Genomic DNA, 115343 nt, shown 5'->3' on the forward strand with positions numbered 1-115343 from the left:
ATGAATCCAAGCCAAATACTTGAAAATTTAAAAAAAGAATTAAGCGAAAACGAATACGAAAATTATTTATCAAATTTAAAATTCAACGAAAAACAAAGCAAAGCAGATCTTTTAGTTTTTAACGCTCCAAATGAACTCATGGCTAAATTCATACAAACAAAATACGGTAAAAAAATCGCACATTTTTATGAAGTGCAAAGTGGAAATAAAGCCATCATAAACATACAAGCACAAAGTACTAAACAAAACAACAAAAGCACAAAAATCGACATAGCTCATATAAAAGCACAAAGCACAATTTTAAATCCTTCTTTTACTTTTGACAGTTTTGTTGTGGGGGATTCTAACAAATACGCTTATGGAGCATGTAAAGCTATAATACATAAAGACAAACTTGGAAAACTTTATAATCCAATCTTTGTTTATGGACCTACAGGACTTGGAAAAACACATTTACTTCAAGCGGTTGGAAATGCGAGCTTAGAAATGGGAAAAAAAGTTATTTACGCTACGAGTGAAAATTTTATCAATGATTTTACTTCAAATTTAAAAAATGGCTCTTTAGATAAATTTCATGAAAAGTATAGAAACTGCGATGTTTTACTTATAGATGATGTGCAGTTTTTAGGAAAAACCGATAAAATTCAAGAAGAATTTTTCTTTATATTTAATGAGATTAAAAACAATGACGGGCAAATCATCATGACTTCAGACAATCCACCCAACATGCTAAAAGGTATAACCGAACGCTTAAAAAGTCGTTTTGCACATGGGATCATAGCCGATATAACTCCACCTCAACTAGATACAAAAATAGCCATCATAAGAAAAAAATGTGAATTTAACGATATCAATCTTTCTAATGATATCATAAACTATATCGCCACTTCTTTAGGGGATAATATAAGAGAAATAGAAGGTATCATCATAAGTTTAAATGCTTATGCAACCATACTAGGACAAGAAATCACACTCGAACTTGCCAAAAGTGTGATGAAAGATCATATCAAAGAAAAGAAAGAAAATATCACTATAGATGACATTTTATCTTTGGTATGTAAAGAATTTAACATCAAACCAAGCGATGTGAAATCCAATAAAAAAACTCAAAATATAGTCACAGCAAGACGCATTGTGATTTACCTAGCTAGGGCACTTACGGCTTTGACTATGCCACAACTTGCGAATTATTTTGAAATGAAAGATCATACAGCTATTTCACATAATGTTAAAAAAATCACAGAAATGATAGAAAATGATGGTTCTTTAAAAGCAAAAATCGAAGAACTTAAAAACAAAATTCTTGTTAAAAGTCAAAGTTAAGTGAAAGGATGTGAAAAATAAATTCTAGAGTGTGAAAAAAAGAAATTAAGCAAAGTATGATAAAATACAAATTTGATTATTTCGCTTTGAAGAATTTCACAATTTCAACAAGCTTATTATTACAACGAATTTAAAATTAAAATAAACCAAGGAGAAAAAATGAAGTTAAGTATCAATAAAAATACTTTAGAATCTGCAGTGATTTTATGTAATGCTTATGTAGAAAAAAAAGACTCAAGCACCATTACTTCTCATCTTTTTTTTCATGCTGATGAAGATAAACTTCTTATTAGAGCTAGTGATTATGAAATAGGTATCAACTATAAGATAAAAAAAATCCGCGTAGAATCAAGTGGCTTTGCTACTGCAAATGCAAAAAGTATTGCAGATGTTATTAAAAGCTTAAATAATGAAGAAGTTGTTTTAGAAACCATTGATAATTTCTTATTTATAAGACAAAAGAGTACAAAATACAAACTTCCTATGTTTAATCATGAAGATTTTCCAAATTTTCCAAATACAGAAGGAAAAAACCAATTTGACATTGATTCAAGTGATTTAAGCCGTTCTCTTAAAAAGATATTACCAAGTATTGATACAAACAACCCAAAATACTCCTTAAATGGTGCATTTTTAGATATAAAAACAGATAAAATTAACTTCGTAGGAACTGATACAAAACGCCTTGCAATCTATACTTTAGAAAAAGCAAATAATCAAGAATTTAGTTTTAGTATCCCTAAAAAAGCTATTATGGAAATGCAAAAACTTTTCTATGAAAAAATAGAAATTTTTTATGATCAAAATATGCTTATCGCTAAAAATGAAAATTTTGAATTCTTTACAAAACTTATTAACGATAAATTTCCAGATTATGAAAAAGTTATACCAAAAACTTTCAAACAAGAACTCAGCTTTTCAACTGAAGATTTTATAGATAGTCTTAAAAAAATCAGCGTTGTAACTGAAAAAATGAAACTTCATTTTAACAAAGATAAAATCATCTTTGAAGGTATAAGTTTAGACAATATGGAAGCAAAAACAGAACTTGAAATTCAAACAGGAGTAAGTGAAGAATTTAATCTTACTATAAAAATCAAATATTTACTTGATTTCTTAACTTCTATAGAAGAAGAAAAATTCACTTTAAGTGTAAATGAACCTAATTCAGCATTTATAGTCAAATCCCAAGGACTATCAATGATTATCATGCCTATGATTTTGTAATAAAACAAGTAAAAGATAAAGGAAAAATATGCAAGAAAATTACGGTGCGAGTAATATTAAAGTCCTAAAAGGCTTAGAAGCTGTTAGAAAACGCCCAGGTATGTATATAGGAGATACAAACATAGGCGGACTTCATCATATGATTTATGAAGTTGTGGATAATTCTATCGATGAAGCTATGGCAGGACATTGTGATACTATAGATGTAGAAATCACTACTGAAGGAAGCTGTATAGTTAGTGATAATGGTCGTGGTATTCCTGTTGATATGCACCCAACTGAAAATATGCCAACTTTAACTGTTGTTTTAACTGTCCTACATGCAGGGGGAAAATTCGATAAAGATACTTATAAAGTTTCAGGTGGTTTGCACGGTGTTGGGGTTTCGGTTGTAAATGCACTTTCCAAAAAACTTGTAGCTACAGTTGAAAGAAATGGAGAAATTTATCGTCAAGAATTTTCAGAAGGTAAAGTTATCAGTGAATTTGGTGTGATAGGAAAAAGTAAAAAAACAGGAACAACTATAGAATTTTGGCCTGATGATCAAATTTTTGAAGTGACTGAATTTGATTATGAAATTTTGGCTAAAAGATTTCGTGAACTTGCATACTTAAATCCAAAAATCACTATAAATTTTAAAGATAACCGCGTAGGCAAACATGAAAGTTTTCACTTTGAAGGTGGAATTTCTCAGTTTGTTACAGACTTAAATAAAAAAGAAGCTTTAACTAAAGCAATTTTCTTTAGCGTAGATGAAGAAGATGTGAATGTTGAAGTAGCTTTGCTTTACAATGATACTTATAGTGAAAATTTACTCTCTTTTGTAAATAATATCAAAACTCCAGATGGTGGAACACACGAAGCTGGTTTTAGAATGGGTTTAACTCGTGTGATAAGTAACTATATAGAAGCAAATGCAAGTGCTAGAGAAAAGGATAATAAAATCACAGGCGAAGATGTGCGTGAAGGCTTGATCGCTGTTGTGAGTGTAAAGGTGCCTGAACCACAATTTGAAGGACAAACCAAAGGAAAACTTGGTTCAACTTATGTGCGTCCTATAGTTTCAAAAGCAAGTTTTGAGTATTTGACTAAATATTTTGAAGAAAATCCTATCGAAGCTAAAGCTATAATGAATAAAGCTTTAATGGCAGCTAGAGGAAGAGAAGCAGCGAAAAAAGCTAGAGAATTAACGCGTAAAAAAGAAAGTTTAAGCGTAGGAACTTTACCAGGGAAATTAGCTGATTGTCAAAGTAAAGATCCAAGTGAAAGTGAAATTTATCTTGTGGAAGGGGATTCTGCAGGAGGTTCTGCAAAACAAGGTAGAGAAAGATCTTTTCAAGCTATACTGCCTTTGCGTGGTAAAATTTTAAATGTTGAAAAAGCAAGATTAGATAAAATTTTAAAATCTGAGCAAATTCAAAATATGATTACCGCTTTTGGCTGTGGTATAGGTGAAGATTTTGATCTTTCAAAACTTAGATATCATAAAATCATCATCATGACAGATGCGGATGTTGATGGATCACATATACAAACCTTGCTTTTAACTTTCTTCTTCCGTTTTATGAATGAACTTGTGGCAAATGGACATATTTATTTAGCACAACCACCTTTATATCTTTATAAAAAAGCTAAAAAGCAAATTTATTTAAAAGATGAAAAAGCTTTGAGCGAATACCTGATAGAAACGGGAATAGAAGGTTTAAACTATGAAGGTATAGGAATGAATGATTTAAAAGATTATTTAAAAATCGTCGCAGCTTATCGTGCAATTTTAAAAGATCTTGAAAAGCGTTTTAATGTGATTTCTGTGATACGCTATATGATAGAAAATTCAAATTTAGTTAAAGGAAATAATGAAGAATTATTTAGTGTAATCAAACAATTTTTAGAAACACAAGGACACAATATCTTAAATCATTATATCAATGAAAATGAAATTCGAGCTTTCGTTCAAACTCAAAATGGCTTAGAAGAACTTGTGATTAATGAAGAACTTTTCACTCATCCACTATATGAAGAAGCAAGTTATATTTTTGATAAGATTAAAGATAGAGGCTTGGAATTTGATAAAGATATTTTAGAAGTTCTTGAAGATGTTGAAACCAATGCTAAAAAAGGTGCTACTATACAACGCTATAAAGGTTTAGGGGAAATGAATCCTGAGCAACTTTGGGAAACCACAATGGATCCAAGTGTAAGAAGACTTTTAAAAATCACTATTGAAGATGCACAAAGTGCAAATGATACCTTTAATCTCTTTATGGGTGATGAGGTTGAACCAAGACGCGATTATATCCAAGCACACGCTAAAGATGTAAAGCATTTGGATGTGTAAATTTATCATTGAAGAAATGATTTCTTCAATGAGTTTTATTTTGTAAGAATATAGCTAGAGGAATTCTTCTTCTTGTATCGTATTTTTCTCCATAATATTTTTCAAGATAATTTAAAATTTTTTCTTCATCTTCAGGTTCTATTTCCCAAAGTCCTTCACTATCTTGCATCCATCTTATAGCTGCTAACCAAGCTTTTCTACTTGCATGCATGTTGGTAATGAGATTGGATCCATGACAAGCTAAACAATTTGCTTCCACTAAAGGTGAATCAGGATCGATAATCAATCCTGTATCAGGGTTAATTTCAAGATTTTGAGCCCAACTTGCACTTAAAAACAATGCTAAGATCAATATAATTTTTTTCATCATTCTTAAACTCCATAAACATTAACTCTATGGCATGCATTATTGATATATCCTCCTGGATTCCACTGTGCTAAAACCATAGGTTGACTGTTACCTTGACTATCGATAGCTCTTGCCCAAATTTCATAATATCCTTTTGTTGGTATTGATATTTGAGCACTCCATTTTTGCCATGCTAATCTATTTAATGGTTTTTCTACCTTTGCTTTAGTCCATGTTACGCCATAATCATTGCTTACATAAACTTCACTAACTTCAAGTTCTCCAGCCCAAGCTTTACCTCTAACTTCAAATTTTTTATTTGCTTTTATTTCAGAACCATTTTTGATATTAGTAATTACAGATCTTATAGGCATTGATTCTATGATTTTCATCTCGCCTTTATAGTTAAAATCTCCTGGTTTTACCGGATTTATAGGAACTTTATAAGAACCTTCCATTTTTTCACCATCATGAATTTTATTTCTTACTGAAATTTTATAAAGCCATTTACCGCTTGTACTTGCAGGGTAACCACCACAAACAAGTCTAAGTGGATAGCCATTGACTAAAGGAATATCTTTGCCTTCATAAGCCCAAGCTATTAGAGTTTCATCTTGTAAAGCTTTAGAAATAGGAACTCCTCTACTAATAGGTGAAGTTTCTTCACCATTTAATTTTGTATCTATGCCATAATATCCGATATAAACCGCATCATTTTTGATGCCACAATCTTTTAAAATATCTTTTAAACGCACTCCTGTCCATCTACCGCAAGCTACTGCACCATAACCCCATTGAGTTCCTTTTGTGCTAGGTATAACTTCGGATCTACCATTTCCACCGCATTCAACTGTTAAGGCATAAGTATAGGTTTTAAATTTCTTTTTTAAATCTTCTATGGTGTAAGATTTTTTATTGATAATGCTTTCTCCATCGATTTCTAAAGTCCAACCTTTATGAAGTCTTTCTTTTATCGTTTCTAGGCTTGGTGGTAAGCCATTATTTCTAACAAAGAAATTTTCAGGTTTAGTAAAATCAGAATCAAGAGCATAAATTTCAGTTTCTGCTGTTAATGGTTTTTCGCCATGGTAGATAAGATCTTTTTTACCTTCTATTTTAAAATCAGGCAATTCTTTTGCCAAAGCCTTACTTCCTAAAAAATTCTCAAAAGAAAAATTTGACAATACACTAATGCCAAATAAACCAAGTCCTATATTTTTTAGAAAGTCTCTACGATTTTCTTTTTGATCGTTCTGTTTCATTGAAATATCCTTAAATATTTATATAATCTTTTATTTTATTATAAATTTTAAAAATTTAAATAATTAATATAATTAATTATTTAAATTAAAAAAATTAATTATTTTTTATAATTTTGCATATTAAAATAAAATCATCATATGTTCGAGTTTTATTACATTTTAACTAAGTTTTTTCTACAATTAAATTTTTAAAATTATTTAAGGAATGATTTTGATTTTACTTACTAATCCTATCATTATCAGTGTTGTTTTGATGACTTTACTTTGTTTGTTTCGTTTTAATGTGCTTTTGAGTCTTTTGATCTCAGCTCTTATTGCAGGTGTATTTTCTCATCTTGAACTCGTAGATACTATGAATATACTTATAAGCGGAATGAAAGAAAATTTAAAAACAGCTCTTAGCTATATACTCTTAGGAGCCATTGCCGCAGCGATTTCAAAGACAAATTTAACTGCATATTTGATTAAGATAGTAAGTCATTTTATATCTCATAAAAAATATTTATTGCTTTTGTCTATAGCTTTGATTTCTTGTTTTTCTCAAAATTTAATTCCTATTCATGTAGCTTTTATACCTTTGTTGATTCCACCTCTTTTAAGTCTTTTTAATAAACTTAAAATCGATCGTAGAGCGGTTGCTTGTGCTTTAACTTTTGGACTTACTACGCCTTATATGGTTTTGCCAGTAGGTTTTGGGCTTACTTTTCAAGATCTTTTAAAAGATAATTTAAATGCAAATAATGTAAGTGTATCTTTAAATGATGTTACAAATACTATGTATTTTGCTGCTATTTGTATGATAGCAGGACTTTTTCTAGCGCTTTTTGTGTTTTATCGTAAGCCAAGAGAGTATCAAGAAGTAGAAATTGCTAAAGTGGATTTAGAAAATCTTGAAATGACGCGTAAGGAATGGGGCGTTTTAGCTGGGCTTGTTTTAACTTTAATTTTGCAAATTTTGACTATGAATTTACCTTTATCAGGGCTTTTGGGTTTTGTTTTAATGGTTATTTTAGGTGGAGTTGAATTTTCAAAAGTCAATGAAGTTTTTGATGATGGGCTTAAAATGATGGGTTTTATAGCTTTTGTTATCCTTGTTGCTGCAGGATATGGAGAAGTTTTAAAAGAAAGTAGATCAGTAGTAGATCTTGTAAATTCAGTCGTTCCTTGGATGGAGCAAAGTAAATTTTTAGCAGTATTTTTCATGCTTTTAATAGGACTTATCATCACTATGGGTATAGGTACTTCTTTTGGAACTATACCTATCATAGCTACGCTTTTTTGTCCTATTTGTTTGGAACTTGGTTTTAGTACAGCACTTATTATATTTATCTTAGGAGTAGCAGGAGCTTTAGGAGATGCAGGAAGTCCAGCCAGTGAAACAACCATGGGAACTACTGTAGGATTAAATGCTGATAAACAACACGATCACATTAAAGATACTTGCATACCAACTTTTATTTTCTATAATGGCCCATTATTGATTTTAGGTAGTATTATCGCCATGTTTTTATAATTTTTACAAATCTATCAAAATATTTTTTAATTTATTTATTTTTAAGATAAAAATTATATCGATTTTAAAAAAATGTATGCTATAATCCTTATAAAGCTAACAAAATTTAAATCAGTCTTATAAGGAGAGCAAAATGGATTTAGAAAATATCCTAGAAAATAATCAAAGCATAGGTTTATATCACCCAAAGAACGAACACGATGCCTGTGGTATCGCTGCAGTTGCTAATATACGCGGTATTGCCTCTTATAAGGTTATTTGTGATGCTTTAGAAATTTTGATGAATCTTGAGCACCGAGGTGGTGCAGGAGCTGAAGAAAATTCAGGTGATGGGGCGGGGATTTTGATCCAAATTCCACATGATTTTTTTAAAACTCAAGAATTGGGTTTTGAACTTCCTAAAAAGGGTGATTATGCCGTAGCACAGATGTTTTTATCACCCAATACTGATGCAAAAGAAGAAGCAAAAGAGATATTTTTACAAGGTTTAAAGGATAAAAAACTTGAATTTTTAGGTTTTAGAGAAGTGCCTTTTAATCCTAGCGATATAGGTGCAAGTGCTTTAAAAGCTATGCCTTATTTTTTACAAGCCTTTGTGAAAAAACCAAGTAAAATAAGTGCAGGGCTTGAGTTTGAAAGAGTGCTTTATAGTACGCGTCGTCTCATAGAAAAAAGAGCTATTAATGTGCCAAAATTTTATTTTTCAAGTTTTTCTTCACGTACTATAGTTTATAAAGGAATGCTTCTTTCAACTCAATTGAGCGATTTTTATCTCGATTTTAAAGATGTTAATATGAAATCAGCCATTGCTTTAGTGCATTCTCGCTTTTCGACTAATACCTTTCCAAGTTGGGAAAGAGCCCACCCAAACCGCTATATGGTACATAATGGAGAGATTAATACCATACGCGGAAATGTTGATAGTATAAGAGCTAGAGAAGGTTTGATGCAAAGTGAGTATTTTGAAAATTTAGATGAAATTTTTCCCATCATAGCTAAGCCTAGCAGTGATTCTGCAATGTTTGATAATACTTTAGAATTTTTAGCTCTAAATGGTCGTACTTTAGAAGAAGCTTTTATGATGATGGTGCCAGAACCTTGGCATAAAAATGAAAATATGGAAAGCAAAAAGCGTGCTTTTTATGAATATCATTCTTTATTGATGGAGCCTTGGGATGGGCCTGCTGCTATAGTTTTTACTGATGGAGTGATTATGGGGGCGAGTTTGGATAGAAATGGTTTTCGTCCTTCAAGGTATTATCTTACAAAAGATGATATGCTCATACTTTCAAGTGAAACAGGGGCTTTAAAACTTGATGAAAAAAATATCAAAGCCAAAAAACGCTTAGAACCTGGAAAACTTTTACTCGTTGATACAGCAAGAGGTAGGGTTATAGCTGATAATGAAATCAAAGAGCATTATGCTAATGCTAAGCCTTATAAAAAATGGCTTAAAAATTTAGTTGAACTTGAAAAACAAAAAAGCGGAGTTTATAAACATCAGTTTTTAAAAGAAGATGAGGTTTTAAAACTCCAAAAAGCTTTTGGTTGGAGTTATGATGAGCTTAAAATGAGTGTGGCTGCTATGGCTCAAAATGGTAAAGAAGCTATAGCAGCTATGGGTGTAGATACTCCTTTGGCTATACTTTCTAAAACTTATCAACCTTTGTATAATTATTTTAAACAACTTTTTGCACAAGTAACTAATCCTCCTCTTGATGCCATAAGAGAAGAGATCGTTACTTCTACAAGGATTTATCTAGGAAGCGAAGGCAATTTATTAAAACCCGATGAAAACAATGCAAAACGCGTAAAAATAGCCTTGCCTGTGATAAGCAATGAAGAACTTTTTGAAGTTAAGGCTTTAAATAAATTTCAAGTTAAAGAATTTTCTATACTTTATGATTATTCTAAAAAAACTTTAGAAAAGGCTTTAGATGAACTTTGCGTTAAGATAGAAGATGAGGTTAAAAAAGGTGTTTCTATTATCATTTTAAGCGATAAAGGAGTGGATGAAAAAAACGCTTATATCCCCGCTTTGCTTGCTGTTTCTGGAGTGCATAATCATCTAGTAAGAAAAAATTTAAGAACACACACAAGTCTTATTATCGAAAGTGGTGAACCTAGAGAAATTCATCATTTTGCATGTCTTTTAGGTTATGGTGCGACTGTTATTAATCCTTATTTGGTTTATGAGAGCATACAAAAACTCATTGCCAATAAAGATTTAAATTTAAGTTATGAAAAGGCGGTAGAAAATTTCATCAAGGCAAGTTCAAGTGGTATAGTCAAAATTGCTTCTAAAATGGGGGTTTCTACCTTGCAAAGTTATAATGGCTCTGCACTTTTTGAATGTCTGGGCTTAAGCTCTAAGGTGATTGATAAATACTTCACTTCTACAACTTCACGCATTGAAGGTATGGATTTAGAAGATTTTGAAAAAGAACTCATTGCTTTACACAAACATGCTTTTAACGATACACATAAGGCTTTAGATTCTAAAGGAATTCATGGTTTTAGAAGTGCTAAAGAAGAACATTTAATCGATCCGCTTGTGATTTTTAATCTTCAGCAAGCCTGTCGCAACAAAGACTATAAAAGCTTTAAAAAATACTCGGCTTTAGTAGATGAAAAACAAGTTAATTTGCGTTCTTTGATGGAATTTGATTTTAGTGAAGCTATCAGTATAGATAAGGTTGAAAGTGCAGAAAGTATAGTTAAACGCTTTAGAACAGGGGCGATGAGTTATGGTTCTATTTCTAAAGAAGCACACGAGTGTTTAGCACAGGCTATGAATAAAATAGGTGCTAAATCAAATTCAGGTGAAGGTGGCGAGGATGAAGAACGCTATGAAATCAAAGAGGGTGTGGATAAAAACTCAGCCATTAAGCAAGTAGCAAGTGGGCGTTTTGGCGTGGATTTAAACTACTTAAGTCATGCAAAAGAAATTCAAATCAAAGTCGCTCAAGGCGCAAAACCAGGTGAAGGCGGACAATTAATGGGCTTTAAAGTCTATCCTTGGATAGCCAAAGCTAGACATTCTACTGCAGGTGTGACGCTTATTTCCCCACCTCCTCATCACGATATTTATTCTATAGAAGATTTGGCTCAACTTATTTATGACCTAAAAAATGCTAACAAAGACGCTAAAATTTCAGTAAAACTTGTAAGCGAAAATGGCATAGGAACGGTTGCTGCAGGTGTGGCTAAGGCAGGAGCGAATTTAATCCTTGTTTCAGGTTATGATGGAGGTACGGGTGCAAGTCCTAGAACTTCTATACCGCATGCAGGAATTCCTTGGGAGTTAGGTTTGGCTGAAACACATCAAACTTTGATTTTAAACAAGCTTAGAGATAGGGTAAGATTAGAAACTGATGGAAAGCTTATGAATGGGCGTGATTTAGCCATAGCAGCACTTTTAGGAGCTGAAGAATTTGGTTTTGCAACAGCGCCTTTGATTGTTTTAGGTTGTACGATGATGAGAGTTTGTCATCTAAATACCTGTCCTTTTGGTATAGCCACTCAAGATACAGAACTTAGAGATCGTTTCAAAGGCAAAGTGGATGATGTGATTAATTTCATGTATTTTATAGCCGAGGAACTTAGGGAGTATATGGCAAGGCTTGGTTTTGAACGCCTAGATGATATGATAGGTCGTGTGGATAAACTCCGCCAAAAAAGTGTGCAAGGTAAAGCAGGAAAGCTAAATTTAGATAAAATTTTAAAATCCTTGCCTACTTATAATAGAACCGCTGTGCATTTTAAAGACTATAAAGATAACAAGCTTGAAAAAACGATTGATTATAGAATTTTACTTCCGCTTTGTAAAAATGCTGTGGAGAAAAAAGAGCCTATCAAACTTTCTTTAGAAGTAGGAAATCAAAGCCGTACTTTTGCGACTATGCTTTCAAGTGAAATTTTAAAAACTTATGGAAAAGATGCTTTAGATGAAGATAGTATCCATATCAAAGCTATAGGCAATGCAGGCAATAGCTTTGGAGCGTTTTTGTTAAAGGGCATTAAACTTGAGATTATAGGCGATAGCAATGATTATTTAGGCAAGGGTTTAAGTGGTGGCAAAATCATAGCAAAAATTTCAAATGAAGCCACTTTTTCACCTGAAGAAAATATAATCGCAGGAAATGCTTGTTTATACGGAGCTACAAAAGGTGAAGTGTATTTAGATGGTATAGCAGGGGAAAGATTTTGTGTAAGAAATTCAGGAGCTTTAGCTGTGGTTTTAGGAACAGGCGTGCATGGTTGTGAATATATGACAGGTGGGCAAGTTGTAGTTCTTGGAGATGTGGGTGCGAATTTCGCTGCTGGTATGAGTGGGGGCGTTGTTTATATCTTTGGAAGACACAATGAAGCTCATGTAAATACCGAGCTTGTGGATATTAAAGATCTTAATGCTAAGGATGAAAAAGAATTAAAAGCCGTGATAGAAAAACATATCGCTTATACAGATTCTAAAAAGGCTAAAGATATCTTAGAAAAATTCGATAAAAAAGACTTTTTTAAAGTCATGCCAAGAGATTATGAAAAGATGTTAAAAATGCTTGATCTTTGTAAAAATGAAAAAGATCCAAATTTAGCAGCATTTTTGAAAATCACACAATAAATTTTTATTAGAGGAGAAATTATGGCTGAAATGAAAACAGAAAGAAAAAGTGTTTTAGATTATCTTTCTAAAAATAAATTTTTAATCCCAATGTATCAAAGACCTTATGCTTGGACATTAGAAGAATGTGAACAGTTGTGGAATGATATTGTTACTTTTTTTAATGATGAGGATAGAAAACCTGAAGATGAATATTTTTTGGGTAGTATTGTGATGTATAAGCAAAATAATCATCAAAATATTATAGATGGACAACAAAGAACAATATCTTTAAGTTTGTTGTTAAAAGCTTTATATGTAAAAGCTTTTAAAGATAGAAGTGAAGAAACAAAAAATCTTGTGGCAATGCTTGAAAGCTGTTTATGGGATATTGATGATATTAGCGGAAAAGCAGACTATAACGCGTCACATTTAGAAAGTGATGTTATTACGAAAGAAGATGAAGATATATTAAAACAAATTTTGACTAATGAATATAGACTAGAAAATAATGATATTGAAACAAAGATTAAAAAAGTTAAATCTAATTATGAGAAAAATTATTTATTTTTTCTTTTAAAATCTGATGAATTTGCAAAAGAAAATCCAACTAAATGGGAAAAATTTTGTGTAGTTTTATTAAAATCTTGTATTTTGCTTCCTATAGAATGCGAAGGTTATGATGAAGATTCTAGGCTTGAGAATGCTTTAAGAATTTTTAATACTTTAAATAATAGAGGAATTCCACTTAGTGATTCTGATATTTTTAAAAGTATTATTTTTAAAAGCAAAAAAACTTTAGAAAGAAGAAAAGAATTTGCAAATAAGTGGAAAGAACTTGAAGATAAAAAAGATATGGATTTTATATTTAGAAATTATATGCATGTTATTCGTGCTAGAAATAAAATTAAAACAAGTGAAATTGGTTTAAGAGTTTTTTTTACTAAAGAGTACAAGAATATTTTACAAGATGATAATATTATAAGTGAAATTGAACAGCTTAGTAAATTTTGGAATGATGAATTTAGTGATTTATATAATAATAGGTCATATCAATTTTATGAAGTTTTAAATGAGTTACCAAATGAATATTGGAAATATTTAGATAGTGCATATTATATGTATTGTCAAGATAAAAAAATAAATTATTATAAAAACCATGAGAATTTTTTAGCAAAAATAATTGCTAATTTTTTAGTAAAACTTATCAATAAGCCGACTATTGCAGAAGTCAAACCAATTGTTTTTAATGCATATACATCATTATATTCTAAAGGAGAACTAAATTTTCAGACAGATTCAAAGCAAATTTTAGAAAATGAGATATTGTTTAAAGAACAGTTTTTTAAAGCAAATAAACTTATTCCAGCACTATTAACTCTTAATCTTTATATAAAATATCCGAATCAAAAAACTGATATTAAAGCTGAAATTGAACATATTTTCCCAAAAACTACACAATGGAGACCAAGTTATACAGGTTGGGATAAAGAAGAAGCAAAGTCTTACATTGAATCTATTGGTAATAAAATGTGGCTCGAAAAAAGATTAAATATTAAAGCAGGCAACAATTATTTTGATGAGAAGAAAGAAAAATATAAAGAATCAAACTTTTTAGAAGCACAAGAATTATCCAAGTATACTAAAAATGATTGGCTAAAGGAAGATATTGAAAAGAGAAATGAAGAGATTTATAATAGATTAGTAGACTTTTTTAAGCAAAATATTGATTAGTTTTAAGGAGTAAAAAATGGGAAATACAAGAGGTTTTTTGGACTTTAAAAGAATGGATTTTAAAAAAATTGCTCCTAAAGAAAGGATTTTAAATTACAAAGAATTTACTATACCTTTGGATAAAAAAGAACAAGAAATTCAAGGCGGGCGTTGTATGGATTGTGGTGTGGCCTTTTGTCATACGGGTGTGATGAGCGAAGGAAAAGATGTGGGCTGTCCTTTAAACAATCTCATTCCTGAATGGAACGATCTTATTTATCGTTCTTTATGGGAAGAAGCTTATGAAAGACTTGATCTTACCAATCCTTTTCCTGAATTTACCGGTCGTGTTTGCCCTGCTCCTTGTGAGGATTCTTGTGTGTGTGCGATAAATGGCACAAGTGTGAGTATCAAAAATAATGAATTATCCATCATAGAAAATGCTTTTAAAGAAAATTTAGTAAGAGTAAATAAACCTAAGCAATACAATGGCAAAAAAATCGCTATCATAGGAAGTGGGCCTGCTGGGCTTGCTTGTGCTAACACTTTAAATTCGCTAGGTTATAAAGTAAGTGTTTTTGAAAGAAGCGATAAAATAGGCGGACTTTTGATGTATGGTATCCCTGATATGAAGCTTGATAAAAGTATAGTTGATAGACGGGTGGATTTGCTTAAAAAAAGCGGGATTGAATTTAAAGTGAATGAAAATATAGACAACAAAGATAAGGTTTCAAAACTTCTAAAAGAATTTGATGCTTTGGTGCTTTGCACAGGAGCAAGCAAGCCTATAGATCTTGATATAGAAGGTAGAAAGCTAAAAGGGGTTGAATTTGCCCTTGATTTTTTAACGCAAAATACCAAAACTTTGTTAAAAACAGGTAAGGGTGCAGATGCAGCCAAAGGTAAAAATGTCTTGGTTATAGGAAGTGGGGATACAAGTGTGGATTGTATCGCTGTGGCGACAAGACAAGGGGCTAAATCTATAGTGCGTTTTGAAAGAAGTCCAAAAAGACCTTTGCAAAGAAGCCAAAACAATCCTTGGCCTTTAAAAGCTGACATTTTTACTACTGATTATGGTTTAGAAGAAGCCATTGCTGTATATGGCAAAGATCCTAGAGAATATCAAAAAATGACAAAGAAATTTTTAGGAAAAACTCATGTAGAAGGCGTTGAAGCAAATGATTTAAAACGCGAGTTTAAAGAAGGCAAGGCTATAAATGTTGAAATTCCAAATTCTAAAAAAACTTATAAAGTAGATTTAGTACTTTTGGCTATGGGTTTTAGCGGGTGCGAAGAAGCTATCGCTAAAAATTTTGGAGTGAAATTAGATGAGAAAAACAACATAAGCACAGAAAATTTCCAAACCACTCATAAAAAAATCTTTGCTTGCGGAGATGCTAGAAAAGGACAATCTTTAGTTGTTTGGGCTATAAAAGATGGTATAGAATGTGCTTTGAGTTTGCATCAAAATTTAGCAAAATAATCATAAAAGTTTAAAACTTTTTCGGTGGAGTTTGCAAATTCCAAATTTAGCTATAAGTTCTTTATGAGCTTTTGTGCCATAGGCTTTGTTTTTTTCAAATTCATAACAAGGAAAGTCTTTAGCTAAGAAATTCATCACCCTATCTTTACTAACTTTTGCAAGTATGCTAGCTGCACTTACTTGCAAAATGCTAGCATCGGCTTTGATTTGTGTTTTTATCCCGTTTATACCTAGGTTGGTGTTTCCATCATATAAGAAGTTATTTTCTGTTTTAAAATGCTTTTTTATAAGCTTTAAGCCTGTTTTTAAACAAGTGCTTAAGCCTAGTGCGTCGATTTGTTCTGAAGAAAAAGCAAGTATGAGATAGTTTGAATTTTTGATGATGATTTCATAAAATTCTTCGCGTTTTTTTTCGCTTAGTTTTTTAGAATCGCACAACCCATCAAGTTTTTTGTTCAGTTTGCAAGCCGCCATCATCATAGGACCTGCTAAAGCACCGCGTCCTGCTTCATCAATACCGATTAAATTTATATCAAATTCATTTAAAAGTTCTTTTGTGTCAAATAAAGTTTTCAAAATTTTTCTAAAAAGAAGGGCAAAAATGCCCTTTTATTCTACTGTGATATCATTTTTGATTTTTTCAAAAAGCTTATCACCTATGCCTTTAACTTTTTTAAGATCATCAATACTTGTAAAATTTGCTTCTTTGCGGTATTCTAAAATCGCTTTAGCCTTAGCTTCGCCAATACCATTTAAACTTTTTAATTCTTTTAGTGTTGCAGTGTTGATATTTACAGCACCAAAGAGAAAAGCCGTTAAAGCAAAAAATAAAAATAGTAATTTTTTCATTTTCTTATCCTTTTATTAAAAAATAATTATAATATTATCTTAAAAAGGATAAGAATTTCTTAACTTAACCCAAAAATTCGCGTTTAAAATACTCTTTTGGTGCTTTACATAAAGGACAGGCTGCTGGAGCTTTTTTGCCACGATGTATATGTCCGCATACTTCACAAACCCATAATTCTTCTACTTCACTATTAAAAAATTCTTCTTCTTCGAGCATTTTTTTAAGCGCTAGATATTCTCTTTCGTGTTCGATTTCTACTTTACCAATAGCTGTAAATAATCTCGCTATAGCCTTTTTACCTTCATCTTCAGCGATTTTTGCAAAATTTGGATACATAGTTGTGTGCTCATAGTTTTCACCTTCTGCAGCAGTTACTAGGTTTTTTGTAGTTACTTCTAAAGGTTTGCCATCAACGATTTCATGATAAGCTTTAAATTCTGCTCTTGCATGCCATTTTTCATTTTCAGCCGCTTCTCTAAAATGTCTAGCAACCGCATGCCAACCTTCTTCTTCAGCTACATCAGCAAATAAATCGTATTTGTTTCTCGCCATAGATTCGCCCGCAAAAGCTTTCATCAAATTTACCGCAGTTAAATCTGTAGTGATACATTTCATTTCTTCACCACAACAGCTAAGCTTACCGCCACCTACATTTTGAACTTCTACTTCATTACCACATTTTTGGCATTTATAGGTTTCATATTGTCTCATTTTGACTCCTTTTTTGATTATCAAAAAGCATTGTATTATAAAAAAATATTTTTGTCAATTAATAATTTTTATCATTTATGAAAATGTATATCAAAATAAATTTCACAAAAATTAAGCTTTGCTAAATATAATTTTAAAAAATTATTATCAGGAGTTACAATGAGAAGCGATGCGATAAAAAAAGGACATTTAAAAGCACCTAATCGTTCTTTACTTCGTGCTTGTGGTTTGAAAGATGAAGATTTTGACAAACCTTTTATAGGTGTAGCAAATAGCTATATAGATATAATCCCAGGACATTATTTTTTAAATGATTATGCTAAAATCATTAAAGATGAGATACGCAAAAATGGTTGTGTGCCTTTTGAGTTTAATACCATAGGTGTAGATGATGGTATAGCTATGGGACATGAAGGTATGCTTTATTCTTTACCAAGTCGTGAAATCATCGCAAATTCCATTGAAACAGTGATGAATGCTCATCAACTTGATGCTTTAATCTGCATCCCAAACTGCGATAAAATCACTCCTGGTATGTTAATGGGAGCTTTAAGAGTAAATGTTCCAACCATTTTTGTAAGTGGTGGGCCTATGGCTTCAGGGGTAACTAAAAAAGGAGAAAAGATTAGTCTTAGCTCTGTTTTTGAAGCTGTAGGGGCTTATGAAGCCAAAAAAATTAGCGAAGAAGAATTTAAAGATATAGAATGTTCAGCCTGTCCAAGTGGTGGATCTTGCTCGGGAATGTTTACAGCAAATTCTATGAATACCTTATGCGAAGCTATGGGTATAGCACTAGAAGGTAATGGAACCATCTTAGCTTTAAGCAAAGAAAGAGAAGAGCTTTTAAGAAAAGCAGCGCGTCGTATTTGTGAAATCGCCTTAGATGAGCGTTTTAAAATTCGCAATATCATCACTCAAAAAGCCGTGCGTAATGCTATGGTAGTAGATATGGCAATGGGTGGAAGTAGCAATACTGTTTTACACATGCTTGCCATTTCGCGTGAAGCAGGGGTGGCACTAGATATTAAAGATTTAAATTTCATCTCAAGTAAAGTTGCACACATAGCAAAAATAGCCCCGTCGCTAAATAGTGTTTATATGGATGATATCCACAAAGCAGGTGGTGTGAGTGCAGTTATGACTGAAATTTCAAGCAGACAAGGACATATTTTAGAACTTGATGCACTGACTATCACAGGAGAAAGTCTCGAAGAACGCTTAAAAAATGCTAAAATCAAAGATGAAAATATCATTCGCAAAGTAGACAATGCTTACTCAAAAGTAGGTGGACTTGCTATTTTGTTTGGAAATTTAGCTGAGCAAGGTTGTGTTATAAAAACCGCAGGAATAATCGGAGAAAGAAAATTTAAAGGCAAAGCTGTTTGTTTTAACTCTCAAGATGAAGCTATAAAAGGCATTATCAAAGGCAAGGTGAAAAAAGGAAATGTTTGTGTGATACGCTATGAAGGTCCAAAAGGTGGCCCTGGTATGCAAGAAATGTTAAGTCCTACTTCACTTTTAATGGGTATGGGTTTGGGTGCTGATGTAGCTTTAATCACCGATGGTCGTTTTAGCGGGGCTACAAGGGGTTTAAGCGTAGGTCATATTTCCCCTGAAGCAGCTGAAGGTGGTCTTATAGGACTTTTAAAAGATGGAGATGAAATAGAAATTGATGTAGATGCTTATACCATCCATGCAAATTTAAGCGAAGAAGAAATCACTCAACGCAAAAAAGAATTTGTATTGCCTCAAAAAGAAGTGCCTTCAAGATGGCTTAGAATGTATCAAAAACTTGTTAGCAATGCTAGTAAAGGTGCGGTTTTGGATATGGAATGAAAGGAAACCTTTCATTCTTCTATTTCTTTGGTTATACGATTTCTTATATCTCTACGAACTATTTCCATGCCCCACAGCCAAACAATATGTCCAAAAATTTCAGACAGGTGTTCATCAAAAGGAATTTCACAAAGTGGTGGAACTTCTGCAATTAAAGGCATTACAATAACATGGGCAAAAAGATAAACAAAAAATCCAAAAACTGCACCTTTCAGTAGGTAAGCCTAGTTGTTCTAGAAAAATTTTAGGTGGAGTAACACGTTCTAAAGCATCTGCTGGCCAAAAAACATTGGGATTTCTTGGAGGAAAAGGTACTTCCCAACCCCATTTAACAATAGCTCCGAAAATACCCGCTAATATACCTATAAAAAAGGCTAAAGTATAGCACTTTTGAAAGTATTTTTTCATAATAACTCCTTTATGTTTTATACAAAATAAAATTTGAAATTATAATATTTTTATTTAAAACATATTGAAAATAGAAGTATAAAAATCTTATTTAAATTTTAAAATACTCTCTTAAACTTTCACAAATTTCAAAAAAATTCACCCCATCTATAGTAGGATTTTCTTTAAAAAACTCATGCATTCCTAAAAAACCGCTTTCAAGTTCTTTAGACTTTACTCCATAGCTTATACTAAGCCCTGCTTCGATAAAAGCAGCGATTTTATCGCAGTATTTTAAAGCTTTGCCGTCAATCGCTCCAAATTCATTTTGATTAAAAGAGCTTAAGCTTCCGCTACAAAGCTCGATTTTGGCATTTTTATAGGTGCGATTTTCAAATTCATTTTTGACAAAACTTGCTTCATTGCTTCTGCCCTCTCTAATGCCTAAGATATAAGAAAATTCAGCCCTTAAACCCTCAGGCACAAAGGGTAAAATTCTTTCATTGATCAGTTTCATTTCATAATCATTTATAATATCATGAAGCCCATCAATGCCGTATTTTACAGGGCTGATAATATCACGCGTTAAAGACTCTGGCAAATCATGAAATAAAGCACAATAAAAATTATTCTCAAGTCTTTTATCACAAGCCTTTATTTTTAGTGAGTAAAAATATCCTAAAATCGCCACCACAAGCATATGTCCTAAAACCGCGGTTTCTGGTATGCGTGGAGTTTGAGCCCAACGCTTTTGAAAGCGAAGTCTTCCGCTAAGATCGATGATTTTTGCAATTTTTTGATTTAAAGCGATTTTTCTAGCTCCTATAAGCTCATAGTAATCTTCTAATTCTTCTTCAACTTTGTTTTTAATCTCATCAATATCATTTAAAAAAGCTGAGGTTTGATAAACTATGTTAAATTCCCATCTTGTAGCAAAATACGAAGCCGCTTTTAAGATAAGCTTTTCTTTAGCGTAAGCATTGCCGTTTAAATACGCTTCAAAACGCTTTAGAAATTCCCCATCTTCTATATCTTCTATCATAGGTTCGATTTTGCTTAAAACCCAAGCATTAACTTCAGCTTTTTTTTGACGCACGATTTCATGATATACATCAGGGCGTATATCGGTTACTACCACACGACTTAAAAACTCAAAAATTCCCCCTTCTATAATCACTCTCATATCCACATCTTTTTCCATTTTAGCGATAAAATATGCAATGATGAATTTATGAGCTTGTTTGTCAAGTTCAACCAAATTTGCCATTCTTGGATAATCATTCCAACGACTGATAGAAGCGGCTTTAAAAATGTGTTCTATGAGTTTTATGTTTATCATGCTTTTGCCTTTTTTGCAATTTAAATTTAAAAATTTTCGTTAAAATTGCGAAATTATAGCAAATTTAAGGATAAAAATGAGTAAAAAAGCACTTTGTATTATAAGTGGTGGTATGGATAGCACTTTGTGTGCTTATCTAGCCAAAAAAGAAGGTTATGAAATCATCGCTTTGCATTTTGATTATGAACAACGCACTCAAGAAAAAGAAAGAGAATGTTTTAAGCAAATTTGCAAGGCTTTAAAAGTAGAAAAATCTTATATTTTAGATGTGAGTTTTATCAAAGATATAGGGGGCAATGCCTTAACCGATAAAAGTATAGACATCCCTAAAAATGAGCTTTGCATAAGCGATACTCCACCTATCACTTATGTGCCTTTTCGCAATGGAATTTTCTTAAGTATAGCAGGATCTTTGGCTGAAAAGGAAAATTGTGAGAGTATTTTTATAGGGGTGGTAGAAGAAGATGGCAGTGGTTATCCTGACTGTACTGATGAGTTTATACAAAAGGCACAAGAATTTATCAATGAAGGTACGAGTAAGAATTTCAAAGTTTGTATAAAAACTCCGCTTGTTAGACTAAACAAAGCTAAAATTGTAGAACTAGCCTTAAAAGAAAATGTACCTTTAGAACTTACTTGGTCTTGTTATGAGAGTGAAGATGAAGCTTGTGGGGAGTGCGATAGTTGTTTGCTTCGTTTAAGAGGTTTTGAAAAAGCAGGATTTAAAGATAAGATCAAATATAAGTCCTAGTTTTCACTAGGACTTAAAGCTTAGTTTAGAGTATAAAGCTTGTTTGCTCCATCTTGATAAGAAAGAATGTTGATTTTTCCATCTTTAAAGAAAATGCTTCTAGCATTAGTGATAGAGCTTGGGAAAGCGATAGTTTTTACTACTTCTTCCTTAACTGGATCAATTACGGCAATTACATTGTGATTTTTGCTAAGTGCATAAATTTCCCCATCTTTAAAAGTCATAGAAGTTACATAAAGATCACCTAAAGTTTTACCTTCTTTAAGATTTGCTTTTGGAGTAAATTCTCCCGAAAGAACACGATCTTTTAAAGCAACTTTAGAGATTACAAAAGTTTTAGTGTCTTTGTTGTTTGGAACAGTTGCAAGATAAAGATAATTTCCATCTGTAGTCATGCTTGCTACATGGTTAAATTTCGCTCTTACAGTATCAAGTCTTCCACGACCTAAACCTTCGCCTTGGCCTTTAAATTTATCATTACCTTTTACAAAATCAGCGTATTGTTTAGCGATATCTTCTTCACTTGCATTAGGATTTTTTGCAAATCTTAAGAAAGATTTGTTTGAGCCCATAAGAATGAATTTATCGTTCATATAAGGTATGATACCGATGATTGGATCAATAGTAGCTGAAAAATAAGGATCAAGTTCAAAACCTTCTTTAGCGCTAAAATTATTATCTAAGAAAGCTACATCCCATTTAGAACTTGCTACAAATTCGTTATTGATATAATCAAGAGTATTGATGGCTTTGTCAAAATTTATGGTTTGTTCATTTGTGATTTTAAGCTCATCATTGATTTTTGCAAATGGAGCATTGTTGATATCATTATCAAATTTTATGCCAAGTTTTTCACTTGCAGGTGCAAAAGCATAATCAGGAGCTTTAACATCGCGTTTTCCTAAGAAAGAAATATTTTGCCATAAACCATTCCAACCTTCTTTACTCCAAATGATGTATTTTGGATTTAAACTAAATCTTACAGGATCGCCTTGTCCTACATAAGGAGGAATACCTGTGCTAACAAAGGCTTGGAAAACATTTGATGCTACGATGATAGCACTGATTAAAACTGCTGCAAAGCTAAATTTAGTATATTTTCTAAACTTTTCTCCATTTAGTTCAGCTTCAAAAGCATTAAATTTAGGAGCAAAAGCAAAAATCACACCTAAGAGCAATACAACAGCCCAAAATACTACTTCAGCCCAAAAATAAGTATGGATACCAAAAACTGCTAAACCAAAACCTTGATCTAAATCTCTATGAGCGTGATTACCATAGTGAGCAAAAGATTGATAAAGCCCTACTGCTGTCATGATTAAAAGAGCAGCAAGGTATTTACCTTTCATACCATAACGAACAATGAAAAGCGCCATTACACCGATAAAGATCATTGCTTCTCTTTGTCCCCAGCAAAGCGTGCAAGGACTATCGCCCAACATATAACCAAATATCAAATTTGCAATACCTACAGGCAAGAGTATAATCAAAAAGCCTGCTAAACACATTAGTGTGTAGAAATTTTTTGTTTTATTGATTTCGTTCATTTAGCCCTTCCTTACAGATTCATTATTGTTAATAGTGCGCCTGTTTTGTGGCCAACATAGAAAAAAACCATTAAAAGCCAAGCTACCATTACCAAACCAAAAGCCAAATTTTCTTTTTCTGGTTTTTTGATAATCAGTATCAAGGCGATTAAAACTAATAAAAGTTCAAGAAACTCCATAGTATCTCCTTTGAAATAAAAACTGCTAATTTTACTTGAAAAACATAAATTAAAAATAAATTTTTTATTAAAATTTCGTGTTAATTTAAATTAACACGAAAAAAGTTACTGAAAGCTACTTAATTTTTCAGAGAGTTTAGAAGCACCATTTAGAACATTTTGAGAGATGTTATTGATTTCGCATGATAAATCTTTAACAGAATTTGCAAGTTCGTTAACTTTATCTATATTTGTTCCTAAGATAAGCATTTTATCTTTTACTTCCATGCTTTTATCTTTCATGGTTTGGGTTGATTCTATAGAGCTTTCCAATTTATGCATAGAATTTACAAGTTCTTGTTGTAAATCATTGGTTTTTGAAGAGGTTTCTTTCATAGAATCATGGATAAGATCCATTAAGGCTTTGTTGTCATTGATTTGTTGGACTATAGTATTAACAGTAGCATTGATGTTTAAAAGAGATTTACTTGTTTTATCAGCAAGCTGTCCAACTTCATCGGCTACAACAGCAAATCCACGCCCATGTTCGCCTGCTCTTGCAGCTTCGATAGCTGCATTTAGGGCAAGTAAATTAGTTTGATCAGCTATGTCTTTAATGGAGTTTGTGATTTCTATAATATTATCCGCACTTTGGGTTAGATTGTCCATATTGGCTACTATATTTTGTTCTTTTTCATTGTTTTCATTTATTAAATTTACAAGTTCAGATAGAGTAAGTTCTACCTTATCCATCAGTATGTGCATATCTTGCATATTTTCTATACTTTCTTGTGCTAAATTTCCCGCAAGATTGATATGATCATCTAAAACATGAGTGATTTCTTTAACTCCTTGAATTTGTTCATGTTGCGAATTAGAGCTGTTTTCAAGCATCATAGAGTTGTTTTTGAGTTTTTGTGAATTTTGATGACTTGATTTAGCATTTTCTATGGCTTCTATGATTGAGTTTTGAACGGTGGAAATAAATGAATTAATATATTGAGCACTTTGTCCAAGCTCACTTTTTGGATCTATATTTAAACGAGAGTGTAGATTGGCTTCTTTGCTAGCTAAATTAGCGCTTAGTTTTTCTAAAGTATGAATTGGCATGATGACTTTTTTTAGTGTTAATAAAATAAAAAATACAAATAATACAAGAGTAATTCCAAATACTGCTAAAGCGATATAAAATTTAAATAAATTAGATTGTTCTATAGTATTTTGGGTAAAAGTGTTAAGTTGTTTTAACTCTTTCATGAGAGAATTATTCTCATAAATAGAAGAATTATCTTGCATAATAGAAATTTGCTTTACAATCATGTTATAGTGTTTTAAAAAAAGTTGTAAATTTTCACTTTTTGTATCATTTTTGATTTCTTTCATAAGATTGTTGAGTTGATTTAGTGTTGTTTTTTGTAAAATATTTTCAGTTGAAAGAACGCTTAACATAGAACTCATTGTTTTATAGTTGTTTTTATTTGTTTCATGGTTTTGTTCCAATTCTTCAAAATAATTTTTAGCTAGTTCAAATAAATAAAGTTTTGAATTTACTGCTATGGAATTTGCGGATTTAAAATAATTAAGCTGGATTAGTTTGGCATTAAAAATTTCTTCTGCTTTGTTTATGTCAATCCCAAAAGTTTTAAGTTTTGTAAAGTTTTCTTGCATTTTTTTTATCGCTTGAACACTTGGATCGTAGTTGATAAAATTAAAACTATTTTGAAAAACAGAATTGATTTTTTCATCTGAAATTTCTAGTTGTTGAACTATGTTTATCAATTCTTTATTATCTTTAGATGAAGAATAGTTATTAAAAATAATACCTAATAAAACAAGAATGAAAGCTAAAACTAGTGTAGATAAAATAATAAATTTTATCAAAAATGAACTTTTTTTATTTGTCATGATATTCTCCTGTTAAGCTTTCTAAGAATGCAACTATATTGTCAACTGTTTCTTGATCTAAAAATTTTCCTAGTTGATAGTAAGCCATAAACTGAACACAAGCATCTAAAGTAGGTATAGATCCATCATGAAAATAAGGTGCGGTTTTGGCTATATTTCTAAGACTAGGAACTTTAAATATCATTTTATCAGCTTCTCTTTTTGTGATTTCATAGCGCCCTAAATCTTCTTGGTTTGGGTATTCTTCAAAAATACCGATTTTTTGAAACATATTCCCACCTATATTTTGACCTTGATGACAAGAGATGCAGCCATTAGCTTTAAAATCTTCGTAACCTTTTTTAGCTTGAGTTGAAATAGCATTTTGATCCCCGCTAAGATAGCGATCAAAAGGAGAATTTGGGGTGATTAAGGTTTTTTCAAATTCAGCAACTGCAAGAGCTATGTTTTCTACTGTAACTTCTCCATAAAGTTTTTACATAATTTTCATTTGAATTAACTTTTTGTAAAAGAAGTTCAGGACTTAGCCCCATTTCTTTTGGATTGAAAAAAGGTCCCATAGCTTGTTCTGTTAAATCTTTAGCTCTGCCATTCCAAAATTGCACAAAATTAAACACAGAATTAAAGGTTGTAGGAGTGTTAAAGGGTTTATCGAGTTGATTATCAACTCCTATTGAAAATTCAAGCCCATCAACACCGTGTTGATCAAGCCTATGGCAAGTATTGCACGAAACTTTTCCATCTTTAGATAAACTTTTATCCATATAAAGACTTTTTCCAAGTTCAGCTTTTTCTTTATCATAAGAGATGGAATTTGGAATAGGGGTTATCATATCTACTGCAAAGACTATATTTGCATAAGATAAACATAAAATCATTATTATTTTTTTCATGATAAATTTTTTGCCTTAATTTAAGTTTTTAAAATGCCATTATAGTATAATTTTAGTAAATTATTTAATAATTGATATTTTTTATTTTATTACAAAGTTCTCCTAAATTTTCTATAACGCAACGTACTTTATCTCCTGATTTTAAAAAAGTAGGTGGATTTAACCCCATACCTACTCCACTAGGAGTTCCCATAGATATAATACTTCCAGCTTTTAAAAGCATGCCTGCACTAAGTTCTTCTAAGACATAAGCAATATCAAAAATAAACAATTGAGTGTTAGAGTTTTGGCGTAGTTCATCATTGACATAGCTTTGAAGTTGGAGTTTAGGAGGATAAGAAATTTCATCTACGCTTGTGATATAAGGTCCCATTATAGTGCTACCTTCAAGACTTTTTGCTCGGTAGAATTGTTTGTGGCGTTTTTGAAGTTCGCGAGCTGAAATTTCATTGATAATAGTATAGCCAAAGATATAATCTTTTGCATCTTTAGCTTTGATTTTATAAGCATCTTTACTTAAAATAAATGCAAGCTCACATTCATAATCAAGCTGAGAAGTTACATCTGCATGTAAAGGTATATCGCCAAAAGGTGGCGTAGCTTGATTGCAGCGTTTTCCAAAATATACAGGATATTCTCTTTCTTCAAATTTTTCACCCTTAAATTTGGCAGATTCTTTGGCATGATCTAAAAAATTAATCCCAAGACATATAATATCTTGGCGAGGTTCTATAATAGGGGCTAGATAATTTTCTTGTGGAATTTCATAGGCTATTTTAGAATCCAAGTCTGTAAGCTTGTGTTTAAATTTATCAAAATGGATAATAAATTCATTCATATCGTTAGTTTCAATGCCAAGATCATCAAAACTTACAATTTTTCCACTAGAATTTAGCACTCCTAGACCTGGTTTTTGACCCTGTATAAAATTAACAAATTTCATTTGGAAAATCTCGCTTTTTTATTTAATTATACTTAAAGTTTTAGCAAGAATTATTTTTTTGTTTTAAAATTTGGTAAAAAAGTGATTGATTGTAGCGTAGTGAAACATTATTTTATTTTATGGAATTGTTGAAAATTTCTTTTATGTTTATTTTTGAGTTGATATCAAAATTTTGATTTTTATATTGAAATTTCAAACGATAAGAATGCAAACACAAACGCAAGGCACCTGTAAGTTTTAAGCGTTCTTTGGGGGTTAATTTTTCATCTAAAATATTTTCGATTTGTTCTTTGCTAAGCCCATAAAGTGGATCGCCTAAAATGGTATGGTTTTTATAGTGTAAATGTACTCTTATTTGGTGTTGTCTACCTGTTAAGGGTTTACAAAGTAAAAGAGTAGCGTTGATTTTAGGAAAATATTCTAAAATTTCAAATTCAGTGATAGCTTGTTTTCCTTCTTTGCAAATTTGCATTCTTGTTTTTACATCATCGTAGTTTTTAGTTAAATTTATAGCTTTATCAACTATAAAATTTTCTTCTATTTTTCCATGAGCTAGAGCAAGGTATTCTTTTTGAACTAGTTTTTTTTCAAACAAAGCTTTAAGATCAATCTGTGCTTTTTTATTTTTGGCTATAAGTATAAGTCCGCTCGTTTCTTTATCGAGCCTGTGTGCTACGCAAGCTTCTTTTCCCCAAAGATGCCAAATTTCATCACTAAGACTGTATTTGCAATGTCTACCATTTGGATGGCTTAAGATTCCACTTTCTTTTTCAAGTATGGCAAAGTCTTCATTTTCAAAGACAATTTCTACTCCTTTGGGGTTGTTTTCATAGACTATAAGCTCTACTAAACCATTTAAAATTTTATTCTTTTCTTCTACTAAAATTCCATCACAAAAAAGTCTTTTTTTGTCTATGAGTTTTTGTGCTTCATTTATGCTAATTTTTAAATTTTCCATAAGGACTTGAAACGCCTTTTTTCCATTGTTTGAGAGTTTTATTTTTATGTAGGCCATTTAATAACTTTCTTAGGATAATTTGATATAATTCCTGTTTTTTTAAAATATAAAATTATAGCTAAAAAGGTTTCAAAGATGGTTGAAAGATATAGCAGAGAAATCATGGCTAAAAAATGGGACATGCAAGCAAAATACGATGCGTGGTTAAAAGTAGAATTAGCCGCTGTAAAAGCTTGGAATAAACTCGGTCTCATTAATGACACAGACTGCGAAAAAATTCTTAAAAATGCAAAATTTGATATTGCAAGAATAGACGAAATAGAAAAAACCACAAAACATGATGTTATAGCTTTTCTGACAAGTGTAAGTGAAAGTTTGGGAGAAGAGAGTCGTTTTGTGCATTATGCAATGACAAGTTCTGATTGTATAGATACAGCTGTTGCTTTACAGATAAAAGAGAGTTTGGAGCTTATTTTAGAAGATGTTTCTTTGCTTTTAGAAGTGATCAAAAAGCGTGCTTTGGAGCATAAAAACACCTTAATGGTAGGAAGAAGTCATGGAATTCATGGAGAGCCTATCACTTTTGGTTTGGTGTTAGCTATTTGGTATGATGAAATTTTGCATGCAAAAGAGCTTTTAGAACATGCAAAAGAAGTGATAAGCTATGGAAAAATCAGCGGTGCAATGGGAAATTTTGCTCATGCTCCTTTAGAATTTGAAGAAGAAGTTTGTAAAAATTTAGGTCTTAAGGCCGCTCCTGTTTCAAATCAGGTGATTCAAAGAGATCGTTATGCTCAGGTTATTTCTGCTATTGCGATTTTAGCTTCAAGTTGTGAGCAAATCGCTGTAGCCATAAGACATTTTCAAAGAACTGAAGTTTATGAGGCTGAAGAGTATTTTAGTGTAGGACAAAAGGGAAGTTCAGCTATGCCGCATAAAAGAAATCCTGTTTTAAGTGAAAATATCACAGGGCTTTGTCGTGTGCTTAGATCTTTTGTAACTCCAGCTTTAGAAAATGTTGCACTTTGGCATGAAAGAGATATATCTCATTCTAGTGTTGAAAGATTTATTTTGCCTGATGCTTTTATCACGGCTGATTTTATGCTTATGCGTCTTACAAATTTGATTGATAAGCTTTTGGTTTATCCTGAAAATATGATGAAAAATTTAAATCTTACAGGCGGGCTTGTATTTTCAGGGAGGGTGCTTTTAGAGCTTCCATTTAAAGGCATTAGTCGTGAAGAAGCTTATAAAATAGTTCAAAGAAACGCTATGAAAGTTTGGGCAGATTTGCAAAATGGCAAGGCTGCTATCAATGAAAAAAATGAAAGTTTGTTTTTGTTAGCGCTTTTAAGCGATGAAGATTTAAGAAAAAGTTTGAGCGAAGAGGATGTAAGAAAATGTTTCGATTATAACTACTATACAAAAAATGTTGATGCAATTTTTAAAAGAACATTTAAATAAAAAGCAAGGAAGGCAATGAAAGTTATTAAAAGAAATGGTCGTACAGAAGAATTGGATATTTCTAAGATCAAAAAATGCACCTCTGATGCTGTAAAGGATTTAGAGGGTGTGAATTTAAGCGAACTTGAACTCGATGCAAAGATTCAATTTCGTGATGGAATTTCAACTGAAGAAATTCAAAAAACTTTAATTAAAACTGCAGTAGATAAGATAGATATTGATTGTCCAAATTGGACCTTTGTTGCAGCTAGACTTTTTTTATTTGATTTATATAAAAAAGTTAATGGTATGAATCGCTATAATCATTTGTGTGAGTATTTTGAAAAAGGTGAAAAAGAAGGAAGAATTTTACTTGGTCTTAAAGAAAAATATGATTTAGATGATTTAAATGCTTATATTAAACCTGAACGCGATATGCAGTTTACTTATCTTGGTATTAAAACTTTATATGATAGATACTTGATTAAAGATAGTAAAGGTATGCCTATAGAACTTCCTCAGCAAATGTTTATGGCCATTGCGATGTTTTTAGCGCAGAATGAATTTAATCCTCAAGAATGGGCGAAGAAATTTTACGATCTTATTTCTAAATTTGAACTCATGCTTGCAACTCCGACTTTATCTAATGCAAGAACAACACGCCATCAGCTTAGCTCTTGTTATATAGGATCAACCCCTGATAATATTGAAGGTATTTTTGATTCTTATCAAGAAATGGCTTTGCTTTCTAAATTTGGTGGTGGTATAGGTTGGGATTGGTCTAAAGTGCGTGCTATGGGTGGAAGCATAGATGGGCATAAAAATGCCGCAGGAGGGATTATACCTTTCTTGAAAATTACTAATGATATTGCCGTGGCAGTAGATCAACTAGGAACCAGAAAAGGGGCTATAGCCGTTTATATAGAACCTTGGCACATGGATATAAGTGATTTTATCGATTTGCGTAAAAATTCAGGCGAAGAAAGACGCCGTGCTCATGAACTTTTCCCTGCTTTATGGATCAATGATCTTTTTATGAAAAGAGTAAGAGCTAATGATAAATGGACTCTTTTTGATCCTGCAGATACAGCGGATTTGTGTGATTTATATGGCGAGGCTTTTGAAAAACGCTATGAAGAATATGAAAAAGATGAAAGCATTACCAAAGAAATCGTAGAAGCTAAAGAGCTTTGGAAGAAAATTTTGCTAAATTATTTTGAAACAGGCTTGCCATTTTTATGCTTTAAAGATAGTGCTAACAGAGCAAATCCAAATGCTCATGTAGGAATTATTAGAAGTTCAAATTTATGTACTGAAATTTTTCAAAATACCGAGCCAAATTATTATCAAATCAAAGTAGTTTTTGAAAATGGAGATGAGCTTCATTTTGATGAAGAACAAAAAGTTGTGATCGATGGGGGATATGAAAAACCAGCCAAAAAAATCTCAACTTTAGATAGTATTGATGGTAATAAAGTTTATATAGTGGAAAAATATAAAAATGATGGAAAAACAGCTGTTTGTAATTTAGCAAGTATAAATCTTAGCAAAGTGTATACTAAAGAAGATATAGAGCGTGTTGTACCAACTGCTATTCGTATGCTTGATAATGTAATTGATTTAAATTTTTATCCTCATAGAAAAGTAAAAGATACAAATTTAAAATCTCGCGCCATAGGTCTTGGAGTCATGGGTGAGGCACAAATGCTTGCTGAGGCTAAGATTCATTGGGGAAGCGATGAGCATTTAAATAAAATCGATGAGATTATGGAGCAAATTAGCTTTGAAGCTATTAATGCGAGTTCAAATTTAGCTCTTGAAAAAGGTTCTTATGAAGATTTTGAAGGATCAAATTGGAGCAAGGGGATTTTTCCTATTGATGTAGCAAGTCCTAAGGCTAAAGCTTTAACTTTAAGAGAAGGCTTATTTGATCAAAGTGAATGCGACTGGGTTAAACTTAGAGAAAAAGTTAAAAAAGATGGTATGAGAAATGGTTATTTGATGGCCATTGCGCCTACTTCTTCTATTTCTATCTTGGTGGGTACTACTCAGACTATAGAACCTGTTTACAAAAGAAAGTGGTTTGAACAAAATTTAAGTGGTATGATACCTGTTGTTGTGCCAAATTTAAGCCTTGATACTTGGCAATACTATACTCCAGCCTACGAACTTGATCAAAAAATTCTTGTAAAGGCTGCTGCTGTGCGTGGTAAATGGATCGATCAAGGGCAGAGTTTAAATATCTTTTTATCACTTGATAAAGCAAGTGGGGGATATTTAAATGAAATTTATCAACTCGCTTGGGAGCTTGGAGTAAAATCTACTTATTATTTAAGAAGTGAAAGCCCTGATAGTGAAAAAGTCAATGTTGCAGATCGTAGCATAGAATGTGAAGGTTGCCAATAAATACTAAAACCCAATGAAAAGCATTGGGTTTTAAAAGATTAAGAATTGTAAATTTCTTTATCTAGGGCTTTTAGATTTTTTGCAGTACAAAGTGCCGAAGTCATAGCTCCTGAGACATTGCTTGCTGTTCTTGCCATATCTATAATAGGATCTATGGCTAAAATCAAACTTAGCATGACAAAATTATTACCAAATCCAATCCCTGCTAGCATAATAGAAGCTGCCATAGTTGCGCTTCCAGGTACCCCAGCTATACCCAAGGATCCAATAACAGCTACCAAAACTATCATTAAAGCAAATGTAAAATCAATATGTGTATGTGTAGCAAAAGCTACAAAAACTGCCGCTAAAGCTGGAAAATATCCCGCACAACCATTAAGTCCTGTTGTTGTACCTATAGATGCTACAAAATTAGCTATAGCTGAATTAACTCCAAATTTATTTTGCAAAGTTGAAGTAGTCATAGGCAAAGTGCCCAAAGAAGATCTTGAGCTAAATGCAAATAACCATACAGGAAATGCTTTTTTTGCATATTTTATAGGGTTTAGCCCTTGTGAAGCAAGAAGTAAAAAATGCACCCCGAACATCATTAACATAGCTATATAAATAAGCATTATAAAAAGTCCAGCTGTTTTGATAGCTTCAAAACCATTGCTTAAAAGCACATTAGCCATCATACAAACTACAGCATAAGGCATAAATCTAATAACTGTAGCAGTCATGTTCATCATAATATTATAAAAGGTTAGGATAAAATTATGAAAACTTTTAAAGGCTTGTTCATACTCTTCTTTTTTAGAAATTTTTTTAGCACTAATTCCTATAAAAAAAGAAAAAATGACAATAGCTATAATATTTTCTTTATTAATAGCTGCAATGATGTTGCTAGGTATTAGCCCTAGTATAATATTTGAAAAAGTTTGAATTTCGCGAATTTGTTTATTTTCTTCATATATAGCAAAATTACTTCCTAAATCAAAACTATAACCTAAAAATATACCCAAGGTTGCAGCTATGGCTGTGCTAAAGAGTATCCAAAAAAGACTTATTCCAAGCAAGGAGGATATTTTGATATTTTTATCAATTTCTATAATTACTTTTATAATGCAAATGCTTACAAGAGGAACAACCAGCATTTTTATAAAAGCTACAAAAACAGAACTTACAAATGCAAACCAATGTTTTGTTTCGCTATACCAAAGAATATTACTTGCTTCTTTAGCATCTGGAAAATTTGCCAAATATTGCAAAGCAAAACCAAACCCCAAACCCATTAAAAGCGCAAATAGCATGCGAAGAGAAAAATTGATTTTTATATCCCGCATTTTTTTTAATGCGTAAAAAACAACACAAAGTATAGCAAGAGTAGCTATAGTATGAGCTTGTGAAAGCATTAGAAAATCTTGAAAAAATTGTTTATCCATAAAAAGTCCTTATAAGAAACTATAATCAAGCACAAGGTATATGAAAATATACTTGCATAAAGCTTGATTTTATAAATGGTAACATAAAAATATTTTAAATAAGATAAAATTAGTATGATTTATTCTATATCTTTATGTAGGCAATGTTCAAATATAAATTTGTGTTCTTGTGGTAAGGCTTCAAATAAAGCATTTGCTAAATTTCTAATCTCCCAAAGAGCTGATTTTGAACTACGCAAAGAAATGAAATTTTGTAAACTTCTTGCATTAATCGTTAGTGTAAGTTCGGTTTTATAGCTTTCTGGTAAGCAGTATTTGGCTATATCTAGACTAATGCTTTTTTGTAAAATAGTGCGTAAATTTTCTAAGGCTTTAATGCTTGCGTTATCAACCTCTTCATTACCGCAAAGCACAAGATAACGGCTTGCATTTTTAAAATCTCCTATTTTAAACTCACCTTCATTGCGAAGTTCTTTTAAGGTATAACGCGTGCTTTTTACACTAGGACTAGTGTGACGGTGTCTTGCGACTTCTTGCAAACAAGCTCTTGAAATCCCTTGTATATAAAAAGTATAGTTTAAATGCTCTAAGGTTGAAGCGTGTTTGAATTTATTACCCACACGATCGATAAGTTCTTTATCTTTTTCGCCACCGCAATCGCCTTTTTCAAAGCTTTGCCAACAAGTTCTTGTTGCATGAGAACAAACAGATAATGGAGTGTGAAAAAGTAAAGTGATTTGCATGCTTATTCCTTTTTGATAAAAATATTTTTTGTAATTCTTGCATTTTTTACTTAAAATTCTAATGAAATAAAAAGTTTTATCAAGCTATAATTAGATAAAAAAATAAGGCTTATTATCAATGAAACAAACAAAATATATTTTTGTAACAGGTGGAGTTTTAAGTTCTTTAGGTAAAGGAATAGCTGCTGCTTCTATCGCAACACTTTTAAAAAATTCAGGACTTAAAGTGAGTATTTTAAAAGCTGATCCTTATATCAATGTCGATCCAGGTACTATGAGTCCTTTTGAGCATGGGGAAGTTTTTGTAACTGATGATGGAGCAGAAACGGATCTTGATTTGGGGCATTATGAGCGTTTTTTGGATGAGAGTTTATCTCAAGATAATAATTTCACTACAGGACGCGTTTATCAAAGTGTGATTGAAAAAGAAAGGCGTGGAGAATATCTTGGCAAAACCATTCAAGTTATCCCGCATATAGTAGGAGAAATCAAAGATCGCATTAAAAAAGCAGGAGAGGGCAAAGATATACTCATCGTTGAAATAGGTGGAACTGTTGGGGATATAGAAGGCTTGCCTTTTTTAGAAGCCATTCGTGCTTTGCGTTTGGAGGTGGGTAAAAATAATGCTATGAATATTCATCTTACTCTAGTACCTTTTATTAAAGCTGCAGGGGAATTAAAAACAAAGCCAACTCAACATAGTGTAGGCGAGTTAAGACGCATAGGTATTAGTCCTGATATGATTATTTGTCGTAGTGAAAAAGCTCTTGATAGGGATTTAAAAGATAAAATTGCTATTTCTTGTGGGGTGGAAAAAAATTGCGTGATAGAAAGTGTTGATGCGGCTAGTATTTATCAAATTCCACTTAATTTTTTAAAGCAAGATATTTTAAATCCTATTGCTGAAATTTTGGATTTGAAAAATTTAAAACCTAATATGGAAAATTGGGACTCTTTGGTAAAAAGAGTTATAGCTCCAAGTAATGAAGTTAAAATCGCTTTTGTAGGCAAATATGTGGATTTAAAAGAAAGCTATAAAAGCCTTACTGAAGCTATTATACACGCAGGTGCAGCCCTAGATACTAAAGTGGAGTTAAAATGGGTAGATAGTGAAAAACTTGAAAATATGGAAAGTGCTGAAGTATTTAAAGATGTGAGTGGAATTTTGGTTGCTGGGGGATTTGGATATCGTGGTATAGAAGGTAAGATAAAAGCCATTCAATACGCAAGAGAAAATAAAATTCCTTTTTTAGGAATTTGTTTAGGTATGCAGCTTGCTTTGGTGGAATTTGCTAGAAATGTATTAAAACTTAAAGATGCAAATTCAAGTGAATTTAATGAAAAATGCCAAAATCCTGTGGTTTATTTGATTGATGAATTTATGGATACAAATGGAGAAAAACAAATTCGTACTGCAAAAACTCCTTTAGGTGGAACTATGCGTTTAGGGGTTTATAAATGTGATATCAAGGAAAAATCCCTTTTGGCTAAGGTTTATAATGAAGCAAAAAGTGTAAAAGAACGCCATCGTCATCGCTATGAAGCAAATCCAAAATATAGAGCAGATTTTGAAAAACACGGTTTGATTGTAAGTGGTGAAAGCAAAGGATTGATCGAAGCGGTTGAGCTTAACTGTCATCCTTTTTTCTTGGCTGTGCAGTTTCATCCAGAATTTACATCAAGACTTGAGCATGTTAATCCTGTGATTTGCAGTTTTATCAAGGCAGCTATAAACTATGAAGATAATTAATAAAAATGAAATTAAAAAAATTTTGGCTTCACGCTTTGAAAAAGATTTGCATACCAAACTTTGTGATCTGCCTTTGCCATGCTGTTTAAAGGATGCATATAAAGCAGCTAATCGCATCAAAGAAGCTGTAGAAAAAAATGAGAAAGTCGCCATAGTAGGAGATTATGATGTTGATGGAATCATTTCTTGTGTTATTATGGCAGAATTTTTCGATGATATAGGTTTTGATTATATTATAAGAATTCCAAATCGTTTTAAAGATGGATATGGATTAAATGCTGAGATCATCAACGAACTTGATGTAAATTTAATAATAACAGTAGATAATGGAATAGCTGCTCTTGAAGCAGCCAAACTCTGTAAAGAAAAAAATATAGATTTGATTATCACTGATCATCATATGCCTCAAGATGTTTTACCTGATGCTTTTGCCATTATCAATCCAAAGCAAAAAGATTGTGATTTTCCAGAAATTGAAATTTGTGGAGCTCAAGTTGCATGGTATTTGATAGCGGCTTTAAAAGAGGTGTGCAAGCTTAAATATGACATGTGTAAATTTTTAGAACTTTTGGCGATTGCGATTATTGCAGATATGATGGAACTTAGAGATTTAAATCGTGCTTTAGTAAGGCGTGGTATAGATCATATTAACAAATCTAAAAGGGCTGCTTTTAGGGCTATTAAGCATTATTATCAAAAGGATAAATTTGCTCTTGATAATATAGGATTTTTAATTGCTCCACTTATAAATAGTGCTGGAAGAATGGATGATGCAAGTATTTCTTATGAATTTTTACACACTAAAGATTTTAATAAAGCTTTAGAATATCTAGAGCAAATTGTTAGTTTTAATGAAAGTCGTAAAGATGAAGAAAAACAGCTTTTTGAAGATAGTTTAAATCAAATCGATGAAAACGATTCTTGTATTGTGGTATCGGGTTTAAATTGGCATGAAGGGGTTTTAGGGATTGTGGCAAGTCGTTTAGCTAAACATTTTAATAAACCTGCTTTTGTATTTTCTCAAAATGAAGAACACTTAAAAGGTAGCGCAAGAAGTGTTGGCAAGATTGATATTTTAGCTTTAATTTCTAAGACAAATTCTATATTAAGCAATTATGGTGGTCATAAAGGCGCTGCTGGAATCAGTTTAAACTCTGAAAATTTTGAACAATTTAAAAATAAAATCAAAAAAGAATGTTCGCAAATTTCTGAAAGTGAATTTTTGGATACGGATGAAATTTTAGGAATCTTAGAACCTAGTGAAATTGATTTTGAAATGCTTGAAATTTTAGAATCTTTTGAACCTTTTGGACATAAAAATCCACGACCTTTTTTTGTTTTAGAAAATCTTTGTGTAAAAAATAAAAAACTTCTAGGTAAAGATGAAAAACACTTAAAGCTTATTTTAACCAAGGAAAATAAAACCATAGAAGCTTTATTTTTTAATTTTGATAAAGAGCCAGAATTGAATCAAAATATTTCTTTGCTTGGAAGTATTTCTAAGAATGAATTTAGAGGATTAGTAACTCCACAATTTGTTATTAAAGAAATTTTATAAAATTTATAAAATTTTTATTTATTATTTATTAATATTGTATAAGTTTCATTAATGAAACCAATTTTAACAAAATAAGGGGAGAATTGTGAAAAAGTTACTATTGTGTGTATTAGTATTTTTATCTATAGGAGCATGTATGGCAGAAGCTAAACCAAAGATTGCTATTTTAGCAACAGGTGGAACGATAGCAGGTTCTATTGATAGCGCTGTTGCCACAACAGGTTATACAGCTGGGGTTGTTGGTGTAGATGTTTTAATCAAAGCGGTTCCACAAATTCAAGATTTAGCTAATATTAGCGGGGAACAAATAGCAAATATCGATAGTTCAAATATGCGTGATGAAATTTGGCTAAAGCTTGTCAAAGAAATCAATAAGCTTTTTGCTGAAGGGGTGGATGGTGTGGTTATAACTCATGGTACTGACACCATGGAAGAAACTGCTTATTTTTTAAATTTAACCATTAAAAGTGATAAGCCTGTAGTTTTAGTTGGTGCTATGCGTCCATCAACTGCTATAAGTGCAGATGGACCAAAAAATCTTTACAATGCTGTAGCATTAGCTGCTGATAAAGAGTCTAAGGGCAAGGGTGTTATGGTAGCTATGAATGATAAAATTTTAAGTGCTAGAGGTGTGGTAAAAACCCATAGTTTAAATGTTGATGCTTTCTCTTCTCTTGATTTTAGGGATTTGGGTTATATAGTAGATGGTAAAGTCTTTTTCTATAATAATATTGCTAAAGCACACACAAAAAACGCTCCTTTTGATGTAAGCAAACTCACAAGTTTGCCAAAAGTAGATATTCTTTATAGCTATTCAAATGATGGTAGTGGTGTCGCTGCAAAAGCTTTATTTGAACATGGAACTAAGGGTATAGTTGTTGCAGGTAGTGGTGCAGGAAGTATACATGAAGATCAAAAAAATGTTTTAAAAGAGCTTATGAAAAAAGGACTTGATGTTGTTGTAAGTTCAAGGGTTGTAGCAGGTCGTGTTGCTGTGAGTGATTCAGATAAAAAATTAGGTTTTATTAGTGCTGAAGATTTAAATCCTCAAAAAGCAAGAGTTTTACTTATGTTAGCGCTTACAAAAACAAGTGATCCTAAAAAAATTCAAGAGTATTTTTTAAAATATTAAAATTTTTTAAATATTTCTAAACTTAGGGAATTTATCTTCCCTAAGTCAAGCCTTTTAATCCTAAATAATAGTATATTATATCTTGCATTTTTTATTATCATTAAAATATACCCCCCCCCCATTTTTCAACCCACCAAATACTTAATATAAATACTTACACAAATATTTATACTATTTAATCCTTTATTTAATCCCCTTTTAAGTTTAATTGGTTATACTTTCATTTCCTTTTTTGAAAAAAGGACTTAAAATCTTTTAAATTATAAAGTTTCACTAGCTTAGTAGATTTTATAAATTAACTCTTTTGGTTTTTATCTTATAAACTAAAAGCTTTTTTATAAATCTTGTTTTTTAATTTAAAAACTTTTCTTTTAAAAATGGTTTTTTGTTTTGTTCTTTTAAATTAGTATTGTTATTCAAATCTTATTAGTCAATCTTTGAAATCTAAATAAGTGATCGATTGAGCCAGAAAGATTTAGGCATAAGCAATTATGTAAAATCTATTCAATCTAATAATTAAAAAGATTAAAAACTTTTCTTTTAATCTTTCATAACTTTTTCTTTGAAGAAAAAGATTAAACTATCTATAATTTTTATGGAGAGTTTGATCCTGGCTCAGAGTGAACGCTGGCGGCGTGCCTAATACATGCAAGTCGAACGATGAAGCTTCTAGCTTGCTAGAAGTGGATTAGTGGCGCACGGGTGAGTAAGGTATAGTTAATCTGCCCTACACAAGAGGACAACAGTTGGAAACGACTGCTAATACTCTATACTCCTGCTTAACACAAGTTGAGTAGGGAAAGTTTTTCGGTGTAGGATGAGACTATATAGTATCAGCTAGTTGGTAAGGTAATGGCTTACCAAGGCTATGACGCTTAACTGGTCTGAGAGGATGATCAGTCACACTGGAACTGAGACACGGTCCAGACTCCTACGGGAGGCAGCAGTAGGGAATATTGCGCAATGGGGGAAACCCTGACGCAGCAACGCCGCGTGGAGGATGACACTTTTCGGAGCGTAAACTCCTTTTCTTAGGGAAGAATTCTGACGGTACCTAAGGAATAAGCACCGGCTAACTCCGTGCCAGCAGCCGCGGTAATACGGAGGGTGCAAGCGTTACTCGGAATCACTGGGCGTAAAGGGCGCGTAGGCGGATTATCAAGTCTCTTGTGAAATCTAATGGCTTAACCATTAAACTGCTTGGGAAACTGATAGTCTAGAGTGAGGGAGAGGCAGATGGAATTGGTGGTGTAGGGGTAAAATCCGTAGATATCACCAAGAATACCCATTGCGAAGGCGATCTGCTGGAACTCAACTGACGCTAAGGCGCGAAAGCGTGGGGAGCAAACAGGATTAGATACCCTGGTAGTCCACGCCCTAAACGATGTACACTAGTTGTTGGGGTGCTAGTCATCTCAGTAATGCAGCTAACGCATTAAGTGTACCGCCTGGGGAGTACGGTCGCAAGATTAAAACTCAAAGGAATAGACGGGGACCCGCACAAGCGGTGGAGCATGTGGTTTAATTCGAGGATACGCGAAGAACCTTACCTGGGCTTGATATCCTAAGAACCTTATAGAGATATGAGGGTGCTAGCTTGCTAGAACTTAGAGACAGGTGCTGCACGGCTGTCGTCAGCTCGTGTCGTGAGATGTTGGGTTAAGTCCCGCAACGAGCGCAACCCACGTATTTAGTTGCTAACGGTTCGGCCGAGCACTCTAAATAGACTGCCTTCGTAAGGAGGAGGAAGGTGTGGACGACGTCAAGTCATCATGGCCCTTATGCCCAGGGCGACACACGTGCTACAATGGCATATACAATGAGACGCAATACCGCGAGGTGGAGCAAATCTATAAAATATGTCCCAGTTCGGATTGTTCTCTGCAACTCGAGAGCATGAAGCCGGAATCGCTAGTAATCGTAGATCAGCCATGCTACGGTGAATACGTTCCCGGGTCTTGTACTCACCGCCCGTCACACCATGGGAGTTGATTTCACTCGAAGCCGGAATACTAAACTAGTTACCGTCCACAGTGGAATCAGCGACTGGGGTGAAGTCGTAACAAGGTAACCGTAGGAGAACCTGCGGTTGGATCACCTCCTTTCTAGAGTACAAAGTAATAAGTCTCACAACTATTACTTCAATATATAAACTCAATTGATTCTTGTTTAGATTTCAAAGATTGATGATAAAGCTAATTGTTTATGGGGAATTAGCTCAGCTGGGAGAGCGCCTGCTTTGCACGCAGGAGGTCAGCGGTTCGATCCCGCTATTCTCCACCATCTATTAAGGGCCTATAGCTCAGCTGGTTAGAGTGCACCCCTGATAAGGGTGAGGTCACAAGTTCAAGTCTTGTTAGGCCCACCATAAAAAAGATTTGAATAAAAAAGCTTTAAAATCTAAAGCAAGTATATAAAGTAGATTAAATATAAAATACAAACTCTATACTTAGATTTATTTTTATCTTTAACTATAAAAGAATATACTTTAATAAATATAAATAACATATACATTATGTATTTATATTTATAATGAGATTATTTAATATATATGCTTCCTTTAGGTTTTAAACCTAAATGTTCTTTTTAATTATCATTGTTAAGAGTCACAAGCAAGTTTTAATAAAAACAATTTTACAGGACTTGTTAAAGGATAAAACCTATTTATCTTTTCTTTGGTTTAACTTATATCTTTTAATTATCTTTATTTCTATAATAAAGAGAATATTAGATTTAAGATTTATAAATTAAAGACAAGTTTCAAACTCACAGCTTAGTTGAGACTAAATCATTTAGTTTTATATTAAGTGTTTGAATGCTTTCCGTCTTAAGATAAAGAAGTCTTATCATAAAAACTTTAACAAGGAAGTGATGCGTTTTAGAATCAATAATAAAAGGTAAAAAAAGGTAAGCTACTAAGAGCGAATGGTGGATGCCTTGACTGGTAAAGGCGATGAAGGACGTACTAGACTGCGATAAGCTACGGGGAGCTGTCAAGAAGCTTTGATCCGTAGATTTCCGAATGGGGCAACCCAATGTATAGAGATATACATTACCTATATAGGAGCGAACGAGGGGAATTGAAACATCTTAGTACCCTCAGGAAAAGAAATCAATAGAGATTGCGTCAGTAGCGGCGAGCGAAAGCGCAAGAGGGCAAACCCAGTGCTTGCACTGGGGGTTGTAGGACTGCAATGTGCAAGAGCTGAGTTTAGCAGAACATTCTGGAAAGTATAGCCATAGAGGGTGATAGTCCCGTATGCGAAAAACAAAGCTTAGCTAGCAGTATCCTGAGTAGGGCGGGACACGAGGAATCCTGTCTGAATCCGGGTCGACCACGATCCAACCCTAAATACTAATACCAGATCGATAGTGCACAAGTACCGTGAGGGAAAGGTGAAAAGAACTGAGGTGATCAGAGTGAAATAGAACCTGAAACCATTTGCTTACAATCATTCAGAGCACTATGTAGCAATACAGTGTGATGGACTGCCTTTTGCATAATGAGCCTGCGAGTTGTGGTGTCTGGCAAGGTTAAGCAAACGCGAAGCCGTAGCGAAAGCGAGTCTGAATAGGGCGCTTAGTCAGATGCTGCAGACCCGAAACGAAGTGATCTATCCATGAGCAAGTTGAAGCTAGTGTAAGAACTAGTGGAGGACTGAACCCATAGGCGTTGAAAAGCCCCGGGATGACTTGTGGATAGGGGTGAAAGGCCAATCAAACTTCGTGATAGCTGGTTCTCTCCGAAATATATTTAGGTATAGCGTTGTGTCGTAATATAAGGGGGTAGAGCACTGAATGGGCTAGGGCATACACCAATGTACCAAACCCTATCAAACTCCGAATACCTTATATGTAATCACAGCAGTCAGGCGGCGAGTGATAAAATCCGTCGTCAAGAGGGAAACAACCCAGACTACCAGCTAAGGTCCCTAAATCTTACTTAAGTGGAAAACGATGTGAAGTTACTTAAACAACCAGGAGGTTGGCTTAGAAGCAGCCATCCTTTAAAGAAAGCGTAATAGCTCACTGGTCTAGTGATTTTGCGCGGAAAATATAACGGGGCTAAAGTAAGTACCGAAGCTGTAGACTTAGTTTACTAAGTGGTAGGAGAGCGTTCTATTTGCGTCGAAGGTATACCGGTAAGGAGTGCTGGAGCGAATAGAAGTGAGCATGCAGGCATGAGTAGCGATAATTAATGTGAGAATCATTAACGCCGTAAACCCAAGGTTTCCTACGCGATGCTCGTCATCGTAGGGTTAGTCGGGTCCTAAGTCGAGTCCGAAAGGGGTAGACGATGGCAAATTGGTTAATATTCCAATACCAACATTAGTGTGCGATGGAAGGACGCTTAGGGCTAAGGGGGCTAGCGGATGGAAGTGCTAGTCTAAGGTCGTAGGAGGTTATACAGGAAAATCCGTATAACAATACTCCGAGAACTGAAAGGCTTTTTGAAGTCTTCGGATGGATAGAAGAACCCCTGATGCCGTCGAGCCAAGAAAAGTTTCTAAGTTTAGCTAATGTTGCCCGTACCGTAAACCGACACAGGTGGGTGGGATGAGTATTCTAAGGCGCGTGGAAGAACTCTCTTTAAGGAACTCTGCAAAATAGCACCGTATCTTCGGTATAAGGTGTGGTTAGCTTTGTATTAGGATTTACTCCGAAAGCGAAGAAACTTACAACAAAGAGTCCCTCCCGACTGTTTACCAAAAACACAGCACTCTGCTAACTCGTAAGAGGATGTATAGGGTGTGACGCCTGCCCGGTGCTCGAAGGTTAATTGATGGGGTTAGCATTAGCGAAGCTCTTGATCGAAGCCCGAGTAAACGGCGGCCGTAACTATAACGGTCCTAAGGTAGCGAAATTCCTTGTCGGTTAAATACCGACCTGCATGAATGGCGTAACGAGATGGGAGCTGTCTCAAAGAGGGATCCAGTGAAATTGTAGTGGAGGTGAAAATTCCTCCTACCCGCGGCAAGACGGAAAGACCCCGTGGACCTTTACTACAGCTTGACACTGCTACTTGGATAAGAATGTGCAGGATAGGTGGGAGGCTTTGAGTATATGACGCCAGTTGTATATGAGCCATTGTTGAGATACCACTCTTTCTTATTTGGGTAGCTAACCAGCTTGAGTTATCCTCAAGTGGGACAATGTCTGGTGGGTAGTTTGACTGGGGCGGTCGCCTCCCAAATAATAACGGAGGCTTACAAAGGTTGGCTCAGAACGGTTGGAAATCGTTCGTAGAGTATAAAGGTATAAGCCAGCTTAACTGCAAGACATACAAGTCAAGCAGAGACGAAAGTCGGTCTTAGTGATCCGGTGGTTCTGTGTGGAAGGGCCATCGCTCAAAGGATAAAAGGTACCCCGGGGATAACAGGCTGATCTCCCCCAAGAGCTCACATCGACGGGGAGGTTTGGCACCTCGATGTCGGCTCATCGCATCCTGGGGCTGGAGCAGGTCCCAAGGGTATGGCTGTTCGCCATTTAAAGCGGTACGCGAGCTGGGTTCAGAACGTCGTGAGACAGTTCGGTCCCTATCTGCCGTGGGCGTAAGAAGATTGAAGAGATTTGACCCTAGTACGAGAGGACCGGGTTGAACAAACCACTGGTGTAGCTGTTGTTCTGCCAAGAGCATCGCAGCGTAGCTAAGTTTGGAAAGGATAAACGCTGAAAGCATCTAAGCGTGAAGCCAACTCTAAGATGAATCTTCTCTAAGCTCTCTAGAAGACTACTAGTTTGATAGGCTGGGTGTGTAATGGATGAAAGTCCTTTAGCTGACCAGTACTAATAGAGCGTTTGGCTTATCTTTAATAAAGCATCACTTCCTTGTTAAGGTTTTTAAGAATACTTTAAATATAGATAATATTTAGAGTTTAGTAGAAATCTTTCAAGTAGAGTTTGTATTAGAACTTGCTCTTAACATTGTTTTTTAAGTATTCTATATAAAAACTTATCAAAGATAAAAGATAAGAAAAAAGTAAAGAAATAAAAGATTAGGCTTTATTCTTAAATTCAATCTTTCAAAGAATATTTAAATAACAATGTCCGTGATTATACAGATGTGGAAACGCCTTGCTCCATCCCGAACCAAGAAGCTAAGCACATCGTGGGTGATGATACTACGCCTTACTGGCAGGGGGAAAGTAGCTCATTGCGGACTTGTTAATTCTACTTAACTTGCCTATAAAATTAATAATCAGTTTTTTTAGTTTGTAATTAAAAATTTATTTACATGTAAAATTGTATAAAATTTGGAAAGTGATACATGGAAAAATTTATTGAAAGATTGCTTGAAGAAGATATTAAATTTGAAAAAGATGTGAATAATGGTTTGAGTGATATAAATATATTTGATGCTTTGAATATTGAAACAAAAGAAAATTATCATTCTAAATTTATAGCTTATTTAATTGATATAAATAAGGATCATTATCAAAAAAATTTTGCAAAGGTATTTTTAGAAAAACTTGGTAAGAGTTTAGTAAATACGAAATTTGAAAATTTAAACATAGAAGATATAAAAAGCGTAGAAACAGAAGCCTGCATAAAAGATAATAGAAGGATAGATATTTTAATAACATTAAGTGATAAAAGATATATTATAATAGAAAATAAAATTTATGCAAAAGATCAAAAAAATCAATTGAAAGATTATATTAATTTTGTAAGAAAAAATATCAAAAATATAAAAGATTGTTATAAAAACATATTGACTATATATTTGCATCAAGATGAGTGTGCTAGTCCTAGTGATTATAGTTTGGGAAATTTTACAATAAAGACAAATTTGATTAAAGATAAAAATGAAAATAATGTTAGCTATTATTTGAAGATGGATTATATATGGATTAAGGAATGGATTGATGAGTGTATAAAAATATATGAAGAAAAATCAACCAAAGATCAAAAATTTATTCTTGATATACAAAACATTATTTTTACTCTAAATCAATACAAAAGTATTTTACAATGGTATATGACAGATGAGTATACTCAAAGAGATGATGTACTAGAATTTATTTTTCAAAACAATATAAAAATGCAAAATTTAAAAAATGCGATGATTTTATATAGATATAACAAAAACAAATCAGAGCTTAAAAATTTAAATGAAGAAAACTATAAGAAAGCTAAAGATATTATCCAGCATAAATGGAGCAACATCTGCGAATATATAATAGAAGAATTTTTTGATAGTTTTGAACACAAGGAAATTAAAATAGGTGATATAACTTTTATCGGCAATAAAATAGAAGAAAATCGTGTTAATCATGGTGTGTTTATATTTTATCCTATTGATTATAAGAATGAAAGCATATATCCATGTATATATATTTATTTTAAAAAAAAATACTATGATATTATTGGTTTGACATTTGAAATTTCAAATGATGATGAAGAAGATATAGAAAATGAAAAATATAAAGAATGTTTAAAATTATTTAAAGATGTAAAAGAAGAAAATGTTAGAAAATATCAAAATCACTATTATTGTGATAAATTAATAAACAATGAAAAATTAGAAGGAGAATACGCTTTTATTTATTGGTTGATTGAAAATCAAAATTCTAAAAAAGATTTTATTCAAATTTTAAATGATTTTTTTATTCAAAAACCTATACAGGAAGCATATAAAGGTATTAATGATATATTAAATTCTTAAAAAATTTTATATAAAAGTAAAATTTGATAAAATACAAAATATTTTTTATAAAGGTTAAAAATGCATTTCACTTTGCTAAATGAAAAAGATTTTTTCAACCCATACTACCGCAAAAAGCAAATCATTCAAAATGAATTTGATATATTTAACAAGGCTTTAATGCAGTATTTAGAAAGACTTGAAAGTTCGCAAAGTGAAAATGAAGATTATCTTGTAGCTAATGCACTTAGTCCATTTTTAACCATGTTAAATTTCAAAACCCACATCAAAACCAAGCAAAAAGGCAAAAGTGAGATTGACTTATCCATCTCTAAAGATGAGTTTAGTAAAGACTTAGAAGTTCTTATTGAGGCTAAAAAGCCAAATTCAAAAGAATTTATCACTCATACAAAGGTAAATTCTAAAGCCTTACACGAGACTATTTTATATTATTTTAGAAATAGAGAGTATAGTTTTAGCTTAAAATTTATTATCATCACAGATTTTTATAAATTTTACATTTTTAAAATTAGTGAGTTTGAAGAGCTTTTTTATAAAAATCCAAGTTTTAAAAAACTTTTTGAAGAATTTTGTAATCCAAATTCACTTTTCAAAGGCAATACTGAAGAATTCTATAAAGAAGTAGCCAAACTCATAGAAAATTCCAAAGAAAACTTAAAAGGCTTTTTGATTGACTTGACGTTTTTAAAAGACAAACAAAAATCAAATTTTAAAAACCTAGCAAGTATTTATAAAACTTTTCATAGAGACTTTTTGCTAAGTGAGTTTAACCCCAACGATGCAAATTCACTCAACAACGCTTTTTACAAAGAGCTTTTATATATCTTAGGGCTTTGTGAGAGCAAACAAAACTCAAAACTCATCATCGCAAAAAGTGAAGAAAGCAAAGAAGAGCAAGGCACTTTCTACACCGCTATAAATTCTAAGCTTAAAGAAGAAAATTTTGAAACCATCTTAAAACTTTTGATCTTATGGCTTAATCGCATTTTGTTTTTAAAGCTTATAGAGTCAAATTTGGTGCGTTTTAATGATGATAAAAATTTGAAATTTTTAAATTTCAAAAAAATCCCTGATTTTGACAAGCTTAGCGAACTTTTCTTTGAAGTTTTAGCCAAAGAAAAAAGCACGCGAAAGAAAAGCGAATTTGCTTATCTGCCTTATCTAAATTCTTCTTTGTTTGAAAAACAAAGCATAGAAAACACGCTTGAAATTTCAAGCTTAAGCAATGACTTAAAGCTTTTTTACTATAAAAACACCGTGCTAAAAGATGATAAATGCAAGGCTAAAAAAGGACAAGTGGGGCTTTTAGAATACTTGTTTGAATTTTTGGATAGTTTTGATTTTGGTAGCGATGATGAGCAAAGCGAAATTTTAAGCCAAAAAGAACTCATAAGCTCAAGCGTTTTAGGAAATGTATTTGAAAAACTCAATGGCTACAAAGAAGGGAGCTTTTACACGCCAAGCTTTATCACTTCTTATATGTGTAAAGAAAGCATCACAAAAGTTGTGCTTGATAAATTCAATGCTCAATTTGATCTTGATGCTAAAAATATAAACGAATTAAGAAAGTCTTTAAGAAAAGAAGACAAAAAAGCACAAAAAGAGCTTTTAAACTCTATAAAAATTTGCGATCCTGCAGTGGGAAGCGGGCATTTTTTAGTTTCTGCTTTAAATGTTATGTTAAGCATTTATGATGAGTTAAATCTTTTTGATGAAGAGTTTTACCTAGAAGTGCAAAACGATGAAATTCTAATCACCAATCATAAAGGTGAGTTTATAGAGTATAAACGCCCAAAAACACCTAAAGATAAAGCCCATCTTATCCAGCAAGAACTTTTTCATACCAAAAAAGACATCATAGAAAACAACCTTTTTGGAGTCGATATCAACCCTAACTCATGCGAGATCACCAAGCTAAGGCTTTGGATAGAGCTTTTAAAACATAGTTTTTATCAAAGCTTTGATGATGAGAATTATCACGATCTTAAAACCCTGCCAAACATCGATATAAACATAAAATGCGGAAATTCTTTGGTATCTTACTTTGAAACAGGCAAAAGCCTAAACCACTATCCAAACATCAAAGAACGCATGGGCAAATACAAACGCATAGTAAAAGACTATAAAGAAGGCTTTTACACAGATAAAAGCCACATCAACCAAGAGATAAAAAATCTCAAAATTTCTTTTAAAAATTTCTGCTTTGCGGATAAATTTAAAAAAGAAATGAAAGGCTTTAACGATAAATGTGAAAAATACTCTAAAAAATACGGAAATTTCTTAGCTATAAATGATGAAAATTTGAAATTCTTTGTTAGCGCGAATTTGACTCTTTTTGACTTTGATGAAAAAGAAGCCACAAAAGAATTTGCAAATCTTAAAAAAGAATACGACAATATCTTCAACCTAGAAAGCAATCATCCTTTTGAATGGCGTTTTGAATTCCCTGAAATTTTGGACGATGATGGAAATTTCAAAGGCTTTGATCTCATCATCGGCAATCCGCCTTATATAAGACAAGAGGAGCTTAAAGAACTCAAGTCCCATTTAGCTAAAAATTATAAGGTTTATAAAGGCACGAGCGATATTTATACTTATTTTTATGAACTAGGATTTAATGTTTTAAAAGATAATGGGGTATTGAGCTATATCACTTCTAACAAATACACGCGTGCAGGATATGGGGAAGCTTTGCGTGAATTTTTGCTTAAAAATGTTAAGGTTTTAGAATACACTGATTTAAACGGCATAAAAGTTTTTGATAGTGCTACAGTGGATACTTCCATACTTTGTTTTGAAAAATCAAAAAGCAAAGATAATAAATTCAAATACCTTGCCCTAAGCAATGAAATTTTAAAAACTTGTGCTTATGACATTGGCTTATATAAGGACTTTGCAGAATTTTCGCAAAATTCTTTAAGCAAAGAAAGCTTCACTTTTAGCGATGAGAATACTAGTGCTTTAAAGGCCAAGATAGAACGCATAGGAACTCCACTTAAAGAATGGTATGGGCTTAATATCAACTATGGGATAAAAACGGGTTTAAATGAAGCCTTTATCATCACCACTGAAAAAAGAAATGAAATTTTAGCAAATTGCAAAGATGAAGCTGAAAAAGAACGCACCGCCAAACTCATACGCAAAATGCTACGCGGACGCGATATAAAAAGATATAGTTACGAGTGGGCGGGACTTTGGGTGATAGGAACTTTTCCAAGTTTAAAAATCAATATAGAACAATATCCTGCTTTAAAGCAATATTTATCTCAATTTTTACCACACATAGAACAAAGCGGAGAAAAAGGTTGTAGAAAGAAAACTAGCAATAAATGGTTTGAAACTCAAGATAATATCGCTTATTATGAAGAATTTGAAAAAGAAAAGATAGTTTGGGCAGAAATGACCAAAGAAGCTTGTTTTGTATATGATAATTCAAATTTTTTTACAAATCAAACTTGCTATTTCTTTACGCATTGTGATTATAAGTATTTATTAGCAATTTTAAATTCTAGACTAATTGTTTATTATATGCAATATATATCATCTCACTTAGGACAAGGTGCTTTTAGGTGGATAAGACAATATATAGAAAAACTTCCTATACCAAAAATAAATTCCAAAAATGAAAAATTAGCCGATGAACTTATAAATTTAGTCGATGAAATTTTAAAAGCCAAAGAACAAGACAAAAACGCAAACACCCAAGAGTTAGAAAATAAAATCAATTCTTTGGTTTATAAACTTTATAACTTAACCGAAGAAGAAATAAAAATCATAGAAGGCAAGTGATGGATTACAAAAAACAAATTAAAACTTTTTTAGAAGATGAGGAAAATTATAGCTTATTTATAAATGGCTCATGGGGTGTGGGGAAAACTTATTTATGGAAAGAGATTGAAAATGAAATTAATCTGAAGAATGATCAAAAAGAATTTTACAATAGATTTAAATCTAATTTTAATTTTTTTAATCATATACTATTATTGATAGAATTTATAAAAACTTATGGTAAAAAATTTTTGATATTTATTGTTGATTATTTTAGTTTTTGTTATTTTGATAAATGCAAGCCAAAACCAATTAAGAAAAATATTGTTTATATATCGTTATTTGGCAAAGAACATTATAAAGAAATTTTAGAAGAGGTAACGCTTAAAACTTATAATTATAAAAAAATACTTTATTTTTTAAGAAATTTAACTTTTTGGAAGATTTCTATAGGGGCTTTTTTGCAATTTTTTATAAAAAATGATTTTAAAAATTTAATAATTTGTTTTGATGATTTAGAAAGAAAATCAGATAAGCTTAGTATAAAAGATATTTTAGGTTTGATTAATCAGCTTAAAGAGGAAAAATGTAAGGTTATTTTAATATCAAATGAAAATGAATTATCTAATGATAAAGAAATTTTTGATGCATATAAAGAAAAATCTCTAGACTTAAATATACATATACATTCCAAAGCAGAAGTTATATCACAAATTTTAAAAGAAAAAAGTCCTGAAATACTAAAAGAAATAATTCCATCTTTAGTATACAAAATTGATAATTTAAGAACATTAAACAAAATAATAAAAGCTTTTAAAATTTTCAATAAAGAATTAGAATTTTCACAAAATTTAAATCAAGAAAAAAATTATAAAGATTTATTTGAGCTTGTATTAGAAAAAGTGGTATTAAGATTTGAAAATATCAAAATAAATAATATAGAACAAAAATATATTCATATAAAGTATATATCAAAACAAATTATTGATGATATAATTCAAAACTATTTTGATAATGCAAATTATTTCATATCTAACGACAAAAAAGAAAATTTTAAAAAAGAATTAAAAAATTTTAAATTCTATGTTGATTTGGCTAAATTAAAAAATTTATTAAAAAATAGCATTCAATATCCAAATGAAAACAATAAAGATGAAATTGAAAAAATTTTTAATAATATAAATGAAGAGAAATTAAATGATTTGGTGTATAACTTAGGTTTTATAAATTTCATAGCACTTGATCAAATGTTTCATTTTGATAATAATAAAAGAATTTTAGAGATAAAAAAATATTGTTTAAAATTAGCAAATGTTAGCAACTATGATGAAAAAATTATTAATATAATATGTGATGGAAATAAAGAATTAAAAGAATATGATAAGAAATTAAAAATTAAAAAAACACAAGAATCAAATCTTGATTCTTGTAAGCTATACAAACTTGAAATTGAAAACAAATATAAGGATATAGAAAACTACGCTCATTTTCTACAAAATATGCAGAAAATAGATAAATTAACAGAAGAAGAAATAAATCAATTTTTAGAAAATAAAATAATTTTTTCATTTTGTGATATAGGTTTTAAGACAAATGAATCACAAAAAAATTTTTATCCACAATTATATAAAATTTATAAATCTATTAAAGACAATAAAAACTAAATTTAAAATTCCATAGTCCCAAGCTAAGCCTTAAAGCTTAGCTTGAAAATTCATCATCAGTCTTTCAAATAGTATTCTATAGTAGAAACCACTCTTATGGTTTTGATGTAAGGTGTGTTTTTATCTCTATTGTTGATGCTAAATTGTCCTTGAGAAGCCTTTTTTATCTTGCCTAGATGGCTGTTTGAGTCTTGTGCGAATTTTATCGCTGCATTTCTAGCATTGAGCGTTGCTTCTTCTATCATTTGTGGTTTTATCTCATTGAGTTTAGTATAAAGGTATTCTATGTCATAATCATCGATTTTTGTTACTATACCAAATTTTGCAAGACTTGAAATATTTTCTAGTATGCTTTTTCCAAGTTTTACGTTTTGCGTATAGATGAGTAAATTCGCAGTGCCTATGTATCGGTATGCAGCTTGAGTGTCGTTGCTATAAGGATCACTTAAACGATCTATGATATTTGGCGAGTTGTAGTTGATCTCATCCTCTTTTACGCCTTGTTCTTTTAAAAATTTGATGATATTTTCTTTATCTTGCTCTAGTTCTTCGTATAAATTTGTAAGATTGTTGTTTGATCTTGTGAATTTTATAGGAAGTATCAAAGTATCTGCTTCGACTTCTTTTTGGCTTAAACCCTTTACACTTACACTTCTTTCAAGTGTTTTAAAATCACTTAAAGCCTTGTTAAATCCAAAAGCTAGAATCAAACTTGCTAAAACTATGGCTAAAGCCATAAAGATATTATTTGTTTTCATTTTTTCTCCTTTATTTTGATTAGAAAATATATCATATTTGCAACCAATACGCAAGCACACATTACAAAAGCAAGGATTATCGGCGTATTTGCGTTAATAGCCCCAACCACGAAGGAGATAAAACCTGCAAAACCAAATTGCACCGTTCCAAGCACCGCAGAAGCAGTTCCGCTATGTTCTTTAAACCTTGCCATAGCCAAAGTCGTGGTATTGGGTGCGATGAAACCAAGCATAGCGATGCTTGTAAAAATACTAAGCTCAAAAAGCAAGAAATTTGGGTGAAAAAAGGCATTTGCAAGTAAAATCACAGTCGATATAAACATTATCATCAAAGCTTTTGCTAAGATTTTTTCGCTTTCGTATTTTAAAACCAATCTTGCATTGATATTTGCACAGATGACAAAACCTAAAGCATTTGCCCCAAAAAGCAAGGCAAATTTTTGCTCACTTAAGCTAAAAAACTGCGTAAAAACAAAGCTTGATCCTGTGATATAAGCAAACATCGCCGCCAAAGCAAAAGAAGCACATAGTATATAAACTAAAAAGCGTTTATCGCTTAAAACAAATTTGTAGCTTTTCATCGCTTCATGATGGGAAAATTTTTTGTTTTTAAGATGAGGTGCGGACTCTTTTAAACCAAAAAGTATCATCAAAAAAAGTAAAATTCCTAAAGCAAACAAAGTCGCAAAAATACTATGCCATGAAAAATACTCTAGCAAAATTCCCCCAAAAGTTGGCGAAAGCATAGGAGCAAGAGAACTAAAAACCATCATCAAAGCAAAAATCCCTGCAGCTTCTTTGATCTCAAACAAGTCATTGACAATAGCCCTTGCGATAACCACACCTGCACAACCCCCAAGTGCTTCAAAAAATCTCAAAGCGATAAAAGCATAAATATCATCGATAATCACACAAAACAAACTCGAAACGATGAAGAAAAATATCCCCACCAAAGCTGGAATTTTACGCCCAAAAATATCACTTAAAGGCCCATATATAAGCTGTCCTAAAGCAAAAGCGATAAAAAAACTTGCGATACTAAGTTGGGTTAAAAAAGAATTAGTTTGAAAACTTTGCTCCACATGAGAAAGTGCAGGCAAATACATATCTGTAGAAAGCGGTGCTATGCTTGACATCAAAGCAAGGATAACGATGAGTTTAAATTTAGCAAAGCCGTGAATTTTGGTGTGTTTTTGCATTTGTAATCCTAATTATTCTAAAAGAATGATTTTAACAAGTCAATCTTAGAATAATCTTTGTTTTTCTATGTTAAATTTAGGGAAAAATTCTAAGGAAATTTTATGCAAAATTTAAACCAAAATGAACAAATCAAATGCCCAAGTTGTGGAAGTTTTATCGATATCAGCACTGCTTTATATGCTCAAATTTTAGATAAAGCTAAGCAAGAAATGCTAAAACAAAAAAAAGAATTTGATGATGAGGTAAATGCTAAAAGAGCTGAATATATCAAAGCTTTAAATGATTTAAAAACTCAAAAGATAGAACAAGAAAAACTCATAAACGAGCAAGTAAGCCAAAAGCTTCTTTTAGAAAAGCAAAAATTTGAACAAGAACTTCTTATACAAAAGCAAAGTTTCCAAAAAGAATTCAGCGAGAAATTTAACAAAGAGCATGAAAATGAAATGAAAATCATGCAAGAAGAACTCGAGAAAAAAAGCAAAGAACTTAGCGAGTTTTTAAGCATAAAGGCTGAAAATGAAAGGCTAAAAAGAGAGCAAAAAGAAAATGAAGAAAGATTGAAATTTCAAGCCAAAGAAGAGGCTTTTAAAGAATTTAAAGAACAAGAAAGCAAAAATTTGGAATTTGAAAGAGAAAAAATGCGTCTTGAATTTCAAAAAAATACTCAAGAACAAGATCTTAAGTACAAAGAATTAGAAACGAATTTTAAAAGTGTAGCTCAAAAGCTAGAAGACGCACAACGCAGGATAGAACAAGGCTCACAGCAACTCCAAGGCGAAGCAGCCGAACTACTCATAGAAGAATACATACAAAGTGAGTATTTAAGTGATGAAGTAAAAGAAGTACCAAAGGGCGTAAATGGAGCCGATTGTCTGCATATAGTAAAGGATAATTTTGGAAATATTTGCGGAAGTATTTTATATGAGAGCAAACGCACTAAAGAATTTAACAAAGAATGGCTTGATAAACTTAAACTAGACAGCATAGCTGCAAAAAGTGATATAGCGGTTTTGATTACAAAAACTATGCCAAAAGATAAAGAAAAAACGCATTTTAAAGAAGGAATTTTGATCTGTACTTTTAATGAATTCAAAGGTGTTTTAGCAGTGCTTAGAGAAAGCATTATAAACGCTTATAAACTCAAAAATGCCCTGCAAAACAAAGATGAAAAAAATCACATTTTATACGAATACTTAAATTCTAAGGAATTTAACACGCAAATCACTTTTATACTCAAAACTTACCAAAATATGAAAGAAGAGTTAGAAGCTGAAAAAAGGGCTTTGCAAAATATATGGAAAAAAAGAGAAAGAGCTATAGAAAATCTAAGTTTTAATTCCACTGCCATAGTGAGTTCTTTAAATGCGATATTTAGCGACTTACAAGGTGGAAATTTGATAGGCGAAGAAGGGATTAAAAGTCTTGAAAATTTAGCCAAAGATGAGGATTAATTTTGGGCTAAGCCCAAAATTAATCATTCTCCTGGGAAGTGATTTGGATTTTTCCAAGGTCCGTATTTTACTTTTATGTATTCTTTAGGGTCTAAATTTTGTTGCGGTGAGGCAAAATACTTAGGTTTTAATGATGGGGATTTGCTATAAGCTGTATCAAGTCCTGCACGATTTTCTGTAGTGGTTATAGGCATTCTTACAAAACCTGTATTGACATAAGCTGCTATATCTAGTGCATCTTCATCGCCTAATATAGGATTATCCGCACTCGCACCAAAAGGCATGGCTGATTTTAAAAATCTTGCTAAAAATGGTATCATAGCCATGTGTCCACCATCAGGATAGATAAGTAAAGATGGATATAAATGTCCGCTACCTTGTTCGTAATTATCATTTTTTACCCCAAGTCCTCTTTCGCCATGGCAAGCAACGCAATTTTCTTCAAAGAGTTTTTTTCCACGCACAGGGTCAGCTGGGCGATTTGGAAAATTCATCTTAGCGAAAAAATCTCCTTCAAGCTTTACGCCGTCTTTGATGCCATAAGCTTCTTTTAGCCATTTAAAATAAGCTAAAATTGCTTTCATTTCTTTAGAATCATTAGGAAATCTATGAGAGTCAGTTCCACCCATTCCGCGAATTCTATCTTCAACAGAGATGATTTTCATCGTTTCTATATCAAGTCTTGGATAATTGTTTAGGACATTTAAAAATGAAATAACATATTTTTTTGTCCCTGGTAAACCATTGCCGTCATTGTCCATGTGACAGGAAATACAGTTTACTTCATTGCTTGTCTTTTTTAGCTTGCTATAGGGTCCTAGAGTACTTTCTGTCTTGCTTAAAAGCTCTATGCCATAACGGATTAAATCCCCTTGCTTACCTTTTGGAACATCATTGATGCTTAAATTTTATTTGGCCATTCTTGCACAGGTCTTTTAGAAAGTTCCTTAAAATACTTTACTCCTTCCTTGTCACTTAATTCTTCTCCTACTTTGTAATCACTCACGCTTTTAGCACTAAGACTCAAACTAAGACATAAGCCAAGAAATAAAATGTGTTTTTTCATGATTTTCCTCCTTTTTATTTGCAGTTCAAATTGATTTTAATGTATTTTTTCTTAAATATTAAGCATAATAAGAATAATTTAAATAAAATTAAATTTTAAAGTGTTGCTAAAAGTAATATATTTTTAAAGTACATAATTAATATTTATTAAAATTTTATGATATTAACTTTATATTAATTATTTAAATAATTTATTTTTTATAGAATTTAGATTTTCTTCTAAATCTTTGAAATTGCTTTTTAAATCTTTTTTCATGTCTATAAAGAAAGGATTGCTTAAAGTAGCGATAAGATAATGATTTTCTTTAGAAAAGATATGATTTAAAGTGAAATTTTTATCTTTAAGTTTGATATAAATTTGCTCTTCATCTTCAAAGCTAGGATTTTGGTTTGCACTTAAAATTTCGAGTAAAATTCCGCAAAAAAAGCGTTTGTTTTCATCCAAAAACTGAATATCATAAATTTTAAAATCCTTAAATTCAAAGCAGTTTTGACTTTTAAATTCTTTTAAATCCTTTGTAAACCCTAGTTGTAAAAAGTCTTTTTGGCTTAAACTTTGCTTTTTAAATTTCGCCCCAAAACGACGCAAAAATAAATTTAAAGCGTCAATTTGTAATTCTTTTTGTGCAAGTTTTAGTTTTTTGGCTGTAAAACGAAAGAAAAAAACACCTACAAAAACAGCTAAAATCACTGCAATTAAGGCATCTCTTATAAAAACAAAGGCTAAAAAGCCTACAAGTAAGGCTTCGATAATGCTTAGGAATTTTAAGATTCCTAAGCGTTTAAGTATATAAAGTCTATTATTTTCTAAGCTTTTTAAATCCATTAAGATTTTGCTTTTTCCATTCTTTTTCTTTGAGTTGGATCAAGATAGCGTTTGCGAACACGCACATTTACAGGCGTAACTTCTACAAGTTCATCTTCTTCTATCCACTCTAAAGCTCTTTCAAGGCTTAATTTTCTAGGTGGCACAAGCTTGATTGCATCATCGCTTCCACTCGCTCTTACATTGGTAAGATTCTTTCCTTTGATAGGATTAACATCTAAATCATTTGGACGAGAGTGCTCACCTATAATCATACCGGTATAAACTTTAGTTTGAGGCTCTATGAAAAGCACTCCACGCTCTTGAAGGTTAAACAAAGAATACCCCAAAGCCACGCCATTTTCCATAGAAATTAAAGCTCCATTATTACGCTTTTCAACCGCACCGCTAAAAGGACGGAATTCTAAAAAGCTATGATTCATCACACCTTCGCCTTTAGTATCGGTTAAAAACTGGCTTCTAAAACCTATAAGTCCGCGTGCTGGAATTTCAAACTCAAGTCTTGTTTGTCCATCGCCTGTTGGTGCCATGGTTTTCATTTCAGCTTTTCTTTTGCCAAGTTTTTCTATTACCGCACCGCTAAATTCTTCAGGTACATCGATAACTAAATGTTCAAAAGGTTCTGTTTTAACCCCATCTTCAACCTTTACGATAACTTCAGGTCTTCCCATACAAAACTCAAAACCTTCACGACGCATATTTTCAGCTAAAATAGTGATTTGAAGTTCGCCCCTACCGCTTACTTTAAATTTGCCTTCGCCTGTGCTTTCGTATTTCATAGCGATATTAGTTTTCATTTCAGCTTCTAAGCGTTCAGCGATTTTATTTGAAGTTACATGTTTTCCTTCAGTTCCTGCTAATGGGCCATCATTTACAGAAAATACTATACTTAAAGTCGGCTCTTCAATGTGTAAAGGATCAAGTGGCATAGGATTGTTTGGATCTACAACGCTATCACCCACATCTAAAGCTTCAAAACCTGCTATAGCTACGATATCTCCACTTCCTGCTTCTTCAATATCCATTTTTTCTAAGCCCATAAAGCCAATGAGTTTTGAAATTCTACCATTTACTTTGGTGCCATCAGCTTTTGCAAGCATTACGCTTTGGTTTTTCTTTACAACCCCATTGAAAATTCTAGCAATGCCTATTTTACCTACGAAATTATCATACCCTAAAGTGAAAACTTGAAGTTGTAAAGGATTGTCATTTGTGCCACTTGGTGCTGGAACGCGTTCAAGTATGGTTTTAAAAAGTGGCTCCATATTATCACTTTCATCGTTTAGATCAAGCTTAGCATAACCATTTTTTGCTGCAGCATAAACTATGGCAAAGTCAAGTTGCTCATCGTTTGCATCTAGGGCTACAAAAAGATCAAAAATTTCATTGATCACTCTTTCAGGATCAGCAGCTGGTTTGTCGATTTTGTTGATTACAACTATAGGTTTAAGCCCTAAAGATAAAGCTTTTTTAACCACGAATTTAGTTTGTGGCATAACGCCTTCTTGAGCATCTACTAAAAGCAAAACTCCATCAATCATTTTTAAAACGCGTTCTACTTCTCCGCCAAAATCAGCATGCCCTGGAGTATCTATGATGTTGATTTTTGTACCTTTGTAATTGATCGCTGTGTTTTTTGAAAGTATGGTAATACCGCGTTCTTTTTCTATATCGTTGCTATCCATAACGCGTTCTGAAATTTGTTCTCTTTCGCTAAAGGTGCCTGATTGTTTTAACAATTCATCTACCATAGTGGTTTTACCATGGTCAACGTGAGCTATAACTGCTATATTTCTAATGTTTTCCAAATTTTCTTCTCCAAAGCTAAATTTTTAAAAGCTTAGATTATACAAAAATTTAACTTAAACTACAAAGTATCAAAACTTGGAACACTTCTTGCTTTAAAAACTTATGAAATTAAAATTTTAAAAAGGAAGTTAAAATGTCAAAACCATTAAATGAAGAGATTTTTGTTGAATTTAAAAGCGATTTAGCTGAAAGAAAAAATGAAGTTTTGCTTCAAGTTTTAGAACTTTTAGAAACTTTTAGATCAGATGAAAACGAAAAAATGGCAAGAATTTCAAGCGAGCTTACAGAAATTTTAGAAAATGAAGAAAATTTAGAGAAAATTTTAAATGCTAAAAATTTAGAAGAGCTTTTAAATATCTTAACTGCTTTAAATGAAGATAAGATGATTAAAGTATATGAAGATTCTTATTTGAAAGAAAAATTTCCTAATGTAATGGTAGATAAATTTTTAAAATAATTTTTTGAAGGAAAAGTGATGTCAAATTTAGCTCCGCAAAATGATGTTTTAAATCTTACGCCGAGTAAAACTTCTACTACTACTAGTAGTTCTTTTAGTAAAACAAGTAAAAATAAAGAACATGAAAGTAGCGATAGTAAAAATTCAACTCAAGATGATACAGAGAGTTTTTTAAATTCTTTGCTTAATTCTATCGATGAAACCAATGAATTTTTACCTGATCATATGAAGATCAGTCAAAAAGAAGTTGTTAATGAAGCGATGAGCAGACTTCAAAAAGGAGCTTTTGATGAGAGTGATAAGATAAGCATTTTCGAATCTGCTTCTTTTATGCAAATTCTTTCTTTATTGGATAAGCTAAAAACAGATACAGCAGATGTTAAACTGTCAAATCTTTCTACTCAACTTTCAAGTCTTATCAAAACAGAGGCTAATTTTAATGCTTTAAAAGGCGCATCAAATCTTAGCGAGCTTTTGGACATAGCTAAAGATTTGGGCTTAAATGTAAAAAATATTAAAGTAGATCGTCTTCTTGATCTTAAAGCAACTTTTCCAAATTTAGATAAGGCTGATTTTTTTAAGGGTGCTGTGGATAATGTTTTTAAAGAAATCATCAATAATAAAATTTCCAATGTGAGTAAAAATTTAAATCACAATTTACAAAATACAACTCATACTACAAGCACTCATTCTACGCAAAAAACAAATTCTAAAGATAGCGGTTCTTTGCTTTCTCAAACTTTAAAAAATTTAGATTCCATACTTTCATCCAAAGAAAGCAAACACGAAAAAAAAGATAAAGTTAAATCAAAAATAGAAGAAGATGCTGCAGATGCTAAAAATACTTTAAAAAATATCAAAAATGATGAGTTTGCAAAAAATTTAACAGAAGAGTTAAATATAAAAGATAAAGAAAACAAAGACTTAAACAAAGATTTTAATAAAGAGTTAAATAAAAATCAAGGGGATATGCAAGGACAAAATAAAAATTTAAAGAATAATAATCAAAATTTAAATCTTGATAAAAATTTAAATAAAGAAATTGTCAAAGATACTCAGAATTTAGTTTCAAATTTAACACAAAAAGATTTTAATCTAAATAAAGAACCTAAAAACAACAAAGAAAATAAAGATATAAAACAAAATTTCTTTGATCAAAAATTAAATTTTGAAAATTTAAATAAAACTCAAGTAGTTCAAAACAAAGAGAATAATGCAAATTTTAATAACAATACTAATAAAGAAACTTTTACTCAAGAGCAAACAAAAACGCACAGCGAAAATATAGATAAAAATAGCTTAGATGAGTTAAATTCTTTAGTCAAAGATTTAAATAAAGTAACACAAAACAATGCTCGCAATATCACTCCTAAAGAGACTTTGCAGTATTTTTCACAAGATTTAAAAGAGGCTGTGGATCAATACAAAGCACCTATTACTAAACTTAGTATCAATCTAAATCCTAATAATCTTGGAGAAGTGGAGGTAACTTTGATACAAAGAGGTAATAACCTTCATATCAATTTCAATTCCAATACCAATGCAATGAATTTGTTTATCCAAAATCAAGCCGAGTTTAAAAATTCTCTTGTAAATATGGGATTTACTGGACTTGAAATGAATTTTAGTGATCAAGGTAAAAGAGAGCAAAATCAAAATCAAGGAAAAAATCGTAGCGGATATGGTTTTAAAGATGCTTTAGATGGAAAAAATGAAAGTGAAAAAGTCAATCTAGAGCTTGTTTTAGCGAAGTATTTTTAAGTTGGAACACTTATTGCTTAAATAATAAAAAACTAAATAAAAAGGAGTTTATAATGATATCATCATCGGATTGGAATTTAAATACCGCTGCTACAACTTCAGGTGCTACTTCTTCAGGAAGTACTAGTGGAACAACTAGAACAGATTCAAGCAGTAGCTCAGGAATAGTGAGCAATCCAAACGCTACCTTAGATAAGGATGCGTTTTTAAAACTTCTTTTGATAGAGCTTCAACATCAAGATCCAACAGATCCTATGGATAGCGATAAAATGCTTACTCAAACTTCACAGCTTAGCGCACTTGAAATGCAGCAAAATACCAACACAACTATGCAAAAAATGGTTGAAACTATGCAAAAGCTTTCTGATTCTTTTAGTACAAGTATGAGTACTTCAGCTTTAGGGGCTATTGGTAAAATGGCAACTGTTTCAGATAATAAAATCAAACTTACAGGTGCAGATGAGCTTATCGCTCTTAAAATGTATTTGCCTGAAGATTCTGATGAAAACGGTGTTACGCTAGAAATTTATGATAGCAATAATAAACTTGTTTTCAGTGAAAAAAGCGATGCTAAATCTATTTCTCAAGGTTTATTTACTATGGAGTGGCCAGGAAGAAATAACGATGGGGTTTATGCAGGTGATGGTGAGTACACTGTTAAAATGGTTTATAATAATAAAAATGGTAAAAAAATCACTGCAAATTACGGAACTTATCCTATCGAAGGTGTTGTTTTTAAAGATGGTGTTGCCTATGCAAAAATGGCTGGAAAAGAAGTTCCTTTTGGTGCGATACAAGAAATAACAGATTATAAACTTGGTTCATCTTCATCTACTGGATCTACTGGAGGAAGCGGTTCAAGTGGAGACTCAAGTGGTGGTTCAAGTGATGGAGGTTCTTCTGGATCTACAGAAGATGGCGACAAAGAGGAAAAGGCATAAGCCATGATGAATTCATTTTATAATGGGATTTCTGGAGTAAAAAGCAATAGCTTTGGTATTGATATCACTGCTAATAACATAGCAAATGTCAATACCACAGGCTTTAAATACTCTGATGCTCAATTTAAAGATATTTTTTATACCACCATAACAACCCAATCAACCAACCCTGCTCAAGGTGGTTATGGTAGTGGTGCAGCATCTTCTCAAGTTGTTTTCGAACAGGGTTCTCCTGTTGCAAGTGATGGCGAATTTGATGTGGCTTTGCAAGGAAAAGGATTTTTTGGGGTTTTAGGGGCTGATGGTAATGCTTACTATACTAGAAATGGATCATTTAGAAGAGATGCCAATGGATATTTGGTAGATTCTTATGGAAATTTTGTTTTAGGAACAATGAATCCTGCTTTTACTGGTATTAACTATAGCGATAGAGTTGCTGGGCTTATGGGGGATTATCTTAACACAGGAACTCCGGTAAATAATGGTTTTACTGTAAATTCAAATAATTCTTTCAGTATAGGCACAACCGCTTCTCAAGGGGCTATTAAAGTACCTGTGAATATGTATTTACCTCCTCAAGTAACTCAAAATGTAAAATGGAGTGGAAGTTTAAATACTAACACAACAACAGAAGTAGTTAAAGTAGATCTTGATCCTAGTAAATTTAACATTACAAAAACTGAAGATGGAAAATATGTAGTTAGTGGTAGTGTTAGCAAAGAAGATGTGTTTAGTGCTAAAGCGGGTGATAGGATTATTTTAAATTTCACTGATGATAATGGCGTAAAAACAAGCTTTGAAGCGACTTTAGATGAAAATCTAAATTTTAAAAGTAACGAGCTTGATTTAAAAGGATTGGATGAAAATAGCATCAAGCTTGATACAGCTCAAATTTCAACAGAGCAACAAAAAGCCAATAAAGATATTTTAGAATCCCCTATTTATAATGCAGATGGAAGTAAAAGCACTTTAAGGGTTACACTTGAAAGAGTTTTACCGCAAGAAGGCGATAATATACAATATAAAGCTATTGCACAAATTTATAATTCTAATGGCAATGCTGTAGGCAATCCAACTGAAGGAAATATGGTTTTTGATAAAAATGGTGCTTTGCTTCAAAACAATATTACAAGCATTGCAAATCCAAATGGTGGAACAATTAATATTGATTTAGGCTCTCCTTATGATGCTAACAAGCCTGGTTCGGGTTATAGTGGGATTTATATTAAAGAAGGCGTCGAAAAAAATGTAGTTACACAACAAGATGGTGTAGCTGAAGGGTTTTTTGAACAATATAATATATCCGATGATGGAAGTATTGTTGCGCAATTTAGCAATGGTAAAAATGCCATAGTTGGAAAGCTTGCTTTATATAATTTTATCAATGAGCAAGGATTGGCTGCTATGGGAGATAATATTTTTGCAGCAACGGCAAATAGCGGTGATGCAAGTTTTATTATGAAAGATGGTCAAGTTGTTAATACAGCTAAATTTAAAGGCGGATTCTTAGAACAATCAAATGTTGATTTAAGTGCAGAGCTTTCAAACCTTATCGTAACTCAAAAAGCCTTTGATGCAAGCTCAAAAAGTATCACTACAAGTGATCAGATGATACAAAAAGCCATTAATATGAAAAGATAATTCTTAGGAATTATCTTTTTCTAATTTTTCAAAAATAATTTTAATTTCTTCTATGTCGCTTTCGCTATAATTATGGCTTGATTTAATATAACTTACTTGCTGTCCTTTTTCAAGATATAAAACCTTTTCATAGTCTTTTAAATTTATATGATGTTTTAGTTCAAGGTTGGTGTTTGTGTTAGGATAAAATTTTAAAAAATTATCCTCTCCGATATTTTCGGCTTTTATGTATATTTTTACATTGTAAACCATTTCATTTAAGAAATTTAATTTCGCATCAATTTGATATTTTAATTTTACAAGTTTTTTATACGAAATGCTAAGATGATTGTATTTTTTTATGATATCGTGATAAAGATTTGAAAATTTCATTTCTATGGCGCTAGGATTTTTAGTCTTTTGAAGTTTGATGATTTTGATTTGATTTTTGATTAGATAATCATAGTAATTTTGCATTTTGCTTATGGTGTCATCAAGCTTACTTTTTATTTTAAGGCTTAGATTTTTAAGATTTTCGCATTCTGTATCTGAGTTGTTTTCAATAGAAACTAGTGGTGAAACTACGATATTGTTTTTAAATTTTATATTGTTTGTTATGATTAGATTTTTTCTTGGATATAAAGTATTATCCGTTAGTAAATTGCAAATATAAATATTTTCTGCTTCTATTTTTCCACCCATGCAGTTTTCAACAAATACATTTTTAGCTATAATTGTCCCATTTTCTAAATTTTTTATATATACAGTGTCAGCTTGCAAAGTTCCTTTGTGTGTTGTAATAAAAATATCTTGTGCAAAAATTTCGCTTTTTGCATGAGTTAAGCCTTTGATGCTGATATTTTTTCCATAAAGTTTTGTTGCTCCAACATTCCCATTTACTTTTATATTTGAAGCTTGAACATTTACAATACCTGATTTAATAGCATCATCACTTATATCAAAATTAGTGATTTCTAAGTTTATATTTTCATCGATATTTGTTTTGATTGAACCGGTTGTTTTAAGCCCTATTTGTGATAATTTTAAATTATTTGCGATACAATATCCTGTATGATCTTTGTTTAAAAATCCATAATTGGCGCTAAAATATTTAATTCTATCTTCTAATTCTTCTGTGTAAATGCTTTCATCTTTTATGATAAAAGGATTATCAAGAAAGGCTATTGGATTTAAATGAAGGATTTCTCCTCTTAAATTTCGTCCTTCTTTTCCAAGAATTCTATAAATGTATTCAAAAAGTAGCTCATTTTTTTCAATAGGTTTACAGTAGTTTCCTTCATCATAGTTAATATTTTCGTCAAAACATTCTTCGTTAACATCTCTATGATAAATAATTTCATCACTTTTATGTTCAATCTTATCTACACCTTTGGCAATTTCAAGCTCTATTTCTTTAATAGATGGACTTTTTTGTATCGATAAGATAAAATCATCAATCTTGTCAAATAAATTTTTATCAAGTCTTAAGATTAAAAATTTTTGTTTGATCATTATTTTGTAGATATTTTGCAAAATATCAAATTTTAAATTAGGGTAATATTTAAAATTTTCTGTAAGGTTGATACTGGCTTTTAGATGGGTTAGGTTGGAGTTGGATCTAAGTTTGACTGTAAAAGGAAAACTTTGTTTTTTTGGATAAATTTCTATAAGAAATTTTTGCACTATGGTATTGTAGTTTTTTACAAAAAAATCATCTGCATAAAATAAGTCAAAATCCTTTCTTTCATAAGTTTTTGTTTTCGCTGGTTTTACACTAGAACACAGAAGTTTAAAATCTATAACTCTAAAATCAAGAATTTGTTCTGTGTTTGCTTGTTCATGATTTAAACTTTCAAAAGGATTGAAAGTTTCTAAGGTTTTTACTTGAAAATTCATCTATCCCCCCCCCCATATCATTTTTTTGAGTCGTGAAATGGTGATTTTGTAGTGCATCTTCAAAAATAGCATTGAATTTTTCGAAATTTTGATTCAAATCAAAATAATCCAAATGAACTAAAATTTGCCCACATTTTTCGCACTTTAAGGTATTTTCTTTGCTAACAAGCTCTTGATGTATAGTCTGTGGAACTGCATGGATACGCAAAGAACAATTGCAAATATAATCATGAGTTTTTTCAGCTCTTAGGTCTTGTTTGATTGATTTTAGTTTTATGTATTGTTCTAAGGTATAATGGATTTCTTGAAGGTGTAGGGCTTTTTTTGTAAAATTAGCTATCCATAAATCTTCATTAGCAAAATGATCTAAAATCCAATCTTTGGTTAATATGGAAAGTTCTTGAGACATTTTTACAATATCATTTGAGTGTTCTAAAAGCTCTTTAGTTTTTTCTACTAATATTTGATGAGATTTTTTATGTTCTTCAATCAAAGGAAAATCAATGCTTTCCATAAATTTTTCTTCATCTTTAAAATGAATTTTGATGTATTGAAATAGCTTTACAAGAATTTGTTTTAAATCATTTTTGTGTTGTGTATTATTATCTTGAATGTTTAGAGCTAAATCATTTGCAAGATTGGTAATTTCAAAAATTAGTTCGTGTTGTTTGTCTAATTGCATATTTTTAATGCTAAAATCTCTACTCCATTTAACTTCCATATTTTTCCTTTTTGGATGTAATAATTATTTTTATATCGTATTTTTTGAAAATAAAATAATAATTTTACAAATGAATTTTTAAAATTCTTATAAAAACAATGGATTGATTGCAAATTTATATATTGAATCTTAACAACTCAAGGCTTTTTAAGTATATTATGATATAATTTTTAAGCCTTTTCTTAGACCTGTGCAATGCTATTTTTAAGCACCGCTTCAGGGTGGGAACACAGCAGAGCACTTGATTTTAGTGTGTGCCGCAGTTATCTGGGGAAGGGTTTTATTCATTTTAAAATTCCCATTTTTCAATTAGGCTAGCTTTTTTATAAATTAAAAATTTATTTAAAAATTATAATTTTAAGATTTATTAAAATATTAGTTAACTAGAATTTAAGCATTGTAAATTACATTACCAATATCAAAGGATAAACAATGGATAGAAAGAAAATTCCCTTGTTGGTGCTGTGTATTTAATTGCGGCTGTGTTTTGGCTTATACCTACTCCTTGTAGGTTTGGAAGATAATTCTTGGCATTTTCTTGCTGTGATTATGGCAGTGATTTTACAAGTAATGCCTTTTATAGCTATTGCCATAGTAGCTCTTAGTGGTATTACCACTACCCAATTGAAAATCTAAGTAAAATTTACACCAAAGCTACTTCGAAAACTTCTACGCAACAACTTATTGATGAGACTAAAATTTCCTTTAAATACTTCAGCACTTGATTTTTTATATCAAAAGAGCATAAGATGAAAAGGTAAATACTGCTATATCAAATTTAAAATCTAAAACGGGTATAAAAGATGCTTTAAGTGGTTTTTCAAATTCTCTTATTTGGCTTATAGTGATTTCTATTATTGTGGCTCGTGGAGTTATTAAAACAGGACTTGGAGAGCATTTGGCTTATCATTTTATCAGTATTCTTGGTAAAAAAACTTAGGTATTGCTTATTCTATAGCTTTTTGTGAAACTATTTTAGCTCCAGTTACTCCTTCAAATACTGCAAGAGCAGGGGCTATCATAAATCCTATAGTTCAAGTTATTGCAAGAAGTTTTAAATCCACTCCTGAAGATGGAACACAAAATAAAATAGGCACTTATCTTTCTTTGGTAAATTATCAAGAGCCAATCCTATTTCATCAGCTATGTTTATTACAGCTACAGCTCCAAATCCTTTGGTGGTTGATCTTATAGCACAAGCTACAAATTTAGAAGTGCATTTAACTTGGGGGTAATAGGCTTTAGGGATGTTTTTACCTGGTATAGCTGCTATGCTTTTGATGCCTTTGGTGCTTTATTTTCTCTCTCCGCCAGAAATTAAATCCACGCCTAATGCTTTTACTTTTATGGGCTGGAGCTTTGGGCTTGTTTTTTGGAATTTCTCTTGATGCGACTAGCGTGGCTTTGCTTGGGTTGTCTTTGGTGTTGATTAGTGGAGTTTTAACTTTTGGGGAAGTTTTGGCTGAAAAAGCTGCTTGGAATACTTTAATATGGTTTTCAGCTCTTGTAATGATGGCAACTTTACTTGGCAAACTTGGTGTTACACAGTTTTTAGCTGAAGCTTTAGGTGAATTTGCTTCTGCTATGGGACTTGGGGAAATTTCTATTATAATATTTTTAAGCCTTGCTTTTTTATATACGCACTATTTCTTTGCTTCTACTACAGCTCATATATCAGCAATGTTTTTTGTTTTTTATAGTGCAGGGCTTGCCTTAGGAGCACCACCACTTCTTTATGCTTTTATTATGATAGCTTCAGGTAATGTTATGATGGCATTAACTCACTATGCAACAGGAACAGCTCCTGTTATTTTTGGAACGGGCTATGTAACTCTTAAAAAATGGTGGAGTATAGGTTTTGTGATTTCCATAGTTGATATAGTAGTGATGATAGCTGTTGGGCTTTTTTGGTGGAAAATTTTAGGATTTTATTAATAATTTCTAGGAATTAATTCCTAGAAATTATTCTATAAAACCGCTTGCTATGACTTTATCATGATCATAAAAGACTGCCATTTGTCTGCTAGCAAGTCCATAAACAGGATCTTTTAGAGTGATTTTTGCGCTTTTATCTTCATAAATTTCTACCTTACAAGGTGTAGATTTTGAACGATAGCGGATTTTTACTTCGCAATCAAGCTCTTTAGCGTCTATAAAAAGATTGATATTTTTTAGCTTAAATTCACTGATTTTAAGTTCTTCTTTGGTTCCTACGATGATTTGATTTTGCTTAGGATTGATTTTTAAAACAAAATGTGGTTCATGTGCCCCACGCACTTCAAAGCCCCTTCTTTTGCCTATGGTATAGTGCATATAGCCCTCATGTTTGCCTACCACTTTTCCGCTACTATCTAATACTTCTCCAGGAATTTTTGTATCCATAAACTGATCTAAAACTTGCACATAAGTATCTTCAACAAAGCAAATTTCAGAACTTTCCTTTTGAGTGGCAAAAGATTTTAAAACCTCTATAGTGGAAGCAAATTTTTTCACATCTTCTTTTTTCATTTCGCCTAGCGGAAAAATAAGATATTTTAAAGCTTCTTTATCTGCGCTAGCTAAAAAATAGCTTTGATCCTTGCTTTCATCTACCGCGGTTTTTATTAAGTTGTTTTCAAGTCTTGCATAATGCCCTGTGGCAAGTTTTTCACAACCTAAACTTTTAGCAAATTCTAAAAGTTTTCCAAGTTTGATAAAGCGGTTACATAAAGCGCAAGGATTTGGTGTTTTACCCTCTTTATAAGTATCCACAAAAGGCATGTAAACTTTGTTTTTAAAATCTTTTTGTAAGTCTAAAATATGATAAGGAATTTGCAAAAAGTTTGCAACTTTTTCTACTTTTTTGATATTTTCTTCGTGGTAATTTGGCTTGCCATGAAGCTTCATATAACAACCTATAACTTCATGACCTAAATTTTTAAGTTTATAAGCAGTGACTGTACTATCAACTCCACCGCTCATAGCGACTAGAATTTTCATTAAATTTCCTTTAAAGTATTAATTATAAAATCTAAGTCGTCAGTGATTTTATACTTTAACTCATCTCCTTTAGAAATCACTTCAAGTTTGAGTAAAGAATTTCTGACGAACTCATCAAAACCTCGCCAAAATTCACTCCCAAACAAAATAATAGGAACATCTTTTTTAAATTCTAATTGTTTTAATGTAAGAATTTCACACAATTCATCAAGTGTTCCAAAGCCGCCTGGGAAGATCACAAAAGCTAGACTCTTTTCAATAAGAGCCATTTTGCGTATGGCTAAGCTCTCAAAAGTAATATTATATTCTACAAAATCATTAAGTTTTTGCTCATGAGGTAAAAATATATTAAACCCTACAGAACTCATTGAATTTGTATTATTTTTTTGTGAAAAAGCACCTTCGTTGGCTGCACGCATAATGCCTCCACCACCACCACTTATCACACAAAAACCATTTTGAGCACATTTTTGTGCCAAAATTTTAGCCTGCTGATAATAAAAATTATCTTCTTTTAATCTTGCAGAACCAAAAAAAGTTACGGCATTTTTTAGGTTTGGTATGTTAGCAAATTTTTCTAAATCTTGGCTTATTTTTTCATTCATTTTTCAACCTTTAGTTAAAATAAATTCCATTCTAGCTAAAAACTTATAATAAGTTCTTTATTATAAGTTTTAATAGGTTTATTTTATTAAGATTAGGAATTTAAAGACTTTTAAATCCTTAAGCTTTTATATCTATAATTTTTGCCGAAGTGTTTTGAGAAAGAAATTTATTAAATTCTCCTGCACTATCATCACTAAATTTCATACCAAAAAGAAGTTCTAATTCTTTACTAGTGTTAAATTTACCTTCTAATAGTTTTTTTACAAGCTCGTTTCTTGTACTATCATCTTTGTAAGTTTCTTTGTTTTTACTTTCTGCCTGTATAGGTTTGAAAGTTTTTTTGTCTTCTTTTTGATTGTTTTTATTAGCTAAGAACCTATCTATATCTTCTTGAGTAAGTGGCTTACCAAGTTCATTAAAAAATTGTTTTTCTCTTTGCGCCCTTTCAGCACCCCATATTTTCTCAAATTCATTCATACTTGTAAGAGTTTTTAAAAGATCAACTTTTCGTCTAATAAGTGCGGTCAAATCTACGCCTTCTACAAGATAGTCTGTGCCAAATTCATTAAGTATTTTTATTTCATCCTTGCTTAGTTTATCTTCCATATATCTTTTATATAAAGAGTTTTCTACTTCTTTTACATCAGGAGATCCATTATAGCCGTATTTGTTCGCATATTCTTTACTAAGCATTTCTCCAAAGTATTTTTGCACAAAATCTTCCCAATAAGCATCTTCTTCACTTTTTGGCTCATCTTTTTTAGCATAAGCATATTCGTTATTTTCATCTTTTTTAATACTTAAAGCATTATTTGGATAATTGATATTAGGATAGTGAGAATTAAGACTTATCATAAAAATCCTTTTTTAAAATACTAAAATAATCTTGGATTCCAACCACCCATAGCATCTTCTATCACGCTCTTATATTGATGGGCGATTTCTCTTATAATTCTATTGTTATTTAGCATAGGAGAGGAATTATACTGATAGATTTGTCCATTATTTACATTATAAACAGCAACCCCATAAGTAAATAAAACATAAGGCTGTCCTAAATTTGAATGTTTAATTTGTCTTTTTACCTTATATACAGGATGATAATCAGCAGGGGAATTCGCACTGACTTGCAACCAAGCAAATAATCTGTCTCTACTAGGATTTTGACATTTATCTTCTCCTGCACCGCACAAACCTTTATCAAGATTCTTCCGTTCTTCTAGTGTAATTTCTGCAATAGCATAAACTTCTGAAGTTAAATTACGTCTGTCTTTGAAAAATTCAAACTCAACTACATACCCACCCTTCACTTGTTTCATCTCTTCAAGGCTGAGTTCTTTTACACCCGGGCTTGTATCGCTTAAGGCACCTTTTGTGAGTTTAGCTAAAAAATCCTCAGCAAAAACAGAACTAGTCAGTAAAGAAGTTAAAGCTAATAAAGCAAAAATCTTTTTCATTGAAAATCTTTTCATAAATTCTTTTTGTAAGTTCTTTAAAACTACTATCGACTTATTCTAGCAAAAGTTTAATCTTGCTTTGAAAGTTAAGTGAATTTTCTTTAAATACTTAAAATTTTATTCTCGGTTTGTTTCCTTTTGTAATAAATTTTTATTTTTATCTTAAATTATATTAAGCAAGTAAAAATATTTAAAGATTTTAAAATACTTTATTTAGAATAATAAACTTTTCAATATCAAGGATTAAATTTTAAAATTAACTTGAGCTGATTATTTAAAATGTAAGGATTGACAATGAAAAAAATTTTCTTAGCATTTATGGTTTTAGTTAATTGTGTTTTTGCTAGTGATGAGCTAAATATAGACAGTTTATTTAAAAAGCAAATAGGCTTAAGAAGCATTACAAGCTTTTCTTTGCTTAGCACAGGAAATGCAAACTCGTATTCTCTTTATCCTAATATAACAATAGGCGGAGATCCTACCATTTGAAACGATACAAAGCAAGTGTTTTTAACTCAAACTTTCATTTATACCATAACACCTAAGTTTGACATACTTATTTCAGGGGGCGGAAGTTATGCAATAGCTGAATATACAAACTTTTTTACAAATGAGTATTCTAGTAAAAACAGAATAGGTTTTGATAGTTTATGGTTAGGTTTTATTTATACAGGCGATAGCATTGCAGATTTAATTCCACAAATTACCTTTCAAACTGCAGTTGTTCAAAGAGAAAAAGCAATCAATCAAACCAAAAACTTTTATCTAAAATCACAAAGCTTACAAGCTAGTTTAAGGGGATATAGCGACTGTAGTTTATAGTATTTATACAGGATTTGGTTATAATCAATCAAGAAAATTTAAAACCCTTAAAATAGAGTATGGAAATAGTATTTATGTGGGCGGGGATTTATCTATTATTCTAAGTCCTAAAATTACTTTAGATTTAGGAGCAGAGCAAAGATTTCAAATGAAACAAAAAATCAATGGCTATCAAAATTCTGAAGCGCGTTCTATTCCAACTTTAAGTTTAGGTTCTACTTATAGCATTAATTCAGATACCGCAGTTTCTGTTAATGCTAGTTTTGGAGGAAGCTCTGCTTCTCCTGATAGCATATTTGGGATAAGCTTATGGAAAAAATTCTAAAAATTTTATTATTTTTTACCCATTCTTGCTTTGAGTACAAAAGCCGAATGGGTAAGTTAAGTCTTATCAAGAAATTAAAAACGAAAGAGTAATAAGACAAACTTATGAGCAATCTTGTGGTGCTTCATCTTTAGCAACTTTACTTAATATACTTGATGATCAAAAAAAGTTTGATGAACTTGAACTTTTAAAGATTGTGAGCGGACAAGAACTTTATACGGATATGGTAAGCTTTGCAGATTTAAACGATGTAGTTAAAAAACTGGGCTTTCAAAGCAATTCATATCAAATCAATAGAGAAAACTTGGATAAACTTGTAAATATTCCAATGCTTGTAAAAATTGAAGATGATCCACGCTTTCCACATTTTGTTATAATTATCAATCATAAAGGTAATTATTTACAAGTGCTTGATCCAAGCCATGGAGAATATATAAGTTCTAAAAGTCAATTTTTTAGCATTTGGGATAGATATAATAAAGGTGGTTATGCTTTAATTGTTGCTCCTAAAAAAGAGCTAAAACCTTTCAAGTTAAACACTCCAAAATCTTTACATTTTGATTTCAGCCCTTTTAGTTTGTTTTAGTTTTAATTCATTTATATTTATTATTCTTAATTTGTAGGCTAAAACTTTTTATCTTAGTTGTTCTAATCTTTCTTTTTTAGAACCGATTTCTGTAATTTGAACGCCGAAGTTACCATCGACAATTACTACCTCGCCATAAGCAATTCTTTTATCCCCAATTAAAATTTCAAGCGGATCGTTTGCAAGTTGATTAAGCTCCACAACTGAACCTATATCCATAGTTAAAACATCTTTTAAAAGCATTTTTTTATTGCCTATACGCACACGAACAGGCAAACGCACATCCATGATAAGATTGATATTTTTAAGCTCTTCGCTAAGCATTATCGCTTTTTCTTCAGTATTGTGATTAGAATCAGTGCTTGTATTTCCTGTTTCAGCAGGTTTCCCGCTTAGGATGTTATGGAGTGTTTGATCCATGGCTAAAGAAACTTGTTCTTCTAAATCGCCTATTTTTACATCATATAAAAATAATTTTTTAAAATCTTTAAAATCTACGCTTTCAGGCACAAATTCACAAGATTCTATGCTAAAATCCATTTTTGGAATGTCTTTTTGGGCTCCTAAGGTTGTAGAAAATGCTGAAATGATATTTTGGATGGCTTCTTTAGCTGCATCCATTTCATCAGGACCCAGTTTATCGTTTTTGGTGATCTCTTCTTCACCCATCATCCATTCACCAATAGCACTCATTAAAACAGCACCAGCTAAAATTCCTATTTTTCCACCATTTGCTATATTAAATATAGCATACACTAAAGGTGCTTTTAAAGTATCGCTTGTATTGACATCAAATTCTTTATATTCGCTAAATTCAGCACTTTTTCCTGTTAAACCTTCAATGGTGCTGATGCATTCATTTGTAAACATTTTTAAAAAATCATTGATCATATTTCTTCATCCTCCTCTTCAGGCTCATCATAAACACTGGCTTTAGCTTTACGCTCTTCTTCGTATTTTTCCAAAATTTCTTTGATTTCATCTTTATCTGTGCGTATAAGTTCTAAAATTTTAATAGATTTTCTAAAACGATGCAATCCAATTTGTGCTAAGAAAACATCTTTTTTATCGATACTTACTATAGCTTTATCGTCTGCTTCTCTATCAAGCCTTAAAATATCGCCTTGTTTAAGTTCTAAAAATTCATGAACATTAATTAAGGTTTTTCCTAAAATTGCCTCATATACCACTTCAGCACGACCGATTAAAGTTTTAAGTTCTTTGTTACGTGATTTTTTGGCTGAGGTTTCACCCATCATAATGTCGCGGTTTGCCAAACGGCTTAATATACTTTCTAAATGCACTACAGGATAGCAGATATTTACCATACCGCTTGAATTTCCTATGATGATTTCCATTACTACCATGATAACAATCTCATTTTGAGATACGATTTGCACAACATTTGGACTTGATTCTTTAGCTTCTATACTAGGATAAATTTCAGTTACGGTAGCCCAGCTTTCTTTAAGTCTTTGCATAATGATACGCAAAATAGAATCAAGTAAATTAAGCTCAATATCCGTAAGCTCACGCGAAGCTTCATAGCTATCGCCTTGACCACCTAAAAGCCTGTCTATCATAGGAAAAGCTATGCTTGGATTGATTTCTAAAACACAGTTTCCATCTAAAGGTTTGATAGAAAAAACGTTAAAACTTGTTGGGCTTGGCAAAGACATTAAAAACTCTCCATAAGTCATCTGATCGACTGAATGAAGTTTAGTTTCAACAATACTTCTCATCATCGATGAAATTTGAGAGGCTAAATTTCTTGCCAATTTATCATGTATGCCTTTAATCGTCCTAAGTTGTTCTTTTGAAACTCTGTTTGGACGCTTAAAATCGTATACAACGATATTTCTTTCATCTTTTTCATCTTTTGAATTTGAGGCTATGGGTGTGTCGGTGTTATCATCGACAACTTCAAGTAGAGCATCAATTTCTTCTTGGGAAAGTATCTCAGCCATTACACTAGCCTTTCTCTAAGTTTTTTAAGAAGTTTTTTGTGAATTTGTGAAATTCTGCTTTCGCTGATTTGTAAAATTTCACTGATTTCTTTTAGGCTTAATTCTTCATAATAATAAAGCTGAATAATTAACTGATCGCGCTCTTTAAGATCATCTAGCACTTCGTGAATTTTTTCTAAAAGTTCTTCTTTTTCAATTTTTTCTAAAGTATTGTCTTCATTATAAAGTTCGATTTGTTCATCGATGGGCAGGGTATAGCTAATAGCATGAGCTGTTCTTACTTCTTTGATTTTTTCTACATCTAAATCAAGTTTTTTGGCTAGATACTCATCATCAGGTTCGCATTCATTCTCAAGGAAATATTCATCCATGATTGCATCAATATCTTTAATAATTTTGCGATTATTGCGACTCATTACATCAAGACTTCTAAGATAATCAAGCATAGAGCCGTTAACTCTTTTTCTTGCAAAACCCCAGAAGTTATCATTTTGTTCTTTATCGTAACGGCGTGAAAGCTTTATCATTTCTTCAACGCCTATGCTAATAAGATCATTAACATCTATACTTGAAGGCAAGCGTTCTTTTAGTCTAAAAGCCATAGCACGCAGAGCTGGCATGTAAGAAAGCACAAGCTCATCTTGCTCTTTCTTTAGCATTTGTGCATAAGCTTTAGGCGGCTCTTTTAGCATTTCTTCGTCTTTCTTTGGATTCATTTTTCTTTAGCTCTTCTCTTTCTTCATTGAGCTTTTCTAAAATTATATCCATTTTCTTTTCACGAATAACTAAATCGTTGATAATATTATTGCTAGTTTTTTCATAATCGTGTTTATTAAAGATTCTGCCACTAATTTTCTTTACATCTATAAAATTCATAATAGCAATATGAACAAAAACATAAAACATAAAAGTAATAAAACAAGTAAAAATCAGTATATCAAAGGCTTCATCTATACTAATAATGCTAAATGCAAGTCCTATAAAAAATCCACAAACAGTGAAAAATGCTACGTAATTTTCTGGCCTCATAATCTCTTCTCTTTATTGCTAAAATCTTTCAATAATTTTTCTAAAAAAACTTGAAAAACTACGATTTGAAACATTATCAAGCACTTTCCGTTCCAATCTATATAAAAGCTTGGAAGCTAGGGCTTTAAGCTCATCACTTGAGGCTGTGTTTTCATCGCTAAATAAAGTTCTTTTTTTAATACTACCACTTACATCTTTAGAAGCGCTTAAATGACCTAAGAATTCTAAATTTAAAGGATTTTTAATGTTTGCATCTGCAACTTTTTTAATATTTTCAAAAACTTTTAAAGCTTCATTTTCATTTTTTACAACATTAAAGAGCATTAGTAAATTTTCTTTTGTCTTAGAAGTTGTTTTTATGGTTGCATACGCATCAGTGATTGCTGCAGGATCAGGAACGGTTACTACTATAACTTCATCAGCCATTTCTAAAAAATTTAAAATATTTCCACCAATACCCGCACCTGTGTCGATAATAAGAAAATCAAGCTCATCTAAAATACTTGCTTGATTTAAAAATCTCTCGTAAATATTTTTATCATTATATTTTAAAATCTCATCTCCACTTTCGCCTGGGATGAGCCATAAATTTGGCTTAACTTCTATTAAAATATCTTCCAAGGAGCATTCTCCGCGTAAAACATGCAAGAGATTTTTTTGTATGCGTACATTTAAAATGACATCCAAATTTGCCAAGCCAATATCAGCATCAAAAAGCCCAACTTTATAGCCATTATTTGCTAAAACATTGGCTAGATTTGCGCTAATCGTACTTTTTCCAACGCCACCTTTTCCACTTGTAATAGCTATAAAATGAGTGTTTTGGGATTTTTTGGTTCCATTTTGACTCATGAGATTGCGAAGTTTATTTGCTTGGTTATTCATTATTTTTTCCTTTGTTAAACCCTTCTAAAATACAATGAACTAGAAAATCACTATTGGCTACTTCTAAATCATCTGGCACTTCTTGTCCTATAGAGAAAAAGCTTAGAGGAATATTTGTTTCATAAACAAGAGAGAAGATATTTCCAAAAACCTTTGTTTCATCAAATTTAGTAATAATCAAAGTATCAATATTTAAGAATGAAAAATTTTTATAAATTTCCATTAAATCTTCCTGTTTGGTGTTTGCAGAAACCACTAAATTTACATCAATTTCTGCATTTGAGTGCATTAAAAATTCTTTAGTTTTAGCAAGTTTGCTTTGATCGTATTGTGAATTTCCTATAGTATCAACTAAAATTACTTCGCAATTATTTAAGCTTTTTATCGCTTCATCTAAATCCTTTGGTTCTATGCTATCAATAATAGGAAGTTTCATCATTTTTGCATACTGAAAAAGTTGCTCAACCGCACCGATTCTATAAGTATCAAGCGTAATAATACCTGTTTTATAACGCTTATCTCCATAAGCATAGCGAAAAGCTAACTTAGCTAAGGTTGTTGTTTTTCCGACTCCTGTTGGGCCTACTAGCATCATGATTTTTTGTTTTTTTATATCGCTTTCAACACGACAAGGCAAGATATTTCTTAAAAGTGAGTGAAAATATCTTTGAACCGCATCTTTGTTGGTTTTCATAGCAGCTGGCATATTTTCTATAGTTGCTTTCATAATCGCTTCTAGATGATTTTCAAGCATTCCACTTTCTTTGGCTTGTTTATAAATACTTGCAAATTCAGGAGGTATCATAAGATTTTTTCTAGCTTCAGCTTTATCGTCCCACATCATATCTGCAAGAAGATCTATTTTATCGTTAAGCTTGTTGATTTGTTTTTCAAATTGCTTTTCAAAATTTTCTATTTTTTTATTATAATTTGGATTAGGGGTGTAATTTTCTAAAGGTGTGTTTGTGACTTTAGAAATTTCATTGCTAACTTCACTTAGTTTTTCTTTAAAATCATCAAAGCCTAGAGTCTTATTTTGATGAGGGTTGATTTTGTTTTGTGGAAAATCTTGATAGGTTTTTTTAGTTAAGTCATTGTTTTTTACAGTGTTTAAATTTGTATTTAAGCGAGTGTTTGAGAAATCCAAGACTACATCTTCATCTTCTTGAGGGATTTGAGATCTAATTTTTTCTTCTGCAAGAGAGGTAGAAGATGGTTTTGGCGAGCTTTTTTTTGCAGGTAAAGATTTTCCTTGTTTTTTTAAGTGTTCTTCATAGTCGCTTTCTTCTATGGCTACCATAACCTCATAAAGCGCACTGCGATTTAAGGTTTTAGGACGAATTTGTTTATTTGTTATAATTAAAGCTTTATCTCCGTAATCTTCTTTTACTTTGGGTATAATTTGTTCTGTATCTTCAACAGTAAAAGTATGTATAAGTTGTCCCATTTATATTCCTTATATCATGCCTAAAGGCAAAATTACACTCACTCTTTCTTTAGCCCCTTTATGAGGCACCTCACACCACTTATCACGCTTGACTTTTTGTGAAAAGTATAAAAGATCTAAATCAAGCGTTCTAGGAGCGTTTTTGAAAGTTCTCTTGCGTTTAAATTTTACTTCATAATAAAGTAAAACTTTCAAAAGTGCTCGTGCATGCAAATTAGTTTGTATCAACATAACAGCATTGGTAAAATCTTTTTGCTCTTTAAAACCAAAGGCTTCATTTATCAACATAGGAGATGTGGATAAAATTTTAAATCTTTTATCATCCATCATTACTCGAAAAAGCATATCAAATCTTTTTTTTTCGGGCTCTATATTGCTTCCTAAGCCTATAAGAGCTAAATATTTAAAAGATCGTATATTTTGACTAAAAAAAGGAAAAAAACGACTTTTTTCAAAGTGTTTTACTCCTTGAATTTTTAGCATTATTATTTATTCGTTTGTTGTGCTTGTTGCATCGCACGCAAATTTTTTATTTGTTCGCAAATTTGAATTATACCCATTAAAGCCAAGTGATAGCCAAAAGGACCAAAACCAACAATAGTTCCAGAACATACAGGTGCTATAAGACTTTTTTGACGAAATTCTTCTCTGCGATAAACATTGCTAATATGTACTTCAATTGTAGGCAAAGCTACTGCTGCAATAGCATCGCGAATAGCTACTGAAGTATGAGTATAGCCTGCTGCGTTGATAATAATTCCATCAACTGTTCCAAGGCATTCTTGAATTTTATCTACGATTTCACCTTCAAAATTACTTTGGAAAAAGTCAAGTTCTACATTGTTTTGCGATGCTGCAAGTTTCATTTGCTCATGAATTTCTTCCATTTTCATAGCACCATAAATTCCCACTTCTCTTACGCCAAGCATATTAACATTTGGGCCTTGGATAATCATTATTTTCATGGATTTAACCTTAAAAATTTATTTTTTAACCTTTTATTATAACATTTTAAAAATAAATTTTTGCTACAATGTAATTTTTGAAAGGAAAATCGTGTTTATAGCTGCTGCAAGATATCTTTTTTTATGCGATGAAGATTTTACAATACTAGAAAATCAAGCCTTTGTTTTTGAAGATAAAATTTTAGAATTGGGTGAATTGGATAATTTAGGAAAAAAATATCCCAAGGCTAAAATCATCAAAACACCTAAAAATTCGGTTATTTTACCTGCTTTTATAAATCCTCACACACACTTAGAATTTAGTGCAAATTCAACAACTTTACATTTTGGAGAATTTTTAATTTGGCTTAAAAGTGTTATAAATTCTCGTTCCATGTTAAATGCACAGGCCAAAGAAGAATTAATACTTCAAAGCATTAAAAAAATGCAAAAAAGCGGTATAGGCACTATAGGTGAAATTTCAAGTTTTGGGAGTGATTTAGATCCTTGCTTAAAGGCTAGTCACAAGGGTATGCGTATAGTATTTTTTAATGAAATTTTGGGTACAAATGAAAATCAAGTTGAAGATAAAAAACAAGAATTTTTAAAAAGATTTGAAAATTCTTTGAAATTTAAAAATGATTTTTTTATCCCGGCAATTTCGATTCATTCTCCTTATTCAACTCATCCTAGTTTGGCTCATTTTGCTCTTGATTTAGCTAAAAAGCAAAATTTACTAGTTAGTACGCATTTTTTAGAAAGTAAGGCTGAAAATATCTGGCTTAGAGAGTCTAAAGGGAGTTTTAAAAAATGGCTTGAAAATTTCACACTTCATCCTAAGCCTCTTTATACACCAAAGGATTTTGCTAAACTCTTTAAAGGAGTAAGGACTCTTTTTACGCATTGTGTTTATTTAAAAGAATATGAATGGTTAGATAAAAATTTACATTCTATTACACATTGTGCATTTTCAAATCGCCTTTTAAGTCAAAAAAGCTTAGATTTAAAAACGGCTTTAAAAAGTGGATTGAATATCCATTTAGGAACCGATGGACTTAGCTCGAATATTTCATTGTCCTTACTTGATGAAATGCGCGCGAATTTGCTTATACATAAGAATTTTGATTTATTAGAGTTAGCCTCTAAGCTTTTGCAAATGGTAACACTTTATCCTGCAAGGGCTTTAAATTTAAATTTAGGAGAGCTTAAAAAAGGTAAAATTGCTGATTTTAGCGTATTTGAGCTAGGAGAATGTGATAAAAAGCAAGCTCCTTTGCAGTTTATTTTAAATGCCAAGGAAGTGGATAAATTATTTATAAAAGGAAAAGAATGCAAATTTTAAAATCATTTTTTAAGGCTTTAGGATGCGGTATAAAATTTATCAATACTTATTTTAAAACCTTTGTTTTATTGTTGATTGTTATATGGATTTTAATGCCTAGTGCAAATTCAAGCTCCAATCTTGCAAATTTAGAACGCATTGATTTAAAGGGTGAAATTTTTGATAGCTCTGAAGTTTTAGAAAAAATTATCAATGCTAAAAATGATAGCAATATCAAAGGAGTGCTTTTTGTTATAGACTCTCCTGGTGGAGCTTTTGCTCCTAGTATGGAACTAGCTCTAGCTATAAAGGATTTAAAAATTAAAAAGCCTGTGCTTGTTTATGCAAGCGGAACTATGGCAAGCGGAAGTTATTTAGCAGGAGTTGGAGCCAATAAAATTTTAGCCAATCCAGCAAGTTTTATAGGCTCTATCGGTGTGATTATGCAAGGAGCTGATTTAAGCGGATTGGCTAATAAACTCGGTATTAAAGAACAAACTATTCAAGCGGGTGAATTTAAAAGTGCTGGAACTTTTGCAAGAGCTTGGAATGAGAATGAAAGAAATTTTTTACAAGGTTTAATAGATCAAAGTTATGATCTTTTTACAGGTTTTGTTGCTAAGGAAAGAGCATTAGATCTTAACAAAAAAGATCAATGGGCAAATGCAAGAGTGTTTTTAGCTGCCAAGGCTAAGGAGCTTGGTCTTATAGATGAGCTTAGTAATTATGAAAATGCTAAAAAGGAGCTTGAAAAACTTGCTAATGTTTCAAATCCTATTTGGAAAGAAGAAGATAAGATTGATAAATTTCTTAACCGCCTAGAAGGACAAGCATCAAGCTTGATAAGTAAAAGCTTAATCGAAATCGCTTATAAGACTAATAGCAGTTTTATAAACGCTAGATAAAATATATAAATATTTTTATTTAATTTTTGTAATATTTTTATGCAATAATTATTTATATCTTAGATAAGGAGTAAAATAATGAAAAAAAATATTGTTTTTTTCGAAGTTAAAGGTGGGAGTGATAAAGGTAAAGATGGTTATAGAAAAGATACTATGCCTATGGTAAATGCCTTAAAAGCTAAGGGTTGGAATGCTGAGGTGATTTTTTTTGAAGTGGGTAAAAAAGATGAAATTTACAAATATGTGAAAGAAAATTTTGATGGTTATGTTTCTCGCATCAATCCTGGCAATCTTAAAGAAGAAAATGAGTATTTTGATATGTTAAGAAAACTTTGTGCCGATAAGCTTGTAGGTATGCCTCATCCTGATGCTATGATAGGTTATGGTGCTAAAGATGCACTTACAAAATTAGCAGATACTGATCTTGTTCCAAGCGATACTTATGCTTACTATGATATTAAGACTTTTAAAGAAAATTTTCCAAAAAGTTTGGCTAAAGGTGAAAGGGTTTTAAAACAAAATCGTGGCTCTACAGGAGAGGGAATTTGGCGTGTGAGTGTAGAGGGTAATGTTAGTGGAGATAGTTTGCCTTTAAACACAAAAATCAAATGTACAGAAGCTAAGGATAATCATGTAGAACATAGAGAGCTTGGGGAATTTATGGATTTTTGTGAGCAATATATCATAGGTGATAATGGTATGCTTGTGGATATGACTTTTTTACCGCGCATTAAAGAAGGTGAAATCAGACTTTTAATGCTTTATAACACCCCTGTAAATGTAGTGCATAAAAAACCAGCCGAAGATGCTGATGCTTTTTCTGCTACGCTTTTTAGTGGGGCAAAATATCGCTATGATAAGCCAGAAGATTGGAAAACTTTGGTGGATATGTTTTTAGGCGAGCTTCCTAAGGTAAGGGAAAAATTAGGCAATTACGACTTACCATTGATTTGGACGGCTGATTTTATTTTAGATACTGATGAAAAGGGCAATGATAAATATGTTTTAGGCGAGATTAATTGTTCTTGTGTAGGTTTTACTTCTCATTTAGAACTTGCTGATGAAGTAGCTTCAAATATTATTAATATTGTAAGTAAAACTAAGGCTTAGTCTTTAAGTTTAATGTCCATTTTATTATTACAAAATGGACATTCTTTTTCTATTGTTTTTAAGTTTGAGCTATATTCTATCGAGAAAAAATTTTCACAAAATGAGCATTTTGTATCTTTGGTTAGTATAGGATAGGAATAGTCAAATTTATCCAAAATAAAATATTTTATTTTTTTATCCTTAAATTTCCTTCTTTGTCTAACTTATACTTTATTTATTATTTTAACGCATAAATAGTTAATTAGAAATTTTCTGAATATTTTTTATAAAACTGTATGGCTTCTTTACATTTTTTACATTTAAATTTTACACCCTTAAGTTGAATTTTTTGATGAATTCCAAAAGGTACATCATGCATTTGTCCTACGCATTCACATGTATAAAGATAAACTGCATTTTCATCATCTTTTTCTTCTTTGACTTCTTCAAAGCTTACTTCCCCATCATCTTCAGAAGCTAAAGAAGATCTTCTGTATTGTTCAACTTTCATATCTTCATAAAGTATATGTTCTAAAAGCCATTTTTTAGAAACTGTGTAAAGCTTCTCTTTTAAATCATTAGTGGACTTTATATTTTTAATAAGATCTATCATGGATTGAATGATTTCTTTATGAATTCTTTTATGTTCTTCTAAGTCAGGATATCTTATAAGTTTCATGTATTTTTCTTCATCATTAAAATGATCTTTCATGTAGTTAAAAAATTCAGCCAATAAAGCTTTTACATCATCCTTGTAAACAGGTTTATCAAACATAAACTCTACTTTACCTGCAAGTTCAAAAAGTTTTTGATGTTGAATGTCAATCATTGTGTCATGAATACTGTATTTTTCATTTCAAGTTGGAATTAATTTATCCAAAAGCACCTTCTTTAATTTTTGTATTTAAAATTAATTTAATATATTTGAGTGAAATATTACATAATATTTTATTAAAATATTATTAATTAGAAATTATTTATTTTATTTATATTTGTATAATATAAAAAATATATATAATTAATATTAAAAATTAAGACTTACTGATTCTAGTATAGAATCAGTAAATAATAATATGTGCAATTTGTGGCCCATGAACACCAAAAACAGTGATAAGTTCTATATCTGCTGTTCTTGAAGGCCCTGCTATAAATAAGATATTAGTAGGTAAAATTTCATTTTCTTTTTTTACTAAATTTAAAGCTTCGCTAAGACTTTTAACAACATTTTCTTTTTTAAGTAATACTATGCAAAGTTTAGGTGCAAGGCTTAGCATTCTAGGTTGGGTTTTACTTGAAGGTATAAGTGCAACTCCGTGAGAGCTTACCCCTGCTCTTGCGTGAATGATGGAAAAATCACTATGAAAAACTTCAGATCTTAAATTTTCGATTTCTTTATCAAAGCAAATCTTTTTTTCTGCTTTGATTTGTTCTAAATTTAAATTTAAATCCGCTCCATAAATCATACTTTTAAAGCCATATTTTGCGACAATTTCATTGATTTTTTCTTCTAAGGTATCTTTTGTAGCATTTTCAACGATGTATTTGTTATCGCTCATTTTTTGCTTCATTTCTGTAAGCATATCTTGGGTTGTCTGGATATGTTCTACAGGATCTATACTTTCAATGCGCGTGAAAGTTGTTTCTTTGTAAGCTTTTTTAAGATGTTCTAAAATATTTGCTTTGCTTTTGCTTGAAATTTCATCGATTTTACTCATAGCTTACTCCTTCTAGTTTTTGCACTTCTTTATAAAGATCCATTTTAATTTGAGGTAATTCTTTAAAAGCGTGCCATTTTTTAATCACAGGCAAAATGCTTGCGAAATTTTGTACCGTCCAGTTGAAATAATGTGCTTTTGAAAGTGAAAAACGCCATTTATCGCCATTGGTTGCGATATTTTTAAATTGTTTAAAAGCAAAGGCTTCTAGGGCATTGTGATGAACATTATTTGCTCCTAAAGGTGGATTTTTACCTTGTCCTATTTTATCACATCTTAATTTGCGAATAAGATCAGCTAAAGGAATTTGCACGGGACAAACTTCAGAACAACGCCCACAAAGTGAACAGAAATTTAAAATATCTCCTGTATGATCTATACCAAAAATATTAGGACTGATTACTTCTCCTATAGGTCCTGGATAAGTGGTTTGATAGGCATGTCCGCCGATTTGATCGTAAACAGGGCAAAAATTCATACAAGCTCCACATCGAATACAACGCAAAGCCTCATAATAATCCTCATGAGCTAACATTTTAGAGCGATTGTGATCAAATAAAATCACATGTACTTCTTTAGGGCCATCTAAATCTCCATTTTTTCTAGGACCTGTGATGATATTGTTATAAGTTGGGATAAATTGTCCTGTAGCTGAAGGAGTGAGTAAAGAAACCATAGTAGCCGCATCTTCAAAGCTTTCCATGACTTTTTCTATGCCGCAAAGTGCGATATGAATGTCAGGTGCTGTAGTGCACATTCTGCCATTTCCTTCATTTTCTATAAGCCAAAAAGCTCCTTCTCTTGACATGGCAAAATTGACTCCGCTAAGTCCAAGTTTTAAGCCTTCAAAATCTTTTCTTAAATGCTCTCTAGCTACCGCATTTAAACTTTCAGGTTCATTGTTTTCTAAATTTGCTCCTAATTTTTCTTTGAAAATTTCTCCGATTTCATGACGGTTTCTATGTATAGCAGGTACAACTATATGTAAAGGAGGCTCTTTGTTAAGTTGTAAAATAAGCTCTCCAAGATCGGTTTCTATAGCTTTTAAACCTTTTTTTTCTAGGTAGTGATTTAGGCCTATTTCTTCGCTTGCCATAGACTTGCCTTTTAAAAGCTTGGTGATATTTTTTTCTTTCATGATTTCATAGACGATTTCACAGGCATCTTCATCACTACTTGCCCAATGCACCTTAATGCCATTTTTTGTAGCATTTTTTTCAAATTCTAAAAGCCTTTCTTCTAAACTCATTAAGGCATTATTCTTAGCTTGTTTAGCTTTAGTTCTTAAACCCTGCCAGTCTTTAAATCTAGCATCAATAACATTGAGTCTATTTTTTTGTAAAGTATGCATGGCAGTCATTAAATTTTCTTGCATTTGCTTGTCATTGAGTTTAATTTGAACGATTTGTTCGTGAGGAATTTTTTGACTCATAGTCTTTCTCCTTCTAAGCGTTTAAGTAAAAAGTCATATAAATGCATGCCTTTTATATCTAAACCCATTCTTTTCATTGTGCCATCTATATTTAAAAGACAACCTCCATCGCCACTGATGAGATATTTTGCACCGCTATTTTGTATATCTTTGATTTTGCTTCTTACCATAGCGTTTGAAATTTCAGGCTCTTTTACTGAAAAGGTTCCGCCAAAACCGCAGCATTCTTCTTCGTATTGAAGTTCTACTAATTCTACATTTTTTAGTTTTTTGATAAGATTCTTACTTGCTTGTATGCTTTTTTGCACTCTTAAAGCATGGCAATTAGAATGCCAAGTTACTTTTATAGGTGCACCTTTATCTTCATAATCTACTTTTAAAACTTCATCAAGGTATTGTGAAAGTTCTATAACCCTAGAGCTAAAATCTTTGACTTTAGAAAATTCAGGTCTGTTTTTAAAAAGTTCTTTATAGTCATGACTCATCATACCCGCACAAGAACCACTTGGCACAACGATGGGATAATCTTTATCAAATAAATCTACATTATATAAAGCAATCTCACGACTTTCATCGAAATAACCTGAGTTAAAAGAAGGTTGAGCACAACAGGTTTGATTTTTTTTAAAAATCACTTCAATACCTTCACGCCTTAAAAGTTTTATTGCATTTAAAACGCTTTGTTGCATAGCAGCAGTTCCTAAGCATGTGGCGTAAAAATACACCTTTTTCATCATCTCTCCTTTTGGGATAATTTAGGATAAATACTCTAATCCTGTAAAAATAAAAGCAAAGTAAAATTTCCAACAAATATTCTAAAAACGAATATTTGTTGAAATAAAACTTAAATTTTTAATTATTTCACTATAACTTCAGGGATGATTCCTTGTAAGAAAAAAGCTATAATGCAAGTCCAAATTCCTATTAAAACAATAAAAGCTACAGAATATTTTAATGTGAATTTGAAAAGATCAGATTCTTTTCCTACAAGTCCAACCGCCGCGCAAGCTATAGCAATGCTTTGCGGACTGATCATCTTTCCAACGACTCCGCCTACTGAATTAGCCGCTAAAAATAAAGCTTCACTAATACCTAGTTTTTGAGCGCTTACTTGTTGCAAGGTTCCAAAAAGTAAATTAGCACTTGTATCAGAGCCTGTTAAAAATACCCCTATCCAACCAATGATTGGTGAAAAGAAAGAAAAAGCATTACCTGTGTGTGCAAAAGCAAGCCCTAAGGTAGTGCTCATACCGCTATTTTTAGAAATAAAAGCAAAAGCCACAACCAAACCTATGGTAATACAAGGTATAGCCATTTCTTTTAAGGTAACCCAAAAGCATTCTGCAGCATCTTCGGCTTTGATTTTTAAAATAGCTATAGTTAGAAAAGCGGCAAGTAAAATCGCTGTTCCTGCTTGAGCTACGGTTTTTCCATTGATTAAATCTACACTCAAGGCCAAAGATAAAGGCTTAGCTTCTCCTATGCCTGTGATAGAAGGGCTTAAAATTCCAGCTGTGATATTGCTAAATTGTAAAGTAATACTTGTATAGCTTAAAATTCCGTCCTTATCAAAGAGAGCTTTAAACCAAGGTTGTGTCCAAATGATAATACAAACAATGAGTAAAATAAAAGGTGACCAAGCTTTTAAAATTTGATTAAAACTTAAGGTGTTATCTTGAGTGAAATTGCTTTCATTGTCAAATCTAAAAATATTTTTTGGTTTCCAAAATTTTAAAAATATAGTTGTAACCGCTAAAGAAACTACAGCTGAAATAATATCAGGCAATTCCGCTCCTAAGTGATTTGAGCTTAAAAATTGAGTAGTTGTAAAACTTAGCGCCGCAACTAAAATAGCTGGAAAAGTTTCTTTAACGCCTTTAAATCCATCCATTAAAAAAACTATGAAAAAAGGTATAGTAAGGCTTAAAGGAACTAGCATTCTACCTACCATGGCAGAAACTGAATGCTGTTCTATGCCGACAAGATTTGCCATAGCAATAATAGGAATTCCCACCGCACCAAAAGCAACAGGAGCGGTATTTGCGATAAGACAAAGCCCTGCAGCTTGTAAAGGACGCAAGCCAAGTCCTACTAAAAGTGCAGCGGTTATAGCCACAGGGCCACCAAAACCTATAGCACCCTCTAAAAATGAACCAAAACAAAAACCTATTAAAATCACTTGAATTCTATGATCTGGAGTAATGCTCATCACGCTTTTTTTAATGATTTCAAAAGAACCTGACTTGATAGAAAGTTTGTAAAGAAAGATTGCCGCGATGATAATCCAAGCTATAGGCCACATACCATTTGTAAAGCCTTGAATAAAACTTGCACCCACTAAATTCCAAGGCATTTTATAGGCAAATAAAGCTACCAAAGTAGCAAGTATAACAGTTAAAAAACCTGCTTGATAGCCTTTAAGTTTTAAAACAACCAAACAAACTAAAAAACATAGTATAGGTAAAAATGCCACTAAAGCACTTAGCCAAATGTTTGAAAAAGGGTCATAAATTTGTTGCCATGTTAAAATTTGTTCCAATTTTTCCTCCTTGATAATTATTATGTATAAATTTATTGTAACAAAAAATTACATTAAAATAAAAAAATTATAGAGTAAAGTAAATTACATTGTATTATTATTAATTATTTTGTGTATTTTAGTAATATCATAAATATTAAATAAATATAAAAATAGAACAAGATAAAAATCTTATTCTAAAGGGGTAGCAGCTGTTAAAGGTGGGGTTATAATCATTAGTTCATTTACTTCAGCAAAAAAATTAGGATCTAAGGTGCAAGGGGCTATTCCAAAGCGTTTTTGTATAGGAATATTTGGATTCAAAAAAGTTACTATACATTCATCAGATTCTAAAACTAAAGAACGAATTTGCACAGCTGAAGTTGTTGTTGGCATTATAGAAAATACAGTTTCTAATTTACCATCTTTTAGATCATCTTGACAAGATTTTGCTCCAAAGGTTCCATCTTTTAAGATGGCCAAACAAAGATCGCTTTCCTTTGGATTTATAAATTGCACATAACCAAAAGGAAGTTCATCAGCTAATTTATCTTTTTGTTTTAACTCATCGCTTAAAACAATTTCTTTAATATTCCAAATTTTGATCAATAGGATCTTTTGAGGTATCCCTAAAGGCGCTTAAAAAAATTCCCGTTTCCAAACTTCTTATAGAAACCATTTCGGTAAAATCTTTCAAATCTCCAGTAGGAGTTGCAAAGGTTAAAGTTATAAACATAAAAAACAAAGTAATAATTTTTTTCATATTAAATGTCCTAAAATTTACTGAAAATGATCTTAAACTTGCAAGCATTAAAATCGCAGCTAAAGGCGGTGGAGTATAGGTTTGTTGTCTATTTGAATTTCCTATAATTGCATAATCAAGAGTTCTTCCGCTTGCTTGAGTTGCACTAGTTGGAAAAACCACTCTAATTCTATTTGCTAATTCTCTATCCGCTGTACTTGTTATAGTAGAAGGATCACGGTTAAAATCCTCTGCTATCATCCAGTTAACTTGAGACATATTTGCAAAATGTGTATCTACGGCTGTGATAATTGCTTCTACATCTGTTCCTCCATTGGCTAAAGCATGGATATTGAAAAAAGCATCATTTCCATTGCGAATTCCTATAATGGGTCTTGAAACTGTAGTAGGTGGAGGTAAAACAATCACTTCTTCAGCCTGTGTTCTTGAAACTATAGCTAAATTTCACGATTAGCTCCTACATCAACGCGAGAATAATAAAAACCCTATCAGGCCTTGAAAGAGTTCCCAAATTCCACTCATATTCATCAATAGGTGTTCCACCTTGTACACATGGCGTCCTGTTGGAGTGGCTGTTCTTGGTAAAGTTTCTGCTTCTTGTATCATTAAGATATCTAAGGGGTTTGCTCCACTTACAAGTTGTCTTACGCTAACACTCCATTTGCTTTCTGTGGCTGCGGATGAGCCTTGCAAATTCCAAGTGCCAACATTAAAATTTTCTAAATTTGCAAAAGTAAGGTTAAAAGATAAAAATAAACATATAATTTTTTTCATCGTACCTCTCCTTGGCGATATAAAGGTTTTGCGGTAAAAGGTGGAGTAGTTAAAAACCATTGTTGATCAAAATTATCTTTTTTTGCACACTCTACGGTAAAAATTTTAAAAACCTTGTGAAAATCACCATAAAGATTTGTAATAGGTGCTTGTATGCATTTTCCATTTCCTAAATTTTTAATTTGAACTGCTGTGTTGCTCATAGGGATAAATTTCCACATTTGTGCGTGATTGCTTGCATCGCAAGGATAATGGACAATTCCATTGCCATAAGCATTAAGACAAGTATTGGTTTTGGCATTTTTAATCATTGTAAAATCATTAGGATAAAGCAAAAGTTGCCAAACTCTAGCATCGCCAAATCCTTTACTATCGATTAAAGTATAGCCCCAAATCAATTTCCTTGTGCTAAAGCCCAAACCGTTAAAGCTGCTCCGCTAGGGCCTAAAATGGTTAAAAAATCAGAAACCGCAGGGCGATTTTCAAAAATTAAAACATCATTAAAAGCTTCGTCTTTAAAGCGAGGATTGATCCCATTTACTGCATTATTGTTGGCACTATTGCTTGTTCTAGTTAAAGGTGGGGTAATAGGAATAATAGGTACTAAATCAGCACCGCTAATTAAACTTGGAATTTCTTGATTGGTAGGAAAAGTAGGTTCAAGTCCTAGTTTTAAAGGATCAGTATCTTCAAATTCTCCAAATGAATGCCCCAAAGGATTTACATTTTCAAATTTAGAAGAACATGCATTTAAAGAAAAAAAGTCATAAAACAACATAAAATAAAAACTATAATTTTTTGCATTAAAAACCTTGATATGTATTGAAATTTTTAAGAAAATAATAACATAAATTTCATTATAATTTTCCGCTTTTTAAAAATGTTTTATTTTGTTGTTTTTAAAGGTAGAATTTACATGTATCTTAAACACTTATATTTTAGCATCTCTCAAATTTTTAATTTTTACAAAGAAGGTTTTAAAAATTTAACTCTTGGAAAGACCCTTTGGAAAATTATCTTTATCAAACTTTTTGTTATGTTTGTGATTTTAAAACTTTTTGTTTTTGATGTAAATTTTAATTCTATTTTTAAAAGCGACAAAGAAAAAAGCACTTTTGTACTCAAAAATCTTACACTCGAAGGAAAATAAATGAACGAACTTAGTAGCGTTGATTGGTCAAGAGCGCAGTTTGCCTTAACTGCACTTTATCATTTTTTGTTTGTGCCTTTAACCTTAGGCTTGTCTTTTATGATTGCTATCATGGAAACCATCTATGTAAAAACTAAAAATGAAAGATGGAAAAAAATCACCAAATTTTGGCTTTCATTATTTGCCATAAATTTTGCTATCGGTGTAGCTACAGGCATTATAATGGAATTTGAATTTGGAACAAACTGGGCAAATTATAGCTGGTTTGTGGGTGATATTTTTGGCGCACCTTTAGCGGTTGAAGGTATTATGGCATTTTTCTTAGAGGCTACTTTTTTTGCAGTTATGTTTTTTGGCTGGGATAAAGTAAGTAAGGGTTTTCACTTGCTTTCAACTTGGTGTGTGGCTATAGGAAGCAATCTTTCTGCTTTTTGGATTTTAGTGGCAAATGGTTGGATGCAATATCCTGTAGGAATGAGCTTTAACCCTGATACAGCAAGAAATGAAATGCAAAACTTTTTTGAAGTAGCGCTTTCTCCTGTAGCTATTTCAAAATTTTTACATACCATAGGCAGTGGTTATGTGATTTCAGCTTTATTTGTAATGGGAATTTCAGCTTGGTTTATGTTAAAGGGACGCCATATTATCGAGGCTAAAAAAAGCTTAGTTGTAGGAGCTAGTTTTGGTTTGGTTTGTTCAATCTTTTTATTTTTCAGTGGAGATGAAAGTGCTTATCGTGTAACTCAAACTCAACCTATGAAACTTGCAGCTATGGAAGGGGTTTATCAAGGCGAACATCGTGCAGGGCTTGTGCCTTTTGGAATTTTAAACCCTAAAAAAACCATAGATAATAACGAAAGTGTGTTTTTATTTGACATTACTATACCTTACGCTCTTTCTATACTAGGAAACCGTGATCCAAATTCTTTTGTTCCAGGAATTGAAGATTTGATCTATGGAAATGAAAGCAAAGGTATAGAACCTATGCAAAATCGTATCGATAGAGGAAAAATCGCTATACAAGCTCTAAAAGACTATAAACTTGCTAAAGAAAACAATGATACAATAGCTATGGCAAATCACAAATCCATTTTAGAAACTCATTTTAAAGATTTTGGTTATGGATATTTAGAAAAACCAAGCGATACTATTCCGCCTGTGGCTTTAACTTTTTATAGCTTTCATATCATGGTTGCTTTAGGAAGTTTTTTCTTTTTGCTTTTCATCGTTACACTTTATCTTACTATGGCAAATGATATTGAGAAATTTAGAAAAGTACTTTGGGTGTGTTTATTATCCATTCCATTGGGTTATATCGCCGCTGAAGCAGGTTGGATCGTTGCTGAAGTAGGCAGACAACCTTGGGCAATTCAAGACTTACTTCCTGTACATATCGCAGCAACACAACTTGGAAAAGTCAATGTTCAAATTTCATTTTGGATTTTTGCAGTGCTTTTTACAGCCTTATTGATTGCAGAAGTTAAAATCATACTTGCTCAGATTAAAAAAGGTTTTGACGCACATGTAGGACATACTCCACTTATGGGCAAAGGAGAAAAATAATGTTTTTTGGTTTAGAACTTGAAGGTTTGCAAATTTATTGGTGGTTGATTTTAAGTTTGCTCGGCGGACTTTTAGTTTTTATGTTTTTTGTCCAAGGTGGACAGACTTTAATCGATGAGCTTAGCAAGGATGAGCTTGAAAAAACCATGCTAATCAATTCTTTAGGGCGTAAATGGGAGCTTGGTTTTACAACTCTCGTACTTTTTGGCGGAGCAGCTTTTGCAGCTTTTCCACTTTTTTATAGTACAAGTTTTGGCGGAGCTTATTGGGCTTGGCTTTGTATTTTATTTTGTTTTATTTTACAAGCTGTGGCTTATGAGTATCGTAAAAAAGAAAATAATGTTTATGGCTCTAAAACCTATGAAATTTTTCTTAAAATCAATGGATATTTAGGGGTATTTTTAATCGGAGTTGCCTTAAGTAGCTTTTTTAGCGGTTCTGAATTTATCTTAAATGAGCATAATTTTGTTTCTTGGCAAAATCCTTTGCACGGCTTAGAACTTTTACTTAATCCTTTTAATTATCTCTTAGGCTTAGCTTTAGTATTTTTAGCAAGGCTTTTAGGCGCAGCGTATTTTATAAACAATATCAATGATGAGAATATCAAAATAAGAGCTATGAAAAAACTTATGATCAATAGCATTTTGTTTTTACCTTTTTTCTTAGGTTTTTTAGCGTGGATTTTCTTAAAAGATGGTTTTAGTGTAGATGTAAATGGAGTTGTAAGCATGAGTGCGAATTTGTATTTATATAATTTCTTAAATCAAATGATTTTTGCTATCTTGCTTGCTATCGGTGTGATTTTAGTGCTTTTAGGTATGGTTCAAGGAGCAAAAGGTTGCTCTAAAGCTATTTTTACCCTAGGACTTGGAACGGTTTTAACAGTTTTTGCTTTATTATCAAGCATTGGTTTAGGTCAAAGTGCTTTTTACCCATCTTTAAGTGATTTGCAAAGTTCTTTAACTTTAAAAAATGCAAGTTCAAGCTATTATACTCTAAGCGTCATGGCTTATGTGTCTTTACTTGTATCTTTTGTTTTAGCTTATATTATCTATGTTTGGAATGCAATGGATAAAGTAAAAATCACACGCGAAGAAATCGCAAATGATGATCACGCATATTAAGGAGAAAAAATGTTACATGCTTTGTTTTTATTGGCTTGGCCTTTAGTAATTTATCTAAGCTATAAATTTATAATGCTAAATATCAATCAATTAGAAAAAGATAGCAAACTATAAAGCAAGATAAGATTTAAACCGATATAAGTATAAATCTTTTCAAAATATTGCAATTTGCCCATTTTTGGGCATCTTTTAATCATAAATCTTTTAAAGCTTCATTAGCAGCATCAAGGGCGTGAATAAGGCTTGTGTCAAAAATTTTGATATTTGTATCATTTTTGGATATTAATAAACCAATTTCAGTGCAAGCTAAAAGCACTCCTTTTGCCCCTTTTTCTTGTAGTTTTTTTATAATATTTAAATATTTTTCTTTAGAATCTTGCTTGATTTCACCTTTGCAAAGCTCATTAAAAATGATATCATTAACGATTTTTATATCTTCATCACTAGGAGTAATAACGCTAATATTTTCTTCAATCAGCATTTTTTTATAAAAATCCTGCGTCATTGTGTATTTAGTACCCAATAAACCAATTTTTTGTATGTTTTCTTGTTTTAAAGCCTTAGCAGAACTTTTTGCAATATGTAAAATAGGGATATTTATATTTTGTTGAATTTCATCAAAAACCTTATGCATAGTATTAGTTGCAATTATTATAAAATTAGCCCCTGCAAGTTCTAATTTTTTAGCACATTGAGTCAAAATTTGTGCAGCTTCTTGCCATTTATCTTGGCTTTGTAAATTTTCTATTTCTTCAAAATTAACACTGTAAAGTAAAATTTTTGCAGAATTTAAAGATTTTAATTTATCATTTATAGCTTGATTTATTGTTTTATAATAAGTAATAGTGCTTTCAAAACTCATTCCGCCTATAATACCAATGGTTTTCATTTTTCTCCTTAAGAATTAATTTTTGAGTCGTTTTATTACAATATATTTCATAGAAATATGATTTATTTTTAAATAAATAAATATATTTTAATATTTTTATTAAAGTTTAAAATAATTTTTTAAACTATTTTCCAATCTATAGGAATTTTACCAACTTTTTTTAAAAATTCATTAGCCTTTGAAAAATGCTTACAACCTAAAAATCCTGTTCTAGCTAAAGGGCTTGGGTGAGCTGCTTTTAAAATCAAATGCTTAGTATTATCAATCAAAATCTCCTTGTTTTTTGCGTAATTTCCCCAAAGCATAAAAACAAGCCCTGATTTTTCATTACTTAATTTATGTATTATAGCATCACTAAATTCTTGCCAACCCCACGAACTATGGCTAGCTGCTTTATTTGCTTCAACGCTAAGAATAGAATTTAAGAGCAAAACTCCTTGTTTTGCCCAAGAGCTTAAATCTCCGCTTTTTGCTGGAGTGATGTTTAAATCATTTTGCAATTCTTTAAAAATATTATTAAGACTTGGTGGGATTTTTACATTTTTTGGAACCGAAAAACTAAGCCCCATTGCTTGATTTGGTTGATGATAAGGATCTTGTCCTAGGATAATAATTTTAATTTCTTTTAAAGGACATAAATTAAAAGCATTAAAGATTAAATTTGCAGGCGGATAAATAACTATATTTTGATTAATCGCATTTAGGTATTGTTTTTTGATTTCTAGAAAATATTTTTTTTGAAATTCGTCTCTTAAAAATTCTTTCCAGTCATCATTTATTTTAATCTTATCTATGTTTATTGTAATTTCTTCCATATTATCCCTAATTATTTAAATTATTAAAAATTTTATTCTAACAAAAAAGCTTGCAAAAATATATTAATTTTTTTTGAAGTAAATAAAATTTTTTATATTAATAAAAATTAAATATAAAGACATAATAGGATATAAAAATACTTAATTTATTGTATTTGAAAGTAGTTTTATTATTAACCAATTATTAACTAAAAATGCAATATCATTATTTTATGATTTAAATCAAAAATTTTTGATTTTAAATTAAAATACTTTTATGAAAGGTTCAAAATGGGAACAAGAAAAGAACATGATTTTATTGGGGAATTAGAAATCTCTGATGAGGTTTATTATGGAGTGCAAACTTTTAGAGCTGTTGAAAATTTTGATATTTCTCATGATAGATTAAAAGATTTTCCTCGCTTTGTTAGAGCTTTGGCTAGAGTAAAAAAAGCTGCAGCTATGGCAAATCATGAATTAGGTCTTTTGGATAAAAATATCCAAGATGCGATTATTAAAGCGTGCGATAAAATTTTAGAAGGCGGATATTATGATCAATTTGTAGTAGATATGATCCAAGGAGGTGCTGGAACAAGTACAAATATGAATGCTAATGAAGTTATAGCAAACATAGGACTTGAACTTATGGGTCATAAAAAAGGTGAATACCAATATCTTCATCCAAATGATCATGTTAATTTAAGTCAAAGTACTAATGATGCTTATCCTACAGCTTTACACCTTGCCTTGCATGATTATTTAAGCGATTTGGCAAAAGCTATGGAACATCTAAAAAAAGCTTATGAGAGAAAAGCTGAAGAATTTAAAGATGTTCTTAAAATGGGTAGAACCCAACTGCAAGATGCTGTACCTATGACTTTAGGTCGTGAATTTAAAACTTTTGCTGTAATGATAGGCGAAGATATACAAAGAGTATTAGAAGCTAGAAAATTAATTTTAGAGATCAATTTGGGTGGAACTGCTATTGGAACGGGAATTAATTCTCATCCTGATTATCCGAAGGTTGTAGAAAGAAAAATAAGAGAAGTGACAGGTTTTGAATATACTGTGGCTGAGGATTTGATCGAGGCGACTCAAGATACGGGAGCTTATGTACAAATTTCAGGTGTTTTAAAACGTGTTGCAACAAAACTTTCTAAAGTATGTAATGACTTAAGACTTTTAAGCAGTGGTCCAAAATGTGGTCTTAATGAGATTAATCTTCCAAAAATGCAACCAGGTAGTTCTATCATGCCAGGTAAGGTAAATCCTGTTATTCCTGAAGTAGTTAATCAAGTTTGTTATTTTGTTATTGGAGCAGATGTAACTGTAACTTTTGCTTGTGAGGGTGGACAATTACAACTTAATGTTTTTGAACCAGTTGCAGCGTATAGCTTATTTAATTCTATTGTAATGCTAGAAAAAGCAATGTATACTTTAGCTGATAAATGTATAGATGGTATTACTGCAAATGAAAAAATTTGTTCAGACTTCGTCTATAATTCAGTAGGTATAGTAACAGCTTTAAATCCTTATATTGGTTATGAAAATTCAGCTTCTATAGCTAAAGAGGCAATGAACACTGGAAAAAGAGTGGCTGATATTGCGCTTGAAAGAGGGCTTTTAAGTAAAGAACAAATTGATGAAATTTTAACTCCATCAAATATGCTAAATCCTCACATGGAAGCTAAAAAATAGCATTTTAGGATTTAATATGGATATAATGATAATTTTGCAAGTAATCGTCCTTCTTGGGGCGATTTTTATCGGTATTCGCCTAGGCGGCATTGCTATAGGTTATGCTGGAGGATTAGGTGTAGTTATACTAGGACTTGTTTTAGGTATGAAACCTGGTAATATTCCTTGGGATGTTATTTTAATTATTGCTGCAGCTATTGCAGCAATTTCTGCTATGCAACAAGCAGGTGGACTTGATTATATGGTAAGGGTGACAGAAAAAATTTTAAGATCAAGCCCTAAATTTATAAATTATTTAGCTCCAGCTTGTGGATGGTTGCTTACAATCTTAGCAGGAACAGGAAATGCAGTATTTTCTTTAATGCCTGTTGTAGTTGATGTTGCAAAATCTCAAAATATAAAACCTAGTGTTCCACTTTCATTAATGGTTGTTTCTTCGCAAATTGGAATCACTGCTTCTCCTGTGAGTGCAGCTGTGGTTTATATGAGCGGCGTTTTAGAGCCACTTGGATGGAATTATCCAACTTTAATTGGAATTTGGATCAGTACAACTTTTATAGCTTGTATGCTTACAGCTTTTATAGTGAGTTTAATCACTCCTATGGATTTAAGCAAAGATAGCGTTTATCAAGAACGCTTAAAAGCAGGACTTGTTAAAGATGCAGGAGCTATTTTACATGGTGAAGATAAACCGGGTGCTAAACTTTCAGTAGGAATTTTTTTGATCACTGTTTTGGCAGTTGTACTTTATGCAACCGCAATTTCAAGCAATATTAAATGGATTGATCCTGTTGTGGTTCCAAGAGATGCAGCTATTATGAGCTTTTTACTTACTGCAGCAACTTTGATCACTTGGCTTTGTAAAGTTGAACCAGGTAAAATTCTTGATACCAGTGTATTTAAAAGTGGTATGACTGCTTGTGTTTGCGTTTTTGGTGTAGCATGGCTTGGAAATACTTTTGTTGCAGGACACGAAGCTTCTATTAAAGAAGTAGCAGGCGACTGGGTTAAACAAACCCCTGCTATGTTAGCAGTTGCATTTTTCTTTGCAAGCATGCTTTTATATTCTCAAGCAGCAACCGCAAAGGCCATTGTACCTGTAATTATCACCGCTTTAGGAATTTCAGCAGCAAATCCGCATGATTCTTATATGCTTGTAGCTTGTTTTGCAGCAGTTTCGGCACTTTTTGTGCTTCCAACTTATCCAACCTTACTTGGTGCTGTGCAAATGGATGATACAGGAACGACTAGAATTGGTAAATTTATATTTAATCACTCTTTCTTTGTACCAGGAGTTTTAGCTATTGCAATTGCTGTAGCATTAGGCTTTGTATTAGCTCCTATGCTTATTTAAATCAAACCCTAGGTTTTTCTCTCCTAGGGTTAAAATTTTTTCATTAGTTTTTAAGTATATACTACGCTATAATATTCATTTTTAATTTTCTTTAAGAAAGGAATTTAATGAAGATAAAAGTTGGGTTGATTTTTTCAGGTATTGTTTGCCTTTTTTTAACAGCTTGTGTTAATCAGGTTAAACAAAATACAACATTTGAAAATGCTTTAACACAAAAATATTGTGGTGATGATTTTTTCAATCAAAATTTAGAAAAAATTAAAAAAAATGATGATGTCATTTATACAGGATTAAATGCAGGTTTGATTGCTAGAAATTGTGGTGATTTTAACAAAAGTAATGTATTTTTTGATGCTGCGGAAGAATCTTATAAATATGATGTGGATTTAGAAAATGTAGGCTCTAAAGCAACTAAATTTGTTGGTACAACCTTGCTTAATGATACTATAGTAGATTATGATGGTTCTTTATATGAAAGAATTATGGTTAATATATATAAAGCTCTAAACTATATGGAAGAAGATGATTATGAAAATGCAAGAGTTGAGTTTAATCGTGCTTTAATGCGTCAAGATAAGGCAAAAGAATATTTTGCTAAAGAAATTGAAAAAAATCGTGCTGATTTAGATAAGGCAAAAGAAGATAAAAATTATGATAAAAATATGAATGAAAATTCAAAAGTTATAGAAGAGCAATATGACAACTTATTTAAAGAATTTGATACAACAAAAAATTTCATAAATCCTTATGCGACTTATCTTGCTTCAATATTTTTCTTTATGGATAAAGATTATAGAAAAGCTGCAGATTTATTTAGAGAAGTAGCTATTATTTATCCAAAAAATAAAACTATCAAAAAAGAGGCTAAAATTTTTAAAGAATATGCCACAAAAATAAAAGTCAAAAAAGCTAAAAAATATGTTTTTGTAGTTTATGAAAATGGATTTGGTGTAGTTAAGGATGAATTTGCTTTAACCTTACCTTTTATAGTGGATAAAAAAATTATTAGCACAAATATTGCTTTACAAACCTTGAAAAAAAGGGAAGCTTCTTTTGTAAATTTAAATATAAATGGTCAAAATACAAATGATTTTGTAGATTTAGACAATATTGTCGCTACTGAATTTAAAATAAATATGCCTGCAATGATTGCTAAAGCCTTAGCTCAAACTATAATTAAAACCACTTTAAATGTAGCTGTTGCAAATAATGACTCTACAGGTGGATGGCTAAGTCTTGCAACAGCAGTAGCAACTGCTGCAACCAATAAAGCTGATGTGCGTTCTTGGAGAGGTTTACCAAAAAGTATTGCCATAGCAACAATAGAAAACGACGGAAATTTAGAAATCAAAGATCCACAAGGTAATATTTTGTTTCAAAAATCATTGGATAAAAATAAAAATGCTCTTGTGATAGTGCGTTCTTTTGCTCCGTATTTACCCGCAAGTGTTGCTATCATGGAAAAATAAGGCTAAAAGATGAAAAAAATTATTTTATTTATTTTAATGTTTTTACTTAGTGCTTGTGCACCAAGTTATCAAATAAATTCAAATCAAAATACTGTAATTTTAGGTTTAAATTTACCAAAAAGTTTAGTAAAACAATTTCAAAAGCGTATAAATAGCAATGGTTATTTAGAATTTGAAGTGATTTTACGCAGTACTTTTGCTAAAGATTTAATTTATAAAGTGGATTGGTTAGATAAAGATGGTTTTGTGCTAAGAGATGTTTTAAATGAGGACTATCAAGCTCTTAGAATTCCAGCAGGACAAGAGGTGATTCTTCGTAAACTTGCATCTGATATAAGAGCGAAGGATTTTAGATTAGAAATTAAAGCAAAAAATTAATCTCATTTTAGGAAGGATAAATCATGAAAAAAACAAAAATTTTAGGAACAGCTCTTATTGGAGCTTTGCTTTTTAGTGGTTGTGCGCAAACAGCTTATACAGATGGAAAGGCAAGTCAGGTGAAAAAAGGCGATGCTTTAACTTTGGGTCTTGATAGACAAGATTTTGAAAGTGCAGCTGAAACTATGATAAATAGTATGTTAAGCGATCCTGCTTTTGCAAATATTAAACCAGGTACAAGAAAGGTTATTGCTATTGGTAGGGTTGTGAATGATACCCCGCAAAGAATCGATACTGAAAAACTCACCGCAAAAATCACTTCTGCATTAAGAAAATCAGGTAAATTTGTTCTAACTTCAGCAGTTGCTGCAGGCGGAGCACTTGATAGCATGAGTGAAGATGTAAGAGAATTAAGAGATAATGATGAGTTTAATCAAAAAACCATAGCAAAAAAAGGGACATTGGTATCGCCTGATTTTTCTCTTGCGGGTAAAATTAGACAAGATAATGTAAAACTTAGCAATGGTAAAACTCAAGTAGAATACTTTTTCTTACTAAGACTTACTGATTTAACATCAGGTTTAGTTTATTGGGAAGATGAACAAACTATTGATAAAACCGGTTCTAGTAAATCAGTTACTTGGTAAAATAAAAATTAATTTATGAATAAAATTTTTTAGCTCAAGTGTTTAGCTTGGGCTTTTTTTATGATTTTTAAAAGGATACGAAATGAAAAAAATATTATTTATCGGCTCTTTAGTTATGGCAAGTTTACTTTATGCACAAGGTTCCCAGCCTGTAGAAATTACACAACAAGATATAAATACTCAAAATGAAATGTCTGACGCAAGTACTAAGGATATTACCCCAAAATCAATTGAAGGTTTTTTTGAAGAATTTGCGGATAATTTCGGTATAGAATATGGTATAACCAAAGATGGAAAAACTTTTTATACAGGAAAAAGTACTGTTGCTGTAAATGATACTGATCCACAATTTGCACAAGCTTTACAAAATGCTTATCAAAAAGCAATGTTAAATTTGCAAAGCGAATTTATAAGAGATGCTTTTGGAAGAATTGCTACAAGCAGGATTCAAAATTATGAAGCAGATAATTCTACGAATGCTAAGGAATTTGATGAATTGCCAAAAGGTGATAAGGTTGATCAAATTTTAAATAAACTTACACAATTAGCTGGTGCTCAGCTTGATAAGGCATTAAAAGATTTAGGTATAGATACAAATTCTTTAAGCGAAGACAGAAAAAAGACTTTATTAAAGCAAGAATTTCTTAATAAAACTATGACAAATGCCATAGGTTCTATGAGTGGACTTGTTCCTGTGCAAACTATAGTTACACAAAGAAGAGGTGAGTATGATGTAGGTGTTATTGCTGTTATTTCCAATAAAACTCGCCAATTAGCAAAAGATATGGCACTAGCAAGACAGAGTGCTATTAAGGGTAAAGGCAAGGCAATAAGTGAGTATCTGCCAAAAGATACAAAAGGCTTTTTAAATGAATATGGAATTCGCTTAGTTTATGATGAAAATGGTGCACCTATTATTTTAAGTTATGGAAACTGGGGTTATGTAGCAGATCCTAGCAATGCTAAAAAAACAAATATTTTAGAAGATAGAGCCAAAGAAACAGCACTTACTATGGCTGATGCTGCTATTATAGAGTTTATTAATACAAATTTAAGTCTTAAAGATGAAAGAACAACTGGTGATACTTACGAGGAAATCATCAAACAAAGTATTAATGTTAATGATAGTTCCACTCAAGAACAAACTCAAAACATAACAAATATTATTGACAAAGTAAATAGTAAAATAAAAGCAAGCGCAAGCGGTAAAATTCGTGGTATTCGTACTCTTAAAAAATGGAGCTATACAAGTGAAAATGGTATTGAACATGTAGGAGCTGTGAGATTTTATTCTTATGAAAATTTAGCTAACACAAATGAGGCTTTAAATTCAAAGTCAAATGCAACAAAAAATGAAGCTAAAAAATCTTCTAGCATACAAAGAAGCTCTAATGTTGTAAATAGCATGGATGATTTTTAAAGGTAAAAGATGAAAATAATTAAAATTCTTTTTTTAGGCTTATTTTTAAGCCTAAGTCTTAATGCTAAAGTTATAACCACAACTTCAACAAAATCAAGCACAGGTGAAGGCACAGGCTTGACTAGGGAAGATGCGATAAACAATGCCATTATAGAGGCTATAGGAAAAATGAGCGGAGTAAGCATCAATTCTCTTAAGAAATCTAACACTAGCGTTTCAACTGATAATTCAGGTTCAAACATACAAGATAATTACAGCGAGCAAATTTCAAAAGCCACCAAAGGTAGAGCCGATACTTATGAAATCAATAGTGTTGAACAAGATACAAATGGTAAATATACAGCCAATGTAACGATTTTTAAAACCACAACAACAAAAAAGTATCAAGCTCCAGGTTTAAGTGCAGATAATAGAAGAAGTATTACTGTTTTTGATTCTACTCCAGATGCTGCAAAAAGAGGCATAGGCTCAGCTTTACAACAAAAAATCATTTCTGATTTATTGCAAAGTCGTAAATTTAATGTTTTAGACCGTGATTCTAGTGGCTATTATGAAATGGAAAAAGCTTTAATCAAAAGTGGTGACGCAGCTAGTGATGAAGTTTATAAACTTAAAAATGTGTTAGCAACTGATTATATTTTATTGTTTTCTATTTCAGGACTTGAAGGTAAACAAAAAACAAGCAATTTAACAGGAAAAAGCAAAACTGAAATTGAAGTTATCGTAGATTATCGTGTGCTTTTATTTGCTACAAGACAAATTAAATTTTCTAATACTTTAAGTATGAAAGTCAATCTTAAAGACAATAGTCTTAGTGCCAATGAAGCTGCACTCAAACAAATTGCAAATCGTATTGCAGGAGATATTTTAAATGCAATTTATCCTTTGAAAGTTGCAAGCGTTGAAAACAATGAAGTAGTATTTTCTCAAAGCTTAAATCAAGGTGATGTTTATGAATGTTTTGCTCTTGGGAAGGTTATAAAAGATACTTATACAAAAGAAAATACAGGAAGAGTAGAAAGCAAAACAGGAAGTATTGAAATCACTCGCACAAGCCCTAAACTTTCTTATGCAAAAATCACAGAAGGTAGTGTAAAAGTAGGCGATATTTGTAGACCTTTAATCGGTAGCAATAGTGGAAATGGCTACACTATAGGTCGTGATGCAAATTATCAAACCCAAGAAGGTGGCGGAGTAAATCTAGGCTTTTAAATTTTTAGAGTTTGATTTTTCTCAAACTCTAAATCCTTTCTTAAATTCATCAAAAATTAAAGAAAAATTTTGTAAAATCGAAATTTTATTAAACCACTAAAGCTTTTAAATCCGTTATTGCGGTGCTTTATGGTACTACCAATTTATAAGGAAAAGCAATGTATGCTATTATCAAACACAGCGGAAAGCAATACAAAGTAAGTGTTGGCGATGAGCTAAAACTAGATCACTTTGAAGCTGAAAGCAAAGCAAGTATTGAAGTAAGCGAAGTTCTTGCTATCAATGATAAAGAATTAAAGGTAGGTGCGCCTTTCGTAGCAGGTGCAAAAGTTGTTTTGGAAGTGATCAATCACGGAAAAGATAAAAAAGTTGTGATTTACAAAAAAAGACGCAGAAAAGATTCTAAACTCAAACGCGGTTTCAGAAGACAATTTACTCGCGTTGTAGTAAAAGATATCAAAGCTTAAGGAGTAAAGAATGGCACACAAGAAAGGTCAAGGTTCAACTCAAAATAACCGCGATTCTATAGGTCGTCGTTTAGGTGTTAAAAAATTTGGTGGCGAGTTTGTTAGAGCTGGAAATATCATCATCCGCCAAAGAGGAACTGCAACTCATGCAGGTAACAATGTAGGTATGGGAAAAGATCATACTATCTTTGCTTTGATTGATGGTTTTGTAAAATTCGAAAGAAAAGATAAAGATAGAAAAAAAGTTTCTGTATATCCTGCATAAGTTTTTAGGACGCTTTTTTAGCGTCTTGAAAACTTTAAATTTATAAATTTAACTTCTTTTATTTACTCAAATTTAGCTTTATAAATTTAAAGTCAAAGGCAATTTAAATGTTTATTGATAGTGTTAAAATTACTTTAGCTTCAGGCGATGGTGGCAAAGGTGCTGTAAGTTTTCGCCGTGAAAAACATGTTCCACTTGGTGGCCCTGATGGAGGAGATGGTGGAAATGGTGGCGATATTATTTTCGTATGTGATAATAATACTCACACTCTTGTAAATTTCAAAGGCAAAAGAGAATTACGTGCGCAAAATGGTGCTGGTGGAATGGGACGCAATAAAAATGGCAAAAAGGGTGAAAATTTAGAACTTATAGTGCCCGAAGGAACACAAGTTATCGATGCACAAACTAATGAAATTTTACTCGATCTTACCAAAGAAGGACAAAGAGAGCTTTTTTTAAAAGGTGGAAAAGGTGGACTTGGCAACACTCATTTTAAACACGCCACTAATCAACGCCCCGATTACGCACAACCTGGTATAAAAGGAGAAAGTCGTTTAGTCAGACTCGAGCTTAAACTTATTGCCGATGTAGGGCTTGTAGGCTTTCCAAATGTAGGAAAATCTACTCTTATAAGTGTTGTTTCAAATGCAAAACCTGAAATTGCAAATTATGAATTTACCACCCTTACTCCAAAACTTGGACTCGTAGATGTAGATGAGTATAATTCTTTTGTAATGGCTGATATTCCAGGGATTATCGAAGGAGCAAGTGGGGGTAAAGGCTTAGGACTTGCCTTTTTAAAGCACATAGAAAGAACGAGCTTTTTACTTTTCGTGCTAGATCCTATGAGAGAAATGCCTTTAAAAGAACAATTTATAGTACTAAGAAAAGAACTTGAAAAATTTTCCAATGAACTTTTTGGGCGTAAATTTGGCATCATGATTTCAAAAAGTGATAGTGTTAATTTAGGAGAAGAATTTGCCGAGCAAATTGCTTTAAACATTAATGAGTTAGAAAATTATCTCAAAGAAATAAATAATCCGCAAAGCTTTTTAATCAAAGTTTCAAGCCTTGAAAAAACAGGACTTAAAGAACTTAAATTTATGCTTTTAGAAGAAATTAAAACTTTAAGAAATAACAAATAAAAATTTTAACAATCTAGGAAGTGTTTTATATTAAAAATTTCAAACACTCCCTATTTTTTCAAAAAATAACTAGTTTATATGAAATTTTGGCTAAAATTATAAAAATTTTTCAAGGAATAAGCATGAAAAGAATAGTTGTTAAAGTGGGTTCTCATGTGATTAGCGAAGAAAACACTTTAAGTTTTGAGCGTCTTAAAAATTTAGTCGCATTTTTAGCTAAACTCATGGAAAAATATGAAGTAATTTTAGTAACTTCAGCGGCTATTTCAGCAGGACACACCAAACTAGATATCGATAGAAAAAATCTCATCAATAAACAAGTTTTAGCCGCTATTGGACAACCTTTTTTAATCAGTGTTTATAACGAGCTTTTAGCCAAATTTAATAAACTAGGTGGACAAATTTTACTTACAGGTAAGGATTTTGATTCTAGAAAAGCTACCAAACACGCAAAAAATGCTATCGATATGATGATAAATTTAGGAATTTTACCTATTATCAATGAAAATGACGCTACAGCTATAGAAGAAATTGTCTTTGGTGATAATGACAGCTTAAGTGCTTATGCTACGCATTTTTTTGATGCGGATTTGCTTGCGATTTTAAGCGATATTGATGGATTTTATGATAAAAATCCTAGTGAATTTAGTGATGCAAAGCGTTTAGAAAAAATCACTCATATTAAAGAAGAATGGCTACAAGCAACCATAAAAACAGGTAGTGAGCACGGAACGGGTGGTATAGTAACCAAACTTAAGGCAGCTAAATTTTTACTTGAACACAATAAAAAAATGTTTTTAGCAAGTGGCTTTGATTTAAGTGTGGCAAAGACATTTTTATTAGAAGATAAACAAATAGGCGGAACTTTGTTTGAGTGATTTAAATAAAATACCCAAAGAAACTAAAGCTCGTCAAACAGGAAGAAAGGGTGAGAGAATTTTTAGTTATTCTATTCCACTAGATTGGATAGAAAGTAAAATTCCCGGAGAAAATGATTATGGTCTTGATTATCTTATACAATATGAAAAAGATGGCAAACTAACTTATCCATTTTTTGTTCAGTTAAAAAGTAAAGAAAAATACAGGATAAAATTTCTATTACGCTTAAAGTTAAAACTTTAAATTATTATTGCAATTGTGGGCTTGTTATGATAGTTGCTTGCGATATTCAAAAAAAGAAGTGTTATTATGAATTTTTAGATGTTTTGTTAGAAAATAGCACTAGTTTTGATAAGAAAAAAGCAAAACATTTAATATACCACTAAAAAACGAAATTACAAAAGAATTAGATATTTTAAATGAATTAGAAAAAAGATCAAACATAAATCATGTATCAAATATTGATAGATCAAATCAAAATATTGAAAATAAGTTGCCAAAAAATGATTCATTTTTTAATCAAGTTATAAAAGCTAAAATAGATAAAGATAAATTTACTCATTTAAAAAATAATGTTTACATCAGTGCTTATATACCTTATAAACATAGACTAGATCTTTCTATGCTTGTAATGTTTAATATTGATGGTTTGGATAAAAATATGTTTACACTTTCGAAAGATTATATTTTAGAAAAATTATTTTCTGGCTATAAAGCAGATCTTAATGAAAGAGAATGGATTGCCTTTTAAGACAGCGATGATAAAGAAAAATATATGGTAACCATAGGATTTAGTAGTTTTTTCTTGCCTAAAAAAACTTGCCAAGAATTTGCAAATGGATTAGATCAATTGTTTGATGTTTATTATAACAGAATGCAAACATTAGAAAATAATTTAAAAGCTTGTTTTTATCCAAAATTTTATAAATATAAAAATGCTTATAAGCTTATAAAAATTGATAAAAATTTATGGGAAAAGATGATTTTATTTATCAAAAATAATGAAAATAAAAAAGCTAAGATGCAATATTATCTTGTAGGTAACAATATGCAAGTGGATTTTCAAAATAAAGAAAAAAATGTTCATGGAAATTTAATTATTAGTTTTGAAATTTATAGAGATGATGTTATTTTGGTCTGGAATAGTCTTTATTGGGAGTTTGATAGATTTACTTCTTTAGATCTAGAAAAAAGTCTGCTTAATGTAGAAGATACGCACAAATGGTTGATTGATGAATTTATACCACTTGTGATTTATGATTACAAAAGAAAAAAATACGAAGAGCGATTTTTGTATAAAATTTTTAATTTTATGAAAATTAATAAGACTTTAACCTTTCATGATTTTATAAAAAATTTCAAGGTTGAAGAATATGTAAAATCAGACTATAAGCAAAACGATATAGAATTTTTACTTAATAGGTGTGAAAGTTTGCAGCCTTATTGTAAAAATGATAATGATATACTTTTTGATAATGAAGCTTTTATTTCTCTTTATGAGGGATTGCTTATTTTAATCCAAAATTGTTCCAAGTTAGATATATGCTATATTTATGGAAATCTAGGAAATATTAGTTTTGATGGAGAAAAAAATAAAGAAAATTTAATAATAGGTATTCAAAATTATTTAAAAGATAATTTTAAATTTGAAAGCAATTGCAATGTGGTTGATTTGATTTTACGCAATTATATAGCACTTATTAGAGAGAATAAACAAATGCTCGATGTTAATATAATTTCAAAACTTGTAGTAAAATTACAAAATACAATAAAAATCAGCCAAATGATTGATTTAAAATTTAAACAAAAATAAATTAAATTCCTTTAAAATTCCATAATTTCTATATTTAAAACCTTATAAATTTTTAAAGATGCTCTAAATTAAAATGGATATTTTTGTATCTTACTTCTCATCAGCAATTAAGGTGTAGGGTTTATAGCCAATGTATATAATTGAATTAAAGATAGATAATGTTTAAAAAAGTTAAATACGAATAATGAAAAGAGAAATTTATATTAGAAAAATTTAGAGTTTTAAAATATTTCAAGTAAGGCCAATATTTAGAGTATCAAAAGCTATATATTGTAAATTATTTTTTTAAAATATCTGCGATGTAATATAAAATAAGTGGTACAAATGATAGAAATATATGAAAGGTTTCTTGAAATTCTAAGCCAAAATAACATTATAAATATTTTTTTGGATTGGATTTGATAATAAAGCTTTAAATTCAAATTTGTTATAATTAAGGCTTTTAATTTCACACAAAGCGAAAAAATGAAAAAAATTATTTTTATGGGTACTCCATCTTACGCAACTTGTATTTTAAAAGCACTAGTAGAAAATGAAAATTTTAAACTCGTAGCACTTTTTACCCAGCCTGATAAAGCCGTAGGTAGAAAGCAAATTTTAACTCCAAGTGATACTAAGGCTTTTTTAAGTCAAAATTATCCTAGTATTCCTATTTTTACTCCAAGTTCTTTAAAAGATGAAAATATTATAAGAGAGATTAAGGATTTAAATCCTGATTTTATCGTGGTTGCTGCCTATGGAAAAATTTTACCTAAAGCCATTTTGGATTTAGCACCTTGTGTGAATTTGCATGCTTCTTTACTTCCAAAATACCGTGGTGCCAGTCCGATCCAAAGTGCGATTTTAAACAAAGATGAAAAAAGTGGAGTTTGCACCATGCTCATGGAAGAAGGGCTTGACACAGGTGCTATACTTGAAAGCTTAGAATGTGATATAAAAGATAAAAATTCAAGTGAAGTTTTTGAACTTTTAGCAAATTTGGCCGCTAAGCTCATCCTCTCTACTCTTTTAAATTTCGATAAAATCACCCCTAAAAAACAAGAGGAAAGTCTAGCAACACTTTGTAGAAAAATCAAAAAAGAAGATGGGCTTATAAATTTGCAAAATGCAAGAGAACTTTATCAAAAATATCTAGCTTTCACCCCTTGGCCTGGAGTTTTCTTGGAAAATGGACTTAAATTCTTAGAACTTGAACTTGTGGATGAATTAAAACAAAATGCTAAGATGGGTGAAATTTTAGAATTAGAAAAAGAAAGTTTTTTGCTTGCTTGCAAACAAGGAGTTTTGCGTATTAAAAAACTTCAAGAAAGTGGAAAAAAAGCTCTTGATGGCAGGACTTATTTAAATGGAAAAAGGCTTAAAAGTGAAGATAGTTTGTGTTGAAAGTATAGACTCAACTCATCTTTTTTTATGCGAGCAAATACGCAATGGAAAGATTGATGAAAATTTTGCTATTTATGCTTTAGAACAAACAAATGGAGTTGGAAGTAGGGAAAATTCTTGGCAAAGCTCTAAAGGAAATTTACATCTTTCTTTTTGTATTAAAGAAGAAGATTTACCAAAAGATTTACCTTTAGCTTCTGTGAGTATTTATTTTGCTTATTTACTTAAAGAAGTTTTACAAGAAAAAGGTTCTAAAATTTGGCTTAAATGGCCTAACGATCTATATTTAGATGATAAAAAAGCTGGAGGAGTTATAAGTGCTAAAATTTCAAATTTTATCATAGGCGGTATGGGTTTAAATCTGAAATTTTCACCCCAAAATACAGCTTTATGCGATATAGAAATTTCGCTTAAAGATTTAGTGAGTGAGTTTTTGCAAAAAGTAGAAAAAAAAATTTTATGGAAGAATATTTTTAGCAAGTATATGTTAGAATTTGAAAAATCAAGAAAATGTAGCGTCCATCATGAAGGTAAAGTTTTTTCACTTGAAAATTCTTTTTTGTACGAAGATGGTTCAATTTTACTAGGCGATAAAAGGGTGTATAGTTTAAGATGAGCGAAATTATTACAATAGCAAATCAAAAAGGTGGAGTAGGAAAGACTACAACAGCAGTAAATTTAGCCGCTTCTTTGGCTGTGGCTGAAAAAAAAGTACTTTTGATTGATGTTGATCCACAAGCTAATGCGACTACAGGGCTTGGTTTTAATCGTAATAATTATGAGTATAATATTTACCATGTTTTTATAGGAAGAAAAAAGCTTTCAGATATTATTTTAAAAACAGAATTGCCACAACTTCATTTAGCTCCTTCAAATATAGGTCTTGTAGGTATAGAACAAGAGCTTGCTAAAGGTGAAAATAATGAGAAAAAAATGTTACTTAAAAATCAAATTCAAGAAGTAATTGATGAGTATGATTTTATTATTATTGATTCTCCACCCGCCCTTGGAAGTATTACTATAAATGCTTTTGCAGCAAGTGATAGCGTAATTATCCCTATACAGTGTGAATTTTATGCGCTTGAGGGTGTAGCTATGGTTTTAAATACAATTAAAATTATCAAAAAAACTATTAATTCTAAACTCAGGGTTCGTGGATTTTTACCGACAATGTATAGCTCTCAAAATAATCTTTCTAAAGATGTTGTAGATGATTTGAAACAAAATTTTAAAAAACAACTTTTTACTATTAATGGAAACGAAGATGACTTTATTGTGATCCCTCGCAATGTAAAACTTGCAGAAAGTCCAAGTTTTGGAAAGCCTATAATTCTTTATGATATTAAATCGCCAGGTTCTGTTGCTTATCAAAATTTGGCGTATTCTATATTAGGATAATTATAATGGGGTTAAATAAAGATAGGGGTTTAAGTAGTTTAATCAGTGATATGGATACTGTTTATAGCAAAGAATTGGGTTTTGATAAAAATCAAAGCACTATGATAGAAATTGATCAAATTTCACCCAATCCATTTCAGCCAAGAAAGAATTTTGATCAAGAAGCTTTAGATGAGCTTGCTAATTCTATCAAAGAATTTGGACTTATTCAGCCTATTATTGTATTTAAAAAAAATAATAAATTTATTTTAATTGCTGGGGAACGTCGCTTAAGAGCAGTGAAAGCATTAGGAAAAAAAGAAATTCTAGCTTTTATTGCTGATATTGATGAGAATAAGCTTAGAGAATTGGCTCTTATTGAAAATATACAAAGAGAGAATTTAAACCCTATTGAGCTTGCTAATTCTTATAAGGATTTAATGCAAGTTCATAAAATTACTCAAGAGAATTTAGCAGAACTTATTCATAAGTCTCGTACTCAAATAACAAATACTTTAAGACTTCTGAATTTAGATATTAGAACTCAAGAGTTGATTGCTTCTGGAAAAATTTCTCAGGGTCATGCTAAAGTTTTGGTTGGTTTAGATCAAAAAGATGAAAAAATGTTGGTTGATAGTATAATAGGTCAAAAACTTAATGTTAGAGATACTGAAAAAATAGTTAAAAAAATAAAAAATAATGAAAGCTTGCCTAATCAAGAATTTGAAGATGAAATAAAAAAATTAAAACAAATACTAAATCGCTTTGGATTTGACTGCAAAAATAAAAATAATGATTTTGTAATTCATTTAGAAAATATTGATAAAATTAAAAAATTAATCAAAATGCTTGAAAAGCTTTAACCAAAATCTTAGCTTTTTTATGGTAAAATAGTCCTTCGAAAATTCTAACCAAGGAGAATTATGTTTGAAGATATGCATCCTTCCATAATGCTTGCTACTATGGCTATTTTTTTAGCTATGATAGTTATTTTAAATAGTATGCTGTATAAGCCGCTTTTAAAATTTATGGATGAAAGAAATGATTCTATAAAAAATGATGAGAATAAAGTAAAAGAAAATTCTCAAGAAGTTTTAGGTGTGAATGATGAATTAGAAGCTATTCATATTAACACTAGAGAAGAAATTCAAAAAATTAAACAAAGTGCTATAGCTGCTGCTAAAGAAGAGGCAGAGCAAATTCTTAGAAGCAAGAAAGAAGAATTAGAAAGAAAAATGGCCGGTTTTTATGCAGATTTAGCCGTTCAAAAAAAAGAGTTGCAAGAACATTTAAACATACATTTACCTGAGCTTAAGCAAGCTTTGCAAAATAACATAAAGAAAATTTAAGAGGAGAGAAATGAGTAAGTTATTCTTTATTATATTTTTACTACCTTTATATGCTTTTGGTGCATCAAATGGTAGTGGAGAATATGATATTATTCCAAGGACTATTAATTTTCTAATTTTTGTGGCTATATTGTATTATTTTGTTGCAACTCCATTTAAAAATTTTTACAAAAACCGTATTGTAAAAATTTCTTCTAAACTTGATGAAATTCAAAAAAAACTTTTAGAAAGTAAAGCTAAGAAATTAGACATGATGAAAAAACTTGAAGAAGCTAAGGCAAGTGCTACTGCCGCTTTAGTTACAGCAAAAAAAGAAGCTGAAATTTTAGTTCAAAATATTAAGAAAGAGACTCAAGATGAGTTAGATTTACTTCAAAAACATTTTGAGGAACAAAAAGATTATGAATTTAGAAAAATGGAAAAAGAATTAGTATCAAATACTTTAAATGAAATTTTTTCTGATCCAAATATGACATTAAAACAGAGTGAAATAATAGAACTTATGATGAAGAAGGTATCTTAAATATGGAAAATATAATTGCAAGAAGATATGCAAAAGCGATAGCTTCAAGAGCTGATATAAATGTTTTTTATCAGAATTTGTGTATTTTAAATTCTGCTTTTGTTTTGCCAAAATTTAAAAATATTATAGAATCTAACGAGATTAAAAAAGAAAGAAAAATGGAATTTCTTGATTCTTTTTTTGATATTAAAAATTCTAGTTTTCAAAATTTTTTAAGACTTTTGATTGAAAATTCAAGATTAGAATGCATTCCTCAAATAGTTAAAGAACTTGAAAGACAAAAAGCTTTTAAAGAAAATATTTTTGTTGGTATTGTATATTCTAAAGAAAAATTAAGTCAAGAAAATCTTAAAGATCTTGAAGTCAAACTTAACAAAAAATTTGATGCAAATATTAAACTAAACAATAAAATCAATCAAGATGATAGTGTTAAAATAGAATTAGAAGAATTAGGTTATGAACTTTCTTTTTCTATGAAAGCTCTTCAAAATAAGCTAAACGAATATATATTGAAAATTATCTAAGGAGAAAAAGTAAATGAAATTTAAAGCTGATGAGATCAGTTCAATAATCAAAGAAAGAATTGAAAATTTTGATTTAAATCTTGAAATTGAAGAAACAGGAAAGATTATTTCTGTAGCTGATGGTGTTGCTAAGGTATATGGACTTAAGAATATTATGGCTGGAGAAATGGTAGAATTTGAAAATGGTGATAAAGGAATGGCCTTAAACCTTGAAGAGTCGAGTGTAGGTATTGTTATACTTGGAAAAGGAGAAGGTTTAAAAGAAGGTGCTTCTGTAAAAAGACTTAAGAAATTACTTAAAGTTCCAGTAGGTGAGGCTTTGATTGGCCGTGTTGTAAATGCTTTAGGTGAGCCAATTGATGCTAAAGGTGTGATCAATGCTAATGAATATCGTTTTGTTGAAGAAAAAGCAAAAGGTATTATGGCGAGAAAAAGTGTTCATGAGCCTTTACATACAGGAATTAAAGCTATTGATGCACTTGTGCCAATTGGTCGTGGTCAAAGAGAGCTTATCATAGGCGATAGACAAACAGGTAAAACTACTGTTGCTGTTGATGCTATTATATCTCAAAGAGGTCAAGGAGTTATCTGTATATATGTTGCAATTGGTCAAAAGCAAAGTACAGTGGCACAAGTGGTTAAAAGACTAGAAGAACATGGTGCTATGGAATATACTATTGTTGTAAATGCCGGTGCTTCAGATCCTGCGGCTTTACAGTACTTAGCTCCATATACTGGTGTAACCATGGGTGAATTTTTTAGAGATAACGCAAAACATGCTTTAATTGTTTATGATGATTTGAGCAAGCATGCTGTAGCTTATCGCGAAATGTCTTTGATTTTACGTCGTCCTCCAGGTCGTGAAGCTTATCCAGGCGATGTTTTTTACCTTCATTCAAGATTGCTTGAAAGAGCAAGCAAGCTAAATGATGAATTAGGTGCTGGTTCTTTGACGGCATTGCCGATAATTGAAACACAAGCAGGAGATGTTTCTGCTTATATTCCAACTAATGTTATTTCAATTACAGATGGACAAATTTTCTTAGAAACTGATTTATTTAACTCAGGAATTCGTCCTGCAATTAATGTTGGTTTATCAGTATCTCGTGTAGGTGGGGCTGCTCAAATTAAAGCTACAAAACAAGTTTCAGGCACATTAAGACTTGACCTTGCTCAATATAGAGAGCTTCAAGCTTTTGCACAATTTGCTAGTGATTTAGATGAGGCAAGTAGAAAACAACTTGAACGTGGACAAAGAATGGTTGAACTCTTAAAACAACCACCTTATTCTCCGCTTAGCGTTGAAAAACAAGTAGTTTTAATTTTTGCAGGAACCAAAGGTTTCTTAGATGATATTGCTGTTTCTAGAATTAAGGAATTTGAAGATGGAATTTATCCTTTTATTGAGGCAAAACATCCAGATATTTTTGAGCAAATTCGCTCTAAAAAAGCTTTAGATTCTGATTTGGAAGAAAAACTAGCTAAAGCCATTAATGAGTTTAAAGCAAATCATTTATAAGGTCTTTTATGTCTAATTTAAAAGAAATTAAAAGAAAAATTAAAAGTGTTCATAACACTCAAAAGACTACAAATGCTATGAAGCTAGTTTCTACTGCTAAGTTAAAAAAAGCAGAAGAAGCAGCTAAAAGATCAAAAATTTATGCACAAAAAATCGATGAAATTTTGAGTGAAATTTCATTTCAGATCAATAAAATTGTTCACAATGAAGATGATGTGCGTTTATCTTTGTTTCATAAAAAAGAACAAATTAAAACCATAGATTTAATATTTATCACTGCAGATAAAGGCTTATGTGGTGGTTTTAATATTAAGACTTTAAAAACAGTAAGTGAAATGCTAAAAGAATATGAAGCAAAAAATATTAATATTCGTCTTAGAGCTATAGGTAAAACTGGAATTGAATATTTTAATTTTCAAAAAATAGAATTGTTAGAGAAATATTTCCATCTTAGTTCTAGTCCTGATTATGAGAAAGCATGTGAAGTAATTCATGCTGCTGTAGATGATTTTTTAAATGGAAATACAGATGAAGTGATTTTAGTTCATAATGGTTATAAAAATATGATTACCCAAGAACTTAAAATTAATCATCTTATTCCAGTTGAGTCAAAGAGTATTGAACAGACTCATAATTCTCTTTTAGAGCTTGAACCGGAAGGAACTGAGCTTTTAGAAGATTTAATGAAAACA

Annotated in this window: 92 protein-coding genes, 2 tRNA genes, 3 rRNA genes, 1 other RNA gene and 9 pseudogenes (1 of these 107 running past the window's edge); 63 read left to right on the top strand and 44 right to left on the bottom strand. The window is 31.4% G+C overall.

The features are described 5' to 3' along the window. From dnaA to gyrB, 3 genes are all read left to right on the top strand, one after another. Positions 1-1323: a chromosomal replication initiator protein DnaA gene (gene dnaA, locus AT682_RS00005; protein WP_002882661.1), complete on the top strand. Its 1323-nt coding sequence runs from the start codon at positions 1-3 to the stop codon at positions 1321-1323. Between the two features lie 159 nt (positions 1324-1482). Further along, positions 1483-2550, top strand: coding sequence for a DNA polymerase III subunit beta (gene dnaN / locus AT682_RS00010; RefSeq protein ID WP_002855594.1), 1068 nt, complete (start codon positions 1483-1485; stop codon positions 2548-2550). Between the two features lie 28 nt (positions 2551-2578). Continuing rightward, the gene (gyrB, locus tag AT682_RS00015) at positions 2579-4888 is read left to right on the top strand and encodes a DNA topoisomerase (ATP-hydrolyzing) subunit B (RefSeq protein WP_002866804.1); all 2310 of its coding nucleotides are present in this window, start codon (positions 2579-2581) and stop codon (positions 4886-4888) included. A 25-nt stretch (positions 4889-4913) separates the two neighbouring features. Here gyrB and sorB read toward each other — a convergent pair whose 3' ends face one another. After that, a complete protein-coding gene (sorB, locus tag AT682_RS00020) occupies positions 4914-5255 on the bottom strand; it encodes a sulfite:cytochrome c oxidoreductase monoheme cytochrome C subunit (RefSeq protein ID WP_002857673.1) in 342 nt (113 codons plus the stop codon). 5 nt (positions 5256-5260) lie between these two features. Then, a complete protein-coding gene (gene sorA, locus AT682_RS00025) occupies positions 5261-6499 on the bottom strand; it encodes a sulfite:cytochrome c oxidoreductase molybdopterin oxidoreductase subunit (protein ID WP_002882663.1) in 1239 nt (412 codons plus the stop codon). A 205-nt stretch (positions 6500-6704) separates the two neighbouring features. On the opposite strand from sorA, the gene AT682_RS00030 reads away from it, so the two are divergent. The 4 genes from AT682_RS00030 to gltD all read left to right on the top strand — a co-directional run bounded on the left by AT682_RS00030 (position 6705) and on the right by gltD (position 15808). After that, positions 6705-8012 carry a Na+/H+ antiporter family protein gene (locus tag AT682_RS00030; protein ID WP_021137507.1) on the top strand — a complete coding sequence of 436 codons (1308 nt, stop codon included), beginning with the start codon at positions 6705-6707 and terminating at the stop codon, positions 8010-8012. Between the two features lie 133 nt (positions 8013-8145). Further along, complete coding sequence (gene gltB / locus AT682_RS00035; protein WP_002882767.1) at positions 8146-12633, top strand: glutamate synthase large subunit; 4488 nt, start codon at positions 8146-8148, stop codon at positions 12631-12633. A gap of 21 nt (positions 12634-12654) precedes the next feature. After that, positions 12655-14346 carry a DUF262 domain-containing protein gene (locus AT682_RS00040; RefSeq protein ID WP_002846242.1) on the top strand — a complete coding sequence of 564 codons (1692 nt, stop codon included), beginning with the start codon at positions 12655-12657 and terminating at the stop codon, positions 14344-14346. Positions 14347-14362: 16 nt separating this feature from the next. Next, positions 14363-15808, top strand: a complete 1446-nt coding sequence (gene gltD / locus AT682_RS00045; protein ID WP_002882768.1) for a glutamate synthase subunit beta — start codon at positions 14363-14365, stop codon at positions 15806-15808. On the opposite strand, the gene rnhB is transcribed toward gltD, so the two are convergent. From rnhB to rrc, 3 genes are all read right to left on the bottom strand, one after another. Next, on the bottom strand, positions 15809-16384 hold the full coding sequence (rnhB, locus tag AT682_RS00050) for a ribonuclease HII (protein ID WP_002882770.1): 576 nt from the start codon (positions 16382-16384) through the stop codon (positions 15809-15811). It lies immediately after the preceding gene. Between the two features lie 33 nt (positions 16385-16417). Next, complete coding sequence (locus AT682_RS00055) at positions 16418-16657, bottom strand: ComEA family DNA-binding protein (protein WP_002855574.1); 240 nt, start codon at positions 16655-16657, stop codon at positions 16418-16420. 64 nt (positions 16658-16721) lie between these two features. Beyond that, positions 16722-17369 (bottom strand): ferritin family protein, encoded by a 648-nt coding sequence (rrc, locus tag AT682_RS00060; protein ID WP_002853081.1) that lies wholly within the window; start codon positions 17367-17369, stop codon positions 16722-16724. A 159-nt stretch (positions 17370-17528) separates the two neighbouring features. Here rrc and ilvD point away from each other — a divergent pair, with 159 nt between their 5' ends. Continuing rightward, positions 17529-19205: a dihydroxy-acid dehydratase gene (gene ilvD, locus AT682_RS00065; protein WP_002882772.1), complete on the top strand. Its 1677-nt coding sequence runs from the start codon at positions 17529-17531 to the stop codon at positions 19203-19205. Between the two features lie 11 nt (positions 19206-19216). Here ilvD and AT682_RS00070 read toward each other — a convergent pair. Next, positions 19217-19613 (bottom strand): annotated as a pseudogene (locus AT682_RS00070) (DUF1440 domain-containing protein). A gap of 91 nt (positions 19614-19704) precedes the next feature. Beyond that, positions 19705-20931 carry an HD domain-containing protein gene (locus tag AT682_RS00075; protein WP_002882775.1) on the bottom strand — a complete coding sequence of 409 codons (1227 nt, stop codon included), beginning with the start codon at positions 20929-20931 and terminating at the stop codon, positions 19705-19707. A gap of 76 nt (positions 20932-21007) precedes the next feature. On the opposite strand from AT682_RS00075, the gene queC reads away from it, so the two are divergent. Beyond that, a complete protein-coding gene (queC, locus tag AT682_RS00080) occupies positions 21008-21682 on the top strand; it encodes a 7-cyano-7-deazaguanine synthase QueC (RefSeq protein WP_002880646.1) in 675 nt (224 codons plus the stop codon). A gap of 20 nt (positions 21683-21702) precedes the next feature. On the opposite strand, the gene dsbI is transcribed toward queC, so the two are convergent. The 6 genes and pseudogenes from dsbI to AT682_RS00110 form a co-directional block, all read right to left on the bottom strand. Further along, complete coding sequence (dsbI, locus tag AT682_RS00085; RefSeq protein ID WP_002882776.1) at positions 21703-23229, bottom strand: disulfide bond formation protein DsbI; 1527 nt, start codon at positions 23227-23229, stop codon at positions 21703-21705. An 11-nt stretch (positions 23230-23240) separates the two neighbouring features. Further along, positions 23241-23408 carry a disulfide bond formation protein Dba gene (gene dba, locus AT682_RS00090; RefSeq protein ID WP_002779270.1) on the bottom strand — a complete coding sequence of 56 codons (168 nt, stop codon included), beginning with the start codon at positions 23406-23408 and terminating at the stop codon, positions 23241-23243. A gap of 105 nt (positions 23409-23513) precedes the next feature. Beyond that, positions 23514-25292 carry a methyl-accepting chemotaxis protein gene (locus AT682_RS00095; RefSeq protein WP_002865311.1) on the bottom strand — a complete coding sequence of 593 codons (1779 nt, stop codon included), beginning with the start codon at positions 25290-25292 and terminating at the stop codon, positions 23514-23516. Beyond that, a pseudogene (locus AT682_RS00100) lies at positions 25282-26185 on the bottom strand (cytochrome-c peroxidase). The gene AT682_RS00095 and the pseudogene AT682_RS00100 overlap by 11 nt, the downstream one beginning before the upstream one ends. A 64-nt stretch (positions 26186-26249) precedes the next feature. Then, complete coding sequence (locus tag AT682_RS00105) at positions 26250-27128, bottom strand: fumarylacetoacetate hydrolase family protein (RefSeq protein ID WP_002883160.1); 879 nt, start codon at positions 27126-27128, stop codon at positions 26250-26252. 112 nt (positions 27129-27240) lie between these two features. Beyond that, entirely contained in the window at positions 27241-28143 is a 903-nt protein-coding gene (locus AT682_RS00110) for an RluA family pseudouridine synthase (protein WP_016818301.1), read from the bottom strand. A 78-nt stretch (positions 28144-28221) separates the two neighbouring features. On the opposite strand from AT682_RS00110, the gene purB reads away from it, so the two are divergent. Both purB and nrdA read left to right on the top strand, forming a co-directional pair. Then, complete coding sequence (gene purB, locus AT682_RS00115) at positions 28222-29550, top strand: adenylosuccinate lyase (RefSeq protein WP_002858787.1); 1329 nt, start codon at positions 28222-28224, stop codon at positions 29548-29550. Positions 29551-29565: 15 nt separating this feature from the next. Then, complete coding sequence (gene nrdA / locus AT682_RS00120) at positions 29566-31935, top strand: ribonucleoside-diphosphate reductase subunit alpha (protein ID WP_002883162.1); 2370 nt, start codon at positions 29566-29568, stop codon at positions 31933-31935. Positions 31936-31973: 38 nt separating this feature from the next. On the opposite strand, the gene AT682_RS00125 is transcribed toward nrdA, so the two are convergent. After that, entirely contained in the window at positions 31974-33359 is a 1386-nt protein-coding gene (locus AT682_RS00125; RefSeq protein ID WP_002883164.1) for a cation:dicarboxylate symporter family transporter, read from the bottom strand. Positions 33360-33478: 119 nt separating this feature from the next. Beyond that, positions 33479-34102, bottom strand: coding sequence for an FAD-dependent thymidylate synthase (gene thyX / locus AT682_RS00130; RefSeq protein WP_002883167.1), 624 nt, complete (start codon positions 34100-34102; stop codon positions 33479-33481). Positions 34103-34220: 118 nt separating this feature from the next. Between thyX and pyrG the strand changes: the two genes are divergently transcribed. The 11 genes from pyrG (at position 34221) to AT682_RS00185 (ending at position 51640) form a co-directional block, all read left to right on the top strand. Beyond that, a complete protein-coding gene (pyrG, locus tag AT682_RS00135) occupies positions 34221-35852 on the top strand; it encodes a CTP synthase (protein WP_002883168.1) in 1632 nt (543 codons plus the stop codon). Further along, entirely contained in the window at positions 35839-37410 is a 1572-nt protein-coding gene (gene recJ, locus AT682_RS00140) for a single-stranded-DNA-specific exonuclease RecJ (protein ID WP_002883169.1), read from the top strand. The genes pyrG and recJ overlap by 14 nt, the downstream gene beginning before the upstream one ends. Before the next feature lie 100 nt (positions 37411-37510). Continuing rightward, entirely contained in the window at positions 37511-38542 is a 1032-nt protein-coding gene (locus AT682_RS00145) for a type II asparaginase (protein ID WP_215425903.1), read from the top strand. A gap of 592 nt (positions 38543-39134) precedes the next feature. Continuing rightward, positions 39135-40647, top strand: a 16S ribosomal RNA gene (locus tag AT682_RS00150). 102 nt (positions 40648-40749) lie between these two features. After that, positions 40750-40825 (top strand) — tRNA-Ala (locus AT682_RS00155). An 8-nt stretch (positions 40826-40833) separates the two neighbouring features. Continuing rightward, positions 40834-40910, top strand: a tRNA-Ile gene (locus AT682_RS00160). 537 nt (positions 40911-41447) lie between these two features. Continuing rightward, positions 41448-44354: ribosomal RNA gene (locus AT682_RS00165) — 23S ribosomal RNA — on the top strand. A 234-nt stretch (positions 44355-44588) separates the two neighbouring features. Beyond that, positions 44589-44705: ribosomal RNA gene (gene rrf / locus AT682_RS00170) — 5S ribosomal RNA — on the top strand. Together the 16S, 23S and 5S rRNA genes with 2 tRNA genes alongside form the textbook arrangement of a ribosomal RNA operon. Before the next feature lie 105 nt (positions 44706-44810). Further along, entirely contained in the window at positions 44811-46208 is a 1398-nt protein-coding gene (locus tag AT682_RS00175; protein ID WP_002851933.1) for a PDDEXK-like family protein, read from the top strand. 60 nt (positions 46209-46268) lie between these two features. Further along, complete coding sequence (locus tag AT682_RS00180) at positions 46269-49997, top strand: class I SAM-dependent DNA methyltransferase (protein WP_002882971.1); 3729 nt, start codon at positions 46269-46271, stop codon at positions 49995-49997. Continuing rightward, a complete protein-coding gene (locus AT682_RS00185) occupies positions 49997-51640 on the top strand; it encodes a P-loop NTPase fold protein (protein ID WP_002882970.1) in 1644 nt (547 codons plus the stop codon). Before AT682_RS00180 ends, AT682_RS00185 begins: the two co-directional genes overlap by 1 nt. Before the next feature lie 56 nt (positions 51641-51696). On the opposite strand, the gene AT682_RS00190 is transcribed toward AT682_RS00185, so the two are convergent. Next, complete coding sequence (locus AT682_RS00190) at positions 51697-52398, bottom strand: SIMPL domain-containing protein (RefSeq protein ID WP_002859740.1); 702 nt, start codon at positions 52396-52398, stop codon at positions 51697-51699. Then, entirely contained in the window at positions 52395-53597 is a 1203-nt protein-coding gene (locus tag AT682_RS00195) for a multidrug effflux MFS transporter (protein WP_002858809.1), read from the bottom strand. Before AT682_RS00195 ends, AT682_RS00190 begins: the two co-directional genes overlap by 4 nt. Positions 53598-53699: 102 nt before the next feature. Here AT682_RS00195 and AT682_RS00200 point away from each other — a divergent pair, with 102 nt between their 5' ends. Further along, entirely contained in the window at positions 53700-55049 is a 1350-nt protein-coding gene (locus AT682_RS00200; protein ID WP_002882969.1) for a DUF2130 domain-containing protein, read from the top strand. Between the two features lie 23 nt (positions 55050-55072). Here the strand turns inward: AT682_RS00200 and AT682_RS00205 are convergent. The 3 genes and pseudogenes from AT682_RS00205 to typA form a co-directional block, all read right to left on the bottom strand. Further along, positions 55073-56115: pseudogene (locus tag AT682_RS00205) on the bottom strand (c-type cytochrome). A gap of 177 nt (positions 56116-56292) precedes the next feature. Continuing rightward, on the bottom strand, positions 56293-56940 hold the full coding sequence (locus tag AT682_RS00210) for a hypothetical protein (protein WP_002854198.1): 648 nt from the start codon (positions 56938-56940) through the stop codon (positions 56293-56295). Beyond that, positions 56940-58748, bottom strand: a complete 1809-nt coding sequence (typA, locus tag AT682_RS00215) for a translational GTPase TypA (RefSeq protein ID WP_002799607.1) — start codon at positions 58746-58748, stop codon at positions 56940-56942. The genes AT682_RS00210 and typA overlap by 1 nt, the downstream gene beginning before the upstream one ends. Before the next feature lie 134 nt (positions 58749-58882). On the opposite strand from typA, the gene AT682_RS00220 reads away from it, so the two are divergent. Genes AT682_RS00220 through flgE form a run of 4 tightly spaced genes read left to right on the top strand, consistent with a single transcriptional unit; the run spans position 58883 to position 63549 of the window. After that, positions 58883-59206: a hypothetical protein gene (locus tag AT682_RS00220; protein WP_002782892.1), complete on the top strand. Its 324-nt coding sequence runs from the start codon at positions 58883-58885 to the stop codon at positions 59204-59206. Between the two features lie 15 nt (positions 59207-59221). Then, complete coding sequence (gene fliK / locus AT682_RS00225; RefSeq protein ID WP_079263895.1) at positions 59222-60967, top strand: flagellar hook-length control protein FliK; 1746 nt, start codon at positions 59222-59224, stop codon at positions 60965-60967. Between the two features lie 53 nt (positions 60968-61020). Then, positions 61021-61908 carry a flagellar basal body rod modification protein gene (gene flgD / locus AT682_RS00230; RefSeq protein ID WP_002883478.1) on the top strand — a complete coding sequence of 296 codons (888 nt, stop codon included), beginning with the start codon at positions 61021-61023 and terminating at the stop codon, positions 61906-61908. Between the two features lie 3 nt (positions 61909-61911). Beyond that, positions 61912-63549 carry a flagellar hook protein FlgE gene (gene flgE / locus AT682_RS00235; RefSeq protein ID WP_002883479.1) on the top strand — a complete coding sequence of 546 codons (1638 nt, stop codon included), beginning with the start codon at positions 61912-61914 and terminating at the stop codon, positions 63547-63549. Positions 63550-63552: 3 nt separating this feature from the next. On the opposite strand, the gene AT682_RS00240 is transcribed toward flgE, so the two are convergent. Beyond that, positions 63553-65424, bottom strand: a complete 1872-nt coding sequence (locus AT682_RS00240; RefSeq protein WP_002883480.1) for a flagellar assembly protein A — start codon at positions 65422-65424, stop codon at positions 63553-63555. Beyond that, entirely contained in the window at positions 65381-66145 is a 765-nt protein-coding gene (locus AT682_RS00245; RefSeq protein ID WP_058207846.1) for a bacteriohemerythrin, read from the bottom strand. The genes AT682_RS00240 and AT682_RS00245 overlap by 44 nt, the downstream gene beginning before the upstream one ends. Before the next feature lie 179 nt (positions 66146-66324). On the opposite strand from AT682_RS00245, the gene ffs reads away from it, so the two are divergent. The 5 genes and pseudogenes from ffs (at position 66325) to AT682_RS09690 (ending at position 68080) form a co-directional block, all read left to right on the top strand. After that, positions 66325-66422, top strand: an RNA gene (gene ffs / locus AT682_RS09110) — signal recognition particle sRNA small type. A gap of 236 nt (positions 66423-66658) precedes the next feature. Then, complete coding sequence (locus AT682_RS09675; protein ID WP_016818266.1) at positions 66659-66781, top strand: hypothetical protein; 123 nt, start codon at positions 66659-66661, stop codon at positions 66779-66781. 160 nt (positions 66782-66941) lie between these two features. Further along, a pseudogene (locus tag AT682_RS09680) lies at positions 66942-67339 on the top strand (anion permease). Positions 67340-67392: 53 nt separating this feature from the next. Next, positions 67393-67533 carry a hypothetical protein gene (locus tag AT682_RS09685; protein ID WP_002883485.1) on the top strand — a complete coding sequence of 47 codons (141 nt, stop codon included), beginning with the start codon at positions 67393-67395 and terminating at the stop codon, positions 67531-67533. Then, entirely contained in the window at positions 67478-68080 is a 603-nt protein-coding gene (locus AT682_RS09690; protein ID WP_079263896.1) for an anion permease, read from the top strand. Before AT682_RS09685 ends, AT682_RS09690 begins: the two co-directional genes overlap by 56 nt. Positions 68081-68107: 27 nt before the next feature. On the opposite strand, the gene mnmA is transcribed toward AT682_RS09690, so the two are convergent. The 4 genes from mnmA to AT682_RS00285 form a co-directional block, all read right to left on the bottom strand. Further along, the gene (gene mnmA / locus AT682_RS00270; RefSeq protein ID WP_002883338.1) at positions 68108-69124 is read right to left on the bottom strand and encodes a tRNA 2-thiouridine(34) synthase MnmA; all 1017 of its coding nucleotides are present in this window, start codon (positions 69122-69124) and stop codon (positions 68108-68110) included. Next, on the bottom strand, positions 69124-69729 hold the full coding sequence (locus AT682_RS00275; RefSeq protein WP_002858801.1) for an LOG family protein: 606 nt from the start codon (positions 69727-69729) through the stop codon (positions 69124-69126). The genes mnmA and AT682_RS00275 overlap by 1 nt, the downstream gene beginning before the upstream one ends. Before the next feature lie 118 nt (positions 69730-69847). Then, entirely contained in the window at positions 69848-70585 is a 738-nt protein-coding gene (locus AT682_RS00280; protein WP_016818265.1) for a hypothetical protein, read from the bottom strand. A gap of 20 nt (positions 70586-70605) precedes the next feature. Then, entirely contained in the window at positions 70606-71187 is a 582-nt protein-coding gene (locus tag AT682_RS00285; protein WP_002883464.1) for a hypothetical protein, read from the bottom strand. A gap of 294 nt (positions 71188-71481) precedes the next feature. On the opposite strand from AT682_RS00285, the pseudogene AT682_RS09695 reads away from it, so the two are divergent. Both AT682_RS09695 and AT682_RS00300 read left to right on the top strand, forming a co-directional pair. Next, a pseudogene (locus AT682_RS09695) lies at positions 71482-72334 on the top strand (hypothetical protein). Continuing rightward, positions 72319-72920: pseudogene (locus tag AT682_RS00300) on the top strand (C39 family peptidase). Before AT682_RS09695 ends, AT682_RS00300 begins: the two co-directional pseudogenes overlap by 16 nt. Before the next feature lie 48 nt (positions 72921-72968). Here the strand turns inward: AT682_RS00300 and fliY are convergent. From fliY to aroQ, 8 genes are read right to left on the bottom strand one after another with little or no spacing between them, the layout of a single operon-like run. Further along, positions 72969-73811 (bottom strand): flagellar motor switch protein FliY, encoded by an 843-nt coding sequence (gene fliY / locus AT682_RS00305; protein WP_002858804.1) that lies wholly within the window; start codon positions 73809-73811, stop codon positions 72969-72971. Beyond that, on the bottom strand, positions 73808-74887 hold the full coding sequence (fliM, locus tag AT682_RS00310; RefSeq protein WP_002851710.1) for a flagellar motor switch protein FliM: 1080 nt from the start codon (positions 74885-74887) through the stop codon (positions 73808-73810). Before fliM ends, fliY begins: the two co-directional genes overlap by 4 nt. Beyond that, a complete protein-coding gene (gene fliA, locus AT682_RS00315) occupies positions 74887-75579 on the bottom strand; it encodes an RNA polymerase sigma factor FliA (RefSeq protein ID WP_002883199.1) in 693 nt (230 codons plus the stop codon). The genes fliM and fliA overlap by 1 nt, the downstream gene beginning before the upstream one ends. Next, positions 75560-75916, bottom strand: coding sequence for a hypothetical protein (locus tag AT682_RS00320; protein ID WP_002854547.1), 357 nt, complete (start codon positions 75914-75916; stop codon positions 75560-75562). Before AT682_RS00320 ends, fliA begins: the two co-directional genes overlap by 20 nt. An 18-nt stretch (positions 75917-75934) precedes the next feature. Then, on the bottom strand, positions 75935-76801 hold the full coding sequence (flhG, locus tag AT682_RS00325; protein ID WP_002854691.1) for a flagella biosynthesis ATPase FlhG: 867 nt from the start codon (positions 76799-76801) through the stop codon (positions 75935-75937). Continuing rightward, the gene (gene flhF / locus AT682_RS00330; protein ID WP_002860569.1) at positions 76794-78248 is read right to left on the bottom strand and encodes a flagellar biosynthesis GTPase FlhF; all 1455 of its coding nucleotides are present in this window, start codon (positions 78246-78248) and stop codon (positions 76794-76796) included. Before flhF ends, flhG begins: the two co-directional genes overlap by 8 nt. Positions 78249-78257: 9 nt before the next feature. Further along, complete coding sequence (gene folK, locus AT682_RS00335; protein ID WP_002851803.1) at positions 78258-78731, bottom strand: 2-amino-4-hydroxy-6-hydroxymethyldihydropteridine diphosphokinase; 474 nt, start codon at positions 78729-78731, stop codon at positions 78258-78260. 2 nt (positions 78732-78733) lie between these two features. Next, positions 78734-79213: a type II 3-dehydroquinate dehydratase gene (gene aroQ, locus AT682_RS00340; protein WP_002852001.1), complete on the bottom strand. Its 480-nt coding sequence runs from the start codon at positions 79211-79213 to the stop codon at positions 78734-78736. 91 nt (positions 79214-79304) lie between these two features. Between aroQ and mqnF the strand changes: the two genes are divergently transcribed. The 3 genes from mqnF (at position 79305) to AT682_RS00355 (ending at position 82528) form a co-directional block, all read left to right on the top strand. Further along, positions 79305-80534, top strand: coding sequence for an aminofutalosine deaminase family hydrolase (mqnF, locus tag AT682_RS00345; RefSeq protein WP_002883197.1), 1230 nt, complete (start codon positions 79305-79307; stop codon positions 80532-80534). Then, entirely contained in the window at positions 80522-81418 is an 897-nt protein-coding gene (gene sppA / locus AT682_RS00350) for a signal peptide peptidase SppA (protein ID WP_002883196.1), read from the top strand. Before mqnF ends, sppA begins: the two co-directional genes overlap by 13 nt. Positions 81419-81496: 78 nt before the next feature. Continuing rightward, a complete protein-coding gene (locus AT682_RS00355; protein WP_002883195.1) occupies positions 81497-82528 on the top strand; it encodes a Cj0069 family protein in 1032 nt (343 codons plus the stop codon). A gap of 241 nt (positions 82529-82769) precedes the next feature. Here the strand turns inward: AT682_RS00355 and AT682_RS00365 are convergent, their stop codons facing one another. The 8 genes and pseudogenes from AT682_RS00365 to cdtA all read right to left on the bottom strand — a co-directional run bounded on the left by AT682_RS00365 (position 82770) and on the right by cdtA (position 90513). Next, positions 82770-83348 (bottom strand): hemerythrin family protein, encoded by a 579-nt coding sequence (locus AT682_RS00365; RefSeq protein WP_025998313.1) that lies wholly within the window; start codon positions 83346-83348, stop codon positions 82770-82772. Between the two features lie 217 nt (positions 83349-83565). Continuing rightward, on the bottom strand, positions 83566-84222 hold the full coding sequence (locus AT682_RS00370) for a LutC/YkgG family protein (protein WP_002857772.1): 657 nt from the start codon (positions 84220-84222) through the stop codon (positions 83566-83568). Continuing rightward, positions 84215-85654 carry a LutB/LldF family L-lactate oxidation iron-sulfur protein gene (locus AT682_RS00375; RefSeq protein WP_002882249.1) on the bottom strand — a complete coding sequence of 480 codons (1440 nt, stop codon included), beginning with the start codon at positions 85652-85654 and terminating at the stop codon, positions 84215-84217. The genes AT682_RS00370 and AT682_RS00375 overlap by 8 nt, the downstream gene beginning before the upstream one ends. Beyond that, positions 85651-86391, bottom strand: a complete 741-nt coding sequence (locus AT682_RS00380; RefSeq protein ID WP_079263847.1) for a (Fe-S)-binding protein — start codon at positions 86389-86391, stop codon at positions 85651-85653. Before AT682_RS00380 ends, AT682_RS00375 begins: the two co-directional genes overlap by 4 nt. Positions 86392-86510: 119 nt before the next feature. Beyond that, positions 86511-88193: an L-lactate permease gene (gene lctP / locus AT682_RS00385; RefSeq protein ID WP_002882251.1), complete on the bottom strand. Its 1683-nt coding sequence runs from the start codon at positions 88191-88193 to the stop codon at positions 86511-86513. 171 nt (positions 88194-88364) lie between these two features. Beyond that, positions 88365-88935, bottom strand: a pseudogene (gene cdtC / locus AT682_RS00390) (cytolethal distending toxin subunit Cj-CdtC). A gap of 3 nt (positions 88936-88938) precedes the next feature. Further along, positions 88939-89709 (bottom strand): annotated as a pseudogene (cdtB, locus tag AT682_RS00395) (cytolethal distending toxin subunit B family protein); the annotation flags it as partial. Further along, positions 89706-90513 (bottom strand): annotated as a pseudogene (gene cdtA, locus AT682_RS00400) (cytolethal distending toxin subunit Cj-CdtA). The pseudogenes cdtB and cdtA, both read right to left, overlap by 4 nt. Before the next feature lie 112 nt (positions 90514-90625). Here cdtA and AT682_RS00405 point away from each other — a divergent pair. The 3 genes from AT682_RS00405 to cydB are packed head-to-tail and all read left to right on the top strand — an operon-like array spanning position 90626 to position 93546. Then, a complete protein-coding gene (locus AT682_RS00405; protein WP_002851632.1) occupies positions 90626-90859 on the top strand; it encodes a DUF4492 domain-containing protein in 234 nt (77 codons plus the stop codon). Further along, complete coding sequence (gene cydA, locus AT682_RS00410; protein WP_002882253.1) at positions 90860-92422, top strand: cytochrome ubiquinol oxidase subunit I; 1563 nt, start codon at positions 90860-90862, stop codon at positions 92420-92422. It begins immediately after the preceding gene. Beyond that, positions 92422-93546 carry a cytochrome d ubiquinol oxidase subunit II gene (gene cydB / locus AT682_RS00415; protein WP_002882254.1) on the top strand — a complete coding sequence of 375 codons (1125 nt, stop codon included), beginning with the start codon at positions 92422-92424 and terminating at the stop codon, positions 93544-93546. The genes cydA and cydB overlap by 1 nt, the downstream gene beginning before the upstream one ends. Before the next feature lie 193 nt (positions 93547-93739). Here cydB and AT682_RS00425 read toward each other — a convergent pair whose 3' ends face one another. Both AT682_RS00425 and ung read right to left on the bottom strand, forming a co-directional pair. Then, positions 93740-94435, bottom strand: coding sequence for an aspartate/glutamate racemase family protein (locus tag AT682_RS00425; protein WP_002851706.1), 696 nt, complete (start codon positions 94433-94435; stop codon positions 93740-93742). Between the two features lie 119 nt (positions 94436-94554). Further along, the gene (ung, locus tag AT682_RS00430; RefSeq protein WP_002859767.1) at positions 94555-95250 is read right to left on the bottom strand and encodes a uracil-DNA glycosylase; all 696 of its coding nucleotides are present in this window, start codon (positions 95248-95250) and stop codon (positions 94555-94557) included. 270 nt (positions 95251-95520) lie between these two features. Here ung and aspA point away from each other — a divergent pair, with 270 nt between their 5' ends. The 23 genes from aspA to atpG form a co-directional block, all read left to right on the top strand. After that, positions 95521-96927, top strand: coding sequence for an aspartate ammonia-lyase (gene aspA, locus AT682_RS00435; RefSeq protein ID WP_002854440.1), 1407 nt, complete (start codon positions 95521-95523; stop codon positions 96925-96927). 16 nt (positions 96928-96943) lie between these two features. After that, positions 96944-98281, top strand: a complete 1338-nt coding sequence (gene dcuA, locus AT682_RS00440; protein WP_002883064.1) for an anaerobic C4-dicarboxylate transporter — start codon at positions 96944-96946, stop codon at positions 98279-98281. Between the two features lie 107 nt (positions 98282-98388). Beyond that, a complete protein-coding gene (locus AT682_RS00445) occupies positions 98389-99750 on the top strand; it encodes a COG3014 family protein (RefSeq protein ID WP_002883063.1) in 1362 nt (453 codons plus the stop codon). 9 nt (positions 99751-99759) lie between these two features. Continuing rightward, the gene (locus tag AT682_RS00450; protein ID WP_002883062.1) at positions 99760-100128 is read left to right on the top strand and encodes a DUF1425 domain-containing protein; all 369 of its coding nucleotides are present in this window, start codon (positions 99760-99762) and stop codon (positions 100126-100128) included. Between the two features lie 23 nt (positions 100129-100151). Next, on the top strand, positions 100152-100775 hold the full coding sequence (lpoB, locus tag AT682_RS00455; RefSeq protein ID WP_002851945.1) for a penicillin-binding protein activator LpoB: 624 nt from the start codon (positions 100152-100154) through the stop codon (positions 100773-100775). Positions 100776-100857: 82 nt separating this feature from the next. Continuing rightward, positions 100858-102195, top strand: coding sequence for a DUF6844 domain-containing protein (locus tag AT682_RS00460; RefSeq protein ID WP_002883060.1), 1338 nt, complete (start codon positions 100858-100860; stop codon positions 102193-102195). Between the two features lie 9 nt (positions 102196-102204). Next, positions 102205-103407: a CsgG/HfaB family protein gene (locus tag AT682_RS00465; protein WP_002883059.1), complete on the top strand. Its 1203-nt coding sequence runs from the start codon at positions 102205-102207 to the stop codon at positions 103405-103407. A gap of 158 nt (positions 103408-103565) precedes the next feature. Beyond that, complete coding sequence (gene rplU, locus AT682_RS00470) at positions 103566-103874, top strand: 50S ribosomal protein L21 (RefSeq protein WP_002778820.1); 309 nt, start codon at positions 103566-103568, stop codon at positions 103872-103874. 10 nt (positions 103875-103884) lie between these two features. Beyond that, entirely contained in the window at positions 103885-104139 is a 255-nt protein-coding gene (rpmA, locus tag AT682_RS00475) for a 50S ribosomal protein L27 (RefSeq protein ID WP_002800974.1), read from the top strand. A 107-nt stretch (positions 104140-104246) separates the two neighbouring features. Continuing rightward, positions 104247-105284 carry a GTPase ObgE gene (gene obgE, locus AT682_RS00480; protein WP_002860584.1) on the top strand — a complete coding sequence of 346 codons (1038 nt, stop codon included), beginning with the start codon at positions 104247-104249 and terminating at the stop codon, positions 105282-105284. Between the two features lie 122 nt (positions 105285-105406). After that, positions 105407-106162: a glutamate 5-kinase gene (gene proB, locus AT682_RS00485; protein ID WP_002883058.1), complete on the top strand. Its 756-nt coding sequence runs from the start codon at positions 105407-105409 to the stop codon at positions 106160-106162. Continuing rightward, positions 106155-106406 (top strand): DUF4365 domain-containing protein, encoded by a 252-nt coding sequence (locus AT682_RS00490; protein ID WP_002883057.1) that lies wholly within the window; start codon positions 106155-106157, stop codon positions 106404-106406. Before proB ends, AT682_RS00490 begins: the two co-directional genes overlap by 8 nt. Positions 106407-106656: 250 nt before the next feature. Beyond that, positions 106657-106914 (top strand): hypothetical protein, encoded by a 258-nt coding sequence (locus AT682_RS00495; RefSeq protein ID WP_002883055.1) that lies wholly within the window; start codon positions 106657-106659, stop codon positions 106912-106914. A 24-nt stretch (positions 106915-106938) separates the two neighbouring features. Beyond that, positions 106939-107976 carry a hypothetical protein gene (locus AT682_RS00500; RefSeq protein ID WP_002883053.1) on the top strand — a complete coding sequence of 346 codons (1038 nt, stop codon included), beginning with the start codon at positions 106939-106941 and terminating at the stop codon, positions 107974-107976. 465 nt (positions 107977-108441) lie between these two features. Then, entirely contained in the window at positions 108442-109359 is a 918-nt protein-coding gene (fmt, locus tag AT682_RS00505; RefSeq protein ID WP_002860586.1) for a methionyl-tRNA formyltransferase, read from the top strand. Next, positions 109322-109975, top strand: coding sequence for a biotin--[acetyl-CoA-carboxylase] ligase (gene birA, locus AT682_RS00510; protein ID WP_002883052.1), 654 nt, complete (start codon positions 109322-109324; stop codon positions 109973-109975). The genes fmt and birA overlap by 38 nt, the downstream gene beginning before the upstream one ends. Beyond that, positions 109972-110757 carry a ParA family protein gene (locus AT682_RS00515; protein WP_002851697.1) on the top strand — a complete coding sequence of 262 codons (786 nt, stop codon included), beginning with the start codon at positions 109972-109974 and terminating at the stop codon, positions 110755-110757. The genes birA and AT682_RS00515 overlap by 4 nt, the downstream gene beginning before the upstream one ends. 5 nt (positions 110758-110762) lie before the next feature. Then, the gene (locus tag AT682_RS00520) at positions 110763-111599 is read left to right on the top strand and encodes a ParB/RepB/Spo0J family partition protein (protein WP_002851919.1); all 837 of its coding nucleotides are present in this window, start codon (positions 110763-110765) and stop codon (positions 111597-111599) included. 60 nt (positions 111600-111659) lie between these two features. Next, positions 111660-112085 (top strand): FoF1 ATP synthase subunit B', encoded by a 426-nt coding sequence (locus AT682_RS00525; protein WP_002883051.1) that lies wholly within the window; start codon positions 111660-111662, stop codon positions 112083-112085. Between the two features lie 10 nt (positions 112086-112095). Beyond that, positions 112096-112608, top strand: coding sequence for a F0F1 ATP synthase subunit B (locus AT682_RS00530; RefSeq protein WP_002883050.1), 513 nt, complete (start codon positions 112096-112098; stop codon positions 112606-112608). 2 nt (positions 112609-112610) lie between these two features. Continuing rightward, entirely contained in the window at positions 112611-113132 is a 522-nt protein-coding gene (gene atpH, locus AT682_RS00535) for a F0F1 ATP synthase subunit delta (RefSeq protein ID WP_002883049.1), read from the top strand. A gap of 13 nt (positions 113133-113145) precedes the next feature. Then, a complete protein-coding gene (gene atpA, locus AT682_RS00540) occupies positions 113146-114651 on the top strand; it encodes a F0F1 ATP synthase subunit alpha (RefSeq protein WP_002883048.1) in 1506 nt (501 codons plus the stop codon). Between the two features lie 8 nt (positions 114652-114659). After that, positions 114660-115343, top strand: partial view of an ATP synthase F1 subunit gamma gene (gene atpG / locus AT682_RS00545; protein WP_002883047.1) — the 5' portion only. 201 nt of this gene lie beyond the right edge of the window; only the first 684 of its 885 coding nucleotides appear in the window; its start codon is at positions 114660-114662; its stop codon lies off the right edge, out of view.

The sequence above is a fragment of the Campylobacter jejuni genome (assembly GCF_001457695.1).
GTDB classification, from domain to species: domain Bacteria; phylum Campylobacterota; class Campylobacteria; order Campylobacterales; family Campylobacteraceae; genus Campylobacter_D; species Campylobacter_D jejuni.

Coding starts and splice junctions, on each gene's coding strand:
- dnaA (WP_002882661.1), top strand. CDS start 1: ATGAATCCAAGCCAAATACTTGAAAATTTAAAAAAAGAATTAAGCGAA.
- dnaN (WP_002855594.1), top strand. CDS start 1,483: ATGAAGTTAAGTATCAATAAAAATACTTTAGAATCTGCAGTGATTTTA.
- gyrB (WP_002866804.1), top strand. CDS start 2,579: ATGCAAGAAAATTACGGTGCGAGTAATATTAAAGTCCTAAAAGGCTTA.
- sorB (WP_002857673.1), bottom strand. CDS start 5,255: ATGAAAAAAATTATATTGATCTTAGCATTGTTTTTAAGTGCAAGTTGG.
- sorA (WP_002882663.1), bottom strand. CDS start 6,499: ATGAAACAGAACGATCAAAAAGAAAATCGTAGAGACTTTCTAAAAAAT.
- AT682_RS00030 (WP_021137507.1), top strand. CDS start 6,705: ATGATTTTGATTTTACTTACTAATCCTATCATTATCAGTGTTGTTTTG.
- gltB (WP_002882767.1), top strand. CDS start 8,146: ATGGATTTAGAAAATATCCTAGAAAATAATCAAAGCATAGGTTTATAT.
- AT682_RS00040 (WP_002846242.1), top strand. CDS start 12,655: ATGGCTGAAATGAAAACAGAAAGAAAAAGTGTTTTAGATTATCTTTCT.
- gltD (WP_002882768.1), top strand. CDS start 14,363: ATGGGAAATACAAGAGGTTTTTTGGACTTTAAAAGAATGGATTTTAAA.
- AT682_RS00055 (WP_002855574.1), bottom strand. CDS start 16,657: ATGAAAAAATTACTATTTTTATTTTTTGCTTTAACGGCTTTTCTCTTT.
- rrc (WP_002853081.1), bottom strand. CDS start 17,369: ATGAGACAATATGAAACCTATAAATGCCAAAAATGTGGTAATGAAGTA.
- ilvD (WP_002882772.1), top strand. CDS start 17,529: ATGAGAAGCGATGCGATAAAAAAAGGACATTTAAAAGCACCTAATCGT.
- AT682_RS00075 (WP_002882775.1), bottom strand. CDS start 20,931: ATGATAAACATAAAACTCATAGAACACATTTTTAAAGCCGCTTCTATC.
- queC (WP_002880646.1), top strand. CDS start 21,008: ATGAGTAAAAAAGCACTTTGTATTATAAGTGGTGGTATGGATAGCACT.
- dsbI (WP_002882776.1), bottom strand. CDS start 23,229: ATGAACGAAATCAATAAAACAAAAAATTTCTACACACTAATGTGTTTA.
- dba (WP_002779270.1), bottom strand. CDS start 23,408: ATGGAGTTTCTTGAACTTTTATTAGTTTTAATCGCCTTGATACTGATT.
- AT682_RS00095 (WP_002865311.1), bottom strand. CDS start 25,292: ATGACAAATAAAAAAAGTTCATTTTTGATAAAATTTATTATTTTATCT.
- AT682_RS00105 (WP_002883160.1), bottom strand. CDS start 27,128: ATGAAATTTGTTAATTTTATACAGGGTCAAAAACCAGGTCTAGGAGTG.
- AT682_RS00110 (WP_016818301.1), bottom strand. CDS start 28,143: ATGGCCTACATAAAAATAAAACTCTCAAACAATGGAAAAAAGGCGTTT.
- purB (WP_002858787.1), top strand. CDS start 28,222: ATGGTTGAAAGATATAGCAGAGAAATCATGGCTAAAAAATGGGACATG.
- nrdA (WP_002883162.1), top strand. CDS start 29,566: ATGAAAGTTATTAAAAGAAATGGTCGTACAGAAGAATTGGATATTTCT.
- AT682_RS00125 (WP_002883164.1), bottom strand. CDS start 33,359: ATGGATAAACAATTTTTTCAAGATTTTCTAATGCTTTCACAAGCTCAT.
- thyX (WP_002883167.1), bottom strand. CDS start 34,102: ATGCAAATCACTTTACTTTTTCACACTCCATTATCTGTTTGTTCTCAT.
- pyrG (WP_002883168.1), top strand. CDS start 34,221: ATGAAACAAACAAAATATATTTTTGTAACAGGTGGAGTTTTAAGTTCT.
- recJ (WP_002883169.1), top strand. CDS start 35,839: ATGAAGATAATTAATAAAAATGAAATTAAAAAAATTTTGGCTTCACGC.
- AT682_RS00175 (WP_002851933.1), top strand. CDS start 44,811: ATGGAAAAATTTATTGAAAGATTGCTTGAAGAAGATATTAAATTTGAA.
- AT682_RS00180 (WP_002882971.1), top strand. CDS start 46,269: ATGCATTTCACTTTGCTAAATGAAAAAGATTTTTTCAACCCATACTAC.
- AT682_RS00185 (WP_002882970.1), top strand. CDS start 49,997: ATGGATTACAAAAAACAAATTAAAACTTTTTTAGAAGATGAGGAAAAT.
- AT682_RS00190 (WP_002859740.1), bottom strand. CDS start 52,398: ATGAAAACAAATAATATCTTTATGGCTTTAGCCATAGTTTTAGCAAGT.
- AT682_RS00195 (WP_002858809.1), bottom strand. CDS start 53,597: ATGCAAAAACACACCAAAATTCACGGCTTTGCTAAATTTAAACTCATC.
- AT682_RS00200 (WP_002882969.1), top strand. CDS start 53,700: ATGCAAAATTTAAACCAAAATGAACAAATCAAATGCCCAAGTTGTGGA.
- AT682_RS00210 (WP_002854198.1), bottom strand. CDS start 56,940: ATGGATTTAAAAAGCTTAGAAAATAATAGACTTTATATACTTAAACGC.
- AT682_RS00220 (WP_002782892.1), top strand. CDS start 58,883: ATGTCAAAACCATTAAATGAAGAGATTTTTGTTGAATTTAAAAGCGAT.
- flgD (WP_002883478.1), top strand. CDS start 61,021: ATGATATCATCATCGGATTGGAATTTAAATACCGCTGCTACAACTTCA.
- flgE (WP_002883479.1), top strand. CDS start 61,912: ATGATGAATTCATTTTATAATGGGATTTCTGGAGTAAAAAGCAATAGC.
- AT682_RS00240 (WP_002883480.1), bottom strand. CDS start 65,424: ATGAATTTTCAAGTAAAAACCTTAGAAACTTTCAATCCTTTTGAAAGT.
- AT682_RS00245 (WP_058207846.1), bottom strand. CDS start 66,145: ATGGAAGTTAAATGGAGTAGAGATTTTAGCATTAAAAATATGCAATTA.
- AT682_RS09685 (WP_002883485.1), top strand. CDS start 67,393: ATGTTTTTACCTGGTATAGCTGCTATGCTTTTGATGCCTTTGGTGCTT.
- AT682_RS09690 (WP_079263896.1), top strand. CDS start 67,478: ATGCTTTTACTTTTATGGGCTGGAGCTTTGGGCTTGTTTTTTGGAATT.
- mnmA (WP_002883338.1), bottom strand. CDS start 69,124: ATGAAAATTCTAGTCGCTATGAGCGGTGGAGTTGATAGTACAGTCACT.
- AT682_RS00275 (WP_002858801.1), bottom strand. CDS start 69,729: ATGAATGAAAAAATAAGCCAAGATTTAGAAAAATTTGCTAACATACCA.
- AT682_RS00280 (WP_016818265.1), bottom strand. CDS start 70,585: ATGATAAGTCTTAATTCTCACTATCCTAATATCAATTATCCAAATAAT.
- AT682_RS00285 (WP_002883464.1), bottom strand. CDS start 71,187: ATGAAAAAGATTTTTGCTTTATTAGCTTTAACTTCTTTACTGACTAGT.
- fliY (WP_002858804.1), bottom strand. CDS start 73,811: ATGATCAATGATTTTTTAAAAATGTTTACAAATGAATGCATCAGCACC.
- fliM (WP_002851710.1), bottom strand. CDS start 74,887: ATGGCTGAGATACTTTCCCAAGAAGAAATTGATGCTCTACTTGAAGTT.
- fliA (WP_002883199.1), bottom strand. CDS start 75,579: ATGCTAAAAGAGCCGCCTAAAGCTTATGCACAAATGCTAAAGAAAGAG.
- AT682_RS00320 (WP_002854547.1), bottom strand. CDS start 75,916: ATGAGGCCAGAAAATTACGTAGCATTTTTCACTGTTTGTGGATTTTTT.
- flhG (WP_002854691.1), bottom strand. CDS start 76,801: ATGAATAACCAAGCAAATAAACTTCGCAATCTCATGAGTCAAAATGGA.
- flhF (WP_002860569.1), bottom strand. CDS start 78,248: ATGGGACAACTTATACATACTTTTACTGTTGAAGATACAGAACAAATT.
- folK (WP_002851803.1), bottom strand. CDS start 78,731: ATGCTAAAAATTCAAGGAGTAAAACACTTTGAAAAAAGTCGTTTTTTT.
- aroQ (WP_002852001.1), bottom strand. CDS start 79,213: ATGAAAATAATGATTATCCAAGGCCCAAATGTTAATATGCTTGGCGTA.
- sppA (WP_002883196.1), top strand. CDS start 80,522: ATGCAAATTTTAAAATCATTTTTTAAGGCTTTAGGATGCGGTATAAAA.
- AT682_RS00355 (WP_002883195.1), top strand. CDS start 81,497: ATGAAAAAAAATATTGTTTTTTTCGAAGTTAAAGGTGGGAGTGATAAA.
- AT682_RS00370 (WP_002857772.1), bottom strand. CDS start 84,222: ATGAGTAAAATCGATGAAATTTCAAGCAAAAGCAAAGCAAATATTTTA.
- AT682_RS00375 (WP_002882249.1), bottom strand. CDS start 85,654: ATGAGTCAAAAAATTCCTCACGAACAAATCGTTCAAATTAAACTCAAT.
- AT682_RS00380 (WP_079263847.1), bottom strand. CDS start 86,391: ATGATGAAAAAGGTGTATTTTTACGCCACATGCTTAGGAACTGCTGCT.
- AT682_RS00405 (WP_002851632.1), top strand. CDS start 90,626: ATGTATCTTAAACACTTATATTTTAGCATCTCTCAAATTTTTAATTTT.
- cydA (WP_002882253.1), top strand. CDS start 90,860: ATGAACGAACTTAGTAGCGTTGATTGGTCAAGAGCGCAGTTTGCCTTA.
- cydB (WP_002882254.1), top strand. CDS start 92,422: ATGTTTTTTGGTTTAGAACTTGAAGGTTTGCAAATTTATTGGTGGTTG.
- AT682_RS00425 (WP_002851706.1), bottom strand. CDS start 94,435: ATGAAAACCATTGGTATTATAGGCGGAATGAGTTTTGAAAGCACTATT.
- ung (WP_002859767.1), bottom strand. CDS start 95,250: ATGGAAGAAATTACAATAAACATAGATAAGATTAAAATAAATGATGAC.
- aspA (WP_002854440.1), top strand. CDS start 95,521: ATGGGAACAAGAAAAGAACATGATTTTATTGGGGAATTAGAAATCTCT.
- dcuA (WP_002883064.1), top strand. CDS start 96,944: ATGGATATAATGATAATTTTGCAAGTAATCGTCCTTCTTGGGGCGATT.
- AT682_RS00445 (WP_002883063.1), top strand. CDS start 98,389: ATGAAGATAAAAGTTGGGTTGATTTTTTCAGGTATTGTTTGCCTTTTT.
- AT682_RS00450 (WP_002883062.1), top strand. CDS start 99,760: ATGAAAAAAATTATTTTATTTATTTTAATGTTTTTACTTAGTGCTTGT.
- lpoB (WP_002851945.1), top strand. CDS start 100,152: ATGAAAAAAACAAAAATTTTAGGAACAGCTCTTATTGGAGCTTTGCTT.
- AT682_RS00460 (WP_002883060.1), top strand. CDS start 100,858: ATGAAAAAAATATTATTTATCGGCTCTTTAGTTATGGCAAGTTTACTT.
- AT682_RS00465 (WP_002883059.1), top strand. CDS start 102,205: ATGAAAATAATTAAAATTCTTTTTTTAGGCTTATTTTTAAGCCTAAGT.
- rplU (WP_002778820.1), top strand. CDS start 103,566: ATGTATGCTATTATCAAACACAGCGGAAAGCAATACAAAGTAAGTGTT.
- rpmA (WP_002800974.1), top strand. CDS start 103,885: ATGGCACACAAGAAAGGTCAAGGTTCAACTCAAAATAACCGCGATTCT.
- obgE (WP_002860584.1), top strand. CDS start 104,247: ATGTTTATTGATAGTGTTAAAATTACTTTAGCTTCAGGCGATGGTGGC.
- proB (WP_002883058.1), top strand. CDS start 105,407: ATGAAAAGAATAGTTGTTAAAGTGGGTTCTCATGTGATTAGCGAAGAA.
- AT682_RS00500 (WP_002883053.1), top strand. CDS start 106,939: ATGGTAACCATAGGATTTAGTAGTTTTTTCTTGCCTAAAAAAACTTGC.
- fmt (WP_002860586.1), top strand. CDS start 108,442: ATGAAAAAAATTATTTTTATGGGTACTCCATCTTACGCAACTTGTATT.
- birA (WP_002883052.1), top strand. CDS start 109,322: ATGGAAAAAGGCTTAAAAGTGAAGATAGTTTGTGTTGAAAGTATAGAC.
- AT682_RS00515 (WP_002851697.1), top strand. CDS start 109,972: ATGAGCGAAATTATTACAATAGCAAATCAAAAAGGTGGAGTAGGAAAG.
- AT682_RS00520 (WP_002851919.1), top strand. CDS start 110,763: ATGGGGTTAAATAAAGATAGGGGTTTAAGTAGTTTAATCAGTGATATG.
- AT682_RS00525 (WP_002883051.1), top strand. CDS start 111,660: ATGTTTGAAGATATGCATCCTTCCATAATGCTTGCTACTATGGCTATT.
- AT682_RS00530 (WP_002883050.1), top strand. CDS start 112,096: ATGAGTAAGTTATTCTTTATTATATTTTTACTACCTTTATATGCTTTT.
- atpH (WP_002883049.1), top strand. CDS start 112,611: ATGGAAAATATAATTGCAAGAAGATATGCAAAAGCGATAGCTTCAAGA.
- atpA (WP_002883048.1), top strand. CDS start 113,146: ATGAAATTTAAAGCTGATGAGATCAGTTCAATAATCAAAGAAAGAATT.